This window comes from Brucella pseudogrignonensis (genome assembly GCF_031454375.1).
Classification (GTDB): Bacteria; Pseudomonadota; Alphaproteobacteria; order Rhizobiales; family Rhizobiaceae; genus Brucella; species Brucella pseudogrignonensis_A.
Window position 1 is genome coordinate 458,218 of the sequence record NZ_JAVDQT010000001.1, and the last position, 110,967, is coordinate 569,184.

Consider the following 110,967-nt stretch of genomic DNA (forward strand, 5'->3'; position numbering starts at 1 on the left):
TGTTCAGAAATAGCGTATTTCAGCTAATATTAGCATGATTTATGGCCTTTTGATGCTCAAAAGGGCCTGAAGTGCTCTTTGCGAATCCGTAACCTTAGTGCGCGTTTACCTTTTGATTTGCGCCAATTCAGGCTTTGCCGCCGGTGATGACGCGTAGCTGCGGCATATCACGGCTGGGCACAGGCGCTGCCCAGCGTTGCCGTCCGTTGGTCGCCGTCATCGTAATGGCAGAGGACTTACGCTCCTCTTGTGCAACAAGCAAATCAGGAGCCAGCGGTTCGATTCGGTTGAGATTGCCGAGCACGATTGGATCCGTACCGGCCCATGCGATATCATTCAGCACGGAGATGCTGCCAAGCAGGTTCAATCTGCCATCATCGCTGATTGAAAGCGGCGCCAGCAGCATTTCAAATGACAGACTGCGCCCCAAAAGACTAATGCCGTCATTGTGGCTTAATGCTGGAACGAGAAATTCATTGATGTTTCTCGTCAACTCATGAAGGGCAGGGCGATTACGCTCCGGCCAGAGAGCTAAAAAACGGGTCGTTTTAAGCTCGCGCCCGAACAGAGTGCAGATTCGGGTGCCCGCGAGGCGAAAGATCAGCTGCCCTGTTTCATCTTCTTCCAGAAAGAATAGATCAGACAAATGCCGTCCGAGTTTGCGCGGCTGAATAGATTCGCGCGAGGGCGCTTGAAGGCTACCGCTCTGGCTGAGTGCCAGTCGCTGCCATTCGCTGAAAATTGCGATCGTGCTGCGGTTTTTCATCTTGCGCTGCTTATTGCTCGTCTGGGTTTGCGGGCTTTGCCCATCGCTCAGCGCATTAAAATAGTATTAACAGCAGGGACGCCAGCTTAACCCTTTCTTCATCCACGAGGGATGTCTGTTAAGGTTAACAGGAAGTAATAGTTGCAAAGATCCTATGATAGCGCTTTGATGGGCTATCAGAAGAAGCCATTGTCTTGGTTGGCTTTTTCCTGATCTCCAGATTCCGTCTCGCAATGCTTCAACATTTGCGACAAGGCTGTACGGTTCAATCCGGCGGCCTTTATTTTTAACGAATTGTCACTTATCTAGAATCATTATTCGGAAGATTTTTAGCTGGAAAGCGGCGGTTCATGAGCATACCTCAGCCTGATATGCGGGAAAATTCGCACTCCTCTCGTGGAGGAGAGCCGATATTCAACATACCGGGCGTCGTGTTGGCATTGATGGCCATTTGCGCCGGCGTTTATATTTATCAGAACTACATTATCAGCGAGCAGCAGAACTATGCCTTCATGCTGAACTTCGCACTGATTCCCGCGCGGTTCTCTCTCGCGGGTGGTTTCACTGATCCAGCAGCCCTGTTCACGCTCATCAGCTATTCTTTTATGCACGGCGGATTGGCGCATATAGCAGTGAATATGATCTGGTTTGCAGCTTTCGGTTCTCCGCTTGCAGGCCGTATCGGCACCGGACGGATGATTATCTTTTGGATTCTTACTTCTGTGGTCGCTGGATTGACCCATTATGCGATTTACCCTGAGAGCGTGACCCCGCTCGTCGGTGCCTCTGGTGCGATTTCGGGCATGATGGGTGCTGCTGCGCGTTACGGCTTTCGCCGAGTAGGTCATGGACGCAAATCTGAATTTGCAGGGCCCGTCTTACCGATTGGTCTCACTTTGACTTTGAAGCCCGTGCTGACTTTTGTTGGCGTTTGGTTCCTGATCAATATTGTCACGGGGCTTTATTCGACAGGCGGTGCGGATCTCTCGGGAATCGCATGGGAAGCGCATATCGGCGGATTCGTTGCAGGCTTTTTCGGCATTGCCTTGCTGGATAAGCCACGCAGTTACGACGCAGTTATCAGACGCAGAGGTTAACTCTCCCTATTTCGCACGCTTGCAAAGCGGAGCATCAAAGCGCACCATTATGGGAACGCAGCTGGAGGAGCTGCGTTAGAATCATGCAGCAATGCTGCTGATTGGATTGCTGAACCTTGGGAGGGACTTTGGCATGACTGTTAGATCGATTCTTGAAACCAAGGGCAGGGAAGTCGTTGTCATCAGGCCAGATGATACGCTTGCACACGCCATTGCCATTCTTGCCCAATATAAAATCGGCGCGATTGTTGCCTGCGACGCCGAAGGCCATATCAAAGGCATTCTTTCTGAGCGTGACGTTGTTCGTGCAATGGCGACGATGGATGCGGAAATATGGAATCGTCCAGTTTCGGACTTTATGACGGCACAAGTGCAGGTATGCCGCGAGCATCACACGATCAATCAGGTGATGGAAATTATGACGAATAACCGCTTCCGCCATATGCCGGTTGAAGAAAACGGTAAACTTGCGGGAATCATTTCAATCGGTGACGTTGTGAAGCGGCGTATCGAGGATGTTGAGCAAGAAGCAGAAGATATCCGCAGCTATATCGCAACCGCCTAAATCAAAATCTGGAGCGTGAAAAACGCTCCAGATATTAGATTTTGTAGATTCGTCAGGCAGAGCGACGGGTGCGCAGGTAGCGCTCGGCTGCATAAAGCGAAATTGCAGCGGCATTCGAGACGTTGAGCGATTTGATTTCGCCCGGCATGTCGAGACGTGCCAGTGCTGTAACGGTTTCGCGGGTTTTCTGGCGAAGGCCTTTACCTTCTGCGCCGAGAACAAGCGCCACACGATCACTGTTCAGCGTCGCTTCCATTTCATTTGGTCCTTCAGAATCAAGACCAATGGTCATGAAGCCAAGGGAATGAAGCTCTTCGATTGCATCTGCGAGATTACGTACTTCGATATGCGGAATAATTTCCAGTGCACCGGATGCCGCTTTCGCTAAAACGCCGCTTTCTTGCGGGCTGTGGCGGCTTGTCGTGATGATTGCACCTGCACCAAACGCCACAGCGGAACGGATGATTGCGCCAACATTGTGTGGATCGGTAACCTGATCAAGCACCAGAAGAAGTGGGCTGTCTTTCAGTTCAGAGAGCTTTTTATGACGAAGCGGTTCTGCTTCAATCATAACGCCCTGATGCACGGCATCTGAACCTGTTTCCTTGTCGATCTCTTTTGGTTCGACGATTTCAACAGGGAAGGACTGGTTTTCAGCTTCGCCAATTTCGAGGCGAGCGAAGCCATTGCGTGTGGCGCGCATGCGCAAAATCTTACGCGCGGGATTCTCTACTGCTGCGCGTACAGTATGCAGGCCGTAAAGACGGACTGTACCATCGCTCACGCGACCAGCAGGGATTGGTGCGCGCTGCGGTCTGTGTGGTGCTTTGCCTTCAGATACAGCTTTCTGGTCGCGATGTTCGCGACGCAGGCGTGCATAGTGAGAATCTTTTGGGGTGTGGGAAGAGTTTTTATCGTTCATGAGGCGCTTATATCCTGTCCACAACAGGGAAGATAGCATGTGCGATTTTATTTAAGGCAAGAAATAATTGTTCGCTAAGGGCGTGAAATCCCGGTTTCGTGCGGTTCTGGGCCATCTTCTATCTATGGATATGTGCAAGCTGTGGAAAGTTCTGCATTCTTTTCACTTTTACCCTGTTGACAGGAGCGACGCATATCGGCATAAGCCCCCTCGCAGAACGACGGTACGGCCCAAACGGGCAGCCAGACATTCTGCACAAAATGCCTAGTTACTCGACTCTGCTGATAGTGATATTAGGAGGAATGCCCGAGCGGTTAAAGGGGACGGACTGTAAATCCGTTGGCTAAGCCTACGTTGGTTCAAATCCAACTTCCTCCACCACTGTCGGATTAGAGTTTAGAGTATGCGGGTATAGCTCAATGGTAGAGCAGCAGCCTTCCAAGCTGAATACACGGGTTCGATTCCCGTTACCCGCTCCAGTTTTTGTGAGCGGATAGGCGTAAGGTATCATCGACGGGCGGTTCGCCGTTCCGTTTTAGCATAAATGTCGGCCTGGTGGTCTGTAAGGCTTTCAGGCGGGCGCTCGAGCGGTTCTAGGATAAAGAGAACAACGGCGATGGCAAAAAGCAAGTTTGAACGTAATAAACCACACGTAAACATCGGCACCATTGGTCACGTTGACCATGGCAAGACCTCGCTGACCGCAGCGATCACCAAGTTCTTTGGTGAATTCAAGGCATACGACCAGATCGATGCTGCGCCAGAAGAACGCGCTCGTGGTATCACCATTTCGACGGCACACGTTGAATACGAAACCCCTGCACGTCACTACGCACACGTCGACTGCCCAGGCCACGCTGACTATGTTAAGAATATGATCACCGGTGCTGCTCAGATGGACGGCGCGATCCTCGTTGTTTCGGCAGCTGATGGTCCAATGCCACAGACCCGTGAGCACATCCTGCTCGCTCGTCAGGTTGGCGTTCCTGCGATCGTTGTGTTCCTGAACAAGTGCGATCAGGTTGACGATGCTGAACTTCTCGAACTCGTAGAACTCGAAGTTCGTGAACTTCTCTCGAAGTACGACTTCCCAGGCGACGAAGTGCCAATCATCAAGGGTTCGGCTCTTGCAGCTCTCGAAGATTCCTCGAAGGAACTCGGCGAAGACGCAATTCGCAACCTGATGGACGCTGTTGACACCTACATCCCAACTCCAGAACGTCCAGTTGACCAGCCATTCCTGATGCCAATCGAAGACGTTTTCTCGATCTCGGGTCGTGGTACTGTTGTTACCGGTCGCGTTGAGCGCGGTATCATTAAGGTTGGCGAAGAAGTCGAAATCGTCGGCATCAAGGCAACTGGCAAGACGACTGTTACCGGCGTTGAAATGTTCCGCAAGCTGCTCGATCAGGGCCAGGCTGGCGACAACATCGGCGCACTGGTTCGCGGCGTTGGTCGTGAAGACGTTGAGCGTGGTCAGGTTCTCTGCAAGCCAGGTTCGGTTAAGCCACACACCAAGTTCAAGGCAGAAGCATACATTCTGACCAAGGACGAAGGTGGCCGTCATACACCATTCTTCACCAACTACCGTCCACAGTTCTACTTCCGTACAACTGACGTTACCGGTGTTGTTACCCTGCCAGAAGGCGTGGAAATGGTTATGCCAGGCGACAACGTAACTGTTGACGTAACGCTGATCGTACCGATTGCGATGGAAGACAAGCTTCGCTTCGCTATCCGTGAAGGTGGCCGTACCGTTGGTGCAGGCATCGTCGCTTCGATCATCGAGTAAAGAATTTGACTGGCGGTTCTGCCGCCAGTCTGGCACACTTAGTGCCAAATAGGGGTATAGCTCAGTTGGTAGAGCGACGGTCTCCAAAACCGTAGGCCGCGGGTTCGAGCCCTGCTGCCCCTGCCATTTAAAACGAGTACTCATGGCTTGACTATGAGTGCTCGTTTTTTGTATTTTAACGCAGCGTTTTCGCTGACTGATCTGATGGGCGCTTTTTGCTTATAGCTGCTAAGTCAGATATCGATAACTTTCCGCCGACTTGATGATCGGGCAGGGGAGGTCGCTGTGGTACGATTGAATGGTGCTGCAAGCGATGTTCGTATGGATCGGATTTCCGATAAGCCTGTATGGTATTCTTTTAACTATTGGGCTTGTTTTTTTGGGGAATCGATTCTATGTAACGTCAACAGACACGCGGTGCGTGGGGCTGAATCTTCAGCTTTGCGTACCGTATACGCGTGGGTTCCTGTTTTTGATTCGTTTTTCGCTTCAAAGATGGTGGTTCACCAAGCAAGTAGAGTGACAGATGGCATCTAAGACGAATCCGATCACCTTTTTCCAGCAGGTTCGCGCCGAAACGGCGAAAGTAACCTGGCCGACACGGCGTGAAACGATCATCTCCACAATCATGGTTGTGGTTATGGCCTTTTTGGCTGCTACTTTCTTTTTTCTTGCCGATCAGCTTATGGCCTATGGCGTAGAACTTATTCTTGGCCTTGGCCGCTAAGCAGGATTGGGGAGTTTTGAGATGACAGCGCGCTGGTACATCGTTCACGCCTATTCCAACTTCGAAAAGAAGGTGGCTGAAGATATCGAGCTGAAAGCTGCTCAGAAGGGTCTTTCTGGACTTATCGAGCAGATCGTTGTTCCGACCGAGAAGGTTGTTGAAGTTCGCCGCGGCCGTAAGGTTGATGCTGAGCGCAAATTCTTCCCGGGTTACGTTCTGGTTCAGGCGACGCTGACTGATGCTGTGTTTTCGCTGATTAAGAATACGCCGCGTGTTACGGGTTTCCTCGGTGATTCAAAGCCGGTTCCTGTTTCGCAGAAGGAAGTCGATCTTATCTTGAACCAGGTTCAGGATGGTGCAGAGCGTCCAAAGACCTCTATCACTTTCGAGATCGGCGAAAATGTTCGCGTTTCCGATGGTCCGTTTGCTTCGTTTAACGGTATCGTTCAGGAAGTTGACGAAGAGCGCGCGCGCCTCAAGGTTGAAGTTTCCATCTTCGGGCGTGCGACGCCTGTGGATCTTGAATACAGTCAGGTCGATAAGGTCTGATTGTTACCCGAAAGGGTTTTCGTCGTAAGTGACGAGAAATGGTGGGAGGATAGGCGGCTTAGCCGGTTGCCGATTTCGCACCACCGAACTGCCAGTCAGTTTAACTGACGTCAGTCGAGAGCCGGGTTTCCGGCATTAATCGAGAACGCTGGGTCTCCAGCATTTATATGAAGGCAGAATGCAATGGCTAAGAAAATTGCAGGCCAGTTGAAGCTGCAGGTTGCAGCGGCTTCGGCCACCCCATCGCCTCCGATTGGTCCAGCTTTGGGTCAGCGCGGCATCAACATCATGGAATTCTGTAAGGCATTTAATGCTGCCACACAGGAAATGGAAAAAGGTTCGCCTGTTCCAGTCGTGATCACATATTACCAGGATAAGTCTTTCACTTTTGTGATGAAGACGCCTCCTGTGTCTTATTTCCTTAAGAAGGCTGCGAACCTTAAGTCTGGTTCGAAGGCTCCTGGCAAGGAAAAGGCCGGCACGATTGCGCGCGACAAGGTTCGCGAAATCGCTTTGGCTAAGATGAAAGATCTGAACGCATCTGACGTTGAAGCAGCTATGCGTATGATCGAAGGTTCTGCCCGTTCGATGGGCCTGGAAGTGGTGGGCTAAGACGATGGCAAAGATTTCCAAGCGTGTAGCTAAAATCCGCGAAGGCGTTGACGTCAACAAGCTTTACGACCTGTCCGATGCAATCGGCCTGGTTAAGGAACGCGCTGTTGCAAAGTTCGACGAAACCATCGAAATCGCAATGAACCTCGGCGTTGACCCACGTCATGCTGACCAGATGGTTCGTGGCGTTGTCAACCTTCCAAACGGCACTGGCCGTACCGTTCGCGTTGCAGTTTTTGCACGTGGCGACAAGGCTGAAGAAGCTAAGAAGGCTGGCGCTGATATCGTTGGTGCAGAAGACCTGTTTGAAATCGTCAATGGCGGCAAGATTGAATTCGATCGCTGCATTGCGACACCAGACATGATGCCACTCGTTGGTCGTCTTGGTAAGGTTCTCGGCCCACGCGGCATGATGCCAAACCCTAAGGTTGGTACTGTGACCGTTGACGTTGCAGCTGCTGTTACCGCTTCTAAGGGCGGCGCAGTTGAGTTCCGCGTCGAAAAGGCTGGTATCATCCACGCTGGCATTGGCAAGGTTTCGTTCGACAATCAGAAGCTTGAAGAGAACATCAAAGCTTTTGCTGATGCGGTCATCAAGGCAAAGCCTTCAGCTGCAAAGGGCGAATACGTTAAGCGCGTATCCATCTCTTCGAGCATGGGCGTTGGCGTTAAGGTCGACCCGGCAACAGTTAAGGTCGTTGCTTAATTTCTGGGCTCCGGTTCGCCGGAGCCTGTACCTCTCGTGAGGGGAGGTTGGTCGCGCTACCGGACTGTGAAAGCAGTCGAATGTGCACAAATTCCGGATCGCAAGATCCGGATAGCCGGACGAAAGTCCGGTTATCCTGTCCGAGATTGCAGGCGGATATTCATCTTCTGATGATTGTCCTTAAACATATAGCCTGCATGAGACGTGGAATAACCCTGTTTCGCACGAAAGTGCATGCGAGGTTTGAACCGTAGTTGCCTTTGAGTGTAGTCCGCTTTGCGGGTGAAGCTGAAGGGGACAGGATCCTCGAACGTCAGATGCGCCGCAAGGCAAGTCTGGCAAAGGCAACCCGACAGGGCCAAACTGGTCCTGTCTACTGGAGAGACACAGTGGATAGAGCGGAAAAACGCGAATTTGTCGCGTGGCTGAACGGCGCTTTCAAAGAGTCCGGTTCGGTCGTCGTGGCCCACTATACCGGTCTCACCGTTGCGCAGATGAGCGATCTTCGTTCCAAGATGCGTGACGCTGGTGGCACCGTTAAAGTCGCGAAAAACCGCCTTGCCAAAATCGCTCTTCAGGGCACGGAATCGGAAGGCATTTCAGACCTATTCGTAGGTCAGACGGTCGTTGCATATGCAGACGATCCGATTGCTGCACCGAAAGTAGCCGTCGAGTTCGCTAAGACTAACGACAAGCTCGTTATTCTTGGTGGTTCAATGGGCGCAACAACACTTAACGCCGATGGCGTAAAGTCGCTTGCTTCGCTCCCATCGCTCGACGAACTGCGCGCAAAGCTGGTTGGAATGATCCAAACCCCAGCTCAGCGTCTTGCAGTACTTACCAGCGCTCCAGCGGGCCAGATCGCTCGCGTTATTGGTGCGCACGCCCGGAAGAACGAGGCGGCTTAAGGCCGTTTCTCATTTCAAACAGTTCAAACCTTAAACTAAGGAAATACCAAAATGGCTGATCTCGCAAAGATCGTTGAAGACCTTTCGGCTCTGACAGTTCTCGAAGCTGCTGAGCTTTCGAAGCTTCTCGAAGAAAAGTGGGGCGTTTCTGCTGCTGCTCCTGTAGCTGTTGCTGCTGCTGCTGGTGCACCAGCTGCTGCTGCTGAAGAAAAGACCGAGTTTGACGTTGTTCTCGCAGACGGCGGCGCAAACAAGATCAACGTGATCAAGGAAGTTCGCGCGATCACCGGTCTCGGCCTCAAGGAAGCTAAGGACCTCGTTGAAGCAGCTCCTAAGGCTGTCAAGGAAGGCGCTTCCAAGGACGAAGCTGAAAAGATCAAGGCACAGCTCGAAGCAGCTGGCGCTAAGGTTGAACTTAAGTAAGTTCTTTATTCTGGCGGACGGAAACGTCCGCCAGTTTAATCCTTATTAAACTCTGGGCTTGCATCTGGAGTAAATGCATGAAAAGAAACGAAAAGCGCGGAAATAGGTTCTCTTTATGCAAATCATAGTCGGAGCGATTTTAGTTACTACGTTCTGATCTTTTTGAACCCTTTTTCTGATGGTCTCGGCTGAGGCTTTCAGGAAACGGGTTTAGCCCGTTAGAAGGACCGCCGAAAGGCGGCGCACGATAAAGGCCGCAAGGCGTGAGCAAGCCGCAAGGCTATAGAACGAGGAGCGACGATGGCTCAGACCCATTCTTTCAATGGTCGCAAGCGCGTACGCAAATTTTTCGGTAAGATTCCCGAGGTCGCGGAAATGCCTAACCTCATTGAGGTTCAGAAGGCATCCTACGATCAGTTTCTCATGGTTGAGGAACCAGCTGGTGGGCGTTCTGACGAGGGTTTGCAGGCCGTTTTCAAGTCTGTTTTCCCTATTCAGGATTTCTCCGGCTCTTCAATGCTCGAATTCGTTCGCTACGAATTCGACGCACCAAAATTCGACGTTGACGAATGCCGTCAGCGCGATTTGACGTATTCGGCACCTCTTAAGGTGACGCTGCGTCTGATCGTGTTCGATATTGATGAAGATACCGGCGCGAAGTCCATCAAGGACATCAAGGAGCAGGACGTTTACATGGGCGATATGCCGCTCATGACAGACAACGGCACCTTCATCGTCAATGGTACGGAGCGTGTTATCGTTTCGCAGATGCACCGTTCGCCGGGCGTATTCTTCGATCACGACAAGGGTAAGACGCATTCCTCGGGCAAGCTTCTGTTTGCTGCTCGCGTTATTCCTTATCGCGGTTCGTGGCTTGACATCGAATTCGATGCTAAGGACGTAGTCTATGCGCGTATCGATCGTCGCCGTAAGCTTCCAGCTACGACGCTTTTGATGGCGCTTGGCATGGACGGTGAAGAAATTCTGTCGACGTTCTATAACACTGTCACCTATTCGCGTGACGGTGATAACTGGCGCATTCCTTATTCGGTCGAACGCTTCAAGGGCATGAAGGTCATTTCTGATCTTATCGATGCTGACACAGGTGAAGTTGTTCTCGAAGCAGGTAAGAAGCTGACCGCTCGCTCTGCGAAGCAGCTTGCTGAAAAGGGCCTGAAGTTCATCAAGGCAACTGAAGACGATCTCTTTGGTGCGTACCTTGCTGAAGATACCGTCAATTACGCTACCGGTGAGATTTATCTCGAAGCCGGTGACGAAATTGATGAGAAGGTTCTCAAGACTCTTCTCGACACAGGTGCAAACGAGATCAACGTTCTCGATATCGATCATATCAATATCGGTGCGTATATCCGTAACACGCTGTCGGTCGATAAGAACGAAAGCCGTCAGGAAGCACTGTTCGACATCTATCGCGTTATGCGTCCAGGTGAACCACCGACAATGGACTCGGCAGAGGCCATGTTCAACTCGCTGTTCTTCGATTCGGAACGCTACGACCTTTCCGCTGTTGGTCGCGTGAAGATGAACATGCGTCTTGATCTCGATGCAGAAGACACCGTGCGCGTTCTGCGCAAGGAAGACATTCTTGCTGTCGTCAAGATGCTGGTAGAACTGCGTGATGGTCGCGGCGAAATCGATGATATCGATAACCTCGGTAACCGTCGTGTGCGTTCGGTCGGCGAACTGATGGAAAATCAGTACCGCGTCGGTCTTCTGCGTATGGAACGTGCGATCAAGGAACGTATGTCCTCGATCGAAATCGACACGGTCATGCCGCAGGATCTGATCAACGCTAAGCCTGCTGCTGCAGCTGTGCGTGAATTCTTCGGCTCCTCGCAGCTGTCGCAGTTCATGGATCAGACCAACCCGCTTTCGGAAATCACCCACAAGCGCCGTCTTTCGGCTCTTGGACCTGGCGGTTTGACCCGTGAGCGCGCTGGCTTCGAAGTCCGCGACGTGCATCCAACGCATTATGGCCGTATCTGCCCGATTGAAACGCCGGAAGGTCCGAATATCGGTCTGATCAACTCGCTCGCAACCTTTGCTCGCGTCAACAAGTACGGCTTCATCGAAAGCCCGTATCGTAAAGTTGTCGATGGCAAGGTAACGCTCGACGTCGTCTATCTTTCGGCCATGGAAGAAGCAAAGCACTCGGTTGCTCAGGCAAACGTAGAGCTCGATGCAAATGGCAGCTTCGTTGACGAATTCGTCATCTGCCGTCATGCAGGCGAAGTGATGATGACCCCGCGTGAAAACGTGGATCTGATGGACGTTTCGCCAAAGCAGCTCGTTTCGGTTGCAGCAGCGCTTATTCCATTCCTTGAAAACGACGATGCGAACCGCGCTCTCATGGGCTCGAACATGCAGCGTCAGGCTGTTCCACTCGTCCGTGCAGAAGCACCGTTCGTTGGAACAGGTATGGAAGCAGTTGTTGCGCGTGACTCCGGTGCCGCTATTGCCGCTCGTCGCGGTGGTATCGTCGATCAGGTTGACGCAACACGTATCGTTATCCGCGCTACCGAAGACCTCGATCCATCGAAATCTGGCGTTGATATCTATCGTCTGCAGAAGTTCCAGCGTTCGAACCAGTCGACCTGTATCAATCAGCGTCCGCTTGTACGCGTTGGTGATCCAATCGGTAAGGGCGACATCATTGCTGATGGTCCGTCAACTGATCTTGGTGATCTGGCTCTTGGACGTAACGTGCTCGTCGCGTTCATGCCTTGGAATGGCTACAACTACGAAGATTCGATCCTTCTTTCTGAAAAGATCGTTTCGGAAGACGTCTTCACTTCGATCCATATCGAAGAATTTGAAGTAGCTGCTCGCGATACCAAGCTTGGACCTGAGGAAATCACCCGCGATATTCCGAATGTTTCGGAAGAAGCGCTGAAGAACCTCGACGAAGCTGGTATTGTCTACATCGGTGCGGAAGTGCATCCTGGCGACATTCTTGTCGGCAAGATCACACCGAAGGGCGAAAGCCCAATGACGCCGGAAGAAAAGCTTCTGCGCGCCATCTTCGGTGAAAAGGCTTCTGACGTCCGTGACACCTCGATGCGTATGCCTCCGGGAACATACGGTACCATTGTTGAAGTTCGTGTATTCAACCGCCACGGCGTTGAAAAAGACGAACGTGCAATGGCGATTGAGCGTGAAGAAATCGAACGTCTTGCGAAGGACCGTGACGACGAACAAGCTATTCTCGACCGTAACGTTTACGGCCGTCTCGTTGATATGATCGACGGTAAGGTTGCTGCTGCAGGCCCTAAGGGCTTCAAGAAGGGCACAACTATTACCCGTGATCTGATCACTGAGTATCCGCGTTCGCAGTGGTGGCAGTTTGCTGTCGAAGACGAAAAGCATCAGGGCGAACTCGAAGCTCTGCGTGGCCAGTACGACGAATCCAAGAAGCTGCTCGAAGCTCGCTTCATGGATAAGGTCGAAAAGGTACAGCGCGGCGACGAGATGCCTCCAGGCGTCATGAAGATGGTTAAGGTCTTTGTTGCTGTGAAGCGCAAGATCCAGCCAGGCGACAAGATGGCTGGCCGTCACGGCAACAAGGGTGTGGTTTCCCGCATTCTGCCTGTCGAAGACATGCCATTCCTCGAAGACGGTACGCATGCTGATATCGTGTTGAACCCGCTTGGTGTTCCAAGCCGTATGAATGTGGGCCAGATTCTGGAAACACATCTTGGTTGGGCATGCGCAGGCATGGGTAAGAAGATCGGTGAGCTGATCGACGTTTATCGCAAGACGGCAAATATTCAGCCGCTGCGCGATACTCTGGAGCACATCTATCCGGACAATGACCGCAATGAACCTGTCCGTTCGTATGACGACGATTCCGTCCTCATGCTGGCAAATCAGGTGAAGCGCGGCGTATCGATCGCAACGCCGGTATTCGACGGTGCGGTTGAAGCTGACATCAATGCGATGTTGACAGATGCAGGTCTTGCGACCTCGGGTCAGTCGACACTGTATGATGGACGTACGGGTGAGCCGTTCGACCGTCAGGTGACCATGGGCTACATTTACATGCTCAAGCTTCACCATCTGGTTGACGACAAGATCCACGCTCGTTCTATCGGACCTTACTCGCTCGTCACCCAGCAGCCGCTTGGTGGTAAGGCGCAGTTCGGTGGTCAGCGCTTCGGTGAAATGGAGGTCTGGGCTCTGGAAGCATACGGTGCGGCTTACACGCTGCAGGAAATGCTTACAGTCAAGTCCGACGACGTTGCAGGCCGTACCAAGGTCTACGAAGCCATCGTTCGTGGCGACGATACGTTTGAAGCCGGTATTCCGGAAAGCTTCAACGTTCTCGTTAAGGAAATGCGTTCGCTCGGTCTCAATGTTGAGCTGGACGATACACGTGACGAGCAGCCGGCACTTCCGGACGCGGCGGAATAAAAAGCATCAAGGCGCGCCATGGTTCTGCCGTGGCGCGCCCGTAAGGTGTTTCCAGCAAAAGCGTAAAGCGATTTGTGTGAACGAAATGCCAAACGGAATGCGCAGTTAACACTGCGAAATACCGCGATTTCTTTTCAAGACGGCAGGGACTTTCAGCCTGTTGTCGACGACACACAGGGCGGCGGATCGCCCTCAAGGAGAACGGCATGAACCAAGAGGTCATGAATCTTTTCAATCCTCAGGCTCCGGCACAGACGTTCGATTCCATTAGAATCTCGATTGCCAGCCCTGAGAAGATTCTGTCCTGGTCATACGGCGAGATCAAGAAGCCAGAGACCATCAACTATCGTACGTTCAAGCCTGAACGCGATGGTCTTTTCTGCGCGCGTATCTTTGGCCCGATCAAGGATTATGAATGCTTGTGCGGCAAGTACAAGCGTATGAAATACAAAGGCATCATCTGCGAAAAGTGCGGCGTTGAAGTTACGCTGTCACGCGTTCGTCGTGAGCGCATGGGCCATATCGAGCTCGCAGCACCTGTTGCCCATATCTGGTTCTTGAAGTCGCTGCCATCGCGCATCGGTACGCTTCTCGACATGACGCTCAAGGATATTGAGCGCGTTCTGTATTTCGAAAACTACATCGTTACCGAACCAGGTCTGACTTCCCTGAAGGAGCATCAGCTTCTTTCGGAAGAAGAATATATGATTGCCGTCGATGAATTCGGCGAAGATCAGTTCACGGCCCTGATTGGTGCAGAAGCTATCTTTGAACTTCTGGCTTCGATGGATCTTCCGAACATCGCTGCAGACCTGCGCGTTGATCTGGCAGAAACCACATCGGAACTGAAGACCAAGAAGCTGATGAAGCGTCTCAAGATCGTTGAGAACTTCATGGAATCTGGCAACCGTCCTGAGTGGATGATCATGAAGATCGTTCCGGTTATTCCACCGGATCTGCGTCCTCTGGTTCCTCTCGATGGCGGTCGTTTTGCTACGTCCGATCTTAACGACCTTTACCGTCGTGTGATCAACCGTAACAACCGCCTTAAGCGTCTGATTGAACTGCGCGCTCCTGGCATCATTATCCGTAACGAAAAGCGTATGTTGCAGGAAGCTGTTGACGCGCTGTTCGATAACGGCCGTCGTGGCCGCGTCATCACCGGTGCTAACAAGCGTCCGCTGAAGTCGCTCTCCGACATGCTCAAGGGTAAGCAGGGTCGTTTCCGTCAGAACCTTCTCGGTAAGCGCGTCGACTATTCGGGTCGTTCGGTTATCGTGACTGGTCCTGAATTGAAGCTTCACCAGTGCGGCCTGCCAAAGAAGATGGCGCTCGAACTGTTCAAGCCATTCATTTATGCACGTCTTGATGCGAAGGGTTATTCCTCGACCGTTAAGCAGGCGAAGAAGCTGGTTGAAAAGGAACGTCCAGAAGTTTGGGATATCCTTGACGAAGTGATCCGTGAGCATCCGGTTCTTCTGAACCGTGCGCCTACGCTGCACCGTCTTGGCATTCAGGCATTCGAACCCACGCTGATCGAAGGCAAGGCCATTCAGCTGCATCCGCTCGTCTGTACAGCGTTCAACGCTGACTTTGACGGCGATCAGATGGCTGTTCACGTTCCGCTGTCGCTTGAAGCTCAGCTTGAAGCACGCGTGCTGATGATGTCGACTAACAACATCCTGCACCCAGCAAACGGCGCGCCGATCATCGTTCCTTCGCAGGACATGGTTCTTGGCCTCTATTATCTGTCGATTGTGGCAGACAAAGAGCCGGGCGAGGGCATGATTTTTGCCGATATGGGCGAACTTCAGCATGCGCTTGAAAACAAGGTTGTCACGCTTCACACGAAGATCAAGGGCCGTTTCAAGACTGTCGATGAAAATGGAAACCCAGTTTCCAAGGTTTACGACACGACGCCTGGCCGTATGATTACGGGTGAACTGCTTCCGAAGAATGCAAACGTATCTTTCGATATCTGCAATCAGGAAATGACGAAGAAGAACATCTCCAAGATGATCGATCACGTCTATCGCCATTGCGGTCAGAAAGAGACGGTCATTTTCTGCGATCGCATCATGCAGCTTGGCTTTGCCCATGCATGTCGCGCCGGTATTTCGTTCGGTAAGGATGACATGGTCATTCCTGATGCGAAGGTAAAGATCGTTGCAGAAACTGAAGCACTGACCACAGAATATGAACAGCAGTACAATGACGGCCTGATCACTCAGGGCGAAAAGTACAACAAGGTTGTTGATGCCTGGGGTAAGGCGACTGACAAGATCACCGAAGAAATGATGGCCCGCATTAAGGCTGTCGAGTTCGATCCGGTGACTGGCCGTCAGAAGCAGATGAACTCGGTTTACATGATGTCGCATTCGGGTGCCCGTGGTTCGGTCAACCAGATGCGTCAGCTTGGCGGTATGCGCGGTCTTATGGCCAAGCCGTCGGGTGAAATCATCGAAACCCCGATCATCTCGAACTTTAAAGAAGGTCTGACCGTTAACGAGTACTTCAACTCGACACACGGTGCCCGTAAGGGTCTTGCTGATACTGCTTTGAAGACCGCTAACTCGGGTTACCTGACACGCCGTCTCGTTGACGTTGCACAGGACGCGATCATTTCGGAAGTCGATTGCGGCGCCGAAATTGGTCTCACCATGCAGCCAATCGTCGATGCTGGTCAGATCGTTGCACCAATTGGTCAGCGCGTTCTGGGTCGTACGGCTCTTGATCCGATCATCAACCCAGCAACCGGCGATGTCATCGTTGAAGCTGGCCGCATGATCGATGAAAAGGACGTCGAAGTTATCGAGAAGGTTGGCATTCAGTCGATCCGCATTCGTTCGGCTCTGACATGTCAAACCCGTAACGGCGTTTGCGCCAAGTGCTATGGTCGTGACCTTGCACGTGGTACGCCAGTTAACCAGGGTGAAGCTGTTGGCGTTATCGCTGCGCAGTCGATCGGTGAGCCGGGCACTCAGCTGACCATGCGTACGTTCCACCTTGGTGGTACGGCTCAGGTTGTTGATAGCTCGTATCTCGAAGCATCGTATGAAGGCACCGTTAAGCTGCGTAACCGCAATGTGGTTCGCAACACTGATGGCAACCTCGTTGTCATGGGCCGTAACATGGCGGTTCTGATTGTTGATGCGACTGGCAAGGAACGTGCCGTTCACCGTGTAACTTACGGTTCGCGTCTGTTCGTTGACGAAGGCGATACAGTGAAGCGCGGTCAGCGTATTGCTGAATGGGATCCGTACACCCGTCCAATCCTTACGGAAGTGGAAGGCTACGTCGAGTTCGAAGATCTCGTCGATGGTCTCTCGGTTTCGGAAACAGCGGACGAGTCGACCGGTATCACCAAGCGCGTGATCATCGACTGGCGTTCGACACCACGCGGTGCCGATCTCAAGCCTGCTATGGTCATCAAGGATAAGAGCGGCAAGATCCAGAAGCTGTCGAAGGGTGGCGAAGCTCGCTTCCTGCTGTCAGTTGAAACGATCCTTTCGTTCGAGCCGGGTGCTCATGTGAATGCTGGTGACGTTATTGCGCGTCTGCCGATGGAAAGTGCGAAGACCAAGGATATTACCGGTGGTCTGCCGCGCGTTGCGGAACTGTTCGAAGCTCGTCGTCCGAAGGACCATGCCGTCATCGCAGAGATCGATGGTACCGTCCGCTTCGGTCGCGATTACAAGAACAAGCGTCGCATCATCATCGAGCCAAACGACGATACGATCGAGCCTGTTGAGTATCTGATCCCTAAGGGCAAGCCGTTCCATCTTCAGGACGGTGACGTTATCGAAAAGGGTGAATACATCCTCGACGGTAATCCAGCTCCGCACGACATTCTGGCGATCAAGGGCGTTGAAGCACTTGCTTCTTACCTCGTGAACGAAATCCAGGAAGTCTATCGTCTTCAGGGCGTTTTGATCAACGACAAGCACATCGAAGTGATTGTTCGTCAGATGCTCCAGAAGATCGAGATCACGGAGTCGGGTGACACAGGTTATCTCGTTGGTGACCATGTCGACCGTATCGAACTTGATGAAGTCAACGATCGTCTGATCGAAGAAGGTAAGAAGCCAGGTTCGGGTAATCCGGTTCTGCTTGGTATTACCAAGGCTTCGTTGCAGACACCGTCGTTCATTTCGGCAGCGTCGTTCCAGGAAACCACTCGCGTTCTCACCGAAGCCGCAGTTGCCGGCAAGATGGATACGCTACAGGGTCTCAAGGAAAACGTTATCGTCGGTCGTCTCATCCCGGCTGGTACGGGTGGCATGACCAACCAGATCCGTCGCATTGCAACAGCGCGCGACGATCTGATTATCGACGAGCGCCGCAAGTCGACTGGTTCGTCGGACGCAAATGCGATGCTGGCAGACATGACCAACAGCGCAGCCGAATAAGGCATGTTGTTAGAGAAATAAAAAAGGCCGCCTTTCGAGGCGGCCTTTTTAGTTTTATTGAAGCATTTACGAGATAATTTTGTGTAGTGATAACTAGCCACGAGACACTAGAGGTAGGTATTCATTCAAATCGTCTTCAGTTGGTGCGACTATTTGGTACCACTTAAACGCAAAGACTTTCTCTCTTGCGGAGTTCATATCCTCGAGTTGAAATCCTTCCCCGGGAATTCCGGTTTTTGTGTTTACGACAATGCTCGTAAGAGGAGGAAGATTATTGTGTTCGCACCAGTGGAGGAGCAAACCTAACTGGCGATCTAAGACACCCGCACCTCTGTAGCCGATCAAGTTAGCCACTATTTTATATGTCAGTATTTGTCTATTATGCGCTGCTACAACAAGTATCGTATAAATTTGTATGGAACGTCTTGTAAGGTTCGGAAGATCTTCGTATTTGTATATGGTCATTATTCCCCACCCGTTTATATATTTGTAGACTGCCGTTATTTGAATGAAAATGGGCGGCAGGTATGAATACCTATCGCCCAATAATTTTACTCGTCTTCTTCTTCACCATCAAATTCGATCAGCGCAACTTCGCCGGTGAGGGCAGTGTGCCATGCACTTTTGTGCGGCTCTTCTTCAGGCTCTTCAGTGATAGTGCCCATCTCAACCAATTCAGCTTCATTATAGCCTTCTTCAGCAAGGATCGCGAGAACGGTCTGAACTAGATCTTCGTCTTCGTTCGACTTGAGAAGAATATGAACTTCGATAGATTCTTCTTCGCCTTCATTCCAGACATCAGCGATGACCAGATGTACCAGCGGCGAATCATTTTCTGTGGATGGGGTGGTGGATGACATTAAGAATCCCTTAAAATGGCGTTGCTTTTCGACTCAGATGTGCTTCAATAAACTCTGTTGATGTCAGATGCTATGCTGACACAAGAAAATGACAGTTTTGTCTCCCAAATATTTGAGATATGCCGATTGAATTGGCCCAACTGACTGTCAACGGTGCTCCAAAACCCCGTTTGCGGCCCGTCCAAAAGAAACTTACCCCGTTGCCCTTGACGAAACGCCTGTTAACGCGTATCAGCAGCCTATCTGAGCCGATGTGAGGCTGGTCTTTTCGGAGCGACACGCTCTGGAGTTCGCCTCAAACAGGGTTCGTTTTACGATCGAAATGCAACTTGCCGTTCGCATGAAGCTTATGCTTCCTCTGCTTTTGTTCGGGTTGGCCGCTGATGGAGTGGCTCATCCCGAATTTGTGCATGTTCACTCCGGTGGAACGGCCCTTATTGGGCTCTGTTACGAGATTTTTTATAGAGGAAGGTTCAATGCCTACCGTAAACCAGTTGATCCGCAAGCCGCGCATTGCGCCGGTAAAGCGTAATAAGGTTCCTGCTCTGCAGGCAAACCCACAGAAGCGCGGCGTTTGCACCCGCGTTTATACGACAACCCCTAAGAAGCCTAACTCGGCTCTTCGTAAGGTTGCCAAGGTTCGTCTCACCAATGGCTTTGAAGTCATCGGTTATATCCCTGGTGAAGGTCACAACCTTCAGGAGCACTCCGTGGTTATGATCCGCGGCGGCCGCGTCAAGGATTTGCCAGGTGTGCGTTACCACATCATCCGTGGTGTACTCGATACACAGGGTGTTAAGAACCGTAAGCAGCGTCGTTCGAAGTACGGTGCGAAGCGTCCTAAGTAAGAATTTTCCGGGGATACCGGCCGCCATAATGGCGAGTTGAGCCCGATGTAATTGAAAGTTGAGACGAAATGTCCAGACGCCATAAAGCTGAAAAGCGTGAGATTAATCCGGATCCAAAGTTCGGTGATCTCGTAATCACCAAGTTCATGAATGCAGTTATGCTTCATGGCAAGAAGTCGGTTGCAGAAAGCATCGTTTACGGTGCGTTGTCGGCAATCGAAGCCAAGGCAAAGTCAGAGCCGGTCGCGCTGTTCCATCAGGCGCTCGACAATGTTGCTCCGCACGTTGAAGTCCGTTCGCGCCGCGTTGGTGGTGCAACCTATCAGGTTCCGGTCGATGTGCGTTCAGAACGCCGCCAGGCACTTGCCATTCGTTGGTTGATCAACGCCGCTCGCGGTCGTAATGAAACCACAATGATTGATCGCCTTTCCGGTGAATTGCTTGATGCTGCAAACAACCGTGGTTCTGCTGTGAAGAAGCGTGAAGACACGCACCGCATGGCTGAAGCCAACCGCGCATTCTCGCATTACCGCTGGTAATCGTCGAACCCTATTCAAAGAGCAAAAACATGGCCCGCGAATATAAAATCGAAGACTACCGCAATTTCGGTATTATGGCTCACATCGACGCCGGTAAGACGACGATGACCGAGCGTATTCTGTTCTACACCGGTAAGAACCACAAGATTGGTGAAACCCATGATGGCGCGTCCACCATGGACTGGATGGAGCAGGAACAGGAACGCGGTATCACCATCACGTCCGCTGCTACGACCACGTTCTGGCAGGGTCAGGATGGCAAGAAGCGTCGCTTCAACATCATCGACACCCCGGGCCACGTTGACTTCACGATCGAAGTTGAGCGTTCGCTCCGCGTTCTCGATGGCGCAATCGCTCTTCTCGATGCGAATGCTGGTGTTGAGCCGCAGACTGAAACCGTTTGGCGTCAGGCTGAGAAGTACCACGTTCCACGTATGGTCTTCGTCAACAAGATGGACAAGATCGGTGCTGACTTCTACCGTTGCGTAGAAATGGTTGGCTCGCGTCTTGGTGCAATCGCTCTTCCAGTTCAGCTGCCAATCGGCGCTGAAAACGAGTTCGAGGGCGTTATCGACCTGATCGAAATGAAGGCCCTGACCTGGGACGGCACAATCGGCGCAGCTGCGACCGTTGGTGAAATTCCTGCAGACCTTAAGGATAAGGCTGAAGAGTACCGCGAAAAGCTCATCGAGCTGGCAGTGGAAATCGACGAAGCTGCAATGGAAGCTTATCTTGAAGGCAACATGCCTTCGAATGAACAGCTTCGCGCATTGATCCGTAAGGGTACGATTGCTGTTAAGTTCCATCCAATCCTTTGCGGTACAGCATTCAAGAACCGTGGCGTTCAGCCGCTTCTCGACGCTGTTGTGGAATTCCTCCCATCCCCAGTCGAAGTTCCTGCAATTAAGGGCATCGACGTTAAGACGGAAACCGAAACCACCCGTGAATCTTCGGATGAAGCACCGCTTTCGATGCTCGCATTCAAGATCATGAACGATCCGTTCGTTGGTTCGCTTACATTCGCTCGTATTTACTCGGGCAAGCTGACCAAGGGCATTTCGCTCGAAAACACCGTTAAGGGCAAGCGTGAGCGTATCGGCCGTATGTTGCAGATGCACTCCAACAGCCGTGAAGACATCGAAGAAGCTTTCGCAGGCGACATCGTTGCTCTGGCTGGCCTCAAGGAAACCACAACAGGTGATACGCTTTGCGATCCACTGAAGCCGGTTATTCTTGAACGCATGGAATTCCCAGATCCGGTTATCGAAATCGCGATTGAACCAAAGACCAAGGCTGACCAGGAAAAGATGGGCCTCGCGCTCAACCGTCTGGCTGCTGAAGATCCTTCGTTCCGCGTTAAGTCTGATGAAGAATCCGGCCAGACAATTATCGCTGGTATGGGTGAACTTCATCTCGACATTCTCGTCGACCGTATGAAGCGCGAATTCAAGGTTGAAGCAAACGTCGGCGCGCCGCAGGTTGCTTACCGTGAAACGATTACACGTGCCGCTGAAATCGATTACACCCACAAGAAGCAGTCGGGTGGTTCGGGTCAGTTTGCTCGCGTCAAGATCGTTTTCGAACCACATGAAGGCGATGATTTCATCTTCGAATCCAAGATCGTTGGTGGTGCTGTTCCTAAGGAATACATCCCAGGCGTTCAGAAGGGTATCGAAAGCGTCATGGGCGCGGGTCCACTTGCTGGCTTCCCAATGCTCGGCGTGAAAGCCACCCTGATCGACGGCGCATACCATGACGTTGACTCGTCTGTTCTCGCCTTCGAAATCGCTGCTCGCGCTGCATTCCGTGAAGGCGCGCAGAAGACCGGTGCTCAGCTCCTCGAGCCGATCATGAAGGTCGAAGTCGTAACTCCGGAAGATTACGTCGGTGACGTAATTGGCGATCTGAACTCGCGTCGTGGTCAGATTTCCGGTACGGAAGCTCGTGGCATTGCTACGGTCGTCAACGCAAACGTTCCACTCGCCAACATGTTTGGTTACGTGAACAACCTGCGTTCGATGTCTCAGGGCCGTGCGCAGTACACCATGCAGTTCGACCACTATGAGCCGGTTCCGACCGCGGTCGCACAGGAAATTCAGAAGAAGTTCGCGTAATTTCTGATTACGCCAAACAGTAAAAAGCCTGAGCAGGCTGTAATTTTAGGAGAGCTCAGATGGCAAAGAGCAAATTTGAACGTAATAAGCCACACGTAAACATCGGCACCATTGGTCACGTTGACCATGGCAAGACCTCGCTGACCGCAGCGATCACCAAGTTCTTTGGTGAATTCAAGGCATACGACCAGATCGATGCTGCGCCAGAAGAACGCGCTCGTGGTATCACCATTTCGACGGCACACGTTGAATATGAAACCCCTGCACGTCACTACGCACACGTCGACTGCCCAGGCCACGCTGACTATGTTAAGAACATGATCACCGGTGCTGCTCAGATGGACGGCGCGATCCTCGTTGTTTCGGCAGCTGACGGCCCAATGCCACAGACCCGTGAGCACATCCTGCTCGCTCGTCAGGTTGGCGTTCCTGCGATCGTTGTGTTCCTGAACAAGTGCGATCAGGTTGACGATGCTGAACTTCTCGAACTCGTAGAACTCGAAGTTCGTGAACTTCTCTCGAAGTACGACTTCCCAGGCGACGAAGTGCCAATCATCAAGGGTTCGGCTCTTGCAGCTCTCGAAGATTCCTCGAAGGAACTCGGCGAAGACGCAATTCGCAACCTGATGGACGCTGTTGACACCTACATCCCAACTCCAGAACGTCCAGTTGACCAGCCATTCCTGATGCCAATCGAAGACGTTTTCTCGATCTCGGGTCGTGGTACTGTTGTTACCGGTCGCGTTGAGCGCGGTATCATTAAGGTTGGTGAAGAAGTCGAAATCGTCGGCATCAAGGCAACTGGCAAGACGACTGTTACCGGCGTTGAAATGTTCCGCAAGCTGCTCGATCAGGGCCAGGCTGGCGACAACATCGGCGCACTGGTTCGCGGCGTTGGTCGTGAAGACGTTGAGCGTGGTCAGGTTCTCTGCAAGCCAGGTTCGGTTAAGCCACACACCAAGTTCAAGGCAGAAGCATACATTCTGACCAAGGACGAAGGTGGCCGTCATACACCATTCTTCACCAACTACCGTCCACAGTTCTACTTCCGTACAACTGACGTTACCGGTGTTGTTACCCTGCCAGAAGGCGTGGAAATGGTTATGCCAGGCGACAACGTAACCGTTGACGTAACGCTGATCGTACCGATTGCGATGGAAGACAAGCTTCGCTTCGCTATCCGTGAAGGTGGCCGTACCGTTGGTGCAGGCATCGTCGCTTCGATCATCGAGTAATTAGATTTGTACAGGAGCGTTTCTCCGGAAACGCTCCGCGTAACAAGGAACAGATCAAATGAACGGTCAAAACATCCGCATTCGCCTTAAGGCGTTTGATCATCGGATCCTTGACGCTTCGACGCGCGAAATCGTGTCGACTGCTAAGCGTACCGGTGCAAATGTACGCGGACCGATCCCACTTCCAACACGGATCGAAAAGTTCACAGTAAACCGGTCGCCGCACATCGATAAGAAGAGCCGCGAACAGTTCGAGATGCGCACGCACAAGCGTCTTCTCGATATCGTTGACCCAACCCCGCAGACTGTAGACGCGCTGATGAAGCTCGATCTGTCCGCCGGTGTTGATGTCGAGATCAAGCTTTAATCGGCTTGAGGACGGAAGGAACGAACCCGATGCGTTCAGGTGTTATTGCACAAAAGCTGGGCATGACCCGCGTCTATAACGACGCCGGCGAACATGTACCAGTAACAGTTCTCCGTATGGAAGACTGCCACGTGGTAGCTCAGCGTACAGTTGAAAAGAATGGTTACACGGCTGTTCAGCTTGGCGTTGGACTTGCCAAGGTAAAGAACACAACTAAAGCTCTGCGCGGTCACTTCGCGAAGGCTGAAGTTGAGCCTAAGGCGAAAGTTGCGGAATTCCGCGTTTCTCCTGACAATCTGCTCGAAGTCGGCGTGGAAATCACAGCCGAACATTTCGTCGCCGGCCAGAAGGTCGATGTGACGGGTACTTCGATCGGTAAGGGCTTTGCCGGTGTTATGAAGCGTCATAACTTTGCTGGTCATCGTGCTTCGCACGGTAACTCAGTTACCCACCGCGCTCACGGCTCGACCGGTCAGCGTCAGGACCCAGGTAAAGTATTTAAAGGCAAGAAGATGGCCGGTCACATGGGTCAGACCCGTGTAACCACGCAGAATATCGAAGTTGTTTCGACAGACCTCGATCGCGGCCTTATCCTTGTTCGCGGTGCGGTTCCTGGTTCAAAGGGTGCATGGATCTACGTTCGCGACGCCGTAAAGGTATCGCTGCCAGATAATGCTCCCAAGCCAGCTGGTCTGCGCCAAGCAGCACAGGCCAAGGTAGAAGCTGCTGTAGTTTCTGAAACTGCAGCGACTGAGGGAGCCGAATAATGGATCTCACAATTACAACACTTGAAGGCAAGGATGCCGGCCAGGTCAAGCTCAACGAAGAAATCTTCGGTCTCGACCCACGCGACGACATTCTCCAGCGCGTTGTGCGCTGGCAGCTGGCTCGCCGCCAGCAGGGCTCTCATGATGCCAAGGGCCGTAGCGACATCAGCCGCACCGGTTCGAAGATGTACAAGCAGAAGGGTACGGGTCGCGCTCGTCACCATTCGGCACGTGCACCGCAGTTCCGCGGCGGTGGTCAGGCACACGGACCAGTTGTTCGTAGCCACGATCACGATCTGCCAAAGAAGGTTCGCGCTCTCGGCTTGCGTCACGCTCTGTCGGCTAAGGCAAAGGCATCTGACCTGATCATCATCGATGATCTGGCAGCTTCCGAAGCCAAGACAAAGCAGCTTGTGTCGCAGTTCGCAAAGCTCGGTCTCGAAAATGCACTGCTCATTGGCGGCGCAGAAATCGACGTGAACTTCCAGCGCGCTGCTTCGAACATCCCGAACATCGATGTTCTGCCAGTACAGGGCATCAATGTTTACGACATTCTGCGTCGTGGCAAGCTCGTGCTTTCCAAGGCAGCTGTCGAAGCACTCGAGGAGCGTTTTAAATGACCGATCTTCGCCATTATGACGTGATCGTCAGCCCAGTCATCACCGAAAAGTCGACCCTTGTTTCCGAACATAACCAGGTCGTCTTTAACGTAGCTCGCAAAGCGACGAAGCCGGAAATCAAGGCTGCAATCGAAGCGCTTTTCGGCGTCAAGGTTAAGGCTGTAAACACCACTGTGCGCAAAGGCAAAGTGAAGCGGTTCCGCGGCATTGTCGGGCGCCAGAGCGATGTCAAGAAAGCGATCGTAACTTTGGCTGAAGGCCAGAGCATCGACGTTTCGACAGGTCTCTGAGAGGCCACGGAGTAAAGACAATGGCACTCAAGCACTTTAATCCGATCACGCCAGGCCAGCGTCAGCTGGTCATCGTGGACCGTTCGGAACTCTACAAGGGCAAGCCAGTCAAGTCATTGACTGAAGGTCTGTCCAAGAAGGGTGGCCGTAACAACACAGGTCGTATCACTGTTCGCTTTCAGGGCGGCGGTCACAAGCGTTCCTACCGTTTTGTAGACTTCAAGCGTCGTAAGCACGACGTTGTCGCTACGGTAGAACGTCTGGAATACGATCCTAACCGTACAGCGTTTATCGCGCTGATCCGTTACGAAGACGGTGAACTGAGCTACATCCTGGCTCCACAGCGTCTGACAGCTGGCGACAAGGTTATCGCCGGTCAATCCGTTGACGTTAAGCCAGGCAACGCAATGCCGCTTTCGTCGATGCCAGTTGGTACCATTATCCACAACGTGGAAATGAAGCCAGGCAAGGGCGGTCAGATTGCTCGTTCGGCTGGTGCATATGCACAGCTCGTGGGTCGCGATCAGGGTATGGCTATCCTGCGTCTGAACTCGGGCGAACAGCGTCTGGTTTCGGGTGCATGCTTTGCAACGGTTGGTGCAGTATCCAATCCAGAGCACAGCAACATCAATGACGGTAAGGCCGGTCGTTCGGTTTGGCGCGGTAAGCGTCCACACGTTCGCGGCGTTGCTATGAACCCAGTTGACCACCCGCATGGTGGTGGTGAAGGCCGTACTTCTGGTGGTCGTCACCCGGTTACCCCTTGGGGTAAGCCTACGAAGGGCAAAAAGACCCGTTCGAACAAGGCAACCGACAAGTTCATCATGCGTTCGCGTCATCAGCGCAAGAAGTAAGAGAGGTAGTCTGAAGTGGCTCGTTCAGTTTGGAAAGGTCCGTTCGTCGATGGCTATCTTCTCACGAAAGCTGAGAAGGTACGCGAGGGCGGTCGTAATGAAGTTATCAAGATGTGGAGCCGTCGCTCCACGATCTTGCCGCAGTTCGTTGGCCTGACCTTCGGTGTTTATAACGGCAACAAGCATGTGCCGGTATCGATCTCCGAAGAAATGGTTGGACATAAGTTCGGTGAATTCGCGCCGACACGGACCTATTACGGTCACGGCGCGGACAAGAAGTCAAAGAGGAAGTAACAGATGGGCAAGGCCAAGGCTCCCCGCCAGCTTAAGGATAACGAGGCGAAAGCCGTCGCCCGTACGCTTCGCGTCAGCCCGCAGAAGCTTAACCTTGTCGCGGCACTTATCCGCGGCAAGAAAGTAAATGCGGCACTTGCTGATCTCACTTTCTCGCGCAAGCGGATCGCTGAAACAGTGAAAAAGACGCTCGAATCGGCTATCGCCAACGCAGAGAACAATCATGATCTCGACGTTGACGCGCTGATCGTTGCTGAAGCTTATGTCGGCAAATCTATTGTCATGAAGCGTTTCCACGTTCGTGGACGTGGTAAGGCAAGCCGCATCGAAAAGCCGTTTTCGCATCTCACCATTGTTGTCCGCGAAGTTGCGGAAAAAGGGGAGGCCGCATAATGGGCCAGAAGATTAATCCGATCGGTTTTCGCCTCGGCATCAACCGCACCTGGGATTCGCGTTGGTACGCGAATACCGGCGAATACGGTAAGCTGCTGCATGAAGACGTTAAGATCCGTGAGTATCTTAAGAACGAACTCAAGCAGGCTGCGATTGCTAAGATCGTAATCGAGCGCCCACACAAGAAGTGCCGCGTGACCATTCACGCTGCACGTCCGGGCATCATCATCGGCAAGAAGGGCGCGGACATCGAAAAGCTCCGCAAGAAGCTTTCCGAGATGACGAATTCCGATACGTCGCTCAACATTGTTGAAGTACGTAAGCCGGAAATCGACGCTACGCTGATCGCTCAGTCGATCGCACAGCAGCTCGAACGCCGTGTGGCATTCCGTCGCGCCATGAAGCGTTCCGTTCAGTCGGCAATGCGTCTCGGTGCCGAAGGAATTCGTATCAACTGCTCCGGTCGTTTGGGCGGCGCTGAAATCGCACGTATGGAATGGTACCGCGAAGGTCGCGTTCCTCTTCACACGCTGCGCGCCGATATCGACTACGGTACGGCTGAAGCGAAGACTGCTTACGGCATCTGCGGCGTAAAGGTCTGGGTATTCAAGGGCGAAATCCTTGAGCATGACCCAATGGCTTCTGAGCGTCGTGCGGTTGAGGGTGACAATCAGGGTTCCCATCAGAACCGCCGCCGCGAAAACGCTTAAAAAGCGGGCCGCCGGCGAGAAAATTGGAGTAAAGAACAATGATGCAGCCTAAGCGCACCAAGTTCCGTAAGCAGTTCAAGGGCCGTATTCACGGCAACTCGAAGGGCGGTACGGATCTTAATTTCGGTGCATTCGGTTTGAAGGCAGTAGAGCCTGACCGCGTCACAGCACGACAGATCGAAGCGGCCCGCCGCGCGATCACCCGTCACATGAAACGTGCCGGTCGTGTATGGATCCGAATCTTCCCGGATCTGCCAGTAACATCGAAGCCAACCGAAGTCCGTATGGGTAAAGGTAAGGGTTCCGTTGACTACTGGGCAGCACGTGTTGCACCAGGTCGTATAATGTTTGAGCTTGACGGCGTACCCGAAGATGTGGCACGCGAAGCCTTAAGACTCGGCGCTGCAAAGTTGTCGGTCAAGACGCGCTTCATTCAGCGCATCGCAGAGTAAGAGGGCAGTCATGAAAGCCGCAGACGTTCGGGCGAAAAGCCTCGATCAGATTAACGATGAGTTGGGTTCCCTGAAGAAAGAGCAGTTCAACCTGCGCTTTCAGAAGGCAACCGGCCAGCTCGAAAAAACCGCGCGCGTGAAGCAAGTTCGTCGCGACATTGCGCGTATCAAGACCATCGCCCGCCAGAAGGCGGCCGAAAGCAAGGCATAAGGAACAAGTATAATGCCTAAACGCGTTCTGCAGGGCGTTGTCGTCAGCGACAAGAATGATAAGACTGTTGTAGTTAAGGTTGAGCGCCGCTATTCGCATCCGCTCCTCCAGAAGACTATTCGTCAGTCTAAGAAATACAAAGCGCATGACGAAAACAACCAGTTCAAGATTGGTGATCAGGTTTCTATTGAAGAATCCAAGCCAATTTCGAAGGACAAATGCTGGGTCGTTCTTTCGAACGTAACAGCAGGCTAAATTACAAACACGCAGCTTAGGTAGGGCAGGAGCCCTTAACCAGCTGAAGGAAAAGAAGGCGGCCAGTCATGATTCAGATGCAAACAAACCTCGACGTGGCGGATAACTCCGGCGCACGTCGTGTCATGTGCATCAAGGTGCTGGGCGGTTCCAAGCGGCGTTATGCTTCCGTGGGCGACATCATTGTGGTGTCGATCAAGGAAGCTATTCCGCGCGGCCGCGTCAAAAAAGGCGACGTGATGAAGGCAGTGGTCGTACGGACCGCTAAGGACATCCGTCGCGCAGACGGCAGCGTTATTCGTTTCGATAACAACGCAGCTGTTCTCATCGATAACAAGAAAGAGCCTATCGGTACGCGTATCTTCGGACCGGTTCCACGCGAACTTCGCGCTAAGAACCACATGAAGATCATCTCGTTGGCTCCGGAAGTTCTGTAAGGAAGCAAGACGATGCAAAAGATTCGCAAAGGCGACAGCGTTGTCGTGCTGTCCGGTAAGGACAAAGGCCGTAAGGGCGAAGTTCTCCAGGTTATGCCTAAGGACGACAAAGCGCTTGTTCGCGGTATTAATACTGTAAAGCGTCACCAGCGCCAGACACAGACTCAGGAAGCCGGCATTATCACTAAAGAAGCGCCGATCCATTTGTCTAACCTGGCAATTGCTGATCCTAAAGACGGTAAGCCAACCCGCGTTGGTTTCCGCATTGAAGATGGCAAGAAGGTCCGCGTTGCAAAGCGTTCGGGAGCGGTTATCTGATGGCTGAAGTTAAGGAACTTCCACGCTTCAAGAAGATTTACAACGAAACAATTCGTAAATCTCTCCTTGAAGAATTCAAGTACGACAATGAGATGCAGATTCCACGCATCACCAAAGTTGTCCTGAACATGGGTGTAGGCGAAGCAACTGGCGACTCGAAGAAGCCATCTGTTGCTGCAGCAGATCTGGCCTTGATTGCCGGTCAAAAGCCTGTCATTACTCGCGCCCGTAATTCGATCGCAACTTTCAAGTTGCGTGAAGACATGCCAATCGGTACGAAGGTTACTCTTCGTTCAGACCGCATGTACGAATTCCTTGATCGCCTGATCACGATTGCGCTTCCGCGCGTTCGAGATTTCCGTGGTCTGAATCCGAAGAGCTTTGACGGTCGTGGCAACTTTGCCATGGGTGTTAAGGAACACATCGTGTTTCCAGAAATCAACTACGATAAAGTTGATCAGATCTGGGGCATGGACATCATCGTTTGCACGACCGCTAAGACGGATGATGAAGCCCGCGCTCTTCTGCGCGCCTTCAACTTCCCATTCCGGCAGTAACGGCAAGCGTAGCGAGGTATAATAATATGGCCAAGACTAGCGCAGTCGAAAACAATAAGCGCCGCGAAAAGTTGGTTAAGCGTCATGCTGACAAGCGTGCACGTCTGAAGGCGATCGTAATGGATCAGAGCCTTCCGTTGGATGAGCGTTTTCGCGCTACTATCCAGCTCGCCGAACTGCCGCGCAATTCCGCTAAGGTCCGTATTCGCAACCGTTGCGAAGTTTCGGGTCGCCCGCGTGGTTATTACCGTAAACTGAAGATGTCGCGTATTGCGCTTCGCCAGTTGGGTTCGCTTGGACAGATTCCAGGCATAGTTAAGTCGAGCTGGTAAGGAGTAGCATATGTCTGTGTCAGATCCTATCGGCGATATGCTGACCCGTATCCGCAACGCAGTAGGCCGCAAGAAGACCAAGGTTTCGACCCCGGCTTCTAAGCTCCGCGCTCGCGTTCTGGATGTTCTTCAGTCTGAAGGTTACATCCGCGGATACACGCAGAGTGAATTCGTGAACGGCAAAGCCGAGATCGAAATCGAACTGAAGTATTATGAAGGCGTTCCAGTCATTCGTGAACTGACCCGCGTTTCGAAGCCTGGCCGTCGCGTTTACGTGTCGGTTAAGTCGATCCCGCAGGTCGCGAATGGTCTTGGCATCTCGATCCTGTCCACTCCTAAGGGTGTGATGGCTGATCATGAAGCTCGTGAACAAAACGTTGGTGGTGAGCTGCTCTGCCGCATCTTCTGATGCGGCTGACAGTGAACAGATAGAAGACAGGTATAAAAATGTCTCGTATCGGTAAAAAACCCGTGCCGGTCCCGGCAGGCGTAACTGCCAGCGTTGAAGGTCAGACCGTCAAGGCTAAGGGCGCGAAGGGCGAATTGTCTTTCGTTGTGCACGAAGAAGTACTGGTTAAGCTCGAAGACGGCGCTGTAAGCGTCGATCCTCGTGATCAGTCTAAAGAAGCTCGCTCCAAGTGGGGCATGTCGCGTTCGATGATCGTAAACATCTTCGAAGGCGTCGAAAAGGGCTTTGAAAAGAAGCTTGAGATCAGCGGCGTTGGTTACCGCGCTGCTATGCAGGGCAAGAATGTTCAGCTTTCGCTCGGCTTCTCTCACGAAGTTATCTATGACGTGCCAGCTGGCATCACTGTTGCTGTTCCAAAGCCAACGGAAATCGTTGTCTCTGGTATCGACAAGCAGCAGGTCGGTCAGGTCGCGGCTGAGATTCGTGAATATCGCGGCCCCGAGCCTTACAAGGGCAAGGGCGTCAAGTATGCTGGCGAGAAGATCGTCCGCAAAGAAGGCAAGAAGAAGTAAGGGAAGCGCGTCATGGCATCGCCAAAAGAAACTTTGCAGCGTCGCGCTGCTCGTGTACGCCGTCAGGTCAAGGCTGTCGCAAACGGCCGTCCACGTCTCAGCGTACACCGCTCTTCCAAGAACATCTACGTTCAGGTTATCGACGACGTTCGCGGTGTTACCATCGCAGCTGCTTCGACCCTGGATGGCGACCTGAAGGGCAAGCTCAAGACTGGCGCCGACTCCGCAGCAGCAGCTGCAGTTGGCAAGCTGGTTGCAGAGCGTGCTAAGAAAGCAGGCGTCAGTGAAGTAGTGTTTGATCGTGGTGCATTCATTTACCACGGTCGCGTGAAGGCTCTCGCCGAAGCTGCCCGCGAAGGCGGTCTGAGCTTCTAATATTTTGTGCTTCCGGAAAAAAATAAAGGAATAGGATATGGCACAGAGAGAACGTAACCGCGAAGATCGCGGTCGTGAGGAGCGCGACAGCGAATTCGTTGACAAGCTCGTTCACATTAATCGCGTCGCCAAGGTTGTTAAGGGTGGCCGTCGTTTTGGTTTCGCTGCGCTCGTCGTAGTTGGCGACCAGAAGGGCCGCGTTGGCTTCGGTCATGGTAAGGCACGTGAAGTGCCTGAAGCGATCCGTAAGGCTACTGAAGCTGCTAAGCGCGACATGATTTTCGTTCCGCTTCGTTCGGGCCGTACTCTGCATCACGATGTGCAGGGCCGTCACGGCGCTGGTAAGGTCCTCCTCCGTGCAGCTCCTGCCGGTAAGGGTATCATTGCTGGTGGTCCAATGCGTGCAGTGTTCGAAACGCTTGGCGTTCAGGACGTTGTTGCTAAGTCGCTCGGCTCCTCGAACCCTTACAACATGGTTCGTGCAACCTTTGACGCTCTGAAGCATCAGATGCATCCAAAGGACATCGCTGCACAGCGCGGTATCAAGTACTCGACCCTTCAGGCTCGCCGCCATGATGTGGTCGGTTCGGAAGAATAGCCGATAGTTTGTGCCAGTCCGGTGCGCGAGCACCGGATACGCCATAGACAAGGGATTTGAGTGATGGCTGAGAAGAAGGGTAAGACGGTTACGGTCGAACAGATCGGAAGCCCTATCCGTCGTCCAGCCGAACAGCGTGCAACGCTGATCGGTCTGGGACTTAACAAAATGCACCGCCGCCGCACACTGGAGGATACTCCTTCAGTTCGTGGTATGATCGCCAAGGTTCAGCATCTCGTCCGCGTTGTGGACGAGGTCTGATAACGCAGGGGATAGAGACATGAAACTCAACGATCTGCGTGACAAGCCAGGTTCAGTAAAAGCGCGTAAGCGCGTCGGCCGTGGTATCGGCTCCGGCACCGGCAAGACCGCTGGCCGCGGCGTCAAGGGACAGAAGTCCCGTTCTGGCGTAGCGATCAACGGCTTTGAAGGCGGCCAGATGCCAATCTACCGTCGTCTGCCAAAGCGCGGCTTCACCAACATCTTTGCAAAGAGCTTTAACGTTGTATCGCTCGGCCGTGTTCAGGCTGCGATTGATGCAGGCAAGCTGGATGCAAAGGCTGTTGTGAACATTGAAGCCCTCAAGGCTGCTGGCGTGATTCGCCGTGCGCTTGATGGTGTTCGCGTTCTTGCTGACGGTGAACTGACTGCTAAGGTAGCTTTTGATGTTGCTGGTGCTTCCAAGGCCGCGATCGAAAAGATCGAAAAGGCTGGCGGTAGCGTAAAGCTTCCTGAAGCAGCTGCTGAATAAAGCATCGACATAAAAATAAAAGCGGCGGCCTTAGTGCCGCCGCTTGCACATTTATGCCAATGCGCATATCTGGGTAGAGTCTTTTGTCCGAGGGCATGCGGATTTTTAATGCGTGTCGTTGGAGTAGGGGGCCCGATACTTTTCACCGGAGTAATTTAATGGCATCGGCTGCTGAACAGCTAGTTTCCAATCTTAATTTTTCTGCTTTCTCGAAAGCTGAGGAACTTAAGAAGCGTATCTGGTTCACACTGGGCGCTTTGCTCGTGTACCGTTTTGGTACCTACATCCCTCTACCCGGCATCAATCCTGATGCGCTTGCGCAGGCTTTCCAGCAGCATAGCCAGGGTGTGCTTGGACTCTTCAACATGTTTGCCGGTGGTGCTGTTGGTCGTATGGCCATTTTTGCGCTCGGCATTATGCCTTACATTTCTGCCTCCATTATCGTGCAGCTTATGACGTCGGTTGTTCCAACGCTTGAAGCGCTGAAAAAGGAAGGCGAATCGGGCCGTAAGATCATCAACCAGTACACACGTTATGGTACTGTGCTTTTGGCGATCGTTCAGGCCTATGCAATTTCCGTTGGTTTGCAGGCGGGTAACGGTATCGTTACGAACCCTGGACCAATGTTCCTTGTTTCGTCAGTCATCACGCTTGTTGGCGGTACGATGTTCCTGATGTGGCTTGGTGAACAGATCACTGCGCGCGGTATCGGTAACGGTATTTCGCTGATCATCTTCGCAGGTATCGTTGCAAACCTTCCGCACGCTATTTCCGGCACACTGGAACTGGGCCGCACAGGCGCTCTGTCGACTGGTCTGATCCTTGGTGTTATCGTTCTTGCAGTCGCGCTGATTGCGATCATTGTGTTTGTTGAACGCGCTCAGCGTCGTCTTCTCATCCAGTATCCGAAGCGTCAGGTTGGCAACCGCATGTTCCAGGGCGACACTTCGCACCTGCCGCTTAAGCTGAACACTGCTGGTGTTATTCCTCCGATCTTCGCTTCGTCGCTTCTGCTTTTGCCTGCGACTGTTGCTGGTTTTGCGAATACGGCTGAAATGCCTGCTTGGGGTACGACTATTCTCAACGCCCTAGGTCATGGTCAGCCGCTTTATATGCTGTTCTATGCTGCGTTGATGGCATTCTTCTGCTTCTTCTATACGGCGATTGTGTTCAATCCCAAGGACACTGCTGACCAGCTTAAGAAGCACTCCGGCTTTATTCCGGGCATCCGTCCGGGCGAGCGTACAGCCGAGTACATAGACTATGTGTTGACCCGCATTACGGTTGTCGGCGCTATCTACATCGTGCTTGTCTGCCTTCTGCCGGAATTTCTGATTTCTGCGACCGGTGTACCTTTCTATCTTGGCGGTACGTCGCTGCTGATCGTGGTCAGCGTTACGCTCGATACGGTTGCGCAAATTCAGGGACACCTTGTCGCCCATCAGTATGAAGGGTTGATCAAGAAGTCCAAACTCAGAGGTGGGAAACGCAGTAAATGAGACTAATACTTCTTGGGCCGCCCGGAGCAGGTAAGGGGACGCAGGCTGGACTTCTTACCAAGAAGCATGGAATACCTCAGCTTTCGACTGGCGACATGCTGCGTGCAGCAGTCGCTCAGCAAAGCGAAATCGGTAAGCGCGCCAAGGCCGTCATGGATGCTGGTCAGCTCGTTTCTGATGAGATCGTAAACCAGATCGTTTCGGAGCGCATTGATGCTCCGGATTGTGCAAGTGGTTTCATTCTTGATGGATACCCACGTACGGTTCCACAAGCGCAAGCGCTTGGTGAAATGCTTCGTGGTAAAGGCTTGAAGCTTGATGCGGTCATCGAGCTGAAGGTTGATGAGAACGCACTGGTCAACCGGATGGAGAGCCGTGTGGCCGAGACGATTGCTAAAGGTGGTCAGGTTCGTTCTGACGATAATCCTGAAGCTTTCCGTAAGCGTCTGGTTGAATATCGTGAAAAGACATCGCCGCTCTCGGACTATTATGCTGGAACTGGTGAACTGCGCGTTTTGAACGGTATGGCACCTGTCGAAGACGTTACTGCTGAAATCGAGAGAATTCTCGTTCCTGCGTGAGCGGGTAAGCATTAGGTTCAAATGAGCCTTCAAGAATTACGGGCAGAGAAGCATTTTGTGTTTTTCTGCCCGTTTGTCGCTTCCAAAAGTTGCTTTTAATGTCTGCAAGGTTGCTACGGTGACTTTACGGACAGTTAAGAGTTGACTTTTTCGGGCGATTCCGTCAAAGACTGCGCCACTTCAATTTGTTTTGAATGGTCGGTTCTGGCGGAAATAGTAAGAGGCCGGGACCGGTCAAACAATGCTGTCTGGTTGATCGCATCTGCCAGATGGATTTTTATATAACCAAGGAGAACAGACGTGGCACGTATAGCTGGCGTCAACATCCCAACGAACAAGCGCGTTATCATTGCGCTTCAGTACATTCATGGGATTGGACCAAAATTTGCTCGTCAGATCGTAACGAAAGTTGGGATTGCTGACGACCGTCGTGTAAATCAGCTTTCGGATGCTGAAGTCCTTCAGATCCGTGAAGCAATCGATGCTGATTACCGCGTTGAAGGTGATCTGCGTCGTGAAGTTTCCATGAACATCAAGCGTTTGATGGATCTTGGCTGCTACCGCGGTCTGCGTCATCGTCGTTCGCTGCCAGTTCGTGGTCAGCGTACGCATACCAATGCACGTACCCGTAAGGGTCCTGCAAAGGCTATCGCAGGTAAGAAGAAGTAATTTTCGGCAGAACCATTCGTTCTGCCGGGCTTACCCTTGATTGGGTGGGTTCGGTGCTGGTCCTTATCAAAGGGCTGGTGGAGCCGCTGGAATTACGGCGGTGTCGAGATCGAGTTTTGAAAGGACTATCATGGCTAAGGAAGCCCAGCGTATTCGCCGTCGCGAGCGCAAAAACATCTCGTCGGGCGTTGCCCACGTAAATTCGACGTTCAACAACACCATGATCACCATCACGGATGCACAGGGCAATGCGATTGCCTGGTCGTCTGCAGGTGCTCAGGGTTTCAAGGGTTCGCGTAAGTCGACCCCGTTTGCCGCACAGATCGCTGCTGAAGATTGCGCCAAGAAGGCTCAGGAACATGGCATGCGCTCCCTCGAAGTCGAGGTTTGCGGACCGGGTTCTGGCCGTGAATCCGCGCTGCGCGCCCTTCAGGCTGCTGGCTTTGTGATCACGTCGATCCGCGATGTTACGCCGATCCCGCACAACGGTTGCCGTCCGCGCAAGAAGCGCCGGGTCTAATTTCTTTTATATGCTGCATGAACCCCGAGGGTGACTTCGGGGTTCCTCTGCGGTTCTTCACAGGATCGCTACGATTGGATAGTAGCGACAGTTGATAGAGGAAAAATACATGATCCAGAAAAACTGGCAGGAACTCATTAAGCCGAACAAAGTGGACTTCATCACCAACGGCTCCCGCACGCGTGCAACCGTTGTTGCTGAGCCGCTTGAACGCGGTTTCGGTCTGACACTCGGCAATGCTCTGCGTCGCGTGCTTCTGTCGTCGCTTCGCGGTGCAGCAGTTACCGCTGTCCAGATCGACGGCGTTCTGCATGAGTTCTCTTCTATTCCGGGCGTCCGCGAAGACACCACGGATATTGTTCTGAACGTCAAGGAAATCGCCATCCGTATGGAAGGCGAAGGCCCGAAGCGCATGGTTGTCCGCAAGGAAGGCCCGGGCGTTGTTACGGCTGGTGACATTCAGACTGTTGGCGATGTCGAGATCCTTAACCCGGAACACGTCATCTGCACACTGGATGAAGGCGCTGAAATCCGCATGGAATTCACCGTTAACACCGGTAAGGGCTATGTGCCTGCCGACCGTAATCGTGCGGAAGATGCTCCAATCGGCCTTATTCCGGTTGATAGCCTTTATTCGCCGATCCGCAAGGTATCGTACAAGATTGAGAACACCCGTGAAGGTCAGGTTCTTGATTATGACAAGCTGACGCTCAACATCGAAACCAATGGTTCGGTGAGCGGTGAAGATGCAGTTGCTTATGCAGCACGTATTCTTCAGGACCAGCTGGCTGTCTTCGTTAACTTCGAAGAGCCACAGAAGGAAGCTCCGCAGGAACAAGTTGCGGAACTCGCTTTCAATCCGGCTCTGCTCAAGAAGGTCGACGAACTCGAGCTGTCAGTACGTTCGGCAAACTGCCTGAAGAACGACAACATCGTCTATATCGGCGATCTGATCCAGAAGACGGAAGCCGAGATGTTGCGGACTCCGAATTTCGGCCGCAAGTCGCTCAACGAGATCAAGGAAGTTCTGGCGTCGATGGGTCTCCATCTTGGTATGGAAATCCCAGCCTGGCCGCCTGAAAATATCGAAGATCTCGCCAAGCGCTACGAAGACCAATATTAAGACCGGACAATTCCGGCTGAACTGAATTAAAGGAGAAGGCCATGCGCCACGGTAATGGACAGCGTAAGCTGAACCGCACTGCCTCGCATCGCAAGGCAATGTTCGCCAACATGGCGGCTTCGCTCATCGAGCATGAACAGATTGTGACCACACTTCCTAAAGCTAAGGAAATCCGTCCAATCGTAGAAAAGCTTGTCACACTCGGCAAGCGCGGTGATTTGCATGCACGTCGTCAGGCGATTTCCGCCATCCGCGACGTACAGCTGGTTGCTAAGCTGTTCGACACACTTGCTACACGTTACGCAACCCGTAACGGCGGCTACATCCGCATCATGAAGGCAGGCTTCCGCACCGGTGACAATGCACCGATGGCAGTTGTCGAATTCGTTGAACGCGATGTCGACGCAAAGGGCAAAGCTGATCGCGCACGCGTTGAAGCTGAAGCCGCTGCTGAAGCAGACGCAGCGTAATTCACGCTTCGTAATGATTAAAAAGGGTCGCCTCGTGCGGCCCTTTTTGTTTTTGCGCTTTGCTCACACCAAGCATTACAAAGCTGTAATGCTGTTTGCCACAATACAGCCCTTTATCCTTGGCCTTGTTGCCTCCATATTGTTCTCAACCTGATGAATCGGGTTTCAGAAGGAAAGCTGGAGTGAGCGGATGAATTTGCGGCGTTTGGGAATTACGGGTGTTGTTCTAGCTTCAGTCAGTATGATGGTGTTACCGACATTTGCGCAGGACAATCCTGCGCCGGTTCAGGGAAAACATATCCCGCTGAGCCGTGGCGACATGCAGCTGTCTTTTGCGCCGCTCGTTAAAGAGACCGCACCGGCTGTGGTGAATGTCTATGCCGCGCGGCAAGTACAGCAACGCCCATCACCTTTTGCGGGTGACCCATTTTTCGAGCAGTTTTTCGGCAAACAATTTGGCGGTACTGGCAAGCCACGCACGGAACAATCGCTCGGTTCGGGTGTGATCGTCGATTCATCGGGTATCGTCGTGACCAACAATCACGTCATCAAGGATGCAGACGAGATCAAAGTCGCTCTGTCTGATGGTCGCCAGCTTGAGAGCAAGGTTTTGCTTCGCGACGAGACCACCGATCTTGCGGTTCTTAAGATTGAAGCAAAAGAGAAATTCCCAGTCGTTTCACTGGGTAACTCTGACGATGTTGAAGTTGGCGATCTGGTTCTGGCTATCGGCAATCCATTTGCTGTCGGACAGACTGTTACAAGCGGTATCGTCTCAGCGCAGTCCCGTACGCAGGTTGGTGTCTCTGATTTCGACTTCTTCATTCAGACAGACGCAGCGATCAATCCCGGTAATTCAGGCGGCGGTCTGATCGATATGCGAGGTCGCCTTATCGGTATCAACACAGCTATTTATTCACGCTCTGGCGGTTCGGTGGGTATCGGTTTTGCAATTCCATCGAATATGGTTCGCGCCGTTGTCGATGCCGCGTTGAGCGGCAGCACCAGTTTTGAACGTCCTTTCATTGGTGCGACTTTCCAGAACATCACACCAGATGTCGCTGAAAGTCTTGGTATGGATAAGTCGTTTGGTGTGCTGGTAACGGCTGTTACCAAGGGCGGACCAGCAGAGCAGGCGGGCTTGAAAGTCGGTGACGTTGTTCTTTCCGTCCAGGATGTGCGCGCCGATAACATCGATGTGCTCGGCTATCGCCTCTCGACCGCAGGCATTGGCAATACTGTTACGCTCGATATTGTGCGTAATGGCAAGGACAGCAAGCTGCCGGTAAAACTGGCAAAAGAGCCAGAAGCCAAGCCACAGCAGAAGCAAACAATCAAAGGCGATAATCCGTTTGAAGGCGCAGTCGTTGAGGAAATCACGCCTGCAATGGCCTCTAAGATGCGGCTGCGTGAGGGATCGCGCGGTGTGATTGTCACCGATGTTATTGTTAATTCACAAGCAGCTCAGCTTGGTTTGCGCCAGCGCGATATTATCCGCGGAATCAATGGTAATCCGATCCGTACGATCAATGATTTGACCACGGCGCTTAATGGCGGACGTGGTCTGGCTTGGCGGCTTGAAGTCGAGCGCAATGGTGCGTTGATCCGCCAGTTCGTTCGCTGACCTCATCGCTAAGCATTTAAAGTTGCATGTCGTTTCAGGCGGGACTATGCCTGAAACGACATTTGTTTTTATGGCGTTGAGCGAAGCGAAATGAGCGATCTATTTTCCACTGCGGCTGATCCAAATGCCGACCGTAACAGGCCGCTTGCCGATCGCCTTCGTCCGCGTCAACTATCGGAAGTTACTGGGCAGGAACACCTGACCGGGCCGGAAGGCATTCTTACGCGGATGATCGCTTCTGGTTCGCTTGGGTCCATGATTTTCTGGGGCCCTCCGGGAACAGGCAAAACAACGGTTGCACGATTGCTCGCAGGCGAAACCGAACTTGCCTTCGAGCAGATTTCAGCGATTTTTTCCGGTGTGGCTGATCTTAAGAAAGTCTTTGAGGCTGCACGTGCGCGCCGCATGTCGGGTCGCCAGACTCTGTTATTTGTGGACGAGATTCATCGTTTCAATCGTGCGCAACAGGATAGCTTTCTTCCTGTGATGGAAGATGGGACTGTCATTCTGATTGGTGCGACGACAGAAAACCCATCCTTTGAACTTAATGCCGCTTTGCTGTCGCGGGCGAGGGTGCTGACTTTTCATCCACATGACGCAACGAGCATTGCGACACTTCTGACACGCGCTGAAGAGCAGGAAGAGCGTCCCTTACCGCTTGATGAAGAAGCACGCGCTAGCCTTATTCGCATGGCGGATGGCGATGGCCGCGCATCATTGACGCTTGCAGAGGAAGTCTGGCGGGCTGCCCGACCGGGCGAGATATTTGACGCCGAAAAGTTGCAGGATGTCGTGCAACGTCGTGCGCCTGTTTATGACAAGGGGCAGGACGGCCACTATAACCTCATTTCCGCACTGCATAAATCGGTGCGTGGATCTGATCCTGATGCAGCACTTTATTATCTCTGTCGCATGTTTGACGCCGGTGAAGATCCGCTTTATCTCGGGCGTCGTCTCGTTCGTATGGCAGCAGAGGACATTGGTCTTGCCGATCCGCAGGCACTTGCAATCTGCAATGCGGCTAAGGATGCTTATGATTATCTCGGCTCTCCGGAAGGGGAGCTGGCCTTGGCACAGGCCTGCGTTTATCTGGCAACGGCTCCAAAATCCAACGCTGTTTATATGGCTTACAAAGCCTCGATGCGCGCGGCTAAGGAGAATGGTTCTCTCTTACCGCCGAAGCACATTCTCAATGCGCCGACCAAGCTTATGAAGAGTGAAGGCTATGGTGATGGTTATGCTTATGATCATGACCAGCCAGACGCTTTCTCGGGGCAGGACTATTTCCCGGAGGCTATGGGCCGACAGGTTTTCTACGATCCACCGGAGCGTGGCTTTGAGCGTGAAATTCGTAAGCGACTAGATTACTGGTCGCGTTTACGTGCCGAGCGTCAGAGTCGTAGATGAACGCTGACTGCTCTATTTAAAGCTATTCATGAGGCCTTATAGTCACATTTCGGCCTTCATCTATCAGCTTAGAGCGAAGAAAATTGCAACCTATGGATTTAGTCCACAGGTGGCGTCATTTATTTATTCTCTAATAAATACAATGGTGCGGCAACCCAAAGCGGTATGCTTAAACAATCTGGTAACCATATACAGATCAGGCACTTAGCTTAAGTTGTACTTAATGTTTAAAATTCATCAAATTTTATAATTTCTACGAGGTTTGTCCATGACGCGCGTATTGATGCTCGTTGCGCTCGTTATTCTTGGTGGTTGTGCAACTGCGCCTCGGCAGGTCAGCAATGTTTGCGCTGTTTTTGACCAGCGCGATGGCTGGATCAATAATTGGCAATCGGATGCAACGCGGGTTTCGCGTGAGTTTGGCGTACCGGTGCATGTGCTGATGGCAACGATCTATACCGAATCTGGGTTCCGTCCATATGCACGTCCTCCACGCACGAAGCTACTCGGCTTCATTCCATGGAAACGCGCTTCCACTGCCTATGGCTATTCTCAAGCGCTCAATGGAACGTGGGATCGCTACAAGCGTGAAACCGGTCGCTGGACAGCATCGCGCAGTAATTTCGGTGACGCTATTCATTTCATTGGCTGGTATCATAATGAAAGCAGCCGCAGAAATGGCATCAACCGTAACGATGCTTATAGCCTCTATCTCGCCTATTATTCGGGCCATGGCGGTTATGCCCGCGGTGTCTGGCGCAATAACTCGACAGCCCTGAACGGAGCTAAGCGCGCTCAGAACATGGCCAGCCGCTATGCAACCCAGCTGCGTTCTTGTGGGCGTATGGGCTAAAATGCCTTGGAATGTGCTGTAAAATTGGCGATAAAGGGATTTAAGGCCACCATCCAGCCGTATTCGAAGTTATCATTCGCGGCGAATCGAACATTGAGGATGACGTTTTTTATGCTGAAGAAACTTGGAATTGTCTTTATCGGGGCCACATTTCTGGCAGGCTGTACATCGACTGACCCATATACGGGCCAGGAAAAGATGTCGAATACCGCAGGTGGTGCCGCGATCGGCGCAGCCGTTGGTGCGCTCGGCGGTCTGATGGTCGGTGGTTCGAGCCGCGCACAGCGTAATGCTGTTCTTATCGGTGCCGGTATTGGTGCGCTTGGTGGCGGTGCTATCGGTAATTACATGGATCGTCAGGAATCTGAACTCCGCAATCAGCTGCAGGGAACCGGCGTTTCCGTCACCCGTAATGGCGATCAGATTATCCTCAACATGCCTTCGGCAATTACATTTGATACCGATCAGGATCAGGTGAAGAGCCAGTTCTATTCGACGCTGAACTCAGTTGCGATCGTTCTGCGCAAATTCAATCAGACACTGGTTGATGTGTATGGCTTTACCGACTCTACGGGTAGCGCGAGCTACAATCAGGGGCTTTCGCAGCGTCGTGCAGCTTCCGTTGCAAGCTATCTTGGCTCGCAGGGCATTGATCCACGCCGCTTTGCAGTTATCGGCTATGGCGCAAGTCAGCCAGTTGCCAGCAATGCAACACCGGAAGGTCGTGCACAGAACCGTCGTGTGGAAATTCAGATTTCTCCGCTGCGCGGCGCGCAGTAATAATTCGCCTTCATTATTTTCAAGCAATTTGGCGCAGTCCCTCGAAAGAAGGGCTGCGTTTTCAATTGTGAGCAGCGAATCAAGCGGAAAATTTCCATGCTTTTTGCAACTAAAGCGTGGACAGTTTTAAAGATTATAGTTTTCTAATATAGAAGAACAATAAAAGAACAAAAAATCTTAATTGTTTAAAAACAATAACTTGTTCTTATTGCAAAATGAGAACAAAACAGATACAAATAGATATTGGCGATAAGCCCTATGGGCTTCTAGCGAGGCAAGAGGATGGTGTAAGATGTCTCAGAAATCATTGCGACTCGTTGAGGATAATTCAGTGGATAAGACTAAGGCTCTGGATGCGGCGTTGTCGCAAATTGAACGTGCGTTCGGCAAGGGCTCTATCATGCGGCTCGGTCAGAACGAAGTCGTTGATATTGAGACTGTGCCAACCGGCTCGCTTTCTTTGGATATTGCATTGGGCGTCGGCGGTCTGCCCAAGGGACGTATCGTAGAAATTTATGGCCCTGAAAGCTCGGGTAAGACGACACTAGCACTGCATACGATTGCAGAAGCACAGAAAAAAGGTGGCATCTGCGCATTCGTTGACGCGGAACATGCACTTGATCCTGTCTATGCACGCAAGCTTGGCGTTGATCTTGAAAACCTTCTGATTTCGCAGCCAGATACGGGTGAGCAGGCGCTCGAAATCACCGATACGCTTGTGCGTTCCGGTGCGATTGACGTTCTCGTTGTCGACTCGGTTGCGGCTCTTACACCACGCGCTGAAATTGAAGGCGAAATGGGTGATTCTCTGCCAGGTCTTCAGGCTCGCCTGATGAGTCAGGCGCTGCGCAAGCTCACGGCTTCGATCTCGCGTTCGAATTGCATGGTCATCTTCATCAACCAGATTCGTATGAAGATCGGCGTGATGTTTGGATCGCCTGAAACAACAACAGGCGGTAATGCGCTCAAGTTTTATGCGTCGGTTCGTCTTGATATTCGCCGTATTGGCTCGATCAAGGAGCGCGATGAAGTCGTCGGCAACCAGACCCGCGTGAAGGTGGTCAAGAACAAGCTTGCTCCTCCGTTCAAGCAGGTTGAGTTTGACATCATGTATGGTGCTGGTGTTTCCAAGACAGGCGAATTGGTCGATCTGGGTGTGAAGGCTGGTATTGTCGAAAAATCGGGTGCTTGGTTCTCTTATAATTCGCAGCGTCTGGGGCAGGGCCGTGAGAACGCCAAGCAGTACCTGAAAGACAATCCGGAAGTCGCAAAAGAGATTGAAACGACACTTCGTCAGAATGCGGGTCTCATCGCTGAGAAATTCATCGAAGATGGTGGCCCGGAAGCTGACGACGGTCCGGATGCAGCTGAAGCATAAGCTTCATGTTGATATGAAATAAAGAAAGCCCTGCATGAAAGTGTGGGGCTTTTGGCTTTTTAAGCCCAATACTGTTGCATAGTTGCCGTTTTCTGCGTTTGCGGCAGAAATTGCTTTTATAGCGCACACTGCTTATCTGGACAGAAAAGCAGTGCCCCGTTAAAAGCGGACAACCGAAATTCCACCTCAAGGACTTTCCATTATCGGGCAGTCGAAGCGTGGCGGCAGATTAAGCCGTTAAATGCCGCATTCCTGCGGGTGGAGATTATATAATTGATGCGTTTTCAATTGCGCATCTCATGCAGGGCAGAAAATGTCCAAGGGTGAATTATGGCTGGCGTCAACGAGATAAGGTCCACATTCCTCGACTATTTCCGTAAGAACGGACATGAAGTCGTTTCATCAAGTCCACTCGTTCCTCGTAACGACCCGACGCTGATGTTCACCAATGCGGGCATGGTGCAGTTCAAGAATGTTTTCACTGGTCTTGAACAGCGTCCTTACAGCCGCGCAACCACGTCACAGAAATGCGTGCGTGCCGGCGGTAAGCATAACGATCTGGACAATGTAGGCTATACAGCGCGTCACCACACATTCTTTGAAATGCTGGGTAACTTTTCCTTCGGCGATTACTTCAAGGAAGAGGCGATCACGCATGCATGGAATCTGATCACTAAGGAGTTTGGCCTTAACAAGGACAAGCTGCTGGTCACAGTTTATCATACCGATGATGACGCTGCGAACTTCTGGAAGAAGATTGCCGGTCTTTCTGGTGATCGTATCATCCGCATTGCGACGAATGATAATTTCTGGGCAATGGGTGATACGGGTCCTTGCGGTCCTTGCTCGGAAATTTTCTACGATCATGGCGATCACATCTGGGGTGGACCTCCAGGATCCGTAGATGAAGACGGCGATCGTTTCATCGAAATCTGGAATCTCGTCTTCATGCAGTTTGAGCAGGTTACACCTGATCAGCGCATTGATTTGCCACGTCCGTCGATTGATACGGGCATGGGCCTTGAGCGTGTTGCAGCTGTGCTTCAGGGCGTGCATGACAATTACGATATCGATCTCTTCAAGGCACTGATCCGCGCTTCGGAAGAAGCGACAGGCGTTAAGGCTGAAGGCGATTTCCGCGCCAGCCATCGCGTGATTGCCGATCATCTGCGTGCATCAAGCTTCCTGATTGCTGATGGCGTTTTGCCGTCGAATGAAGGCCGCGGTTATGTGCTGCGCCGCATCATGCGCCGCGCTATGCGTCATGCACAGTTGCTCGGTGCCAGCCAGCCATTGATGTGGCGTCTGCTGCCAGCGCTGATCCGTGAGATGGGTCAGGCTTATCCGGAACTCATCCGCGCAGAAGCGCTGATTTCAGAAACGCTTCAGCTGGAAGAAACCCGTTTCCGCAAGACATTGGAACGCGGCCTTGGCTTGCTCTCTGATGCTTCGGAAAATCTGGTTGAAGGTGACCGTCTTGATGGCGAAACCGCGTTCAAGCTTTATGACACCTATGGTTTCCCGCTTGATCTGACGCAGGACGCTCTGCGACAGCGCGGTGTCACCGTTGACACTGACGGTTTCAACACAGCAATGCAGCGCCAGAAGGCCGAAGCACGTGCCAACTGGACGGGTTCGGGCGAAGCTGCAACTGAAACCATCTGGTTCGGCATAAAGGATAAGGTTGGCGCGACCGAGTTCCTCGGTTATGAAACCGAAAGTGCTGAAGGCGTTATTTCTGCTCTCGTGCGCGATGGTGCAGAAGTATCATCGGCTGCGGAAGGCGAAACTGTATCCGTCGTTGTCAACCAGACGCCATTCTATGGCGAATCCGGTGGCCAGCAGGGCGATACGGGCACGATCTCCGGCGAAGGCTTTGTCATTACTGTTCGCGAAACGCTCAAAAAAGGCGAAGGCCTTTTTGTCCATATTGGCGAAGTCACCAAGGGATCGGCTAAGGTCGGCGATGCGGTTGAGCTGAAGGTTGACGGTGAGCGCCGTACACGCATTCGCTCCAACCACTCGGCAACGCATCTGCTGCATGAAGCGCTGCGTGAAACACTCGGTTCGCATGTTGCACAGAAGGGTTCGCTTGTTGCACCTGATCGTTTGCGTTTCGACTTCTCGCATCCAAAGCCGATTTCGGCTGAGGAGCTGACGGCTGTTGAAAATCTCGCCAATGAAATCATCCTGCAGAATGCGCAAGTCACCACGCGTTTGATGGCGGTGGATGATGCAATTGCTGAAGGTGCTATGGCGCTGTTCGGCGAAAAATACGGCGATGAAGTGCGTGTTGTTTCGATGGGCACAGCAAAGCACGGCGAAAAGGCTGGCAAGGCTTACTCGGTTGAGCTTTGCGGCGGTACACATGTTCGTCAGACCGGAGATATTGGTCTTGTCCGCATTCTGTCCGACAGCGGCGTTGCTGCCGGTGTTCGTCGTATGGAAGCGCTGACGGGTGAGGCGGCTCGCCTTTACCTTGAAGAACAGGACGAGCGCGTCAAGGCAATCGCCGGTGTGTTGAAAACTTCGCCATCGGAAGCTCTGGAGCGCGTGAATGCACTTGTTGACGAGCGCAAGAAATTGGAACGCGAACTTACCGAAGCACGCAGACAGCTTGCGCTAAGTGGTGGCTCGTCGGATGGTGGGAGCGCTGTTGAAACAGTCAACGGTGTCAACTTCCTTGGCAAGGTTGTAACTGGCGTTTCGCCGCGTGATCTCAAGCCACTTGCCGACGAAGGCAAGAAGCAGGTTGGCTCTGGTGTTGTTCTCTTCGTTGGTGTTGGTGAAGACGGCAAGGCAAGTGCTGTTGCTGCTGTGACCGAAGATCTGATTGGCCGGTTTAGTGCGGTTGATCTGGTGCGTGCGGCGTCGAGCGCTCTTGGTGGTGCAGGTGGCGGCGGTCGTCCGGATATGGCACAGGCCGGTGGTCCCGATGGCACCAAGGCAAATGATGCAGTCGCAGCGGTTAAAGCGCTTATCGTCTGATAAATTACATATAAGAAAAAAAAGGCCGGGATCTTCCCGGCCTTTTTTATGCTGCATGCATCTTGCGGCTATCGTCAGGTGCTTCTTCACGTTGATCGAGCCCGTAATCGCGAGCGACATTCGCAACACGCAGTCGGTAGTTTTCAAAAACACCACCGCGTCCTTTCGTCTGTGCTATTCGATGAGTTGGAAGATTGCGCCACTGTTTCACGGCCTCTTCGTCACGCCAGAAGGAGAGAGACAGTAGCTTTTCTGGCTCAACCAGACTTTGAAAACGTTCTATGGATATGAAGCCATCAATTTGTGCCAGATCAGCGCGCAGGCTTAAAGCAATATCGAGATATTGGTCGCGCCTTTCATCATCTGCCGGCCAGACTTCAAATATGACAGCGATCATGGCTTGATAAACTCCGCATGTGGAGCTGATTGCAGCTTGAGAAAGATGCGTTCTTCGGAGCGGATAAACTGTTCGCGTTTTGCGAATTCATAGTTAGCCCGGCCGATTGGGTCGGCAGCTAGACGCGCGCGAAACTGTTCGTAGGCGGCGAGATTTTCGACGGAGTAGACACCATAAGCCGTCGTGGTCGAGCCTTCATACGGACCGAAATAGCCAATGAGGTTTGCGCCGCAACGTGGGCTTGCTTGTCCCCAATTTCGAGCATATTCAGCGAAGGCATCGGCTTTGAACGGGTCGATTTGATAGCGGATGAAGCAGGTAATCATTTTATCTCCTAATTTTTGAAGTTTCTGGAGATCCTTTTAGCTTATTGAATGTTGTTCATGCTTCGGTTAGCATCGAAGTATGAAAGACGGACCAATCATAGCTTCTGTTGCTGCCCTATTAGGCGATCCAGCGCGCGCAAATATGTTGACGGCGCTGATGGATGGGCGCGCTTTGACGGTAAGCGAACTCGCCGCTGCGGCTGGTGTTACGATCCAGACTGCGAGCGGACATCTCTCAAAACTTGATGCTGCCAATTTGCTCGTCGCTGAAAAGCAGGGCAGGCATCGGTATTTCAGGCTATCAGGTACGGATGTGGCGCAGGTGCTAGAAGGGCTGATGGGGCTTGCACAGCGCACCGGCGCCGTGCGTGTTCGCACAGGTCCGAAAGATCATGCACTGCGTAAGGCGCGTATTTGTTATGATCACTTGGCAGGTGAGCGTGGCGTGGAAATGCTGGACGCTTCATACAGGCTTGGTCTGATCGATGATGCCAGCGAGCCTGCGCTGACCGATGAGGGGAAGACATTCTTCTCGTGCCTCGGCATTGATGTCGATGCGCTGCAAAAGGGCAAACGACCGCTTTGCCGTCATTGTCTAGACTGGAGCGAGAGACGTAACCACTTAGGTGGTGCACTTGGTGCCGCACTCCTGAAGAACTTCATCGATAAAAGTTGGGCGCGACGGGAAGAGGGCCGGGTTATCGCCTTCTCGCCCAGTGGCGCGCAGGCTTTTGCAAAGGCTTTTCAGCTTTGATGTGACGGCCTCTCTCCGTTAAAGCGCTTTTCGATATTGGATGAAGCCGGATGCCTGTGCGATGTTGTCGTATAGACGACGTGCGGTGGCGTTGCTTTCATGGGTGAGCCAATAGAGGCGACCTGCACCTTCCGCGCGAGCGAGATCAGCAGCAGCTTCGATCAGCGCAGCGCCTGTACCTTTTCCGCGCTGACTGTTTTCAACATAGAGGTCTTGCAGATAGCAGGTCCATTTTGGCAGCCAGCACGAGCGATGAAAAATCACATGCACAATACCAACGAGGTTTCCGTCGTCATCGAAGGCGCCCAAAGCGTGCATGGGTTCTGATGCATCGTGGAAGCGTTGCCATGTAATGTCGGTGGTCTCAGCAGGAATATCGACTTCGTAAAAGACCTGATAGGCTTTCCATAAGGGTTCCCATGTAGCGCGGTCTTTCGGCGTTAATGCCCGAATTGTCGACATATCAATCTTCCCTGTTTCTGTAACAACAGACTATCGAGGACTAATTGTGCTTGCGAGGGATAAATTGTGGCGCGCAAATAAAAAAGCGGCGGGAAATTCCCGCCGCTTTTTTGTTCATTCAGGCCTGCTTAAGCAGCCATTGCCTTCTGAAGGTTTTCATCGATCTTGTCGAGGAAGCCCGTAGTCGAGAGCCATGGCTGATCTGGACCGATAAGCAGCGCCAGATCCTTGGTCATGTAGCCGCTTTCGACAGTGTCTACGCAGACCTTTTCCAGCGTGTCAGCAAAGCGCTTCAGTTCTGCATTATCGTCAAGCTTTGCACGATGTGCGAGGCCACGGGTCCATGCGAAGATCGAAGCGATTGAATTGGTCGAGGTTTCCTCGCCCTTCTGATGCTGGCGATAGTGACGGGTCACCGTGCCGTGTGCAGCTTCTGCTTCAACGGTCTTGCCATCTGGCGTCATCAGAACCGAGGTCATCAGGCCGAGTGAGCCGAAGCCCTGTGCCACGATGTCGGACTGCACGTCGCCGTCGTAGTTCTTACAAGCCCAGACATAACCGCCCGACCACTTGAGAGCCGATGCAACCATGTCGTCGATCAGGCGATGTTCGTACCAGATCTTCGCTTCTTTGAACTTTTCAGCAAATTCGGTCTGATAGACTTCTTCAAAGATGTCCTTGAAGCGACCGTCATAAGCCTTGAGAATGGTGTTCTTGGTCGAGAGATAGACCGGATAGTTGCGCTGCAAGCCGTAGTTCAGCGAAGCGCGCGCAAATTCACGGATCGATTCGTCGAGGTTGTACATGGCCATTGCTACGCCAGCAGCTGGAGCCTGATAGACTTCGTGCTCGATGGTTTCGCCGTCTTCACCTACGAACTTGATCGAAAGTGTGCCTTTGCCCGGGAATTTAAAATCGGTCGCACGGTACTGGTCACCGAAAGCGTGACGGCCGACGATGATTGGCTGTGTCCAGCCTGGAACCAGGCGAGGGACGTTTTTGCAAATGATTGGTTCGCGGAAAATAACGCCACCGAGGATGTTGCGGATGGTGCCGTTTGGCGACTTCCACATCTTCTTGAGCTTGAATTCTTCAACGCGGGCTTCGTCCGGCGTGATGGTTGCGCACTTTACGCCAACGCCGTGTTCCTTGATGGCGTTTGCTGCGTCAATGGTGACCTGATCGTTGGTCGCATCGCGGTGCTCGACCGAAAGATCGTAATATTTCAGATCGATGTCGAGGTAAGGATGGATCAGCTTGTCCTTGATGAACTGCCAGATGATGCGGGTCATCTCGTCGCCGTCAAGTTCAACGACCGGGTTTGCAACCTTGATTTTTGCCATTGATAATGCCTCTCATTGAATGCGTCGCGCCCGTATAGCATCGGTAAGCGCTGAGGCAAAGTGTCAGAGGCTTATTCTTTGGCCTATAGGCGATTTTTCAGGCCGCATGATGTGCAGGTTTTTGCCACGTGGAGTGCGGATCACGATAAGTTTCTTTTTCGCGCCGCAAGATTTCTTCTGCATCAAGTGTGGAGATTGCAGTTTTCCTGTCGGACGGGATCAATCCATTGACCTGAAGCGCAAGATACCGACCGCAGCATACGCGCAGAAATGATGCGAAATTATCGAGGTCGTGACCTTCTGCGCGTGATTCCTCATAGAGTTTGCCGAGCAGACGGCTGACGCTCATGTCATCGCGTCCGGCAATATCCTCGAGCGCCGACCAGAAAAAGTTCTCCAGCCGCACACTTGTCACGACGCCATCAATACGCAGTGAACGTGTTACGCTTTGCCAGAGTTGCTGCTCTGCGCCTATGAACAATCTGCACATGACTTCCTCCCGTTTTTCCCCAAGGTCAGTGTCGCGCAGATTGCTGTTGGCCGCAACTTACTTGATTGGTTGAACCGTATAAGTGATGCTTCCGGCTGCCACTTCATCAATATTCAAGGTGAGGTCGCGGATTGTTACCTGCCGTTGATCAGAGGGGAACTCTATGGTCTGGCCACTCGCTGGAAAATCCAAGCTATCAATTGAATAGCCTCTGATTTCAAATTGCATCTTGCCTGCTTCAATACCGGCAAAGACAACATCATAGATGCGCCCGCTTTCATTGGACTGGTAGTCGTCTTTGGACGGAAGCATAGTTCCTTTGCTGTAGTCACGCGGAGGAACAACTGGATTGCCCGACAAAACGAACTGCGTCTGGCCGAAGGTGTCTGGCGACGGCGCCGGATATTGTTCGGAAATGACTGCCACTTCCGCGCCAGCAGCTTCCTGCGCATTGGCGAGATTTGCTGGACCGAAGAGAATTGCGCTGATGCTTACGGCAAACGAGAAAGCAATGGCTTTGGCGGGTTTCATGTGGTCTTCCATCTCATTTCAAGAAAGCCTTTCCGGCAGATTTGCCAGAAAGGCTCTGATTTGGCATTTTTAGCGAAATGCCATGCATGATGAAAGCCGCAGTTTAAGCGTTTACTCAGCTATGCGTGATTTTTGTGCCGAGAACGGCGAGGAACTGCGAAAGCCATGCAGGATGGGCAGGCCATGCAGGAGCCGTCACAAGGTTTCCGTCAGTCACGGCCTGATCGACTGGAATATCGGCGTAGGTTCCGCCTGCAAGTTCGACCTCTGGACGGCAGGCCGGATAAGCGGAGCAGGTACGGCCTTCAAGCACACGCGCGGCGGCGAGTAGTTGTGCGCCATGGCAGACAGCTGCAACCGGTTTGTTGGCTTCAAAGAAATGCTCAACGATGGCAATAACTTTTTCATCAAGGCGCAGATATTCTGGTCCACGTCCGCCCGGAATAACGAGCGCGTCGTAGCTTTCGGCCTTCACATCGGCGAATGTCGCATTGAGTGTGAAATTATGACCGGGTTTCTCGGTGTAAGTCTGATGTCCTTCGAAGTCGTGAATAGCGGTCGCGATAGCGTCGCCCGCTTTTTTACCGGGGCAAACCGCATGGACTTTGTGTCCAACGGCGAGAAGCGTCTGAAACGGAACCATAGTTTCGTAATCTTCGCAGAAATCACCGCAGATCATGAGAATCTTTTTGCCGGACATGATTTTCCTCCCTGTTAACTCGATGTCGGTTGGCGCAGTCTGCCATGGAAGGGCCGAAGACTGGTGTTATTCCGCTACTACACGCGATTTTTGACAATGTTTGTAAGGGGAATCTTTGCGATTCTCTGTCAAACATGTCAGGGAAGCGCCGTGTTGATACAGTAGTGACGGAAATTATCATGGCAGGTACAGACAAACAGCGCCCTTTGATCACCGAAGGTCCGGCGATCATTCTGGTTAATCCGCAATTGCCGGAGAATATCGGCATGGTGGCGCGCGCCATGGCAAATTTTGGCCTTGCCGAATTGCGTCTTGTGCAGCCGCGTGAAGAGTTTCCAAGCGAGAAAGCGCGCGCTGCTGCAAGCAAGGCGGATCATATCATTGATAATGCGGTGGTTTACGATGATCTCCCATCAGCGCTTGCAGATCTCAATTTCGTTTATGCCACCACGGCACGCGAGCGTGACGGCTTTAAGCAGGTGCGCAGCCCGGTCGAAGCCAATGGCGAATTGCGCCACCGCTTCAGGGCTGGTGAGAAGACTGGCATCATGTTCGGGCGCGAGCGTTTTGGTCTTAGCAATGAAGAAGTTGGTCTTGCGGATGAACTGGTGACATTCCCGGTTAATCCGGCCTTTGCATCGCTTAATATCGCGCAGGCCGTATTGCTCATGTCTTATGAGTGGATGAAGTCGGGCCTTGAGAGCGAGACGGATACGGTTTTCCGTGGACCAGAAATGGAAGCAGCGCCTAAGCAGGAATTGCAGAGTCTTTTCAATCATCTGGAAGAGGCGCTTGATATTCGGGGTTATTTCCGCCCTGAGGCCAAAAAAGAAATCATGGTCAATAATCTGCGCTCGGTTCTGACGCGCGCAGGTTTTGCATCGGCAGAACTCAAGCTTCTACGCGGCGTGATCACATCGCTTGATGTGTTTACACCCAAGAAGCCGCGTGGTTCAGGTGCACCAGAAAGCCGTGCACGTAAGCCCGCAACAGAGGACAAGGCTGAATGAAACCAGCACCCGCAGCAGAGAATTTCGGCGCGTCTTCTATCGCGATTGAAAGGCCAGTTCTGGTTTTCGACAGCGGTATCGGCGGTCTGACGGTTTTGCGCGAGTTGCGGGTTATGATGCCGGATCGGCGATTTATTTATATCGCCGATGATGCCGGCTTTCCCTATGGGGACTGGGAAGAAGAAGCGCTGCGCGCGCGTATTGTCGAACTTTTTGGCAAGTTTATCGCTGAGCATGATCCCGAAATTGCGGTGATCGCGTGCAACACAGCCTCAACGCTGGTGCTGGATGATCTGCGCCGTGCTTATCCGTCAGTGCCTTTTGTGGGAACGGTTCCGGCGATCAAGCCTGCTGCCGAACGCACTTCGTCGGGGCTTGTCTCCGTGCTTGCAACGCCCGGTACGGTCAAGCGTGCCTATACACGTGATCTCATCCAGTCTTTTGGCTCACAATGCCATGTGCGGCTTGTCGGAGCCGATCGGCTTGCAGGTGTCGCAGAAGCCCATATTCGCGGTGAGAAGATCGATGAAGCGCTGGTCGTTGAGCAGATCACGCCATGCTTTGTTGAAAAGGACGGTGAACGCACGGATATTGTCGTACTGGCCTGCACGCATTATCCGTTTCTGGCCAATGTTTTCCGACGGCTGGCACCGTGGCCGGTCGATTGGCTCGACCCCGCCGAGGCGATTGCACGACGCACCGTTTCACTTTTGCAACCACGCGAGATTGATGAGGCGCTGCATCATCACGATGATCTGGCGGTGTTCACATCGAATAAGCCGGATTATGCCATTCGTCGCTTGATGCAGGGCTTTGGATTACATTTCTGAGAATGAAATTTATAAACCTATTGAATAATACAGCATTTTAAATAATTGTTTTTAAATAAAAATCACCCGAAAATGAAATTCATCTCCGGGTGATGGCACTGGATAATTAGCTCGCGGCTTCCTGTCGGGCATCGCGTTTAGCTTGAGCTACGCTGGCGGCTTTTTTCAAACGTCCACGCTCCATTGGCCGGATGAGGCTGTCTGCTTTTTCATTGGGAATATTGCGCATGCCATGACGCGCGTGCCGCGTGTTAAACGTCGTTTCGTTCTTTTCGCTGGCTTTCTTGGTTGCCAGAGCCTTCTTCGCATTCGCGATAAGGTCGTTGCTTGTCGACATGCTGCGGCGGCGATCAACTTCTGCGTTGATGCGGCGCATAGCCATGGCAAGAACAGAAACTTTCAGATGTGAGCCTTCGTCAGCCTTTGATGCCGATGCACCGCGTGCTGCAGCTTTTCCGCGCATTTCGCGGCGGCGTTGATGGGCCTGATCGCGGGCTTTGCTGCGGCGGTCGCGCAAAAGCTTTGCAAGCTGCGAGAGTTCAGAGTCGGGAACTTCCTGAAGAAGTGGGTGGTGGGATTTTTCTACCAGTTCGCGTTCTTCTGCATTCAACGCGCGGGCTTCTTCCTTTCGTGTGATGGCCATGAGATGTCCTTTCTGGTTGTAATAAATGCAGGTGCATTTTTGATATAGGCATCAGAAGTTGCAGGGAAAGGTGAGTGCCGCAGTTTTTGAGGGAACAATCCACGCGACGCTCCGTTTTCATTGCAGATAAATGCGGAGGTGAAATCATGGATATTGTTGAAACTCGTGTGAGTTCGCTTGGTGGATTTGCAACCTATCTGGTTGAGTTTGTGACCGAGGGTGAGGAGCGTATTTCGGTCAAGGTCGAGAATGAAACCGGAGCTGAGCTTCGACGCGATGCGGTGATACGCAAGGCAGCCATCAAGCTCGGTGAGGCGCTCGGCGTGGCATGTCTTGAATGCGGCATTGAGCCAGCAACCCAGATTACGCTACCAAGTGCTCGCCGCGCCGGTGATCGTACTGAGCTTGAACGACAGCTGGATGAGGGGTTGGAAGATAGTTTTCCGGCCAGTGATCCTGTTTCGGTAACATCGTCCACCATTGCCGGGTTTGCAGGGCCAAAGAACTGACTGGTCTCGAAACAATAAAGCCGGACAGTTCGTCCGGCTTCTCAAGTTGTTGATAAAAAGAGTCTCATTTGCACCGTATCCATCTGATCTTATTCAGAGATTACGACGTTTTCCTTCCATGAGATCAAGTACTGCTCGTGCGCAATCAAGCACATTTGTTCCAGGGCCGAAGACTGCCGAGACACCGTGATCAAACAGATACTGGTGGTCCTGACGTGGAACCACCCCGCCGCAAACGACAATGATATTCTCAGCGCCTTTTTTGCGCAGAGTTTCGACAAGCTGCGGCAGAAGAGTTTTATGCCCGGCTGCGAGCGATGACACGCCCAGCACATGAACCTTTGCCTTGATCGCCATATCAGCCGCTTCATCGGGTGTCTGAAACAAAGGCCCGGCCAAGACTTCAAAGCCGATGTCACCAAAGGCAGATGCAATTATTTTGGCACCGCGGTCGTGTCCATCCTGACCGAGCTTGGCAACCATGAGACGCGGCTTGTCGCCCGTGTTTTTGGAGAATTCTTCGAGGCGCTCCACAAGGGTCAAATATTCCGGCTCATTTTCATAGGCTGTGCCGTAGACGTCTTTGACGACTTTTGGCACTGCCGCATGATCGCCGAAAGCGCTGCGCATCGCATCGGAAATTTCGCCGACGGTGGCGCGTGCACGCGAGGCCTCCACCGCTGCCGCCAAGATATTGCCTTCGCCAGTCTTTGCGACCTTTTCCAGTTCTGAAAGGGCTGCTTCGACGTTAGCCTTGTTGCGGGTTTCTTTGATGCGATTGAGGCGGGCAATCTGCGAATTGCGGACGGCGGTGTTATCGATTTCGAGAATGTCGATATTGTCTTCCTGCTCCAGACGGAACTTGTTGACGCCGACGATGACCTCTTCGCCCTTATCGACCGCAGCCTGCCTACGGGTGGCTGCTTCTTCGATCAGACGCTTAGGCAGTCCGCTTTCAACGGCTTTGGTCATGCCGCCAAGACCTTCGACCTCTTCAATCAGCGCCCATGCTTTTTCGGCCAGCTCATTGGTCAGGCTCTCAATGTAATAGGAGCCTGCGAGCGGATCGACGACCTTGGTAACGCCGGTTTCGTTTTGCAGAATAAGCTGTGTGTTGCGGGCAATGCGGGCAGAAAATTCTGTCGGCAAAGCAATGGCCTCATCGAAAGAATTGGTGTGCAGCGATTGCGTGCCGCCAAGCGCTGCCGACATAGCCTCAAAGGCCGTTCGTACGATGTTATTGTAAGGGTCTTGTTCCTGCAACGACACGCCTGATGTCTGGCAATGAGTGCGCAGCATCAGCGAGCCGGGCTTCTTCGGCTCGAATTCCTTCATAATGCGTGACCAGAGCAGGCGGGCTGCGCGCAGCTTGGCGATTTCCATGAAGAAGTTCATGCCAATGGCGAAAAAAAATGACAGACGCCCTGCAAATTCATCGACATTGAGGCCTTTGTTGAGTGCAGCGCGGACATATTCGCGCCCATCGGCCAGCGTGAAAGCCAGTTCCTGAACCAGCGTCGCACCTGCCTCCTGCATGTGATAGCCGGAGATGGAAATCGAGTTGAATTTCGGCATTTCAGTTGCGGTATAGGCGATGATATCCGCAATAATCCGCATGGAGGGTTCCGGCGGATAGATATAGGTGTTGCGGACCATGAACTCTTTGAGAATATCATTCTGAATAGTGCCGGACAGCAGATCGCGCGAAACGCCTTGTTCTTCGCCTGCAACGATGAAATTGGCGAGGATCGGGATCACAGCTCCATTCATCGTCATGGAGACGGAAATCTTTTCAAGCGGAATGCCATCAAAGAGGATTTTCATGTCCTCGACAGAATCAATCGCCACGCCTGCCTTGCCCACATCGCCTTCGACGCGCGGATGATCGCTGTCATAGCCGCGATGCGTCGCAAGATCAAAAGCAACCGATACGCCTTGCTGACCGGCTGCAAGCGCTTTGCGGTAGAAATTGTTCGATTCTTCGGCGGTCGAAAAGCCTGCATATTGCCGGATGGTCCATGGGCGCCCGGCATACATGGTTGCACGTGGCCCGCGAAGGAACGGTTCAAAGCCGGGCAGGGTGTCGAGATGCTTAATGGGAGCTAAATCGTCAGCCGTGTAAAGCGGCTTCACGTCAATGCCTTCGGGTGTGTGCCATACAAGGCTATCGGCAGGGCGCTTCAGTTCCTTTTCGGCCAGCTTCGACCAATCGCTTTTTGTGGGGCGCTCGCTCATATCCGTCCTCACTCAAATTCCATGATAAGCTCATCAACCGCGAGGCTTGCGCCTTCTTCCGCAGCGATGCGCTTAACGGTCGAACGACGCTCGGCGCGGAGCACATTTTCCATCTTCATGGCTTCTACGGTTGCCAGCGGCTGACCGGCCTCGACCGTATCACCGTCTTTGACGAGAACAGAGGTAATCACGCCGGGCATCGGGCAGAGCAGCATTTTTGATGTGTCCGGCGGCAGCTTGACCGGCATGAGCTTTGCCAGTTCTGCAACACGCGGTTTGCGGACATGGGCGATTGTATCAATCCCGCGCCAGCGCAGTCGCCAGCCTGTCCTTGAGCGCAGAACCTTGACGGCGATTGACTTGCCGTCAACCGTAAAGGCGCCAAGCTGATTGCCGGGATGCCAGTCGCTGGCAACAGGGAGGCTCTGGCCATTGTCAAAGTTGATGACTGTGCCGCCTTCGCCTTCAGATATGTGAATGGTCAGGCTATGGCCGCCAAGTGTTACTACCCAGTCGGTTGCAACCGACTGATCCTGCGGCGAAAGCCTGCCGGAAATCTGGCTGTTGCGCCGTTCGACACCCAGGTTGATCTGCGCAGCGACGGTGGCGAGCACATGCGCATCATCTTCCGATACCGCCACACCTGCAAAACCATCGGGATATTCTTCTGCGATGAAAGCAGTGGTCAATGCGCCTGCCCGAAAACGCGGATGCTCCATAACGGCGGACAGAAATGGTAGGTTGTGACCGATGCCTTCGACTTCAAATGCATCGAGAGCTCCGCTCATAGCAACAATTGCGCTGGTCCGATCCTGTCCCCATGTGCACAATTTTGCAATCATGGGATCATAATACATTGAAATCTCGCCGCCCTCAAAAACGCCGGTGTCATTGCGGATGACGGTGCCGTTTGGGTTGCATCCCTCGACGGGCGGACGATAGCGCGTCAGCCTGCCAATAGAAGGCAGGAAGTTGCGATAAGGGTCTTCGGCATAAAGGCGGCTTTCGATCGCCCAGCCGTTGAGTTTCACATCGGCCTGACTAAGGCGCAGCTTTTCACCAGAAGCAACGCGGATCATTTCCTCAACCAGATCAATGCCGGTGATGAGTTCCGTTACCGGATGCTCGACCTGCAACCGCGTGTTCATTTCTAGGAAATAGAAATTGCGATCACCGTCGACGATGAATTCGACTGTGCCTGCGGAGAAATAGCCAACTGCTTTGGAAAGCGCGACCGCCTGTTCGCCCATGGCTCTGCGCGTTGCTTCATCCAGAAACGGCGAGGGCGCTTCTTCAATCACTTTCTGGTTGCGGCGCTGAATGGAACATTCGCGCTCGCCCAGATAAATGACATTGCCGTGCTGATCGCCCAGAACCTGAATTTCGATATGGCGCGGCTGAGTGACGAACTTTTCGATGAAGATGCGGTCATCGCCAAAGGAGGATTTCGCCTCATTGCGGGAAAGCTGGAAGCCTTCGCGCGCTTCGTCGTCATTCCATGCGATCCGCATTCCCTTGCCGCCGCCGCCAGCGGAAGCCTTGATCATCACCGGATAGCCGATAGATGTCGAAATGCGGACTGCCTCGTCTGCATTCTCGATTAGCCCCATGTGGCCGGGAACGGTCGAGACACCAGCTTCGGCTGCCAGCTTCTTAGAGGTGATCTTGTCGCCCATGGCTTCAATGGCATTCACTGGCGGACCAATGAACGTTACATTTGCGGCTTTCAGCGCTTCGGCAAAGCGTGGGTTCTCTGATAGAAAGCCATAGCCCGGATGCACCGCATCTGCGCCAGTCTCTTTGATTGCTGCAAGAATTTTATCAATGACGATATAAGACTGGTTCGAGGGCGCTGGTCCGATATGCACTGCTTCGTCAGCCATTTTAACATGCAGCGCATTGCGGTCTGCATCGGAATAGACGGCGACGGTTGCAATGCCCATTTTCTTGGCGGTTTTGATAACCCGGCATGCGATTTCGCCGCGATTGGCAATGAGGATTTTCTTGATCATTTGAATCGTACCCGTAGCAATCTTACAGCGGAATGGTGTCGTGTTTCTTCCATGGCGTGTTCTGGCTCTTGTTTCGAAGCGCAGAGAACGCACGGGCGATACGGCGGCGGGAAGAATGCGGCATGATCACTTCGTCGATGAAGCCACGCTCGGCAGCAACGAATGGATTGGCGAAGCGCTCTTCATATTCTTTGGTGCGAGCGGCGATTTTTTCCGCGTCGCCTAGTTCTGAGCGGTAGAGGATTTCGGTCGCTCCCTTGGCGCCCATGACAGCGATTTCAGCCGTCGGCCATGCATAGTTTATGTCGGCACCAATGTGCTTTGATGCCATCACGTCATAAGCGCCGCCATAGGCTTTGCGAGTGATCAGCGTCACCATCGGGACTGTTGCCTGACTATAGGCAAAGAGAAGCTTGGCACCGTGTTTGATCACACCACCATATTCCTGTGCTGTCCCTGGCAGAAAGCCCGGTACATCAACCAATGTTAGGATCGGAATACTGAACGCGTCGCAGAAGCGAACAAAGCGCGCTGCCTTACGCGACGAGTCTATATCGAGGCAACCGGCGAGCACCATCGGCTGATTGGCGACCACGCCAATTGTCTGGCCTTCCATGCGGATGAATCCGGTGATGATGTTTTTGGCAAAAGCTTCCTGAATTTCAAAGAAGTCGCCTTCATCCGCCAGAGCGAGAATCAGCTCCTTCATGTCGTAAGGCTTGTTGGCACTGTCCGGGATAAGCGTATCAAGCCGCATTTCAAGGCGAGCCGGGTCGTCATGGAACGGGCGGGTCGGCGCTTTCTCACGATTGTTCAGCGGTAGAAAGTCGAACAGCATGCGAACTTGTTCAAGCGTTTCGATATCGTTTTCATATGCGCCATCGGCGACAGATGATTTCTTGGTATGAGTCGACGCGCCACCGAGTTCTTCCGCTGTAACAATTTCATTGGTAACGGTTTTCACCACGTCAGGGCCGGTTACGAACATGTAGGAACTGTCGCGAACCATAAAGATGAAATCGGTCATGGCTGGCGAATAGACCGCGCCGCCCGCGCATGGGCCCATAATGACGGAAATTTGCGGAATGACGCCCGATGCATCGGCATTGCGTTTGAAAACATCGGCATAGCCTGCAAGGGACGCTACGCCTTCCTGAATGCGTGCGCCGCCAGAATCATTGAGCCCAATGACTGGCGCGCCATTCTGCATTGCCATATCCATGATCTTGCAGATTTTTTGCGCGTGGGTTTCAGAAAGCGAGCCGCCAAGAACGGTAAAGTCCTGACTAAACACATAGACCTGCCGACCATTGATGGTGCCCCAGCCCGTCACCACGCCATCGCCTGCGATCTTCTGCTTTTCCATGCCGAAGTCGGTGCATCGATGGGTGACATACATATCGAACTCTTCGAACGATCCCTCGTCGAGAAGCACGTCTAATCTTTCGCGGGCGGTGAGCTTGCCTTTGCCGTGTTGCGCATCTATGCGCTTCTGTCCGCCGCCAAGACGGGCTTCGGCACGACGGGCTTCAAGCTGTTCGAGAAGTTCCTGCATTCGCTATGACCTTGGAAAGCTAAGAAATTACGGAATTATTGTCTCAATGCTTAGAGCCAGTATGCCGCATTCTGAAAGCTTGAAAAGGTGCGATTGTGTAATTTATAAATTTGCAAATAGCGAAATGCAAATTTGCAAATATGGCACCCTGTTATGGCACCCAAAAAACTCTATGTTGGCAGGAAGATTCGCGACATACGCGAGCAGCACAAGGCCACCCAGTCTGGTTTTGCTGAACGCTTAGGTATTTCAACGAGTTATCTCAATCAGATTGAAAACAATCAGCGGCCTGTATCTGCCGCTGTGCTGCTGGCACTGGCTGAAAATTATCAGATTGATATTGGTGCCATTTCGCTGGGCGATGATGATCGGTTGTTATCGGCTGTATCGGAAGCGTTGGCCGATCCGGTGTTCGATAATTACAAGCCGAATTTGCAGGAATTAAAGCTGATCACGCAGAACGCCCCGGGACTGGCTCATGCGCTGATTGCTTGTCATCAGGCTTATCGACGCAACAGCGAGCAGCTTGCAAGCCTCGATCACCAGCTTGGGCGTGCGCCGTCCGTTGCAGAACCAGCGCCTTATGAAGAAGTACGCGACTTTTTTCATTTCATTGATAACTACGTGCACGAGCTTGATATTGCGGCTGAAAAACTTGCAGACGAGTTGAGAATTCCATTCCGCGACATCGGCGTAGCACTGCCGCAATATATGGAAGAGCGTTATCGTGTCCGCGTGGCACGCGCAGATCCCGATGAAGCCATTTTGCGGCGATTCGATCCCGTTGCACGGGTGCTCTATCTCAATCCATATTCGCCAGCCTCGACGCGCAATTTCCAGATTGCGTTTCAGATTGCCGAACTGGAAATGGAGGAGCTCGTCACAGCAATTGCAAAGCGTGCCGATTTTCGCTCAGCGGAGGCCGTAGAGATTTGCAAAATCGGCCTGCGCAACTATTTCGCTGGTGCGCTGGTCTTGCCCTATCAGACGTTTCTGTCGGCTGCCAAAGAGTTGCGGCATGATCTGGAATTGCTGGCATCGCGCTTTGGGGCAAGTCTGGAGCAGGTCGCGCATCGTCTGAGTACATTACAGCGCTCTGGTCAGCGCGGTGTGCCGGTGTTTTTTGCGCGTATTGATCGTGCTGGGAATATCACCAAGCGGCACAGTGCCGCTAAGCTGCAATTTGCGCGTTATGGTGCTGCCTGTCCGTTGTGGAATGTGCATCAGGCGTTTGAGACGCCGGGACGGATTATCCGACAACTTGCCGAAACGCCCGATGGTGCGCGCTATCTCTGCGTTGCAATGGAACTGACCAAGAGCGAGGGCGGCTTTCACGCGCCGCAGCGCCGCTATGCCATTGCTCTGGGATGTGAAGTCACGCATGCGCAGGATTTTGTTTATGCGGATGGGCTTGATATTGCCACACGCTCAGCATTCGACCCAATTGGTGTTTCCTGCCGAATTTGTGAGCGGGCGGAATGTGTCCAGCGTGCCGTGCCGCCGCTGAAAAGCAGGTTGGCGGTCGATCACGACCGCCGTGGAATCCTGCCTTACAGGCTGCTTTAAAGGTCAGAAGCCGGAATGTTCTTTGAGGAATTCGGCTTCTTCCGCTGTTGTTTCGTGACCCAGAACCTTGTTGCGGTGTGGGAAGCGGCCAAAACGCTCAACAATATCGTGGTGCTGTCTGGCAAAGCCTAATGAAAACTCGTTGCCGAGCTTTTCATAAAGATCAAGGCAGCGCTTCTGATCGCTCAGATTTTCGCTGTGCATGAAAGGCAGGTAGAAAAACTGGCGCTCATCAGCAGACAGATTGCGATCAAAATCGTGGTCCAGCGCTCGCGTTGCCACATCACGGGCAAGACCGTCGCTTTCAAATGAACGTGGCGAGCCGCGGAACATGTTGCGCGGAAACTGGTCAAACAGAATCGTCAGTGCGAGTGCGGTTTCTGGCTGCTGCTTCCAATCTTCAAATTTGTCGGCACGCGCATCTTCATAGGCTGCCAGAAACTTGTCGCGAATTTCCGCATCAATTTCATCGCTCTTGGTGAACCAGTTTTCGCGCATTTTTGCTGAAAACCAGAAATCAAGGACGTCTTTTGGTTGAATGGTCATAGCGGCTCGCTTTGTTTATGGGGTCTGGTTCTGATTGTCTGGCGAAGAGCAGGGCGTTTCGCCTTTTAAGTTGCGGGACATGCAGCCAAATCGGTCGAAGCCTTTGCCTGCATCCATCGCCGCTTTGCCTGCTCCGCAACCCGAAAGAATGGCCAGCGATATAAGTAGGATAACGTTATTCATCTGGGTTTCCTGTTGGGTGTGTGGTTTGGATATAGGCAATGTGATTTGTGCGGCAATAGATACAGGTTTTTGTCATCAGCCGCGACCGCGATAATTGGGTACAGACTGTTCAGGGATCCAGACATTTTTGGGCGTTTCACCTGTCTGGTAAAACACATCAATCGGAATGCCGCCGCGCGGATACCAATAGCCGCCAATACGTAGCCATTCCGGCTCAAGCAGTGCAACAAGCCGCTTAGCGATTTTGACTGTGCAATCTTCATGGAATGCGCCATGATTGCGGAACGAAAACAGGAACAGCTTGAGCGACTTGCTTTCAACAAGCCATTTGCCCGGCACATAATCGATCATCAGATGAGCGAAATCCGGCTGTCCGGTCATCGGGCAGAGAGAAGTGAATTCCGGTGCGGTGAAGCGAACGCAGTAAGGCGTTCCTACTTGTGGGTTTTCCACCCTCTCAAGAACTGCCTCTTCAGGAGATTGGGGGGCGGCAGTGTTTGAACCGAGTTGTTTAAGATCAGAATATATCGTCTTTTCAGACATTTGCGTGCCTTTACTTAAAGCCACGGTGCAGTCTTAACGCTTAACGATTAAGCGCTTGTCCTTGTTTTGACCGGGTAGGCTGCGACCGGTGGCAGATTGCCAATGGCTCCGAGTAGCAGTCTTGGACAATTAGGTAAAGGCAATAGAAAAACCCGCGCTGGGAGGGCGCGGGCTTTTCGTAACGCTAAAAGTGTTTAGCGGCGGTCGGACAATACGCAGCCAATTGCTACGCCAATCGCAATGCCGATAAGACCGGCTGTGCCAAACAGAGTGGTGGCTGTGCCAGGATTCTCTTTTACGGTCTCTGCGACGGCCTGTCCGCGCTCGCGAACGACCTGTGCCGCATGACGGAAACGACCCGATGCATCATCAAATGCATCTTCCGCACTATCGCGCAGATCGTTTGAGCGGGAAGCCAAAGACTTAGACAGGCGCTTCAACTCACCGCGCAAATCAGCAACCTGCTGTTCCAAAGCCTGCTGAACGTCATTAGCTGTCTTGTTATCGGCCATTTCAAACCTCCATTGGAATTGATGAACATAAAACGATCATTCAACCTTTTGGTTCCGTTGGAGGAAAAGTTTTTATTTCGATTTTTCTGAAAAGATCGGAAGCAAGCTGAGGCCGCGACCAATACACACGCCAGCCATCGCGCCAACTGCTTTGAAGACAAAATCGGCAAATTCGCCATGCCGTCCGGGTGCCAGCCGTTGCATCAATTCAAACATGCCGGCGCATCCGATTGTAAGCAGCAGCACAGCGATCCAGTGGCGGGGATAAGCAAGTGCGAATAGAAAACCCACGAGGAAGAAGGCTGCAAAGCGCTCAAGATCGGCGGGTTCTCCCGTTATGGGGCGAAACTGAATTGGGCTGATGGTCACGATGAGGATGAAAGCTAATGCCAGCCATGCGGCAAGGCGAAAAAGTCGTTTCATTCGGTATGGCCTTTTATTCTGCCGTATAGTTGCCGACAGGTTCATCCTGAGCCGGATCGCCACAACGAGAATACATCTGGTCGGTTATCGACTTTTTGAGTGCATTGCCAAATGGCAATTCATAATTTGCGATAACATCGACACCCATGCACCATTTCACATTGTCTGGAGAGAGGCCGTAATTGGTTTCGAGGAAGCCAATCGCATAAGTTATGCCTTCTTCGCAATCATCCGTTGTGCAGAAATTGCCATCTTTCGCCAATTGGAGGATCGAACCTTCGCCGATCTTTTTAACAATGGGCTCAATCGCAAAAGGTGTAGCACCGCCAAGTGCAATAATGACCAGTCCGATGATCGTAAATTTAATGGAACGCCGCATGAATCGCTGTCAATTATTGATACTGTTATCATTTTATAACGCATGAGCGGCACGATAATGGCAAGTGCATCACCAAATGTACCTGCAACTTATAATCATTATGACTAATTGTGACGGTTTAATATTGACTTTTACGTAAGTCCGGCTGCACAACAATCGCCTGCATACTGCAAGGCAGGGATATAGTTGTGCGCGAATATTATACGATCACAGAGCTGACACGGGAATTCGGGATTTCTACCCGGACTTTGCGTTTCTACGAGGATGAGGGTTTGATTGCGCCTGTAAGGCGTGGTCGTACACGCTTGTTCAGGCCTTCCGATAGGCATCTCCTCAAGCAAATCATGCGTGGCAAGCGCCTTGGTTTCTCAATCGCAGAAATCCATGAGATCGTGCAGATGTATCGTGAGCCGCCGGGTGAAACCGGACAGCTCAAGCTCTTGATGAAGCGCGTCGAAGAAAAGCGCGCCGATCTTCGTCAGAAGCGCCGGGATATTGACGAAACGCTCACCGAGCTTGATCAGGTGGAAGAAGCTTGTATCGAACGCCTTGCAGAGCTTGGCGTTTCTACCTGATTTTACTGATTATCCGGTACGGGTGAGCACATCTGCGCGATTTGCTGAACCGTACTGTTGTTGTTCTGATCAGCCTTACCGCTAAAGACATCATCGAACAGTTTGGCTTTATCGAGCTCACTGACCACGCAACGGCAGAATGCCTTGCACAGCGTCTCGCTGCCGCTTGGCAGGCATGATGCGACGCAGGATTGTGTGAAAGCAGGGCGCTGGTCGGGTGGCGAGATTTGCGCAAAGCAATAAACAAGCGCGATTAGCACAGGTTGGTGAATCAGATAGAACGCGAGACTGTGGCGACCAATGAAGGTCAACGGCTTTTGCAGCAGACGCGGTTGAACGCCGCCTGAGAGTATTGGTAGCCAGTTGAACCGCTCAAAGATGCGGGCCGTTGCAATGCCAATGAGTACCGCACCAAACCACGGAAAAAGCGGCACATAATCATTGGAACGTGGCGGGATTGTAGAAAGCCCAACCCATGCAAGCCACATCTGATTGAAAAAATCGGCCTGTGCATAGAACGGCGCGGTGATGACGAATGCTGCAACGATCAGCGTTATCACTGGCGGGGTGCGCAGGAATAGAAGACCGAGCAAGCTCGCCAGTGCGATCTGATGCAGAATGCCAAAGAAGATGAAGTTATCCGGCGACATGTAATAGGTGACGGCGGAAATGGCAGCAGCGGCAGCTGCTATCTGTAGAAAGCGTTTTCCGACTGCATTCCAGCGAATAGCACGACCATGCGCCAGAACAAGACTGAAACCGACGAGAAACAGGAAGCTCGATGCTATGCAGCGCGCAAAAAGCTTCCAGCCGCCGTGGCTGGTGGTGCCCGCTGCCATGTAGCCAAAAAACTCGAGATCCCAGCCGAAATGATAAATCGCCATGGCGACCAACGCCAAACCGCGCGCTATGTCGATGCGTTCGAGGCGCGGGCGGCTTGGTGGCGTCAGATTAATTTCGGCGTTGGTCTGCATAATGCGTCCTAGGCTTTGACAGTAAGAGTCGCGAAGATTCTTATCACATGCCATTGCATGGCTATAGTATGTCACAGAGCCGGATTCGTTCGGTCTGTGTGAAATCGACAGCCCTTCTTGGAGATCAGTTTGTTTTTCAGTGTTTCAAAACTTTTCTGGCTGTTTTTTCAGCCGCTGACGATCATCTTTGTATTTCTGCTACTCGCACTGATATTGGTATGGACTGGTTTCCGAAAGCTTGGTCTTACCGCGATGATAAGCGGTGCGATTGTTCTATTTTTCAGTGCTTATACAACACTTGGAAGCTTGCTTCTGGTGCCGCTGGAAGATCGCTTTCCGAAACAGGCGGAACTGCCGTCCCACGTCCACGGTATTGTGGTGCTGGGCGGCTATATGAATGGCGATATTAATGCGGGAAGGCCGGGCTTTGAGTTAAACAGCGCCGCTGATCGTATCTTTGAGACAATGCGGCTTGCTAAGCTTTATCCCGACGCGAAAGTGATTGTATCCGGCGGTGATGGTGCGTTTTTTGAAGAAGCTGTACCGGAAGCTGAGAGCACACGCATGATGCTCGCTGATCTCGGCTTTTCCGGTGATCGCTTCATTTTTGAAAGTAAGTCGCGCAACACGGTTGAAAATGCGGAGTTTTCGAAAGAACTGGCTCAACCGAAACCGGGTGAGACGTGGCTGCTTGTCACCTCAGCTTATCATATGCCGCGTTCGATTGGCTGTTTCCGCAAAGCCGGTTTCGATGTTGTAGCGTGGCCGGTTGATTACAAAACGCCAGCCAAACAGAGTTTCTCACTTTATTTTGAAGCGCCTAATGAGGGCTTGTCACGCTTTAGCGTCGCCATGCGGGAATGGGTTGGGCTTACAGCTTACTGGTTGACGGGCAAGACAGATATGCTCCTTCCACAACCCTGATGCCCCAATTCTGCCGTGACTTTAAAGCTTTTGTTAAACATATGCCTTTTTAACGTTTTGATACTAAATGGATTTTTGAAACGTGCTGCGACGGGGTGGATTTAAGTGCCGTATTTCTGCCATTTTTCACAGTTGCGTTTCATATGTGTCAGGGCTATATCTCAGGTAACAGCGTTGTGAAGGACGCTGCTTATAAGAGTTGCACAACAAGGTTGTAAAAAATCTCCATGGACGAAACCGTTCAAAAATCCTGCTGGGGCGTTACGCTCTGGGCAGTCGTTGGCCTCGCTACAATCATTCTTATGGCTTATCTCTTCTCGGTCTGATGCCGAAAGGGATGCGTAAAGCGGAAACTTGATGCCGCATTTCGGCAATCTGTTTGCGTTGTTCCGCACTTAAACTATCTATAATGGTGTAATATCATTTTGCTGCCTGCTTTGCGTGGTTGGCATATGGAGTTGCACAGCCCGATTTGGGTTGGATAGGTGTAGAATGTTTCTGTCGGTATTCGATCTTTATAAAATTGGCATTGGTCCTTCGAGTTCACACACGATGGGCCCGATGACTGCCGCGCATATGTTCCTCAAGGAACTTATTGGTGGCGATTGGCCAAAGCCTGCCAATGCTAAAGTTTATCGACTGAAGGCAAGCCTTCATGGCTCGCTGGCCTATACCGGTGTAGGGCACGCCACAGATCGCGCTGTGATTCTCGGCCTTTGCGGCTTCACACCTGATTCGATTGATCCTGATATCATGGATTCTGAAGTCGAAAAGGTTTCTCGCGCAAGAACCGTGCAGCCCGCGGGTCATCCTGCCTATCAATTTGATCCAAAAACCGATCTGGTTCTGGATCGCAAGACGCCATTGCCGGGCCACGCCAATGGTATGGCGTTTGAAGCTTACGATAAAAGTGATCGGCTGTTGCTGCGTCGTGTTTATTTCTCGATTGGCGGCGGTTTCGTCGTCACTGCTGAAGAACTAAGCCGCGTGCAGACAAGCGGTGGCAAGCGCGAGGAAAAGGCTGATGTGCCTTATCCGTTCAACAATGCTGCCGAAATGCTGACAATGGCCCGAAAAAGCGGCCTCTCGATTGCCGATATGAAACGCGCCAACGAAGAATGTCATATGTCGTGCCTTGATCTCGATGAAGGTCTGGATCGCATCTGGGGTGCTATGCGTGGCTGTATCGACCGTGGTTTGAGCCGCGATGGTATTATGCCGGGTGGCCTGAAAGTGCGTCGTCGTGCTCGTCAGCTTTTTGAGCGACTTGAAGATGATTGGCGTAACAACAAGATTAACCCGCTGCTCGCCAATGATTGGCTGTCAGTCTATGCAATGGCGGTCAATGAAGAAAATGCGTCGGGTGGACGCGTCGTAACTGCCCCGACCAATGGTGCGGCGGGCGTCGTGCCTGCCGTTTTGCGCTATTATCTGCACTTCCATGATGATGCAGATGCGAAGGGTATTCGCGATTTTCTGCTCACCTCTGCCGCTATTGGCGGCGTGATCAAACACAATGCCTCAATTTCAGGTGCCGAAGTTGGCTGTCAGGGTGAGGTCGGTTCGGCTTCTGCTATGGCTGCTGCGGGTCTCGCAGCTGTCATGGGCGGTACACCTGAGCAGATCGAAAATGCAGCCGAAATAGCACTTGAGCATCATCTTGGCATGACATGCGATCCTGTTGCCGGTCTTGTGCAGGTGCCATGTATTGAGCGCAATGCGCTGGGTGCGGTTAAGGCCGTCACCGCTGCGTCGCTTGCCGTTAAGGGCGATGGGCAGCATTTTGTGCCGCTTGATGCGTGTATCGAAACCATGCGTCAGACGGGACACGATATGAGCGAGCGTTACAAGGAAACCAGTCAGGGTGGCTTGGCCGTGAATGTGGTCGCCTGCTGAAGATAAAATTCTTATGACTTGAAGACTGCATTCGGCTTGGCTAAATCATCGCCATGGCACTCAATCTCGTAAAACTTTGCGTCGGTTGCGACAGTATTGAAGATCTCGCAGCCTGGATCGATTTCCGGCTTGCGGAGCAGCGTGCTGCCGGGCTGGTCCCGGAACAGTTTCACACGACACGCATGGTTCCCAAGCGCGCCGAAGAGTTGCTCGACGGCGGTTCGCTCTATTGGGTTATCAAAGGCAATGTACAATGCCGCCAGCGTCTTCTGGATATCAGACCGTTTACGGATGAGCAGGGCATCAATCGCTGTCATCTGGTGCTGGAACCTAAAATCCATCCGACGGATTGGCAGCCGCGCCGCGCTTTTCAGGGCTGGCGCTACCTTAACGAAAATGAAGTTCCGCTCGATGAAGCGATAGGTAAGTCGGGAAGGGCTGCTTTGCCATCCGAATTGCGACAAGAACTAGCGGCCTTGGGTTTGCTCTGACCAAATAAAAAAAGCCTGCCGGACCGGCAGGCTTTTTTGATGAAAAACTTTTAAATCAATTTTCGATGGTGAGGCGAACCGCGACTTTATCAGCCGTCACGGGTAAGGTCATGCGCATCATCGTGCGTGGCTTAACCATGCGGCGGTTGCGGGCGGCGTGGCTAACCAGTACGCCCACCAGATCACGCGTATGAAACGTCTTGCCATGGCGCACGTCGGCAATTCGAAGTGCAGCTTGCTTCAAGGCTTGCACTGAAAACAGCGATCCGAGTGCGGACGGGCGGTGTGCCTCATCTGTCCACAGGTTGGGTGCCAAAGCATGTTGTGTCAGTGTCTCGTTCATATTCGACATCTCGAAACCCTCTACGCAATACAAATTTCGGGTTTAAAGCTATGCGGGAGAGCGAACTCACCCGCGTTTATTAGTTTGCGACTGCGTAGCAGCCAAAGTTCTTCTTTTTCAGTGATGCGCATGCATCCCATGCTGCTTGCTTTGAAGAAAAGCCAACAAAACGAGCACGGTAGAAAGTCGAGTTACCCTTCACAAAAGTCTCGGTGTAGGGCGATGCCGAACGCAGAGGAGCGCCGACAGAAGATGAAACCTTGGTCAGCATATCGCGGGCCTGACCTTCGCTTGGCAGCGATCCGACCTGAATAGCCCAGCCACCAGATGCTGCTGGTGCGGATGCTGTTGTTACCGGATCAATTTCATGTGTCACTGGCGCGGTAGGAACAACTGCCTTTGGCGTTGGGCGAACTGCTGCCTGTGCAGCCATTGCTGCTGGGCGCTGGGTAGGAGCTGCAAGCGCCAGTACCTGTGGCTGCTCAACGTCGCCTTCGCCGGTTTCATTGTTGATGACGTCTTCAACAGCGACAACCTGACGAGCAACTGGAACCGGTGCGTTGCGAGCCTTTGGCAATGCTGCAGAGGCGACGACCTGAGGCACTTCACTACGCATTGCAATGAGCGGTTCAGATGCACGGCCACGCGTTGCTGCTGGCAGATATTGCTTGATAAGCTGTGCCATATGCGCATCGCGGCTTGCACCAGTATTGCCGCCCATAACGACTGCTACGATACGGCGACCATCGAGATTGACTGACGAAGCCAGGTTGTAGCCCGATGCATTGGTGTAACCGGTCTTGATTCCGTCAACGCCTTCAATGCGGCCGAGAAGACGGTTGTGACCGCGAATGGTCTGACCGCGATAATCAAAGCTGCTGCGCGAGAAATACGCAAAGTCGCGCGGGAAATGCTGACGAAGTGCGATGCTGAGAATCGCCATGTCACGCGCAGTTGTGACCTGCTGCATGTTTGGAAGGCCGGAAGCATTGCGGAATGTAGTGTTGCTCATGCCAAGGCGACGGGCTTTTGCAGTCATCATCTGGGCAAAGCGCTCTTCAGAGCCACCGAGGAATTCGCCGGATGCTGCTGCAACGTCATTGGCAGACTTTGTCACCATTGCAAGAATTGCATCTTCAACGCGGATCGACTGGCCTTTTTTGAAGCCGATCTTTGTCGGCGGGCGAGCCGCTGCATAGGCTGAGACTGGAATACGGGTGTCTTTGTTGATGCGACCGGTCTGAATTGCTTCAAGCAGCATATAGATAGTCATCATTTTCGTTAGCGACGCAGGGTAGCGTTTCGCATCCGCGCTTGAGGCAAACAGCGTTTTACCCGTGTTGGCATCGACAACAATGGCAGCATATCTGTCATTGGCAACAGCTGGAACGGTAGTCGAGGCCGTAGAGCAGCCTGTTACAACAGCGAGAAGAAGGGTGGCTTGCGCCGCTCTTTTCAAGGCATATGCTACGTTACTGAATGCTATACGCACGATAATGACCTGCCTGTATCCCGGTTTTTTGAGCTGCGGCACAAAGGGCACACAGCAATCTAATTCGGGAACCTTACTGTCATCAGCGTTACCAATCCGTTTATGGTAACCGCATTATTCATAATTTCTAAAAAAAGTTGATGGGCAAGCTGTGAAGTTGTGCGCAAGAAATACGTAATTCAGTGAGCAAGGCCTTATGTAAGCGGGGCTTCAAATTTTCGTTATTATGACGAAGAAGCCCAGATAATTGTGTCAATGCGCTAACTTGCAAGAAGTCTCGGTTGCAAGTGGCAAGGAAGGGCTTAAAATCACCGTATGACGCCCTACATAAAGGGCAAGCAGGCCATAGAGTTGGGCATCGGGTGATAGGTTACATGCGGCATTTAAATCCAGTCATGCAAAGCAAGGCAAATGGCGGGAACGGACCAGATAATGGTACCGTTGTGGTTACGCGCACGCAGACCAAAACCAAGAAGCCAAGTCTCTATCGTGTTCTGCTTCTCAATGATGACTATACTCCCATGGAGTTTGTCATTCATGTCCTGCAACGTTTTTTCCAAAAAGACATGGACGACGCGACGCGTATCATGTTGCATGTCCATAATCATGGTGTCGGCGAGTGTGGCGTGTTCACATACGAGGTTGCCGAAACCAAGGTTAGTCAGGTCATGGATTTTGCCCGCCAAAACCAGCATCCATTACAATGTGTAATGGAGAAAAAGTGAGGTCATATGCCATCGTTTTCTCCCAGCCTTGAAAGGGCGCTGCATCAGGCGCTTACCATCGCGAACGAGCGGCATCACGAATATGCCACGCTCGAACATCTTTTACTTGCCCTGATCGACGATCAGGATGCGGGCGCAGTGATGCGCGCTTGTAACGTCGATCTTGAGCATCTGAAAAAGATCGTTACCGATTATATTGACCGTGAACTGGACAACCTCGTCACTGGCTATGATGAAGATTCGAAGCCGACGGCGGCTTTCCAGCGCGTGATCCAGCGCGCTGTCATCCACGTTCAGTCGTCAAACCGCGAAGAAGTGACTGGTGCAAATGTGCTGGTTGCCATCTTTGCTGAACGCGAAAGCCATGCTGCCTACTTCCTGCAAGAGCAGCAGATGACGCGTTATGATGCTGTGAATTATATTTCGCATGGCATTTCCAAGCGCACGCAGGGCAGTGAACCGCGCACGCCGCGTGGTGCTGAAAGCGCGAGCGAAGAGCGCACAAGCGTGGAGCCGGAAGAAGGCGCAAAGAAAAAGCAGGATGCACTGACTGCTTACTGCGTCAATCTGAATGAAAAAGCCAAAGCGGGTCGTATTGATCCGTTGATCGGACGTGACACTGAGATCAGCCGCACGATTCAGGTTCTTTGCCGTCGCTCCAAGAACAACCCGCTTTATGTGGGTGATCCGGGCGTTGGTAAAACCGCGATTGCGGAAGGTCTGGCAAAGCGTATCGTTGAAGGCGATGTGCCGGAAGCGCTTGCTGATGCCACGATCTTCTCACTCGACATGGGTACGCTGCTTGCAGGCACCCGATATCGGGGTGATTTTGAAGAACGCCTGAAGCAGGTTGTGAAAGAGCTCGAAGAATATCCGGGTGCGGTTCTGTTCATCGACGAAATTCATACTGTCATCGGTGCCGGTGCGACTTCGGGTGGTGCGATGGATGCATCGAACCTCTTGAAGCCAGCGCTTTCCTCGGGTGCGATCCGTTGCATCGGTTCGACGACCTATAAGGAATATCGTCAGTTCTTTGAGAAGGACCGCGCTCTGGTGCGTCGTTTCCAGAAGATCGATGTCAATGAGCCATCGATCCCGGATGCGATTGAGATCATGAAAGGTCTGAAGCCGTATTTTGAAGACTTCCATAAAGTCAAATATACGGTTGATGCCATCAAGTCGGCTGTAGAGCTTTCCGCACGCTATATCTCTGACCGCAAGTTACCTGACAAAGCCATCGACGTGATCGATGAAACTGGCGCAAGCCAGATGCTTTTACCGGAGAACAAGCGCAAGAAGACCATTGGCGTCAAGGAAATCGAAGCAACCATCGCCACCATGGCACGGATTCCGCCTAAGTCTGTCTCGAAAGATGACGAGCAGGTGCTTGCACATCTTGATGCCGAGTTGAAGCGTGTCGTCTATGGTCAGGACTTGGCGATTGAAGCGCTTTCCTCTGCAATCAAGCTTGCCCGTGCAGGTCTTCGCGAAGCAGACAAGCCAATCGGCTCCTATCTGTTTTCCGGACCAACAGGCGTCGGTAAGACGGAAGTTGCCAAGCAGCTAGCTTCTTCGCTGGGTGTCGAACTGCTTCGTTTCGATATGTCGGAATATATGGAGCGCCACACCGTATCGCGTTTGATCGGTGCCCCTCCAGGATATGTCGGCTTCGATCAGGGTGGCCTTCTGACCGATGGCGTCGATCAGCATCCGCATTGCGTGCTGTTGCTCGACGAAATCGAAAAGGCGCATCCAGACCTCTACAACATTCTGTTGCAGGTTATGGATCATGGCTCGCTCACCGATCACAACGGCAAGAAGATCGACTTCCGCAACGTGATTCTGATCATGACCACCAATGCCGGTGCCGCCGATATGGCTAAGGCTGCGATTGGTTTCGGTTCGACGCGGCGCGAAGGCGACGATATGGAAGCGATCAACCGGCTGTTCACGCCGGAATTCCGCAACCGTCTCGACGCAATCGTTCCATTCGGACCGCTGCCGGTTCCTGTCATTCATCAGGTCGTTCAGAAGTTTGTGCTTCAGCTCGAAGCGCAGCTTGCAGAACGTGGCGTGACATTCGAACTGACCGAGCCTGCTATCGCATGGCTTGCTGACAAGGGTTACGACGAGCGCATGGGCGCGCGTCCGCTGGCTCGTGTCATTCAGGAGCATATCAAGAAGCCATTGGCCAATGAAGTGTTGTTTGGCAAGCTCAAGCACGGCGGTACAGTTCGCGTCGATGTGATTACGAAGGACGACGGCAAGACCGATCTTGCTCTTGAGACTGTTTCCGACAAGCCGGTTACGCCTAAGAAGGACATTCCGGCTGAGAAGAAGCAGCCCGTGCGCAAGAAGGCAGCACCGAAGAAAGCTGAAAAGGAAAAGGTTCTGGCTGGCAAGGACGAGGCCGCACCAAAACCTGCCGCTAAGGCTTCGACGGCGAAATCGTCGGTTCCTAAAGTGCCGCGTAAGAAATAAGAACTACAAAAAGGCCCTTCGCAAGAAGGGCCTTTTTCATGGTGCAAGTTTGCGTGCAAATGGCCTAATCTCAATCATGTCTTCGAGTCGCTCATCCATTTCCGGTTCATCATCGCCTGAACAGTCTGGTCATTTTGGCTGGTTTTTGCGTGGTACACGCCGGATCATGAGTGTCCCTGCCATTCTGCTGATGAGTTCATTCATCGGCTTTTCCGGACTGGCGATCGAGAGCGGCATAACGGTTGGACAGGCTGTTTTCATGACGCTGACCATCTGGGCGCTGCCTGCGAAAGTGGTGCTCATTGGCGCGATTAGTGCTGGGGCGTCAATCCCCGCAGCGGCCTTGGCTGTTGGATTATCGTCTGTTCGTCTGATGCCGATGGTGGTGGCGCTTTTGCCCGAATTAAAAGGCCCAAACACACGCAAGCTGACACTTGCTGCCCTTTGTCATTTTGTGGCGGTGACGGCATGGGTCATGGCAATGGAAGAGCTGCGTAATGTGCCGCGCAATATGCGGACCAGCTATTTTGCAGGTATTGGCACAGTGCTTGTCGGTACGAACGCGCTTGTGGTCGCTTTGGTATATACGCTGTCGGCGTCATTTCCGCCGGTGGTGTTTGCGGCACTTTTCATGCTCACGCCGATGTATTTTCTCACTTCACTTTGGCGTTCGGCGCGTGAGCGCGCAGGGCAGATTGCCATGGTTTCGGGCATCGTGCTTTTCCCAATCTTCCACCAGTTTGCCCCCGGCTATGATCTTCTGATGACCGGAATTGTTGGTGGCGTAATCTCTTTTGTCTTTCATCGTGCACGCAAGTCAAAGGAGCCCGTTTTATGAATTGGGATAGTTATTCCGATTGGTGGTGGCCGCTTCTTTTCATCCTGCTTGCCGGCGCGCTTCCGACATATCTCTTCCGCGTCATGGGCGTGATTGTCGGCGGCAGGGTCCGCGAAGATTCTGAAGCGCTGGTATTCGTGCGCTGTGTCGCTACGGCACTTGTTGCTGGCGTTATCGCGCAACTCATTCTTTATCCGAACGGGGAGCTTGCCAACTCGCCCATGTGGCTGCGGGTAGGGTCGGCTGCAGCGGGCTTCATTGCTTATCTGATTGCCGGAAAGCGTTTGCTTGTTGGTATTGTCGTGACGGAAGCCCTGCTCGTCGCAGGGCTTCTAAGCTTATAAAGCGGATTCTTATCAAAGTGCTGCGCGGATTTTCTCAGCATTTGCTGTAAGAACCGCGGCGTCTTCCATTTTTCCGGTATGTGGTTTCAGTTCTACACCTTCAAAACGCGGAATGACATGGAAGTGCAGGTGATAAACTGTCTGGCCTGCTGCCGGTTCATTGAACTGAATGACAGTGACGCCATCCGCGTCAAAAGCTTTCTTCACGGCATTTGCGATCTTCTGCACGGCTTTGATGGCTTCGGCAAGCGCTTCCGGCTTGGCGTCAAGCAAATTGCGTGACGGTGCTTTTGGAACAACCAGCGTGTGGCCGGTTCCCTGCGGCATGACATCCATGAATGCCACAACATCATCCGTTTCATAGACGCGCGTTGACGGGATCTCGCCGCGCAGGATTTTTGCGAAGGTGTTGTTGTCATCATAGGTGGCGGACATGCTGTTCTCCATTTCAATCAATTATCAGGGTATTCATGTGTGTTTGAAGGGCGAATGCTCTTCGAGTGCTGCGTGGATTTGATCAACTTCTCGCCGCTCGCGTTCCAGATAGTCACTGACAGCGCGGCGGAAACCTCCATGGGCAATGTAATGCGCGGAATGGGTCGTAACAGGCACATAGCCGCGCGCAAGTTTGTGTTCACCTTGCGCTCCGGCTTCGACAACGCGCAGTTTGCGATCAATCGCAAAATCGATTGCCTGATGATAGCAAACTTCAAAATGCAGATAGGGGTGGTCCTCGATGCAGCCCCAGTGACGACCGTAAAGCGTGTCGCTGCCAATGAAGTTGATCGCGCCTGCAATATAGCGTCCATCGCGTTTTGCCATGACCAGCAGAATATCGTCGGCCATGCTCTCGCCAATTAGCGAGAAAAACTTACGGTTGAGATAGGGGCGGCCCCACTTGCGGCTACCTGTATCAATATAAAATTCGTAAAAGTCATCCCAAACCGATTCCGTCAGCTCCTGGCCGGTCAACCAGTCGATTTGAATGCCTTCTGAAACCGCTTCGCGGCGTTCTTTCTTGAGAGCTTTCCGTTTTCTCGACACAAGCTCATTTAGAAAATCATCATAATTACAAAAGTCATTGTTTATAAAATGAAACTGCTGATCCGTTCGATGCAGAAAACCGGCTGCTTCGAGCGATGAAATCTCGGCTCGGGGCGCGAATGTAACGTGAGCAGAAGAAGCGCCTGTCTGATCAGTGAGTTGCCGCAGCCCCGTCGCGAGCGCAACCTGAATAGCTTCCGGCTCAAATTCTCGATGATGAAGCAGGCGCGGGCCGGTTGCGGGGGTGAACGGAACTGAGGCTTGAAACTTGGGGTAGTACCTTCCACCCGCCCGTTCAAAGGCATCTGCCCAGCCATGATCGAAGACATATTCGCCCTGACTATGGCCCTTTAAGTAATTGGGAACAGTGCCGATCAAATAGCCGTCATGATCTTCCAACCGCAGAAAGTGAGGCAGCCAGCCAGCTTGTTGTGACACAGAACCTGATTGTTCCAGCGCCAGAAGAAATGCGCGGGAAATAAAGGGATTGTAATTTTCGCCTTGCGGGGAAGTTCCCGCAAGGCGGTTCCATTCGTCTTCAGAAAAATCGCCAACGCTTTCGACAACCCGGAGAGCGAAGCTTTGTTCAGTCTGCCTTTCGTCGTCATTCATGGCGAAGTATCCTGCTAGGCGACCAATGTGCGTGGATCAAAGCCTTCGAAGGTGATTTGATCCACGTTCTGATCGCTATGCGTTTTCATTTCCGGATTGCGTACCGTCCAGCTGATGACCGGAAGGTCAAGTTTCTCGCGCACGAAACTAACAAACGGGTTTGGCAGGTGATGCACATTATAGGATACGAATGCAATCTGATGCGCGAGCATCGAGAAATGCGCTTCGAAGTGCTTCATCTGCGTGCCTTCGGCAGTGAGCCCGCCCGGAATACCAGGAGCATCGCTTGCAAACAGTCGAACCAGATGATGGTCGAATGACATGATTGCAGCTTCGCCCTTGTAACCGGTTAGCTCTTTGGCAACTGCCGCAACGAGACCGTCATCGCGGCCCTCGATACCTTTTAGCTCGATCACCACCGGAACACGACCGGCAACCAGATCAAGCATCTCGCGCAAAGATGGAGCGTGGTCGTTTGTACCGCCGATTTTCAGAGCGGTTGCTTCTTCAAGCGTCAGGTCGCTGACGCGGCCCTTCTGACCTGTGAGGCGCTCGAGGTCGTCATCGTGGAAAACGATCACGCCGCCGTCTTTGGTCAGGTGTACATCACACTCAATGGCAAAGCCTGCTTTTGCAGCTGCGTCGAAAGCTGCAAGCGTATTTTCCCAGCGCGTGTTATTGAGGTCGTGGAGGCCGCGATGTGCAATCGGCTGTTTCTTCAGCCATTCTGGAGATGACATTATGCAACCTCGATGATGGCTTCTATCTCAACCGGCGCATTGAGTGGTAAGCTTGCGACGCCGACAGCCGAACGTGCGTGCTTGCCAGCATCACCAAGAACGGCAACGAGCAGGTCAGATGCACCATTGGCAACCAGATGCTGCTCAACGAAATCGGTGGTCGAGGCAACGAATACGGTAATTTTCACAATACGCTTGATCTTGTTCAGATCACCAAGCGCTGCTCTCGCTTGTGCGAGAATGTTGACTGCGCAGGCACGTGCCGCAGCCTGACCATGGGCGACCGTAAGCGCATCACCGATCTGGCCGGTATGAACGAGCTTGCCATTTTCCAATGGAAGCTGACCTGAAGTCAGCAGCAGCGAGCCTGTTTGTGCGAAAGGTACGTAGTTCGCAGCCGGTGCCGCAGCTTCTGGCAAAGTTATACCCAAATTTTGCAGGCGGCTGTCGATGGTGTCGGTCATTCCATTAATCCTTGCTAACTTAGTGCCGTAATAGATAGAATCGGTGAAGCTTTTGGGAAAGGTGCGTTTTTTGCCTCGCTTCCGCCACGAGTTTTTTTATCATGCTGCTCAACAGTTCGGGAGATTCTTATATGCATTTTTTGAGAATGGCGTTTGCGGCGAGTGGAGCGGCAGTTTGTGTTTGGGGTGGCGTTGCCAATGCTGCTTCGACGGTGTCGCTGATTCCGCATCGCGCCGTTTATGATCTCACATTGGATCGTGCCGATGAGAAGTCCGGTATTAGTGGACTGACAGGGCGCATGGTCTATGAGTTCAATGGTTCTGCTTGTGAAGGCTATACAACGAATTTCCGTTTTGTAACGCGCATCGACATGGATGAGCAGCCACAGCGTGTGACCGATCAGCAGACAACGAGCTTTGAGAGTGCTGATGGAAAAGATTTCCGTTTTGCCAATAAGACCTTTGTTGACAAAGAGCTGGTTAAGGAAGTGCGTGGTGATGCTAAGGTTGAAGACGGAAAAACCGTTGTTGCATTGTCTAAGCCCAAAGAAAACAAGCTTGATCTAAAACCCACGCAGTTTCCTACAACCCATATGGAAGAGTTGATCGCGAAAGCGGCGGCTGGCGAAAAATTCTATCAGACGACACTCTATGATGCTTCAGAGGATGCGGATCGCGTTGTTGCGACAACTGTTGTCGTTGGCAAAGAGCAGGAAGCCAAGAACGACGAAACCAAGGCAATGGGCAAGTTCACAAAGGACAATGTCTGGCCGGTGACGATTTCTTATTTCGATGACAAGGAAAAGCAGGATGGCCTGCCGATCTATCGCATCAACTTCAAGCTTTACAAAAATGGCATCACCCGCGACCTGACCATGGACTATGGCGATTTCTCGATGCGCGGCAAGTTGGTTAAGCTCGATTTGTATGATGACAAGGCCGCAAATGCAGACTGCAAGTGAGGCATGAACCGAAGCCTTATGCGTTATAATTAGCGAAAGACTTGCATTTATCGGCGTGTTGGTTTAACAGCGCGCCTATTCCACACACGGGATTGGGCTTTTGCCGGGAGAAATCCGGCCTCAGCCTCCGGTGGCGAGTAATCGCCTCAGCCCGTGGAGGTTAAACCGGAAAAGGAAAATACAGATGGCATTGCCTGAATTCAGCATGCGTCAGCTTCTTGAAGCTGGTGTACACTTCGGTCACCAGACTCACCGCTGGAACCCAAAGATGGCTCCATACATCTATGGCGACCGCAACAATATCCACATTCTCGATCTGTCGCAGACCGTTCCTCTGCTGCACAATGCTCTGAAGCTCGTTTCAGACACTGTTGCTCGCGGCGGTCGCGTTCTGTTCGTTGGCACGAAGCGTCAGGCTTCTGACATCATTGCTGATGCTGCAACACGTTCGGCTCAGTATTATGTCAATGCACGCTGGCTCGGCGGCATGATGACCAACTGGAAGACGATTTCGAACTCGATCCAGCGTCTGCGCAAGCTCGACGAAATCCTCGCTGGCGATGCTCAGGGTTACTCGAAGAAGGAACGCCTGAACCTCGAACGCGAACGCGAAAAGCTTGACCGTGCTCTCGGCGGCATCAAGGACATGGGTTCTGTTCCTGATCTTATGTTCATCGTTGATACCAACAAGGAAGCAATTGCTATCCAGGAAGCCAAGCGTCTTGGCATTCCAGTTGTTGCGATCATCGACTCGAACTGTAACCCAGACCAGATCGATTACCCAATTCCAGGCAACGACGATGCTGCTCGCGCTATTTCGCTTTATTGTGATCTGATCGCTCGTGCTGCTCTTGACGGTATTGCACGTCAGCAGGGCGCTATGGGTATCGACGTTGGTGCGCAGGTTGAAGCTCCTGTTGAGCCAGCTCTCGAAGCTCCGGCTGCAAGCGCATAATCAGCGCTTATGATTTTCATCCATCCGTCACATGACGGGTGGATAACTTCATTCATTCCGATGCAATCAGCGTCGGTTAAAAGTTGGCACACCCATCCGGTGTGCCTTCGCTTTCATGAAAGGCGACACAATGAGCATTTCCGCATCACAGGTTAAAGAACTCCGCGAACTCACCGGCGCAGGCATGATGGACTGCAAGGCAGCGCTTGCTGAAACCAATGGCGACATCGAAGCCGCTGTTGATTACCTGCGCGCTAAGGGCATGGCTAAGGCTGACAAGAAGGCTGGCCGTACGGCTGCTGAAGGTCTGGTTGGCGTTGTCGCTTCCGGCAACAAAGCTGTTGTTGTTGAAGTCAACTCCGAAACCGACTTCGTTGCACGTAACGACGCTTTCCAGGAACTCGTTCGTCAGATCGCAAACGCAGCAGTTACCACCGATGGTTCGTCTGAAGCAGTTGCTGAAGCAAACATCGACGGCAAGACTGTTACGCAGGCTGCAAAAGACGCAGTTGCAACCATTGGTGAAAACATCAGCTTCCGTCGTTCGGCAGCTCTTGAAGTTTCCAAGGGTGCAGTTGCTACTTATGTTCATAACGGCGTTGCAGACGGCCTCGGCAAGCTTGGCGTTCTCGTTGCTATCGAAACCGACGGTGACGCAGAAGCTGCAAGCTCATTCGGCCGTCAGGTTGCAATGCACGTTGCTGCTATCAACCCGCTCGCTTTGACTGCTGCTGACGTTGATCCAGCTGCTGCAGAACGCGAAAAGGCGATCTTCATCGAGCAGGCTCGTGAATCGGGCAAGCCAGATGCAATCATCGAAAAGATGATCGAAGGCCGTATGCGCAAGTTCTACGAAGAAGTTGTTCTTCTTTCGCAGGCTTTCGTTATCAACCCTGATCTGACCGTTGAAGCTGCTCTTAAGGAAGCTGAAAAGTCGATCGGCGCACCTGCAAAGATCACTGGCTTTGCACGTATCGCTCTCGGTGAAGGCATCGAAAAAGAAGAAAGCGACTTCGCTGCTGAAGTTGCTGCTGCTGCCAAGGGCTAATAATCTTTCAGCGTGTCCTTTTCAGAATGCGCTTTAAGATTTATCTGCCGCATTATCCTGCGTAAAAGTCGAAATTACTTTTGCTGGAAATGCTTAAAAGGCTTTTGATTATGAAGGGCATCGCGTGACAACGCGGTGCCCTTCGTGTATCGCAACGTCTATTATTCATTGATCACTATCTGCGGAGAACTCTCCATGTCCGTTAAGTCCGCCTATAAACGCGTTCTGCTGAAAGCCTCAGGTGAGGCATTGATGGGCAATCAGGGGTTTGGCATTGACGTCTCCGTTGCCGATCGCATTGCCAATGATATCAAGCAGGCGCGCGCGCTGGGTGTTGAAGTCGGTGTTGTCATCGGTGGCGGCAATATTTTCCGCGGTGTAGCTGTGGCGTCCAAGGGTGGCGATCGCGTGACCGGCGACCATATGGGCATGCTCGCAACGGTCATCAATTCGCTGGCGCTGCGTACCTCATTGCACAAGATTGGCGTGGACGCTGTTGTTCTCTCCGCCATAGCAATGCCAGAAATCTGCGAGAGCTTCTCCCAGCGGCAGGCAACTGCCTATATGGATGAGGGCAAGGTTGTGATCTTTGCAGGTGGCACGGGCAATCCGTTCTTTACGACCGATTCTGCTGCTGCACTGCGTGCGGCGGAAGTTGGCGCGGATGCGCTGTTGAAGGGTACACAGGTTGACGGTATTTACACTGCCGATCCGAAGAAGGACCCGACAGCGACGCGTTTCGATGCGCTTACCCATAAGGAAGTTTTGGATCGCGGACTGGCTGTCATGGATACCACGGCAGTTGCTCTTGCGCGTGAGAACAACATTCCGATAATAGTCTATTCTATCCATGAAAGCGGCGGTTTGGCCGAAATTCTGCAAGGCAAAGGACGCTGCACGATCGTTTCCGATAAATGATCGTTGTTTTTGCCAAGCACTGAAGGAGAATCTGCATGAGCGATGTTTTTGACATCAACGACCTGAAGCGACGCATGGAAGGCGCGATCAATTCCCTTAAGCACGACCTTGGTGGTCTGCGTACGGGCCGCGCTTCTGCAAGCTTGCTCGAACCAATCACGATTACGGCCTATGGTTCGGAAATGCCGATCAATCAGGTTGCGAATATTACTGTGCCTGAATCGCGCATGTTGTCGGTCTCTGTATGGGACAAGACAATGGTTGGTGCGGTTGAACGTGCGATTCGTGATTCCGGTCTCGGTCTTAATCCAATTACCGATGGCATGACGCTGCGCATTCCGCTTCCAGAACTGAACGAACAGCGCCGTAAAGAGCTGGTCAAGATTGCTCATCAATATGCAGAGCAGGGCCGTATTTCTGCGCGTCACGTTCGCCGTGACGGTATGGATACGTTAAAGAAGCTCGAAAAAGACGGCGACATCAGCCAGGATGACAGCCGTGGATTCTCAGAAAAAGTACAGAAGCTGACTGACGATACCATTGCAGAAATGGACAAGATCGTTTCGGTCAAAGAAGGAGAAATCATGCAGGTTTAGGCCTGACATGATTTTCCATCAAGGGGAGCTTCGACATGTCTGATCCGCGCCACATAGCCATTATCATGGATGGTAATGGCCGTTGGGCTAAGGCGCGTGGTTTGCCGCGTAGCGCTGGCCATAGGGCTGGCGTCGAAGCTTTGCGTGAGACGGTGAGGGGCGCGGGTGATCGCGGTCTTGGCTATCTCACTCTCTTTGCATTCTCGTCCGAAAATTGGTCACGCCCCAGCGGTGAAGTTGGCGATCTCATGGGATTGCTCAAGCTCTTCATCCGGCGCGACCTTGCTGAGCTTCATCGCAACAATGTCCGTGTGCGGATTATTGGTGAGCGCGAAGGATTGGCGGCAGATATTTGCGGTTTGCTGGGCGAAGCAGAGTCACTCACGCGACAGAATACCGGGCTTAATCTGATCATTGCCTTTAATTACGGCTCGCGTGATGAGATTACTCGTGCGGTTAAAAGTCTGGCGCGCGATGTCGCTGCGGGACTGCTCGATCCATCGTCTATTTCTGCTGAATTGATTTCTGCCAATCTTGATACGGTCGGCATTCCCGATCCCGACTTGATCATTCGCACAAGCGGCGAAATGCGGTTGTCGAATTTTCTTCTCTGGCAGGCGGCTTATGCCGAGTTCCTCTTTGTGCCGGGACATTGGCCGGATTTCAGGCCAGCTGATCTTGATGCGGCCTATGAGGTCTTTCGCCAGCGCGAACGCCGTTTTGGTGGCGTAGACGTTCTTGAACAATCCGAAGAATATGCATGCCCTTCGACCAATGGTGCAGCTGTGTGATGCGGCTCGCCCGCTTTATCGAAAGGTATCAATGTCAAATCTGCAAACTCGTATTCTGACCGCGATCGTTCTTGGAGCCGTTGCTCTTTGGCTAACTTGGGTTGGTGGGCTTGGCTTCACGCTTTTCGCAATCGCTATTGGCCTTGCGATGTTTTACGAGTGGACGGAGCTGAGTGCGACCAAGCAGACGTCATTTTCCCGCCTGTTTGGCTGGGGCTGGTTAATCCTTACGTCTATTCTTCTGATTCTTGATCGCGGTGCCTTATTTACCATTGGCGTGCTGGCCGTGGGTACGATTGTTCTCTTGATTACACAGTGGAAGAATGGTCGCGGATGGCCTGCAACCGGTCTTTTCTACGCTGGCTTTTCTGCAATTTCGCTTTCGCTGCTGCGTGGCGATGAGCCGTTTGGCTTTACAGCTATCTGTTTTCTTTTCGCCGTGGTCTGGTCAACGGACATTGCAGCCTATTTCAATGGGCGCGCTTTGGGTGGTCCTAAGCTTGCACCACGCTTTTCGCCGAATAAAACATGGTCAGGTGCGCTTGGCGGAGCGGCTGCGGCGGTTGCCGGTGGTATTCTCGTTGCATCGCTTGTTGCCGCGCCGGGTAGTTGGATTGTGCCATTATTGGCATTGTTGTTGTCCATCATTTCTCAGATCGGCGATCTGGCAGAATCATGGGTAAAGCGACAGTTTGGTGCAAAAGATTCGGGCCGTCTCCTGCCGGGACATGGCGGAGTGCTGGATCGCGTTGATGGGCTGGTTGCAGCAGCAGCTCTTTTATACCTGTTCGGTGCAGTTATGGCTGAACCTGACGTGCCATCAGCCATCTTCTTTAGTTTCTGACCGCAAGTAAATTTGTAGGAGTGGTAATTTGCAGGAGGCTCTCGCCTTTTTTATCGGCAGCGAAAGTCTGCTTGTGGGAACCATAATTCCATTTCTGTTTGTACTGACGGTCGTCGTTTTTGTGCATGAAATGGGGCATTATCTCGTCGGTCGCTGGTGCGGCATTGGCGCGAGTGCATTTTCCATTGGCTTTGGCCCCGAACTTATAGGCTTTACTGATAAGCATGGCACGCGCTGGAAGCTTTCCGCGATTCCTCTCGGTGGCTACGTCAAATTCATCGGAGATGAAGACGCCACGAGCTCGCCGGTTGGTGTTGATATTTCCAATCTTTCCGCTGAAGAGCAGAGTAGAGCGTTCCCCGGGCAGCCCGTCTGGAAGCGTGCCGCGACTGTTTTTGCGGGCCCTGCATTCAACATTATTCTGACCGTTGTCATCTTCAGCGTGTTCTTCGCGATATATGGCCGACAGATTGCTGACCCACTTGTCGCGGGCGTGCAGCCAAACAGTCCTGCGGCTGCGGCAGGTTTTGAACCGGGCGACCGTTTTATCAGCGTCGAAGGACAGAAAGTTACGACTTTTTCGGACGTGCAGCGGATTGTGTCTGGTCGCTCTGGTGACGAGCTGGACTTTACCGTTGAACGCGGCGGTAAGATGGTAGACCTGAAAGCAACACCTGCGCTCGTCGAACGTACAGACCCGCTTGGCAACAATGTTAAGATGGGCGCTATCGGCGTTGAAACCACGCAAGCGGTCGGTAATTTTCGCCGGATTGAATATGGCCCGCTCGAATCAGTCGGACAGGCTATTGTAGAAACTGGTCATATTATCAGCCGCACGGGTGAGTTTTTTCAGCGCTTCGCTGTTGGCCGTGAAGACAAGTGCCAGCTTGGTGGTCCGGTAAAGATTGCTAATATGGCGGGTAAGGCTGCAAGTCAGGGATTTGACTGGCTTATCCAGCTGACAGCGATGCTTTCCATTGGTATCGGGCTTTTGAACCTGTTTCCACTGCCGCCGCTCGATGGTGGGCATCTGGTTTTCTATGCTGTGGAAGCGATTAAGGGCAGTCCGGTGTCGGTTCGCGCACAGGAACTTTTTTATCGCGTAGGCTTCCTCGTAGTTATGGGTTTTATGGGTTTCGTACTTTTCAACGACCTCTTTGCCTGCTAGATCACTTCCCGGATATTTGACGGGAAACTGGGTCTCGCCATGAATTTGGTGAGGCTCTCTACCGCATAAGCACCTCTCTGGCCAAAAGCTGTGTAGAGGTGTTAATCAGAAATGAAGTTTTGGAGTGAGGACTGGAAAAGCGTAGTGTTTTGTTTACCATAAGTATTAAATCGCGTGGCACGGATGCCACGCTGGTTGCTTAAGTAAACAGATTTTAACCGCGACGCTTGCTTGTATAGAAAAACCGGCTATTACGGTTGTATCTGTACGTGCATTTCTGGGAAATTCGCCCCGGGGACAGAAAAAACGAAGGTTCGGAAAGCCCATGACGGCAAGTTCTAAATTCTTTGGTGCCGCTTCAGCGCTCGCCATGTCAGTTGCTCTGGTAGCTTCAGGTTCGGCTGCGCTTTCTCTTGCATCGGTCACTGCTGCTCATGCTGCTGTTGTCAATCGCATTGAAGTGCGCGGCAACGCGCGTGTTGATGCGCAGACGGTCCGTGATAATATCGGCATTCAGCCGGGCAAAGCTTTCAACGCTAATGACATTGATGAAGCTGTAAAGCGTCTTTACGCTATGGGCCTGTTCTCTGATGTTCGCATCAACCAGTCTGGCAGCACGCTCGTTGTTCATGTTGATGAGCGCTCGGTCGTCAATAACGTCCTGTTCCAGGGCAACAAGAAGATTAAAGATCCTGATCTGGCACGTGCTGTTCAGCTCAAGGCGCGTTCGCCTTATGATGCTGCAACCATGGAAGCCGATAAGGAAGCCATCAAGGGTGCCTACGCGCATATCGGACGCAGCGATGCGATCGTAAATGCTCGTACCGTTGATCTCGGTCAGGGCCGTGTCAATGTGGTCTATGAGATCACGGAAGGTGGCCGTACCAAGATCGCTGACATTAATTTTGTCGGTAACAATGCTTACGGTTCGCGCCGTCTGCGCGATGTCATCTCCACCAAGCGTTCGAACCCGCTGTCGTGGTTGACCCGTAATGACGTTTACGATGAAGGCCGTTTGCAGGCTGACGAAGAAGCGCTGCGTCGTTTCTACTACAACCGTGGTTATGCAGATTTCCGCGTCTTGTCTTCAAACGCGACGCTTGATCCTTCGACCAATGAATACACGATCACCATCAATGTTGATGAAGGTAATCGCTATAACTTCGGTGATGTTTCTGTTGAAAGCACCGTTGAAGGTGTTGATACGCAGGCGCTCAATGGCCTCGTAAAGACCCGCTCGGGCAAGGCTTACAGCGCCAAGGAAGTTGAAGACTCGGTTACTGCGATCACCGAAAACGTCGCTGGTAGCGGTTATGCGTTTGCGAAGGTCGAGCCACGCGGTGATCGTAACTTCGAAAACAACACAATCTCGGTTGTTTATAGCGTTGATCAGGGTCCACGCGCTTATGTTGAGCGCATTGAAATCCGTGGCAACGACAAGACCCGCGATTACGTCATCCGTCGCGAATTCGACATGAACGAAGGCGATGCCTTCAATCAGGTCATGGTTCAGCGCGCAAAGCGTCGTCTTGAAGCGCTTGATTTCTTCCAGACGGTCAATGTTTCAACCGCTCCGGGTGCAGAGCCTGATCAGGTTGTTCTGATTGTTGATGTTGTCGAAAAGTCGACCGGTGAATTCTCCATCGGTGGTGGTTACACAACAGGTGGTGATTCTCCGGGCGCGCAGGTTGAAGCTGCGATCACCGAGCGTAACTTCCTCGGTCGTGGTCAGTTCGTTCGTATCAGCGCGGGTGCTGGTCAGGATGAAATGCGTAACTACGCGCTTTCGTTTACTGAGCCTTATTTCCTCGGTTATCGCATGTCGGCCGGTTTCGACGTATTCCGTCGTTCATACCGCGTCAGCAGTGGTGGTCGTTACGATGTTGAGCAGACAGGTGGAACGATTCGTTTCGGCCTGCCGATCACCGATAACTTCTCGGCTGGTCTTGCTTACAACCTCGTGCAGGAAAAGTATAAGCTTTACACGGATAACGACGGTAACGTTCTAAGTGATTACTATGCGCCAGCACTGATTGAAGCTGCTGATCATAGCCCTTGGATTCGTTCTTCAATTAGCTACTCGCTGACCTATAATTCCATCGATGACATGAAGAATCCGCATGATGGCATTTATGCGAAGTTCAATCAGGAATTTGCTGGTCTCGGTGGCGACGCGAAGTACATCAAGACAACTTTCAAGGGTAACTACTACCAGACTCTTGCTCAGGAAGCCGATATCGTCGGTATGCTGGGTGTAGGTGGCGGTTATATCCACGAATTTGGCAATGATGGTGTCCGTATCTTTGATTTGTTCAAGAACAACTCTGATATGATCCGCGGCTTTAAGTTCAACGGCATTGGCCCTTATCAGGATGCTAACGGAACTAACGGCAACCGTTATTGGCTTGGTGGTACGACGTACTTCAATGCGACAGCTGAAGTGCAGTTCCCAATGCCACTCGTTCCAGATAGCCTTGGCATCCGTGGTGCATTCTTTGCAGACGCCGCAACGCTTTATGGTAACAACACGCCAGATATTTCGGGCGACGACAAGAAGATCCGTTCTTCTGTCGGTGTCAGCCTGATGTGGGCTTCGCCATTTGGTCCTCTGCGCTTCGACTATGCGCTTCCTGTTTCGAAGGCTGATTCCGATAAGGTTCAGAATTTCAACTTCGGCGTTTCGACCAAGTTCTAATAGATTTGCCTTTTCCCGGGGCAGACATGCCCCGGGCAAGAAAGTGCTTAGATGGCAGATCCAAATTTCTTCAAGCCTTCTCGTGAACTCACGATCGGCGATATAGCAGATTTCACCGGTGCAAGCCTTCGCAACCCGAAGCTTGCACCGCGTTCTGTTGCGCGTTTGTCATCAGTCAATGATGCGAGTGCTGATGCACTTGTTTTCGTTGATGGGAAAAAGAACGCCGCGACGTTGGCCGGTAAAAAAGCTGCCGCTGTTTTATGCTCGGAAGATGTCGCGGATAGCGTTCCTTCTGATGTTGCTGTTCTCGTAACACGATATCCTCAGCGTGATTTCTCATCCGTTGGCCGGATGCTGTTTCCTATTTCGGTGCGTCCGCAAAGCTGGCTTGGTGAAACGGGTGTTTCACCCGCTGCTTTCATTCATCCGACAGCTAAGATTGAAGATGGTGCTACCATCGAAGCAGGCGCTTCGATTGGTAAAGATGTAACCATCGGCTCTGGCACGCTGATCGCGGCAACTGCTGTTATTGGTGCCGGCTGTCAGATTGGTCGCGATAGCTATATAGCGCCAGGCGTAACCGTTCAGTTTGCCTTGATCGGAAATCGCGTGTCTTTGCACCCGGGTGTTCGCATTGGGCAGGATGGATTTGGCTATGTGCCGGGTCCGCGTGGTCTTGAAAAAGTACCGCAGCTTGGCCGTGTTATTCTTCAGGATGATGTCGAGATTGGTGCGAACACAACGATTGATCGCGGCGCTTTAAGCGACACTTTCATCGGTGAGGGCACTAAGATCGATAATCTTGTGCAGATCGCACATAACGTGCGCTTTGGCCGCTTTTGCGTTGTAGCCGCACTTTGTGGCATTTCAGGAAGTGTTGTTATTGGTGATCAGACGATGATCGGTGGTAGCGTTGGGCTTGCCGATCATGTGGTTATCGGTTCTCGCGTGCAGATTGCTGCTGGAAGCGGCGTAATGAATGACATACCCGATGGCGAGCGTTGGGGGGGCGTCCCAGCTCGACCTATTAAACAATGGTTCCGCGATATCGCGAATATCCGGAGCATCGGGAAACCAAGAAAGGAGCAATCCTCTGATGAGTGAAGCTAATCAGAAGCTGGAAACCGCAGACATTCAGGCTGTTTTGCGTGCGCTCCCGCATCGTTATCCGTTTTTGTTGATCGACCGCATCATTAATATTGATGGTGATCAATCAGCTACTGGCATTAAGAACGTTACGATCAACGAACCGCATTTTACCGGTCATTTCCCGGAAAAGCCGATTATGCCGGGCGTTCTGATCATTGAAGCCATGGCACAGACTGCCGGTGCCATCACCGTTCTTAACAAAGGTTCTGACGCACCGAGCCTTGTTTATTTCATGACAATCGACAAAGCCAAGTTCCGCCGTCCAGTGGTTCCAGGCGATCAGCTTCACCTTCACGTGAAGAAGGTTAAACAGCGCGGAAATATTTCTAAATATGAATGCGTGGCGGAAGTTGATGGCGTAAAGGTAGCCGAGGCTGAAGTCGCCGCGATGGTTGGCGTAGCCGAAGAAAAGGCGTGAGTACCTCAATGAAGGAAACTTTTATCCACCCTACCGCTCTTGTGGAGCAGGGTGTGGAACTTGGACAGGGCGTTTCCGTCGGTCCTTTTTGTCATGTTCAGTCTGGCGCCGTCATTGGCGATAATTCTGAGCTGATGAGCCATGTTGTGATCAGCGATGCTGTGCGCCTTGGTGCAAATGCCAAGATCTATCCGCATGCGGTTCTGGGGTGTGATCCGCAGAACGGCAAGCACAAGGGTGGTCCGACCACGCTTATTGTTGGTGATAATTGCCTCGTGCGCGAGGGCGTTACCATGCATCGCGGCTCCGATAGCAGCCGTGGTTTCACAAGCGTTGGCAATAATTGCCAGTTTCTTGCTTATGCGCATGTCGCACATGATTGCGATGTGGGCGATCACGTTACCTTTGCAAACAACGTCATGATCGGCGGTCACGTCGAAATCGGTCACCATGCTATTCTGGGTGGCGGTTCCGCTGTTCACCAGTTCACGCGTGTTGGCCATCATGCTTTTGTTGGCGGAATGGCAGCTCTTGCCCACGATCTTATTCCTTACGGAAGTGCAATCGGAAATCACGCTTATCTTGGCGGCCTGAATATTATCGGCATGAAACGTTCCGGTATGCAGCGCAAAGATATCCATAATCTGCGCCATGCTGTGCATATGCTGTTTGATCGTAGCAAGCCGGTTCGTGAGCGCGCGCAGGATGTGCTGGACGCATTTCCGGGTTCGGATGGTGTGGCTGATCTTATTTCGTTCATCATGGTGGAAAATAAGCGCGCTTATTGCACGCCACCGCTTGGTTCATCCGTAGGCGGAGCGATGAATGACGGTGACGACGATTGATAGCGGGGCTGGTCCGATAACGAGCAAGCGCACTGCCATCATTGCTGGTAACGGTCTTTTGCCAATCAAAGTGGCCGAAGCTTTAAAGGCGGATGGAAATCCGCCTTTTGTGCTTCCATTGCGGGGCGAAGCGGATGCTTCGCTTTACGAGTACGAACATCAGGAAATCGCGGCGATTGATTTTGGCATGTTGATTCGTGCCATGCGTGCCGCTGGCGTTAGCCAGGTTGTTCTTGCCGGTGGGCTTCGCAACCGCCCGCATCTTAGTGATTTGAAGCTTAATCTTCCGACTTTGAGGGCCGCGCGCTACGTTCTGACCGCACTGGGGCAGGGTGATGATGCGCTGTTGCGCGCTTTCATGCGGCTGCTTGAACGCTATGGTTTTAGGATGGTTGGCGCACACGAAGTTGTGCCGGAATTATTATCGCCAATACCACCACGTAATATCACGCGTATGGTGCCTGATGCTCGCGAGCGGCGAAATATAGCGCTTGCAATGGAAGCAGCGCTTCGTCTTGGAGAGCTTGATGTCGGGCAGGGCGCAATCGCTGCCGGTGGACGCGTTGTGGCTCTTGAAGGTGCCGAAGGTACCGATCAGATGATTGAGCGTGTTTACGATCTTCGTCAGGCGGGTCGCATATCCAAACGTGGCGGCGTGCTTGTTAAAATGGCGAAGCCACGGCAAGATGAGCGTGCTGATTTGCCGGCTATCGGTGTATCAACGGTTGAGAATGCAGCGCGAGCAGGACTTTCGGGAATTGTGATCGAAGCGGGCCGAACTTTCATTCTGGGTCTTGGTGAAACCATGGCCGCAGCCAATGAAAAGGGCCTCTTCATTGAAACAATAAGTCGAAGCACAAAGGATACGACAGGGTGAGCAAAACCAGCCGGCCATTGAAAATAGCAATCGTGGCCGGTGAAGAGTCCGGCGATCTTCTTGGCGCTGATCTGATTGATGCTCTTCGTGGTCAGACAGAGCGGCTTGTCGACATTATAGGCGTCGGCGGTGAGCATCTAAGTGAGCGTGGGCTGAAGACCTTTTTCGACCCCCATGAGATTGCCCTTATGGGCCTTGGTGCAATTTTAAAAAACCTTCCCGGCCTGATTTTACGTATTCGACAGACGGCAAAGCGCATTGTTGCTGAGAAGCCGGATTGCGTTTTGCTGATTGATAGTCCTGAATTTACACATCGCGTTGCGAAGAAAATTCGCGCAGCTGATCCATCGATTCCAATCGTAAAATACATCGCGCCGAGTGTATGGGCATGGCGTCCACAGCGTGCCAAAGCCATGCGTGCTTATGTTGATCATGTCTTGACGGTATTGCCGTTTGAAGTTGAGGTGATGCAGCGATTGAATGGTCCGCAATCCACCTATGTTGGTCATCGGTTGAGCAGTTATGAGCCGATATTAAAGGTTCAAGAGGCGCAACGTGCGCTTGAGTTGACACGCTGGAGTGATGATTCACGTTGTTTGCTGGTGATGCCTGGTTCGCGCCGCGGCGAAATCGAAATGCTCATGGAGCCATTTGGCAAAGCCGTTGCCGAGCTTTCCACGCGGTTTGAAAAACTCGAAATTATTCTGCCCACTTTGCCACGTATCGAGGAAATGGTCCGTGAGCTTTCTAAGGATTGGGCTGTTAAACCGCTTATCGTAACGGGCGATGAAGCCAAATGGGATGCTTTTGCGCGCGCGGATGCAGCCTTGGCTGCTTCGGGTACTGTTTCGCTGGAACTGGCCTTGTCGCATATTCCAACGGTTCTTTCTTATAAGGCTGACTGGTTCGCACGTCAGTTTCTGATTTCCAGAATTACGATCTGGAGCGCAGCTCTACCGAATATTATTGCAGATCAGCCCGTAGTGCCGGAGTTCTTCAATGAATCGGTGCGGCCCGGCAATCTGGCGCGTTATATCGAACAGCTTATGCTGAAGAGTGCATCACGACAGGCTCAGATTGATGGCTTTGATAAGGTAACGTCGATTATGGCGACCGATCGGCCTTCTGGTGAAATCGGTGCGAAAGTGCTGCTTGATCTTGCTGAGAATGGCAGGAAACGCTGATTTTTAGAAAATTTAGAAAAACAAAAACCCCGGCGATTTGCCGGGGTTTTCTTTTATTCAGTGATTACTTGCGCTTTGCAGTTGGTACGTAATCACGTTCCGCAGCACCTGTATAAAGCTGACGCGGACGGCCGATCTTCTGCTGAGGATCTTCGATCATTTCCTTCCACTGTGCTACCCAGCCGACGGTGCGTGCGAGTGCGAACAGAACTGTGAACATTTCGGTTGGGAAGCCGAGAGCCTTCAGCGTAATGCCCGAGTAGAAGTCGATGTTTGGATAGAGCTTCTTCTCGATGAAATACTCATCGGTCAGAGCAATGCGTTCCAGTTCCAGTGCAACATCGAGAAGCGGATCGTCCTTGATGCCGAGTTCGCCGAGAACTTCATGGCAGGTCTTCTGCATGATCTTCGCGCGTGGATCGTAGTTTTTGTAAACGCGATGACCAAAGCCCATCAGGCGGAATGGATCATTCTTGTCCTTAGCGCGTGCGATGAATTCTGGAATGCGGTCAACAGAGCCGATTTCAGCAAGCATATTGAGCGCTGCTTCATTCGCACCGCCATGCGCAGGGCCCCAAAGGCAAGCAACGCCAGCAGCAATACATGCAAATGGATTTGCACCCGATGAACCAGCAAGACGAACGGTCGAAGTCGAAGCGTTCTGTTCGTGGTCGGCATGCAGGATAAAGATGCGGTCCATAGCGCGAGCGAGAACAGGATTGACCTTGTAATCTTCGCAAGGAACGCCGAAGCACATGTGCAGGAAGTTCGACGCAAAATCGAGATCGTTCTTCGGGTACATGAATGGTTGGCCGATATGATACTTATAGGCCATTGCAGCAAGGGTTGGCACCTTTGCGATCAGGCGGATCGAAGCAACCATGCGCTGATGCGGATCGGTAATATCGGTCGAGTCGTGGTAAAAAGCCGACATAGCGCCTACGCAGCCCACGATAACCGCCATTGGATGCGCGTCACGGCGGAAGCCGCTAAAGAACTTTGTCATCTGCTCGTGGATCATGGTGTGACGTGTCACGCGATAATCAAAGTCAGCTTTCTGGGTCGCTGTTGGCAGCTCACCGTAAAGAAGCAGATAGCAAGTTTCGAGAAAGTCGCCATGTTCAGCAAGCTGATCAATCGGATAGCCACGATAAAGCAGCACGCCTTCATCACCATCGATGTAGGTGATCTTGGATTCGCACGAAGCGGTCGAAGTGAATCCAGGGTCATATGTGAAAGCATGGGCATTTTTGTAAAGTGGACCGATGTCGACAACGTCCGGCCCGACAGTGCCTTGTCGTACAGGCAGGTCGAACGTTTTGCCGTCGAGGGTAAAGCTAGCTGTCTTATCTGACATCGTGTTTCCTTTCGTGTCCACTTTTGCTGCCCATGGCAGCTGAAATTTTAATCGTCTCTATAACTTGTCTTCTCAACTTCTACAGGTTTCGCACTTTCGCGCGAAACCGATTTTTCAACGCATTATCCAAACGATTTCGACCGCCAAACTATCCCAATGATTTCGCGATGCAATGCGTATTTTGGTCTAATTAAGCCAGTTTTGTCACGTCAGCGTGAATGCTAACAGTTCAAACGATTTGATCTTTTACCCGTGCAAGCGACTCTTCGCGACCAAGCACGAACAGAACATCGAATACACCCGGTGATGTCGCACGGCCTGTGAGTGCTGCGCGCAATGGTTGTGCAACCTTCCCAAGTTTGAGCCCAATCGTTTCCGCGTGCGCGCGAACTGCCGCATCAAGTGCGTCAACAGTCCATTCACCAGCTGATTCTAGATGCGGCAAAACACCTTTAAGGATTTCGCGGCCTTCATCACTGAGCAGGGAAGCTGCTTTTTCATCAAAAGCGAGCGGACGTTTGGCGAAAATAAACTTCGCACCATCAGCAAGCTCAACCAATGTTTTCGCGCGATCTTTCAGGCCTGGCATTGCTGTCAGAAGCTGCCCACGTCCCTTTTCGTCAAGCGACGCTTCCAGTTCTTTACCGCCTTCGATTTCCGGCAATACGGCGATCAATGCGTCAAACAGAGCCTTATCATCGCTGGCGCGCATATAAACGCCGTTGATGGCTTCCAGTTTCTGGAAGTCAAAACGTGCTGCACCCTTGTTGATGTCGGTCACGTCAAACCATTCAACCATCTGCTCGGTCGACATGATTTCATCGTCGCCGTGGCTCCAGCCAAGGCGAACGAGGTAGTTGCGCAGTGCTTCTGGCAGATAGCCCATTGCGCGATAAGCATCGACGCCAAGCGCACCATGACGCTTCGAAAGCTTGGCGCCATCGGCACCATGAATGAGCGGAATGTGCGACATCTGCGGAACTTCCCAGCCCATTCCGTCATAAATAACGGTCTGGCGGGCAGCATTTGTCAGGTGGTCATCGCCGCGGATGATGTGTGTAACGCCCATATCGTGATCGTCAACGACAACTGCGTGCATATAGGTTGGGTTGCCATCGGAACGAAGAATGATGAAATCATCCAGATCCTTGTTCGGAAAGCGAACATCTCCCTGCACAGCATCTCGAACGACGGTTTCACCATCGCGCGGGGCTTTAATGCGGATAACAGGCTTCACGCCTGCAGGTGCTTCGGATGGATCACGATCGCGCCAGCGGCCATCATAACGTGGCGGACGGCCTTCAGCGCGTGCTTTTTCGCGCATTTCTTCGAGTTCTTCAGGTGTTGCGTAGCAATAATAAGCTTTGCCGATCGCAACGAGTTCTTCTGCTACTTCCCGGTGACGCGGTGCGCGTTCGAACTGCGAAATCGGTTCACCGTCCCAATCGAGGCCAAGCCAGGTCAGGCCATCAAGAATGGCGGCCGTTGCAGCTTCGGAAGAACGCTCACGGTCTGTATCTTCGATGCGCAGCAGCATCTTGCCGCCCGTATGCTTCGCATAAAGCCAGTTGAAAAGAGCCGTGCGGGCTCCGCCAATATGCAGATAACCCGTGGGCGAAGGGGCAAAACGGGTTACGACCGGTTTCGACATAACAGCTCCACTGTGTCAGAGCCTCGTTGAGTTGCGGCAGGAAGCCGAGCGCGAGGCAGAATTTTGAATATGTAGTGCCCGTTTTCTCACAGTCCACGGGCGATAAGGACTCTCATTGCGAGAACCCTCTCGATTTTGACTGTGGTTCATGTAGCATAGGCAGCACGGTGTGCAAGCGTTTCCCAATTCTTTCGCACCGTTGGGACGTGCTTCTTTAGATGAGGTGCGGGCACTTTTGCAGTCAGGCGGGGGCATGACGGGCATAAGGAAAAAACAAGAGGTCAGTGAGCGGGCATTTGTCAAAGACATGCCTGAAGGTCTTGCTCGTGCCTTGCTTCCTGAACCGTGGTTACCAAAAGAACGAGCTGATATTCAGCCCGTCGCTTTACCGGAAAGGAAACTGACACCTTCCGGGCGTGCGCGGGAACTGCTGAGTGGTTCACAGCGGCTTTTGATTGCAGCGCTCAATCGTGAAATAGGGCGCGGGATATTTTTCCTGCTTTTTCCCGTTTTTATGGGTTTGGGAGCCGTTGTCTATTTCACGCTTTCTTATGAACCTGAATGGTTGCCCATTCTATCTGCTGTTGTAGCTGTTTGTTTAATACGGTTTTTATTCCGAAAATATTTCCTCATATCACAAGCAGTGACACTCGTGTTGGCGGTGTTATTGGGCATAGTTGCGGGAAAGTTCGAGACTGAACGACGAAGCACGCAATTGTTAGGTTCTGAGGTCGCAACGCGTATCACTGGCAGAGTTGTTGGCTTAGAATACCGCGATAATGGCAGTTGGCGTGTAACGCTTGATTTGCTTGAAACGCAAAGACCCAAGCTGCGCTATTCGCCGCAACGCATCCGGATTACAGCGCGCGATATACCAGCCAAAACAGAGATTGGCAGCGGCTTGACTGGTTTTGCGCGCTTACGTGTGCCTTCTGGCCCTGTTCGACCGGGAAACTACGACTTTGCCTTTCATGCCTATTTCGGGGGTATAGGTGCAAATGGCTTTTTCTTGGGAACTCCAAAAATCGCTGATGTGCCTGCACCGAATGAAATCCTTGCTAAAATTTCGGGCGCTATCGCTCAGTTACGGGTGCATGTTTCCGAGCGTATTGCTGAAGTGCTTTCCGGTGAGGATGGGAGTGTCGCAGCCGCACTTATCGCTGGAGAACGAGCGGGAATAAGTGAAGAAACAAATGAGGATCTGCGGAAAGCGGGTCTCGCGCATATCTTGTCTATTTCTGGTTTGCACATGGTGTTGGCTGCGGGCGTTGTGATGATGTCACTGCGATCCTTATTCGCACTCGCGCCTTCGTTTAGTGCCAGATATCCGGTCAAAAAAATCGCTGCTTTTCTCTCGCTTCTAAGCTGCACGTTCTATCTGGCAATGTCAGGTGCTGACGTCGCTGCACAACGAAGCTATGTGATGATTGTTGTAATGCTCTGTGCATTGTTGGCCGATCGCGCTGCGATCAGTATGCGCAATCTCGCAATAGCCTCAGTGGCAATGATTGCGATTTCCCCGCATGAAATTCTCGGGCCAAGCTTTCAAATGTCTTTTTCGGCAACTGCTGGTTTGATTACCGCATTTGCTTGGTGGAGCGATAGGAAATCGAGAGCGCAAACAGCGATTGAAAATCGTCGCGCTGCGCCGCGTGGCATGGTTTCAAAAATGCTTATACCAGCGGTCGCGACGGGAGCTACGTCTCTTGTCGCAGGTGTGGCCAGCGGGATTTTTGCGGCTTATCATTTCAATAATACGGCTCCGTTTGGTCTTGTTGGAAACGTATTGGCGCTACCCGTTATTTCTATATTGGTTATGCCCTTCGCCGTGCTGAGTCTGTTATTAATGCCGCTGCATCTCGATTGGTTGCCATTGCAGATTATGGGCTTCGGCGTTTTACTCGTCAGACATATTGCAAGCTTTGTCGCCAGCTTTTCGCCAGATGGCAATCCCGGGGTAATGCCAGCAATCACGCTTATTCTTTGGACAGTAGCGCTTGTTATAGCGGTTGTGTTTACAACACGAATGCGATGGCTGGCACTACCCTTCGTAATTATCGGGCTTGCCGTTTTTATAAAAACACCGCTGCCTGATATTCTTGTGAGTGAAGATGCGAAATTCGTCGCTGTGCGGCTTCCCGACGGAAATTTCGCCGTTAATCGCAGCAGGCCTCCAAAATTTACCGCGCAGAACTGGCAGACAGCCTATCTGATCAATGAGTTTATTCCGCCGCAGGTGGTAAAAAAACAGAGACCAGTATCAGCTGAGGAAGCCTTTGTTTGCGAAGAGGGGGTGTGTACGATCCCGCTACGAGACGGGCGGATGCTGTCCTACACGGCAGATGAAGAGATGAAAGACGCAGCCTGCAATATTGGCGACATTGTCATTCTCGCTATAGCTGGCAAAGAATTGAGCTGTAAGCGTTCTAGCGTCCTGATGATTGACCGACAGGAACTAGCCTTAAAAGGGACTCTTGAACTTAGACTGGGGCATAAGCTGCCAAGCGCAAGCGCTTCTGTAACCAAGTCAGACGAAGTTGGTATTGCGCAAGAGAGTAAAATTTTCCGTTTCGCACCAAGCAAAACGACCAACTTAGCCGACTACACAGATCAACTGACCTTTTCAGTCGATGCGCCAACGCGCCCATGGCATTTGCATCGTCTCTACTCGCGAGCGGCGAGGGGGCTTCCTGATCGCGAATATCAGAAGAAAGCTAGCACCGATAAAAACAGAGCCTTCGAGGCGACACAAAACCCTAGGGAATTCTCAGAGCCGCTTTGACCTATTGCACTGCTTAAGAGGAAACAAAGTCAGGTGCATGTTTCCTCAATATGCAGCTATTTTAATAGCGTCGGATGAGGCCGATCAACTTACCCTGAACGCGCACACGATCTGGCCCGAAAATACGGGTTTCATAGGCAGGGTTTGCTGCTTCAAGCGCAATCGATGCACCTTTACGGCGGAAGCGTTTCAGAGTTGCTTCTTCGTCATCGACGAGTGCAACAACGATTTCGCCGGGATTGGCTGTCTCACCACGTTTAATGATGACGGTATCACCATCAAAAATTCCGGCCTCGATCATCGAGTCGCCTTTGACTTCGAGCGCATAATGCTCGCCAGCGCCGAGCATTTCCGGTGGCAGGCTAATCGAATGCGTCTGATTCTGAATTGCTGAAATTGGTACACCAGCTGCGATACGTCCCATCATCGGCACGGAAACAGTCGCTGGAGAATCATCATTTGCCGTAACAGGCGCAGGTCGTGCTGGTGGAGGCGGTGGCGGCGCTTTGCCAAGGCTACCTTCGATGACGCTTGGAGCGAACTTCTTTTGCGAGTTCAAGCCAGGTGCAATGGAATCAGGTAAACGAAGAACTTCCAGCGCACGTGCACGATTGGGAAGCCTGCGAATAAAACCGCGTTCTTCCAGAGCTGTGATGAGGCGATGAATGCCCGATTTTGAAGCCAAATCGAGGGCTTCTTTCATCTCGTCAAATGACGGAGGGATGCCCGTCTCTTTAAGGCGTTCATGAATGAACAGCAAAAGCTCGTGCTGTTTACGGGTCAACATGCGCTATACCCTCCGGACCAGAATCAAATAAAAACAAAACCAGAACGAACACTATATGTTCCATTCTTGTTCCGCAATGGTTTTAAAATGATTAATGATCGAGAGAAGGGGCTGACTTGTTTATAGCATCAACACCGTATAAGCGTCACCCGCGGAGGCAGCAGGGGCATTTTCATCTCTAATTAGCAAAGCCTGAGATCGAACCAGCGCTGAAAGCATTGATGAGTCTTGAACCGGGAAGGGTGTTGCGATCAGTGTGCCGTCAGATGCTTGAGTGACAGTCGAGCGTACATAGTCGCGTCGGTGGTCATTGGCTTTCATAGCTTCACCAAGCTTGGCTGGGCGAATATCTGCATTCAACTCTGTGCCAGACAGTTTCGCGACAAGCGGGCGCAGAAAAATAAGACTGCATACGAGACTTGAAACCGGGTTACCCGGCAGGCCAATGACGTGAATAGTTTTGCCAGAAATTGTTTTGCGTCCATACATCAGCGGTTTACCCGGGCGCATGGCGATTTTCCAGAAGTCCAGATCAACGCCACAATTCTGCAACGCACCGTGAACGTAATCGCGATCTCCAACGGATGCGCCACCAATCGTCACCAGAATGTCGATACCATCTGAAAAAGCGTCGCTGATTGCTGTTTCTATTTTTTCCGGATCATCAGTGATGATGCCTAGATCTTCCGGCTTGCCGCCCGCGCGACGGACGATCTCGGCAATGCCAACACTGTTGGAGGCGACGATCTGGTCAGGCCCGGGAATGATTCCAGGCGGCACAAGTTCGTCGCCCGTAGCGAGTATCGCGACGTGCGGCTTCCGGAATACTGAAATTGTTGCATTGCCGCTCGCTGCCGCAAGCGAAAGCGCAGGCGCATCAAGAGAACGACCAATTGGCAGCACAACATCGCCGGGCGCGAAATCGAGCCCTGCACGCCGGATATGGCGACCCTTGTCTAATCCGTTGAGGATGGTGAGTGTTTCAGCCGAGCGTTCCGTATCTTCCTGAATGACAATGCTATCGGCACCATCGGGCATTGGTGCTCCGGTGAAAATGCGTACGGCTTCGCCTTGTTTGAGCTGACCCTCGAAGCGTTTTCCAGCAACTGATTCGCCAATGACAGTGAAATCGAGAGGATAGTTAATGCTGGCAGAGGCAATCAGCGCATAGCCATCCATAGCCGAGCAATCAAAAGGAGGTTGTTGCAGTTTGGCCTGAACAGGTTCTGCAACGACACGACCGCCTGCTTCAAAAAGCGAGATTGTCTCTGTACCATGCGGTTGCGCACTATTCAGAATACGCGCAAGTGCTTCATCGACAGGCAACAGGGACATGGGTTTTCCTCTCGTTTGAAAACTTAGGCTTTCCAATTGCCTGACTTGCCGCCGCTTTTTGCCGAAACACGAATATCGGTGATTTCCATATGGCGATCGACAGCTTTAGCCATGTCATAAATCGTCAGGCAGGTGACCGAGACGGCAGTCAGCGCTTCCATTTCAACGCCGGTGCGGCCTTTGAGTTTTGCGGTTGCCGAAATACGCAGGCCGGGAAGCGCTTGGTCAGGTTCAATCTCGACGGACACTTTGGTCAGCATCAGCGGATGACAAAGCGGAATAAGTTCTGCCGTCTTTTTCGCCGCCATAATGCCAGCGAGCCGCGCTGTACCAATAACATCGCCCTTCGCGGCATTGCCTTCCAGAATGAGTGCCAGCGTTTCTGGCTTCATCCTGACCGCGCCTTCAGCGGTCGCCACGCGGTCTGTTTCGGCCTTGTCGCCGACATCGACCATATGGGCGGAACCTGTCTGGTCGATATGGGTCAGCTTGGCCGTCATGGCTCACACCTTGCCGGTCAGAAGTTCGCGGGTAGCGCTTGCCACATCATTCTTGCGCATCAGGCTTTCGCCAATCAGGAATGTGCCAATATCGGATTTCTCAAGACGCAAGCAGTCATCATGGGTGAAGATGCCACTCTCGCCCACCAGAAGGCGGTCTGACGGCACCATTTTTGCGAGGCGCTCGGAAACGGCAAGATCAACGTCAAAGGTACGCAGGTTACGATTGTTAACGCCGATGAGCCGCGACGAAAGTTTCAACGCGCGTTCTGTTTCTTCTTCATCATGCACTTCGATCAGCGCATCCATACCAAGCTCAAAAGCAGTTTCTTCGAGTGCTTTTGCCAGATCATCATCGACGCTTGCCATAATGATCAGAATGCAATCTGCACCCCAGCTGCGGGCTTCATAGACCTGATAGGTGTCGAAGAGGAAATCCTTGCGTAGCGCAGGTAGTGAGCATGCATTGCGTGCAGCAGTCAAAAACTCTGGTGCGCCCTGAAAGGATGGCGTATCGGTCAGAACCGAAAGGCAGGCTGCACCACCATCTTCATAGGCTTTCGCCAATGCTGGAGGATCGAAATCCGGGCGGATAAGACCTTTGGATGGACTCGCCTTTTTGATCTCGGCAATGAGAGCAAACTTGTTTGCAGCGCGCTTCGCTTCGAGCGCTTTGAGAAAACCGCGCGTTGCTGACTGATCTTTGGCCAGTGCCTTGACTTCGTTGAGAGGTCGGCTTGCCTTTGCAGCAGCGATTTCTTCGCGCTTATAAGCTTCAATTTTCCGCAGAATGTCGGTGGACATAATGTGATCCTTTCCGTCAGAGCGGCTTGTCGTTTGATACAGCGATAACTTTTTGCAAAACGGCCAGCGCTGCACCGCTATCGATTGATTGCGCGGCGAGCGCGATGCCGTCTTTAATGTCTTTTGCCTTACCGGAAATCACCAGAGCTGCACCGGAATTCAGCAGTACAATGTCACGATAGGCATTGTGAGCGCCTTCAAGCACTGCAAGCAGTGCTTTGGCATTAACTTCTGCATCGCCACCTTTAAGTTCAGACATATCGACGCGACGAAGGCCAACGTCTTCCGGCTGAATTTCAAATGTGCGGATGGTGCCGTTTTCGAGCGCTGCAACTTTGGTGGTGCCGGAAGTGGTCATTTCATCAAGGCCGTCGCCATAGACGACCCACGCGGTTTCCGACCCAAGAGTTTTAAGAACTTCCGCTAATGGCTCTACCCATTCGGCTGAGAAAACGCCGACGAGCTGACGCTTGACGCCAGCCGGGTTTGAAAGTGGTCCGAGAAGGTTGAAGATTGTTCGGGTGCCAAGTTCGACGCGTGACGGGCCCACATGGCGCATTGCCGAATGGTGCATCGGCGCGAACATGAAGCCAAGACCAGCTTCAGTGATGCTACGCCCAATTGTGTTGGCATCGGCCTCGATGTTCACACCAAGCGCTGCCAAAGCGTCAGCAGCGCCCGATTTTGACGAGAGCGCGCGATTGCCGTGTTTTGCAACCGGCACGCCTGCACCAGCAACGACAATGGCAGAACAGGTTGAGACATTGTAGGAGCCGGACTGGTCGCCGCCGGTGCCAACAATATCGACCGCATCTTCTGATCCTGAAACAGGCAGCATGCGGGAACGCATGGAAGCAACAGCACCAGCAATCTCCGGCACTGTTTCTCCACGAACACGCAGAGCCATCAGGAAGCCACCGATCTGCGAAGGGGTGGCCTGACCGGACATCATAATGTCGAAGGCTGCTTTAGAATCCTCGAACGACAGTGGTGTGCCGGTGGCAGCCTTGGCGATATAGGGTTTTAAGTCAGCCATTCTCTTATGTCCGCCGCTTATCAGAATGCCAGTGCGTTGTTGATGGCAGTCTGGTTAATCTTGACCGGGTACTGCTTCTGCAACTCGCCGACCAGCTGTTCAAGCACGTCATCGGTGAGTGTTGATGCGAGATAGGTCTGCTGCTGCTCTGGAATAGCTTCCGGACCAGTGGCAGTTGGCTCGGTCACTTCAATTACTTTGAAGAGGAGCTGTCCGTCATTGGAAACAGCGCCAGCTGTGCCGGTGTGGTTAAGCGGGCCGCGGAATATCTGTGCAGTTGCGGCAGAGCCGAAATCTGCATCATTGGTGTTGCGGGTGATGCCACGCTTGGTCTGCTTTTCGACGCCTGCACTTGCTGCGATTGCGTCGAGTGTTTCACCGCCATCAAGACGCTTTTTCAGCTCAGCCATGCGATCATTGAGACGCTTGACTGCTTCTTCGCCCTTCCATGCCGCTGTAACCTTATCCTTGACTTCATCAAGTGTGCGATCACGCGCCGGTGTCGTTCCATCAACCTGATACCAGAGATAGCCAGAGTTTCCGAGTGTCAGCGCATCATTGTCAAAGCCTTGATCGGCCTGAAATACAGCAGCAAGAAGTGCTTCCGAGTTTGGCAACTCAAGGGCTTTGCCAGCTGGATCATTGCCTTCATCGTCAACAGCTTCGATCGACACAGCCTTGAGGCTCAAACCTTTGGCAACGTCTGCCATGCTGCCACCTTCGGAACGCTGCTGTTCGTAGGAGTCGTGAATGCCGTTAATGCTGCTGATCGCGATATTGGTCGCTACGGTGTCGCGAATTTCTTTTTCGACTTCCGAAAGTTCTTTGACGCTTGCAGGATTAACCGTCGTAACGCGCAGAATAACAGGGCCGAATGCTCCCTTTACAACGTCACTAACGCCACCTTCGTTGAGTGCAAATGCTGCATCCGCAATGACGGAATCAGGAAGAGCAGTCTTTTCAAAAGTGCCGAGAACGAGATCGTTTTCGCTCTTGCCCTGTTCCTTGCCAATATCGACAAAGCTGGTGCCAGCAGCGATTTTTTCGTGCGCGGCCTTTGCGGCAGCTTCATCAGCAAAGTTAAGCTGTTCGATTGTGCGGGTTTCAGTGGTGCTGAAACGGCTTTTGTTCTTTTCGTAATAGTCTTTAATTTCGTCCTGTGTGACAGCGGCTGGGTCGGCAATGTCCGAAGGCTCAAGCTTCACATAGGTAATCTTGCGGTATTCTGGTGCTTTATATTCGTCTTTGTGCGCATCAAAATAAGTTTTGAGCGCTTCATCTGAAGGGGCAGGGACCGCATCAGCTTTTTCAGCTGGAATTGTAATGTAATCGGCGCTGCGGCTTTCGCCCTGATAAAGAGCCAAGGCTTTCAGCATCGTCGCAGGCATTTTCAGACCATCGGTTGATGCTTCAACGATTTGCTGGCGACGCGCAACTTTTGCACGATTATCGAGGTAATCCTGTGGGCGGATGTTTGACTGGCGCAGAACGGCATCAAACTGGGCGCGGCTAAAATTGCCGCTTGCATCCTGAAATGATGGGTCTTCGCCGGTCAGACGCGCAATGCCATCCTTGGAAAGACCAAGCTGCATGTTGCGGGCCTGTTCATCGAGAACCACACCGGCTGCAAGCTGTGCCAGAACCTGCTGATCAACACCGAGCTGCTGGGCCTGTTCACGATTGAGCCGCTGGCGGAACTGCTGCGAAAGGCGCATCAGCTGTTGTTCATAGGCAAAACGATAGTCAGTCGTGCTGACTTTTGAACTGCCGGCGCTAATGGCTGAATCAACTTCCATTTCGCCCTGGAAAGCATCCGTAATACCCCAAGCCGCAAAGCTGAGGACGAGCAGGCTAAGAAGAAGCTTAGCAACCCAGGATTTGGCGGCATCACGCATACTGTCGAGCATTGGAAACCCTTTAAGAACAAAACAAAGCCCGGCTATCTGTAAAGATAAGCCTTGTGAGGGGATAACCTTAACAAAGGTTCCGATGCAAGTTCTCATTGTGCGCAGAGCACCAAGAACGTTGCATTGCTGTGCGAATACGCTTAGTCAGTGGCAAAATTTGGCGCTGCTTGCATATTGTTGAGCGGTTTGCTGTCGTTCAAGGCGAGGAGAATGACATGACTCCGGGAATCCGTCCGCTGGTTGCTGGCAACTGGAAAATGAATGGTACGGGAGAATCTCTAACCGAACTGCGCGCAATTGCTGCGGGTTTGAGTTCTGATCTTGGTCGTAAACTTGATGCCGTCATCTGCGTTCCGGCAACATTGCTTTCACGTGCGGCTGAAACGCTGGAAGGTGAGACTGTCGGTCTTGGCGGACAGGATTGTCATCCAAAAGTATCCGGCGCGCACACAGGCGATGTTTCGGCACAAATGCTCAAAGAAGCTGGTGCAAGCCATGTCATTCTTGGTCATTCTGAGCGTCGCACCGATCATCGTGAAATGAGCGAACTGGTGCGCAGCAAAACGGAAGCCGCATGGGCAGCCGGTCTTGTTGCGATTGTCTGCGTTGGTGAAACGGCTGATGAGCGCAAAGCAGAGCGGACCCTTGATATTATCGGTGAACAGTTGGCAGCGTCTCTTCCTGAAGGTGTTAAGGCTGAAAACACCATTGTTGCCTATGAGCCTGTCTGGGCTATCGGCACGGGTTTGACGCCTACTGTTCAGGATGTTCGGACAGCTCATGCATTCATGCGTGAAAAGCTGACTGAGCGTTTTGGTGCCAATGGCGCGCATCTCCGTCTTCTTTATGGCGGTTCGGTGAAAGCATCGAATGCAATGGAATTGCTTAGCGTCCCGGATGTGGACGGAGCTTTGGTTGGCGGTGCCAGCTTGAAAGCAACAGACTTCCTCGCCATATGCGAAACCTATCGCAATTTGTGACAAGTGATTGCGTCCTTTAATCAATATCGGGCGCGGGGCTTGGTTTATGACGCAATAGCGTGTAAAGAGCCGCTCTATCTATTTGTATCATCGCTAACCGGGCGCATGTTTTAGTGCTGTTTCGGTTGAGCATAAGTCCAGAGATATAAAGACCTTAACCTATGCAGACCATAGTCATTGTCATTCATTTGTTGATCGTTTTGGCGCTTGTTGGCGTTGTGCTCATCCAGCGTTCCGAAGGCGGTGGCCTTGGTATCGGCGGTGGTTCGGGCTTTATGACGGCTCGCGGCGCGGCGAATGCGCTGACCCGTACAACAGCTATTCTCGCGATTGGCTTTTTCATTACTTCGCTGGCTCTCGGAATCATGGCGCGTTATGGCGAAAAGCCGACCGACATTCTCAACCGTATCCCGGCCGCTGGTAGCACGCAAAATGCACCTGCTGGTGGAACTGGTACAGGCGGCGGCATCCTTAATCAGCTCGGTGGCGAATCTTCGCGCACCAACGAAGCTGAAACACCTGCTTCGGGTGAGGCTCCAGCTCCTGCACAGCCAGAAAGCACGCAGCCACAGGCACCGCAGGTTCCAAGCTCACAGTAAGATTATCTGATTTTTCGGATTTTTAGCAAAGGCCGGTCTGTTATTCAGACCGGCCTTTTTAATTCGTCATGAACATCAAAAGTGTTGCACACGGGCAATAGCGATCATCGAATCGTGATGTATTGACCTTCCGGATAATTGAGTAATTCTGCTGATTAACGTATTGAGTTGCAAAACCTGAACGCAATGTTGCGACGGGTATTTTCCGCTTACGTCTGGTTTCGGGAACTGATCATGTCTTCACGTTTTATTTTGATGGCTGGCATTGCAAGCCTCTGCATCGGTCTTTCAGGCCAGAGCTTTGCCGCTGGTGCTGCTGGTGCAGAAGCTGAGCTTGACGCTGCCGCGACTGCTGTTCAGCAGGTGGCAGTGGCAAGCGATACAACCGCAAAGCCTGCCAAGAAGAAAAAGAAAAGCGCTTCTAATGCAGGTGCTGCGAAGAAGGTTGGCCTTAATCGCTACAACATCGATCCACGTTATCAGGCTCAGACCGTTTCGTTCACTGGCTACGAGCCAGGAACAATCGTGATCGATCCGTCGAAATATTTCCTGTACCTCGTTGAAAGCTCGGGCAGCGCACGCCGCTACGGTATCGCCGTTGGTAAAGTCGGTCTTGAATTCAAGGGAACGGCTACTGTCAACGCCAAGCGCGAATGGCCACGCTGGATCCCGACCAAGGAAATGATCGAGCGCAATCCAGCACAGTATGGTCGTTATAAGAACGGCATGGATGGCGGTCCGGGCAACCCACTGGGTTCGCGCGCCATGTACCTGTTTCAGGGTAACAAAGACACATACATCCGCATTCACGGCACGACTCAGCCATGGACAATCGGAAGCCCTGCTTCCAACGGTTGTTTCCGCATGACCAACGAAGACGTCATGGATCTCTATGACCGCGTTGGTATGGGCGCAAAAGTCGTCGTTCTCTGATTTTGCTATAAACTACCCGAAAGGCCGGGATTTTCCCGGCCTTTTTTCGTGCGCATGTAACAATTCAAGCTACATGCTACAAACAGAAGTAACTTGGTGGAAGCGTCCGATTTTCTCGCATGCAATGCAGTTCGGGCGTGATTTTGATGGAAAAAACATTGATTCCCATTTTTTTAGTGGCGGAATCAATCAGAAGGGTCTAACGACATAAGCCCATGGCGCGATATGTATTCATCACAGGCGGCGTGGTTTCTTCCCTCGGAAAAGGCATTGCCGCAGCAGCATTGGCTGCACTCCTTCAGGCACGTGGTTACCGCGTGCGTATCCGTAAACTCGACCCTTATCTGAACGTCGACCCCGGCACGATGTCGCCTTACCAGCATGGTGAGGTGTTCGTCACTGACGATGGTGCCGAAACAGACCTTGATCTGGGCCATTACGAGCGGTTCACCGGTCGTCCTGCAAATCAGCGGGATAACATCACCACCGGTCGTATCTACCGCAACATAATCGAAAAAGAACGCCGCGGCGATTATCTCGGTGCGACGGTACAGGTCATTCCTCACGTTACGGATGAAATCAAAAACTTCATCCTTGAAGGCAATGACGACTATGATTTCGTGTTGTGCGAAATCGGCGGCACGGTTGGCGATATCGAAGCTATGCCGTTCCTCGAAGCGATTCGCCAGCTCGGCAACGAACTGCCACGCAACAGCGCGGTCTATATCCATTTGACATTGATGCCGTATATTCCTGCGGCAGGTGAACTTAAGACCAAGCCCACACAGCATTCGGTCAAGGAACTGCGCTCAATCGGTATTGCTCCGGATATTCTTCTGGTGCGTGCGGATCGTGAGATCCCGCCTTCTGAACGCCGCAAGCTTTCGCTGTTCTGTAATGTGCGTGAAAGTGCAGTTATTCAGGCGCTCGACGTCTCGACCATTTATGATGTGCCGATTGCCTATCATAAAGAAGGTCTCGACAACGAAGTGCTTGCAGCATTCGGCATTGAACCTGCACCGAAGCCACGTATGGAGCGCTGGGAAGGCATTTCTGACCTTCTTCACAATCCTGAAGGCGAAGTTACGATTGCCGTTGTCGGCAAATATACTGAGCTGAAAGACGCCTATAAGTCGCTGATCGAAGCGCTTCAGCATGGCGGCATCGCCAACAAGGTGAAGGTCAATCTCGACTGGATCGAAGCGGAAGTCTTTGAAAGCGAGGATCCTTCGCCATATCTCGAAAAGGTTCATGGCATTCTGGTGCCGGGCGGCTTTGGTGAGCGCGGTGCGGAAGGCAAGATTCTTGCGGCTAAGTTCGCTCGCGAACATAAGGTACCTTATTTCGGCATTTGCTTCGGCATGCAGATGGCATGTCTTGAAGCTGCGCGTAATCTCGCTGGTATCGAGAATGCATCTTCGACCGAGTTTGGTCCGACCAAGGAACCAGTTGTTGGTCTGATGACTGAGTGGCTTAAGGGCAATATGCTCGAAAAGCGCACCAAGTCTGGTGATCTCGGCGGAACGATGCGTCTTGGTGCATATGATTCCACGCTTAAGGCTGGAACGCGTATTGCTGACATTTACGGTTCGACTGAGATTTCCGAACGTCATCGTCACCGTTATGAGGTGAATGTTGACTATAAGGATCGTCTGGAAGAAAGCGGTCTGATCTTCTCAGGCATGTCGCCGGACGGTGTTCTGCCGGAAACAGTCGAATATGCCGATCATCCTTGGTTCATCGGCGTTCAGTACCATCCGGAACTGAAATCGCGCCCATTTGAACCGCACCCACTCTTCGCCTCCTTCATCGCAGCTGCGATGGAGCAGGGAAGACTGGTTTAAAACTCTTACGCGCCCTTCTGGGGCGCGTTTTACTTTACGCGAGGTACGCCTTTGTTTTTGGCATGTCTTTATCCAAAAACCGGTTCCCACTTTTTGTAGACATGCTTGTTGGGGCGCGTTTCATTTCTGCGCCAATTACCCACGCCTTGTTTTCGTTCAATTCGCACGCCAGATAAGATGCCTCTGAGGCACTTGTAATATTTGAAGGTTCCAAATCATGACGACCGCCAATCCTGCCGTAAAAATCGGTAATGTAACGTTCTCAAACACTGCGCCGCTGGCATTGATTGCCGGTCCCTGCCAGATGGAAACACGGGAACATGCTTTTGAGATGGCTGGCCGTCTGGTTGAAATTACCAGCAAGCTTGGCATCGGCCTTGTTTATAAGTCGAGCTTTGACAAGGCTAACCGCACGTCGCTCAGCGCACAGCGCGGCATTGGTTTGGAAAAGGCCTTGGAAGTCTTTTCGGACCTAAAGAAAGAATTTGGCTTTCCGGTGCTGACAGACATTCACAATGAACATCAGTGTGCGGAAGTTGCTGAAGTTGTCGACGTTCTGCAAATTCCGGCATTTCTTTGCCGTCAGACTGATCTTCTGGTTGCAGCTGCCAAGACTGGCCGCGCGATCAACGTGAAGAAGGGCCAGTTTCTGGCACCTTGGGACATGAAGAACGTGCTGGCGAAGATCACCGAAAATGGCAATCCAAATGTCATGGCTACAGAGCGCGGTGCATCCTTTGGCTACAACACGCTTGTTTCTGACATGCGTTCGCTGCCGATCATGGCTGGTTTCGGTTCGCCAGTGATTTTTGATGCGACTCACTCTGTGCAGCAGCCGGGCGGGCAGGGTGGCTCTTCGGGTGGTCAGCGCGAGTTTGTTGAAACCCTTGCAAGCGCTGCCGTGGCTGTTGGTGTGGCTGGTGTGTTCATTGAAACCCATCAGGATCCCGACAATGCACCGTCCGATGGCCCGAACATGGTGCCTATCGATAAAATGCCTGCACTGCTTGAGAAGCTCATGGCATTCGATAAGATTGCTAAATCGATTTAAAATTCATCAAGAATTCACAGGCGGGGGATTTTCCTCCGCCTTAAATGTCTGTAATGAAGACCTGAAATTGAAATTCTTCAATGTGCCTTGCAACAAAGC

Annotated in this window: 116 protein-coding genes and 3 tRNA genes; 84 read left to right on the plus strand and 35 right to left on the minus strand. The window is 52.3% G+C overall.

The genetic code is table 11. The features are described 5' to 3' along the window. Window positions 1-127: 127 nt before the first annotated feature. Complete coding sequence (locus J2782_RS02180; protein ID WP_310009953.1) at window positions 128-766, minus strand: PAS domain-containing protein; 639 nt, start codon at window positions 764-766, stop codon at window positions 128-130. Window positions 767-1,116: 350 nt separating this feature from the next. On the opposite strand from J2782_RS02180, the gene J2782_RS02185 reads away from it, so the two are divergent. Continuing rightward, entirely contained in the window at window positions 1,117-1,863 is a 747-nt protein-coding gene (locus J2782_RS02185) for a rhomboid family intramembrane serine protease (protein ID WP_310009954.1), read from the plus strand. 133 nt (window positions 1,864-1,996) lie between these two features. Further along, the gene (locus tag J2782_RS02190) at window positions 1,997-2,428 is read left to right on the plus strand and encodes a CBS domain-containing protein (protein ID WP_310009955.1); all 432 of its coding nucleotides are present in this window, start codon (window positions 1,997-1,999) and stop codon (window positions 2,426-2,428) included. Between the two features lie 52 nt (window positions 2,429-2,480). Here the strand turns inward: J2782_RS02190 and rlmB are convergent, their stop codons facing one another. After that, on the minus strand, window positions 2,481-3,350 hold the full coding sequence (gene rlmB / locus J2782_RS02195; protein ID WP_310009956.1) for a 23S rRNA (guanosine(2251)-2'-O)-methyltransferase RlmB: 870 nt from the start codon (window positions 3,348-3,350) through the stop codon (window positions 2,481-2,483). A 296-nt stretch (window positions 3,351-3,646) separates the two neighbouring features. Between rlmB and J2782_RS02200 the strand changes: the two genes are divergently transcribed. From J2782_RS02200 to rpoC, 12 genes are all read left to right on the plus strand, one after another. Then, window positions 3,647-3,731 (plus strand) — tRNA-Tyr (locus J2782_RS02200). Window positions 3,732-3,755: 24 nt separating this feature from the next. Then, a tRNA-Gly gene (locus tag J2782_RS02205) sits at window positions 3,756-3,829 on the plus strand. Window positions 3,830-3,966: 137 nt separating this feature from the next. Next, window positions 3,967-5,142 carry an elongation factor Tu gene (tuf, locus tag J2782_RS02210; RefSeq protein WP_310009957.1) on the plus strand — a complete coding sequence of 392 codons (1,176 nt, stop codon included), beginning with the start codon at window positions 3,967-3,969 and terminating at the stop codon, window positions 5,140-5,142. A gap of 50 nt (window positions 5,143-5,192) precedes the next feature. Further along, window positions 5,193-5,268 (plus strand) — tRNA-Trp (locus J2782_RS02215). A gap of 400 nt (window positions 5,269-5,668) precedes the next feature. Beyond that, window positions 5,669-5,869, plus strand: a complete 201-nt coding sequence (gene secE / locus J2782_RS02220; RefSeq protein ID WP_250044717.1) for a preprotein translocase subunit SecE — start codon at window positions 5,669-5,671, stop codon at window positions 5,867-5,869. Window positions 5,870-5,890: 21 nt separating this feature from the next. Further along, on the plus strand, window positions 5,891-6,418 hold the full coding sequence (gene nusG, locus J2782_RS02225; RefSeq protein ID WP_250044718.1) for a transcription termination/antitermination protein NusG: 528 nt from the start codon (window positions 5,891-5,893) through the stop codon (window positions 6,416-6,418). 183 nt (window positions 6,419-6,601) lie between these two features. Next, a complete protein-coding gene (gene rplK, locus J2782_RS02230) occupies window positions 6,602-7,030 on the plus strand; it encodes a 50S ribosomal protein L11 (RefSeq protein WP_250044719.1) in 429 nt (142 codons plus the stop codon). A gap of 4 nt (window positions 7,031-7,034) precedes the next feature. Continuing rightward, a complete protein-coding gene (gene rplA, locus J2782_RS02235; RefSeq protein WP_250044720.1) occupies window positions 7,035-7,736 on the plus strand; it encodes a 50S ribosomal protein L1 in 702 nt (233 codons plus the stop codon). Window positions 7,737-8,125: 389 nt separating this feature from the next. Further along, window positions 8,126-8,644 (plus strand): 50S ribosomal protein L10, encoded by a 519-nt coding sequence (rplJ, locus tag J2782_RS02240; protein ID WP_250044736.1) that lies wholly within the window; start codon window positions 8,126-8,128, stop codon window positions 8,642-8,644. A gap of 51 nt (window positions 8,645-8,695) precedes the next feature. Next, on the plus strand, window positions 8,696-9,067 hold the full coding sequence (rplL, locus tag J2782_RS02245) for a 50S ribosomal protein L7/L12 (RefSeq protein WP_250044721.1): 372 nt from the start codon (window positions 8,696-8,698) through the stop codon (window positions 9,065-9,067). A 300-nt stretch (window positions 9,068-9,367) separates the two neighbouring features. Continuing rightward, entirely contained in the window at window positions 9,368-13,498 is a 4,131-nt protein-coding gene (gene rpoB / locus J2782_RS02250; RefSeq protein WP_310009958.1) for a DNA-directed RNA polymerase subunit beta, read from the plus strand. A gap of 206 nt (window positions 13,499-13,704) precedes the next feature. Further along, a complete protein-coding gene (gene rpoC, locus J2782_RS02255; protein ID WP_310009959.1) occupies window positions 13,705-17,907 on the plus strand; it encodes a DNA-directed RNA polymerase subunit beta' in 4,203 nt (1,400 codons plus the stop codon). A 551-nt stretch (window positions 17,908-18,458) separates the two neighbouring features. Here the strand turns inward: rpoC and J2782_RS02260 are convergent. Continuing rightward, the gene (locus J2782_RS02260; protein WP_250044731.1) at window positions 18,459-18,767 is read right to left on the minus strand and encodes a hypothetical protein; all 309 of its coding nucleotides are present in this window, start codon (window positions 18,765-18,767) and stop codon (window positions 18,459-18,461) included. A gap of 476 nt (window positions 18,768-19,243) precedes the next feature. Here J2782_RS02260 and rpsL point away from each other — a divergent pair, with 476 nt between their 5' ends. The 37 genes from rpsL to alaS all read left to right on the plus strand — a co-directional run bounded on the left by rpsL (window position 19,244) and on the right by alaS (window position 46,957). Next, entirely contained in the window at window positions 19,244-19,615 is a 372-nt protein-coding gene (gene rpsL, locus J2782_RS02265; protein ID WP_006471111.1) for a 30S ribosomal protein S12, read from the plus strand. Between the two features lie 68 nt (window positions 19,616-19,683). Continuing rightward, a complete protein-coding gene (gene rpsG, locus J2782_RS02270; RefSeq protein ID WP_007875422.1) occupies window positions 19,684-20,154 on the plus strand; it encodes a 30S ribosomal protein S7 in 471 nt (156 codons plus the stop codon). A gap of 29 nt (window positions 20,155-20,183) precedes the next feature. After that, entirely contained in the window at window positions 20,184-22,268 is a 2,085-nt protein-coding gene (fusA, locus tag J2782_RS02275) for an elongation factor G (RefSeq protein WP_250044733.1), read from the plus strand. A 59-nt stretch (window positions 22,269-22,327) separates the two neighbouring features. After that, window positions 22,328-23,503 (plus strand): elongation factor Tu, encoded by a 1,176-nt coding sequence (tuf, locus tag J2782_RS02280; protein ID WP_310009957.1) that lies wholly within the window; start codon window positions 22,328-22,330, stop codon window positions 23,501-23,503. A gap of 58 nt (window positions 23,504-23,561) precedes the next feature. Further along, window positions 23,562-23,870: a 30S ribosomal protein S10 gene (gene rpsJ / locus J2782_RS02285; protein WP_002964363.1), complete on the plus strand. Its 309-nt coding sequence runs from the start codon at window positions 23,562-23,564 to the stop codon at window positions 23,868-23,870. Between the two features lie 29 nt (window positions 23,871-23,899). Continuing rightward, window positions 23,900-24,637 carry a 50S ribosomal protein L3 gene (gene rplC / locus J2782_RS02290; RefSeq protein ID WP_250040995.1) on the plus strand — a complete coding sequence of 246 codons (738 nt, stop codon included), beginning with the start codon at window positions 23,900-23,902 and terminating at the stop codon, window positions 24,635-24,637. Next, window positions 24,637-25,257 carry a 50S ribosomal protein L4 gene (gene rplD / locus J2782_RS02295; protein WP_250040993.1) on the plus strand — a complete coding sequence of 207 codons (621 nt, stop codon included), beginning with the start codon at window positions 24,637-24,639 and terminating at the stop codon, window positions 25,255-25,257. Before rplC ends, rplD begins: the two co-directional genes overlap by 1 nt. Next, window positions 25,254-25,547 (plus strand): 50S ribosomal protein L23, encoded by a 294-nt coding sequence (locus tag J2782_RS02300; RefSeq protein WP_007875343.1) that lies wholly within the window; start codon window positions 25,254-25,256, stop codon window positions 25,545-25,547. Before rplD ends, J2782_RS02300 begins: the two co-directional genes overlap by 4 nt. Window positions 25,548-25,567: 20 nt before the next feature. After that, entirely contained in the window at window positions 25,568-26,401 is an 834-nt protein-coding gene (gene rplB, locus J2782_RS02305) for a 50S ribosomal protein L2 (RefSeq protein ID WP_250040991.1), read from the plus strand. Window positions 26,402-26,416: 15 nt separating this feature from the next. Continuing rightward, complete coding sequence (rpsS, locus tag J2782_RS02310; protein WP_010659917.1) at window positions 26,417-26,695, plus strand: 30S ribosomal protein S19; 279 nt, start codon at window positions 26,417-26,419, stop codon at window positions 26,693-26,695. Window positions 26,696-26,698: 3 nt separating this feature from the next. Next, window positions 26,699-27,088, plus strand: coding sequence for a 50S ribosomal protein L22 (gene rplV, locus J2782_RS02315; protein ID WP_007875336.1), 390 nt, complete (start codon window positions 26,699-26,701; stop codon window positions 27,086-27,088). Beyond that, window positions 27,088-27,798 (plus strand): 30S ribosomal protein S3, encoded by a 711-nt coding sequence (gene rpsC / locus J2782_RS02320; RefSeq protein ID WP_250040989.1) that lies wholly within the window; start codon window positions 27,088-27,090, stop codon window positions 27,796-27,798. The genes rplV and rpsC overlap by 1 nt, the downstream gene beginning before the upstream one ends. Before the next feature lie 38 nt (window positions 27,799-27,836). After that, a complete protein-coding gene (rplP, locus tag J2782_RS02325; protein WP_024897015.1) occupies window positions 27,837-28,250 on the plus strand; it encodes a 50S ribosomal protein L16 in 414 nt (137 codons plus the stop codon). A 10-nt stretch (window positions 28,251-28,260) separates the two neighbouring features. Further along, a complete protein-coding gene (gene rpmC, locus J2782_RS02330; protein WP_187544594.1) occupies window positions 28,261-28,461 on the plus strand; it encodes a 50S ribosomal protein L29 in 201 nt (66 codons plus the stop codon). Between the two features lie 12 nt (window positions 28,462-28,473). Beyond that, window positions 28,474-28,716, plus strand: coding sequence for a 30S ribosomal protein S17 (rpsQ, locus tag J2782_RS02335; RefSeq protein ID WP_250040987.1), 243 nt, complete (start codon window positions 28,474-28,476; stop codon window positions 28,714-28,716). Between the two features lie 68 nt (window positions 28,717-28,784). Beyond that, window positions 28,785-29,153, plus strand: a complete 369-nt coding sequence (gene rplN, locus J2782_RS02340) for a 50S ribosomal protein L14 (protein ID WP_094504980.1) — start codon at window positions 28,785-28,787, stop codon at window positions 29,151-29,153. Between the two features lie 12 nt (window positions 29,154-29,165). Further along, a complete protein-coding gene (rplX, locus tag J2782_RS02345) occupies window positions 29,166-29,471 on the plus strand; it encodes a 50S ribosomal protein L24 (protein ID WP_250040986.1) in 306 nt (101 codons plus the stop codon). After that, window positions 29,471-30,028 carry a 50S ribosomal protein L5 gene (rplE, locus tag J2782_RS02350; protein ID WP_250040984.1) on the plus strand — a complete coding sequence of 186 codons (558 nt, stop codon included), beginning with the start codon at window positions 29,471-29,473 and terminating at the stop codon, window positions 30,026-30,028. Before rplX ends, rplE begins: the two co-directional genes overlap by 1 nt. A 26-nt stretch (window positions 30,029-30,054) precedes the next feature. After that, a complete protein-coding gene (gene rpsN, locus J2782_RS02355) occupies window positions 30,055-30,360 on the plus strand; it encodes a 30S ribosomal protein S14 (RefSeq protein ID WP_024897020.1) in 306 nt (101 codons plus the stop codon). Between the two features lie 10 nt (window positions 30,361-30,370). Then, complete coding sequence (rpsH, locus tag J2782_RS02360) at window positions 30,371-30,769, plus strand: 30S ribosomal protein S8 (RefSeq protein WP_007875325.1); 399 nt, start codon at window positions 30,371-30,373, stop codon at window positions 30,767-30,769. Window positions 30,770-30,807: 38 nt separating this feature from the next. Then, window positions 30,808-31,341 carry a 50S ribosomal protein L6 gene (gene rplF / locus J2782_RS02365; protein ID WP_250040982.1) on the plus strand — a complete coding sequence of 178 codons (534 nt, stop codon included), beginning with the start codon at window positions 30,808-30,810 and terminating at the stop codon, window positions 31,339-31,341. Window positions 31,342-31,353: 12 nt separating this feature from the next. Continuing rightward, the gene (rplR, locus tag J2782_RS02370; protein WP_064320721.1) at window positions 31,354-31,716 is read left to right on the plus strand and encodes a 50S ribosomal protein L18; all 363 of its coding nucleotides are present in this window, start codon (window positions 31,354-31,356) and stop codon (window positions 31,714-31,716) included. A gap of 37 nt (window positions 31,717-31,753) precedes the next feature. Then, window positions 31,754-32,314 carry a 30S ribosomal protein S5 gene (gene rpsE, locus J2782_RS02375; RefSeq protein WP_024897023.1) on the plus strand — a complete coding sequence of 187 codons (561 nt, stop codon included), beginning with the start codon at window positions 31,754-31,756 and terminating at the stop codon, window positions 32,312-32,314. A gap of 63 nt (window positions 32,315-32,377) precedes the next feature. Beyond that, window positions 32,378-32,575 carry a 50S ribosomal protein L30 gene (gene rpmD / locus J2782_RS02380; protein WP_094504974.1) on the plus strand — a complete coding sequence of 66 codons (198 nt, stop codon included), beginning with the start codon at window positions 32,378-32,380 and terminating at the stop codon, window positions 32,573-32,575. A 19-nt stretch (window positions 32,576-32,594) separates the two neighbouring features. Further along, window positions 32,595-33,065, plus strand: coding sequence for a 50S ribosomal protein L15 (gene rplO / locus J2782_RS02385; RefSeq protein ID WP_250040981.1), 471 nt, complete (start codon window positions 32,595-32,597; stop codon window positions 33,063-33,065). Window positions 33,066-33,223: 158 nt separating this feature from the next. Then, complete coding sequence (gene secY, locus J2782_RS02390; protein WP_250040979.1) at window positions 33,224-34,564, plus strand: preprotein translocase subunit SecY; 1,341 nt, start codon at window positions 33,224-33,226, stop codon at window positions 34,562-34,564. Further along, the gene (locus J2782_RS02395; RefSeq protein ID WP_310009961.1) at window positions 34,561-35,145 is read left to right on the plus strand and encodes an adenylate kinase; all 585 of its coding nucleotides are present in this window, start codon (window positions 34,561-34,563) and stop codon (window positions 35,143-35,145) included. The genes secY and J2782_RS02395 overlap by 4 nt, the downstream gene beginning before the upstream one ends. Window positions 35,146-35,445: 300 nt before the next feature. Further along, window positions 35,446-35,814, plus strand: coding sequence for a 30S ribosomal protein S13 (rpsM, locus tag J2782_RS02400; protein ID WP_024897027.1), 369 nt, complete (start codon window positions 35,446-35,448; stop codon window positions 35,812-35,814). Between the two features lie 130 nt (window positions 35,815-35,944). Then, the gene (rpsK, locus tag J2782_RS02405; RefSeq protein ID WP_024897028.1) at window positions 35,945-36,334 is read left to right on the plus strand and encodes a 30S ribosomal protein S11; all 390 of its coding nucleotides are present in this window, start codon (window positions 35,945-35,947) and stop codon (window positions 36,332-36,334) included. A gap of 109 nt (window positions 36,335-36,443) precedes the next feature. Next, complete coding sequence (locus tag J2782_RS02410; protein ID WP_250040976.1) at window positions 36,444-37,457, plus strand: DNA-directed RNA polymerase subunit alpha; 1,014 nt, start codon at window positions 36,444-36,446, stop codon at window positions 37,455-37,457. A 41-nt stretch (window positions 37,458-37,498) separates the two neighbouring features. Beyond that, entirely contained in the window at window positions 37,499-37,927 is a 429-nt protein-coding gene (gene rplQ / locus J2782_RS02415; protein WP_024897030.1) for a 50S ribosomal protein L17, read from the plus strand. Between the two features lie 190 nt (window positions 37,928-38,117). Next, window positions 38,118-39,551 (plus strand): DegQ family serine endoprotease, encoded by a 1,434-nt coding sequence (locus J2782_RS02420; protein ID WP_310009962.1) that lies wholly within the window; start codon window positions 38,118-38,120, stop codon window positions 39,549-39,551. Window positions 39,552-39,641: 90 nt separating this feature from the next. Next, window positions 39,642-40,958 (plus strand): replication-associated recombination protein A, encoded by a 1,317-nt coding sequence (locus tag J2782_RS02425; RefSeq protein WP_310009964.1) that lies wholly within the window; start codon window positions 39,642-39,644, stop codon window positions 40,956-40,958. 268 nt (window positions 40,959-41,226) lie between these two features. Continuing rightward, complete coding sequence (locus J2782_RS02430; protein ID WP_310009966.1) at window positions 41,227-41,811, plus strand: transglycosylase SLT domain-containing protein; 585 nt, start codon at window positions 41,227-41,229, stop codon at window positions 41,809-41,811. A gap of 111 nt (window positions 41,812-41,922) precedes the next feature. Then, the gene (locus J2782_RS02435; RefSeq protein ID WP_310009967.1) at window positions 41,923-42,591 is read left to right on the plus strand and encodes a YiaD family glycine zipper/OmpA-like lipoprotein; all 669 of its coding nucleotides are present in this window, start codon (window positions 41,923-41,925) and stop codon (window positions 42,589-42,591) included. A 292-nt stretch (window positions 42,592-42,883) separates the two neighbouring features. Further along, window positions 42,884-43,969 (plus strand): recombinase RecA, encoded by a 1,086-nt coding sequence (gene recA / locus J2782_RS02440; RefSeq protein WP_250040969.1) that lies wholly within the window; start codon window positions 42,884-42,886, stop codon window positions 43,967-43,969. Between the two features lie 330 nt (window positions 43,970-44,299). Then, on the plus strand, window positions 44,300-46,957 hold the full coding sequence (alaS, locus tag J2782_RS02445; RefSeq protein WP_310009968.1) for an alanine--tRNA ligase: 2,658 nt from the start codon (window positions 44,300-44,302) through the stop codon (window positions 46,955-46,957). A gap of 46 nt (window positions 46,958-47,003) precedes the next feature. Here alaS and J2782_RS02450 read toward each other — a convergent pair whose 3' ends face one another. Together J2782_RS02450 and J2782_RS02455 are read right to left on the minus strand one after the other, a co-directional pair. After that, on the minus strand, window positions 47,004-47,354 hold the full coding sequence (locus tag J2782_RS02450; RefSeq protein ID WP_310009970.1) for an antibiotic biosynthesis monooxygenase family protein: 351 nt from the start codon (window positions 47,352-47,354) through the stop codon (window positions 47,004-47,006). After that, on the minus strand, window positions 47,351-47,680 hold the full coding sequence (locus J2782_RS02455; protein ID WP_310009971.1) for an NIPSNAP family protein: 330 nt from the start codon (window positions 47,678-47,680) through the stop codon (window positions 47,351-47,353). Before J2782_RS02455 ends, J2782_RS02450 begins: the two co-directional genes overlap by 4 nt. Window positions 47,681-47,759: 79 nt before the next feature. On the opposite strand from J2782_RS02455, the gene J2782_RS02460 reads away from it, so the two are divergent. Then, a complete protein-coding gene (locus tag J2782_RS02460; protein ID WP_310009972.1) occupies window positions 47,760-48,434 on the plus strand; it encodes an ArsR/SmtB family transcription factor in 675 nt (224 codons plus the stop codon). An 18-nt stretch (window positions 48,435-48,452) separates the two neighbouring features. On the opposite strand, the gene J2782_RS02465 is transcribed toward J2782_RS02460, so the two are convergent. The 5 genes from J2782_RS02465 to J2782_RS02485 form a co-directional block, all read right to left on the minus strand. Then, window positions 48,453-48,896, minus strand: coding sequence for a GNAT family N-acetyltransferase (locus tag J2782_RS02465; protein WP_310009973.1), 444 nt, complete (start codon window positions 48,894-48,896; stop codon window positions 48,453-48,455). 128 nt (window positions 48,897-49,024) lie between these two features. Beyond that, window positions 49,025-50,239 carry an NADP-dependent isocitrate dehydrogenase gene (locus J2782_RS02470; protein WP_310009974.1) on the minus strand — a complete coding sequence of 405 codons (1,215 nt, stop codon included), beginning with the start codon at window positions 50,237-50,239 and terminating at the stop codon, window positions 49,025-49,027. A gap of 97 nt (window positions 50,240-50,336) precedes the next feature. After that, entirely contained in the window at window positions 50,337-50,729 is a 393-nt protein-coding gene (locus tag J2782_RS02475) for a ribbon-helix-helix domain-containing protein (protein WP_310009975.1), read from the minus strand. Window positions 50,730-50,786: 57 nt separating this feature from the next. After that, window positions 50,787-51,260 carry a hypothetical protein gene (locus J2782_RS02480; protein ID WP_310009976.1) on the minus strand — a complete coding sequence of 158 codons (474 nt, stop codon included), beginning with the start codon at window positions 51,258-51,260 and terminating at the stop codon, window positions 50,787-50,789. 115 nt (window positions 51,261-51,375) lie between these two features. After that, window positions 51,376-51,960 (minus strand): DJ-1/PfpI family protein, encoded by a 585-nt coding sequence (locus tag J2782_RS02485; protein WP_310009977.1) that lies wholly within the window; start codon window positions 51,958-51,960, stop codon window positions 51,376-51,378. A gap of 179 nt (window positions 51,961-52,139) precedes the next feature. Between J2782_RS02485 and J2782_RS02490 the strand changes: the two genes are divergently transcribed. Then, a complete protein-coding gene (locus J2782_RS02490) occupies window positions 52,140-52,970 on the plus strand; it encodes an RNA methyltransferase (RefSeq protein WP_250040959.1) in 831 nt (276 codons plus the stop codon). Further along, window positions 52,967-53,800 (plus strand): glutamate racemase, encoded by an 834-nt coding sequence (murI, locus tag J2782_RS02495; RefSeq protein WP_310009978.1) that lies wholly within the window; start codon window positions 52,967-52,969, stop codon window positions 53,798-53,800. Before J2782_RS02490 ends, murI begins: the two co-directional genes overlap by 4 nt. 106 nt (window positions 53,801-53,906) lie before the next feature. On the opposite strand, the gene J2782_RS02500 is transcribed toward murI, so the two are convergent. Next, window positions 53,907-54,443, minus strand: coding sequence for a hypothetical protein (locus J2782_RS02500; protein WP_310009979.1), 537 nt, complete (start codon window positions 54,441-54,443; stop codon window positions 53,907-53,909). 146 nt (window positions 54,444-54,589) lie between these two features. Here J2782_RS02500 and J2782_RS02505 point away from each other — a divergent pair, with 146 nt between their 5' ends. Further along, window positions 54,590-54,952, plus strand: coding sequence for a hypothetical protein (locus J2782_RS02505; RefSeq protein ID WP_310009980.1), 363 nt, complete (start codon window positions 54,590-54,592; stop codon window positions 54,950-54,952). 93 nt (window positions 54,953-55,045) lie between these two features. On the opposite strand, the gene scpA is transcribed toward J2782_RS02505, so the two are convergent. From scpA to J2782_RS02520, 3 genes are read right to left on the minus strand one after another with little or no spacing between them, the layout of a single operon-like run. Further along, window positions 55,046-57,187, minus strand: a complete 2,142-nt coding sequence (gene scpA / locus J2782_RS02510) for a methylmalonyl-CoA mutase (RefSeq protein WP_310009981.1) — start codon at window positions 57,185-57,187, stop codon at window positions 55,046-55,048. Window positions 57,188-57,195: 8 nt separating this feature from the next. Continuing rightward, on the minus strand, window positions 57,196-59,199 hold the full coding sequence (locus J2782_RS02515; protein ID WP_310009983.1) for an acetyl-CoA carboxylase biotin carboxylase subunit: 2,004 nt from the start codon (window positions 59,197-59,199) through the stop codon (window positions 57,196-57,198). Between the two features lie 22 nt (window positions 59,200-59,221). After that, window positions 59,222-60,754 carry an acyl-CoA carboxylase subunit beta gene (locus J2782_RS02520; protein ID WP_310009984.1) on the minus strand — a complete coding sequence of 511 codons (1,533 nt, stop codon included), beginning with the start codon at window positions 60,752-60,754 and terminating at the stop codon, window positions 59,222-59,224. Between the two features lie 153 nt (window positions 60,755-60,907). On the opposite strand from J2782_RS02520, the gene J2782_RS02525 reads away from it, so the two are divergent. Further along, the gene (locus J2782_RS02525; RefSeq protein WP_250040947.1) at window positions 60,908-62,320 is read left to right on the plus strand and encodes a helix-turn-helix domain-containing protein; all 1,413 of its coding nucleotides are present in this window, start codon (window positions 60,908-60,910) and stop codon (window positions 62,318-62,320) included. Window positions 62,321-62,323: 3 nt separating this feature from the next. Here J2782_RS02525 and J2782_RS02530 read toward each other — a convergent pair whose 3' ends face one another. The 6 genes from J2782_RS02530 to J2782_RS02555 all read right to left on the minus strand — a co-directional run bounded on the left by J2782_RS02530 (window position 62,324) and on the right by J2782_RS02555 (window position 64,906). After that, the gene (locus J2782_RS02530; RefSeq protein WP_310009985.1) at window positions 62,324-62,866 is read right to left on the minus strand and encodes a DUF924 family protein; all 543 of its coding nucleotides are present in this window, start codon (window positions 62,864-62,866) and stop codon (window positions 62,324-62,326) included. A 15-nt stretch (window positions 62,867-62,881) separates the two neighbouring features. Beyond that, window positions 62,882-63,049 carry a hypothetical protein gene (locus J2782_RS02535; protein WP_310009986.1) on the minus strand — a complete coding sequence of 56 codons (168 nt, stop codon included), beginning with the start codon at window positions 63,047-63,049 and terminating at the stop codon, window positions 62,882-62,884. A 75-nt stretch (window positions 63,050-63,124) separates the two neighbouring features. Next, on the minus strand, window positions 63,125-63,592 hold the full coding sequence (queF, locus tag J2782_RS02540; protein WP_310009988.1) for a preQ(1) synthase: 468 nt from the start codon (window positions 63,590-63,592) through the stop codon (window positions 63,125-63,127). 194 nt (window positions 63,593-63,786) lie between these two features. After that, the gene (locus tag J2782_RS02545; protein WP_250040939.1) at window positions 63,787-64,104 is read right to left on the minus strand and encodes an ElaB/YgaM/YqjD family protein; all 318 of its coding nucleotides are present in this window, start codon (window positions 64,102-64,104) and stop codon (window positions 63,787-63,789) included. A 72-nt stretch (window positions 64,105-64,176) separates the two neighbouring features. Then, window positions 64,177-64,527, minus strand: coding sequence for a VanZ family protein (locus tag J2782_RS02550; RefSeq protein ID WP_310009989.1), 351 nt, complete (start codon window positions 64,525-64,527; stop codon window positions 64,177-64,179). Between the two features lie 13 nt (window positions 64,528-64,540). Then, window positions 64,541-64,906, minus strand: a complete 366-nt coding sequence (locus J2782_RS02555) for a hypothetical protein (RefSeq protein WP_310009991.1) — start codon at window positions 64,904-64,906, stop codon at window positions 64,541-64,543. Between the two features lie 188 nt (window positions 64,907-65,094). Between J2782_RS02555 and J2782_RS02560 the strand changes: the two genes are divergently transcribed. Continuing rightward, window positions 65,095-65,481 carry a MerR family transcriptional regulator gene (locus tag J2782_RS02560; protein WP_094507367.1) on the plus strand — a complete coding sequence of 129 codons (387 nt, stop codon included), beginning with the start codon at window positions 65,095-65,097 and terminating at the stop codon, window positions 65,479-65,481. 2 nt (window positions 65,482-65,483) lie between these two features. On the opposite strand, the gene J2782_RS02565 is transcribed toward J2782_RS02560, so the two are convergent. Continuing rightward, the gene (locus J2782_RS02565; RefSeq protein WP_310009993.1) at window positions 65,484-66,455 is read right to left on the minus strand and encodes an acetyltransferase domain-containing protein; all 972 of its coding nucleotides are present in this window, start codon (window positions 66,453-66,455) and stop codon (window positions 65,484-65,486) included. Between the two features lie 129 nt (window positions 66,456-66,584). Between J2782_RS02565 and J2782_RS02570 the strand changes: the two genes are divergently transcribed. The 3 genes from J2782_RS02570 to J2782_RS02580 all read left to right on the plus strand — a co-directional run bounded on the left by J2782_RS02570 (window position 66,585) and on the right by J2782_RS02580 (window position 69,766). Continuing rightward, window positions 66,585-67,379, plus strand: coding sequence for a YdcF family protein (locus tag J2782_RS02570; protein WP_310009994.1), 795 nt, complete (start codon window positions 66,585-66,587; stop codon window positions 67,377-67,379). Between the two features lie 492 nt (window positions 67,380-67,871). Continuing rightward, the gene (locus J2782_RS02575) at window positions 67,872-69,275 is read left to right on the plus strand and encodes an L-serine ammonia-lyase (protein ID WP_310009995.1); all 1,404 of its coding nucleotides are present in this window, start codon (window positions 67,872-67,874) and stop codon (window positions 69,273-69,275) included. A gap of 53 nt (window positions 69,276-69,328) precedes the next feature. Beyond that, entirely contained in the window at window positions 69,329-69,766 is a 438-nt protein-coding gene (locus J2782_RS02580) for a DUF1489 family protein (RefSeq protein ID WP_310009997.1), read from the plus strand. A gap of 55 nt (window positions 69,767-69,821) precedes the next feature. On the opposite strand, the gene J2782_RS02585 is transcribed toward J2782_RS02580, so the two are convergent. Together J2782_RS02585 and J2782_RS02590 are read right to left on the minus strand one after the other, a co-directional pair. Then, on the minus strand, window positions 69,822-70,118 hold the full coding sequence (locus J2782_RS02585) for a hypothetical protein (RefSeq protein WP_310009998.1): 297 nt from the start codon (window positions 70,116-70,118) through the stop codon (window positions 69,822-69,824). Between the two features lie 70 nt (window positions 70,119-70,188). Further along, window positions 70,189-71,601, minus strand: a complete 1,413-nt coding sequence (locus tag J2782_RS02590; protein WP_310009999.1) for an SPOR domain-containing protein — start codon at window positions 71,599-71,601, stop codon at window positions 70,189-70,191. A 374-nt stretch (window positions 71,602-71,975) separates the two neighbouring features. On the opposite strand from J2782_RS02590, the gene clpS reads away from it, so the two are divergent. From clpS to J2782_RS02610, 4 genes are all read left to right on the plus strand, one after another. Continuing rightward, a complete protein-coding gene (gene clpS, locus J2782_RS02595; RefSeq protein ID WP_250040925.1) occupies window positions 71,976-72,326 on the plus strand; it encodes an ATP-dependent Clp protease adapter ClpS in 351 nt (116 codons plus the stop codon). A 6-nt stretch (window positions 72,327-72,332) separates the two neighbouring features. Beyond that, on the plus strand, window positions 72,333-74,807 hold the full coding sequence (gene clpA, locus J2782_RS02600) for an ATP-dependent Clp protease ATP-binding subunit ClpA (protein WP_250040924.1): 2,475 nt from the start codon (window positions 72,333-72,335) through the stop codon (window positions 74,805-74,807). Window positions 74,808-74,883: 76 nt separating this feature from the next. Continuing rightward, entirely contained in the window at window positions 74,884-75,645 is a 762-nt protein-coding gene (locus tag J2782_RS02605; RefSeq protein WP_404989588.1) for an AzlC family ABC transporter permease, read from the plus strand. Continuing rightward, window positions 75,642-75,989 carry an AzlD domain-containing protein gene (locus J2782_RS02610; protein ID WP_310010000.1) on the plus strand — a complete coding sequence of 116 codons (348 nt, stop codon included), beginning with the start codon at window positions 75,642-75,644 and terminating at the stop codon, window positions 75,987-75,989. The genes J2782_RS02605 and J2782_RS02610 overlap by 4 nt, the downstream gene beginning before the upstream one ends. 12 nt (window positions 75,990-76,001) lie before the next feature. Here the strand turns inward: J2782_RS02610 and J2782_RS02615 are convergent, their stop codons facing one another. From J2782_RS02615 to J2782_RS02630, 4 genes are read right to left on the minus strand one after another with little or no spacing between them, the layout of a single operon-like run. Beyond that, window positions 76,002-76,424 carry an HIT family protein gene (locus J2782_RS02615; protein WP_310010001.1) on the minus strand — a complete coding sequence of 141 codons (423 nt, stop codon included), beginning with the start codon at window positions 76,422-76,424 and terminating at the stop codon, window positions 76,002-76,004. Window positions 76,425-76,457: 33 nt separating this feature from the next. Next, entirely contained in the window at window positions 76,458-77,645 is a 1,188-nt protein-coding gene (locus J2782_RS02620; RefSeq protein WP_310010002.1) for a GNAT family N-acetyltransferase, read from the minus strand. Between the two features lie 14 nt (window positions 77,646-77,659). Next, entirely contained in the window at window positions 77,660-78,385 is a 726-nt protein-coding gene (locus J2782_RS02625) for a glycerophosphodiester phosphodiesterase (RefSeq protein WP_310010004.1), read from the minus strand. Then, window positions 78,385-78,849: a RidA family protein gene (locus J2782_RS02630; RefSeq protein WP_310010005.1), complete on the minus strand. Its 465-nt coding sequence runs from the start codon at window positions 78,847-78,849 to the stop codon at window positions 78,385-78,387. The genes J2782_RS02625 and J2782_RS02630 overlap by 1 nt, the downstream gene beginning before the upstream one ends. Before the next feature lie 131 nt (window positions 78,850-78,980). On the opposite strand from J2782_RS02630, the gene eipB reads away from it, so the two are divergent. The 14 genes from eipB (at window position 78,981) to lpxB (ending at window position 93,302) form a co-directional block, all read left to right on the plus strand. Next, entirely contained in the window at window positions 78,981-79,811 is an 831-nt protein-coding gene (gene eipB / locus J2782_RS02635; protein WP_310010006.1) for a cell envelope integrity protein EipB, read from the plus strand. 184 nt (window positions 79,812-79,995) lie between these two features. Then, window positions 79,996-80,766, plus strand: coding sequence for a 30S ribosomal protein S2 (gene rpsB, locus J2782_RS02640; protein ID WP_250040913.1), 771 nt, complete (start codon window positions 79,996-79,998; stop codon window positions 80,764-80,766). Between the two features lie 130 nt (window positions 80,767-80,896). Further along, window positions 80,897-81,814: a translation elongation factor Ts gene (tsf, locus tag J2782_RS02645; RefSeq protein ID WP_310010007.1), complete on the plus strand. Its 918-nt coding sequence runs from the start codon at window positions 80,897-80,899 to the stop codon at window positions 81,812-81,814. A gap of 195 nt (window positions 81,815-82,009) precedes the next feature. Next, window positions 82,010-82,732 carry a UMP kinase gene (gene pyrH / locus J2782_RS02650; RefSeq protein WP_250040909.1) on the plus strand — a complete coding sequence of 241 codons (723 nt, stop codon included), beginning with the start codon at window positions 82,010-82,012 and terminating at the stop codon, window positions 82,730-82,732. A 35-nt stretch (window positions 82,733-82,767) separates the two neighbouring features. Next, on the plus strand, window positions 82,768-83,328 hold the full coding sequence (frr, locus tag J2782_RS02655; RefSeq protein ID WP_250040908.1) for a ribosome recycling factor: 561 nt from the start codon (window positions 82,768-82,770) through the stop codon (window positions 83,326-83,328). A 35-nt stretch (window positions 83,329-83,363) separates the two neighbouring features. Then, window positions 83,364-84,119: an isoprenyl transferase gene (locus J2782_RS02660; protein WP_310010009.1), complete on the plus strand. Its 756-nt coding sequence runs from the start codon at window positions 83,364-83,366 to the stop codon at window positions 84,117-84,119. Window positions 84,120-84,150: 31 nt separating this feature from the next. Next, window positions 84,151-84,963 (plus strand): phosphatidate cytidylyltransferase, encoded by an 813-nt coding sequence (locus J2782_RS02665; protein WP_310010010.1) that lies wholly within the window; start codon window positions 84,151-84,153, stop codon window positions 84,961-84,963. Window positions 84,964-84,991: 28 nt separating this feature from the next. Continuing rightward, window positions 84,992-86,131, plus strand: a complete 1,140-nt coding sequence (rseP, locus tag J2782_RS02670; RefSeq protein WP_310010011.1) for an RIP metalloprotease RseP — start codon at window positions 84,992-84,994, stop codon at window positions 86,129-86,131. A 325-nt stretch (window positions 86,132-86,456) separates the two neighbouring features. Further along, window positions 86,457-88,826, plus strand: a complete 2,370-nt coding sequence (gene bamA, locus J2782_RS02675; RefSeq protein WP_310010013.1) for an outer membrane protein assembly factor BamA — start codon at window positions 86,457-86,459, stop codon at window positions 88,824-88,826. Between the two features lie 51 nt (window positions 88,827-88,877). Beyond that, entirely contained in the window at window positions 88,878-89,933 is a 1,056-nt protein-coding gene (gene lpxD, locus J2782_RS02680; protein ID WP_310010014.1) for a UDP-3-O-(3-hydroxymyristoyl)glucosamine N-acyltransferase, read from the plus strand. Continuing rightward, window positions 89,926-90,396 (plus strand): 3-hydroxyacyl-ACP dehydratase FabZ, encoded by a 471-nt coding sequence (gene fabZ, locus J2782_RS02685; RefSeq protein WP_310010015.1) that lies wholly within the window; start codon window positions 89,926-89,928, stop codon window positions 90,394-90,396. Before lpxD ends, fabZ begins: the two co-directional genes overlap by 8 nt. 8 nt (window positions 90,397-90,404) lie before the next feature. Further along, window positions 90,405-91,241, plus strand: a complete 837-nt coding sequence (lpxA, locus tag J2782_RS02690; RefSeq protein WP_310010016.1) for an acyl-ACP--UDP-N-acetylglucosamine O-acyltransferase — start codon at window positions 90,405-90,407, stop codon at window positions 91,239-91,241. Then, the gene (locus tag J2782_RS02695; protein ID WP_310010017.1) at window positions 91,222-92,118 is read left to right on the plus strand and encodes an LpxI family protein; all 897 of its coding nucleotides are present in this window, start codon (window positions 91,222-91,224) and stop codon (window positions 92,116-92,118) included. The genes lpxA and J2782_RS02695 overlap by 20 nt, the downstream gene beginning before the upstream one ends. After that, window positions 92,115-93,302 (plus strand): lipid-A-disaccharide synthase, encoded by a 1,188-nt coding sequence (gene lpxB, locus J2782_RS02700; protein WP_310010018.1) that lies wholly within the window; start codon window positions 92,115-92,117, stop codon window positions 93,300-93,302. The genes J2782_RS02695 and lpxB overlap by 4 nt, the downstream gene beginning before the upstream one ends. A gap of 64 nt (window positions 93,303-93,366) precedes the next feature. On the opposite strand, the gene gltA is transcribed toward lpxB, so the two are convergent. Next, complete coding sequence (gene gltA / locus J2782_RS02705; protein ID WP_250040897.1) at window positions 93,367-94,659, minus strand: citrate synthase; 1,293 nt, start codon at window positions 94,657-94,659, stop codon at window positions 93,367-93,369. A gap of 229 nt (window positions 94,660-94,888) precedes the next feature. After that, a complete protein-coding gene (gene gltX, locus J2782_RS02710) occupies window positions 94,889-96,310 on the minus strand; it encodes a glutamate--tRNA ligase (RefSeq protein ID WP_310010020.1) in 1,422 nt (473 codons plus the stop codon). Window positions 96,311-96,563: 253 nt separating this feature from the next. On the opposite strand from gltX, the gene J2782_RS02715 reads away from it, so the two are divergent. Continuing rightward, window positions 96,564-99,092 (plus strand): ComEC/Rec2 family competence protein, encoded by a 2,529-nt coding sequence (locus tag J2782_RS02715; RefSeq protein WP_310010021.1) that lies wholly within the window; start codon window positions 96,564-96,566, stop codon window positions 99,090-99,092. Between the two features lie 61 nt (window positions 99,093-99,153). Here J2782_RS02715 and lexA read toward each other — a convergent pair whose 3' ends face one another. From lexA to J2782_RS02745, 6 genes are all read right to left on the minus strand, one after another. After that, window positions 99,154-99,879: a transcriptional repressor LexA gene (lexA, locus tag J2782_RS02720; protein WP_310010022.1), complete on the minus strand. Its 726-nt coding sequence runs from the start codon at window positions 99,877-99,879 to the stop codon at window positions 99,154-99,156. A 120-nt stretch (window positions 99,880-99,999) separates the two neighbouring features. Further along, a complete protein-coding gene (locus J2782_RS02725; protein WP_310010023.1) occupies window positions 100,000-101,214 on the minus strand; it encodes a molybdopterin molybdotransferase MoeA in 1,215 nt (404 codons plus the stop codon). Window positions 101,215-101,237: 23 nt separating this feature from the next. Continuing rightward, window positions 101,238-101,714 carry a cyclic pyranopterin monophosphate synthase MoaC gene (gene moaC / locus J2782_RS02730; RefSeq protein WP_310010024.1) on the minus strand — a complete coding sequence of 159 codons (477 nt, stop codon included), beginning with the start codon at window positions 101,712-101,714 and terminating at the stop codon, window positions 101,238-101,240. A 3-nt stretch (window positions 101,715-101,717) separates the two neighbouring features. Next, window positions 101,718-102,518, minus strand: a complete 801-nt coding sequence (gene trpC, locus J2782_RS02735; RefSeq protein ID WP_310010025.1) for an indole-3-glycerol phosphate synthase TrpC — start codon at window positions 102,516-102,518, stop codon at window positions 101,718-101,720. Between the two features lie 16 nt (window positions 102,519-102,534). Further along, on the minus strand, window positions 102,535-103,554 hold the full coding sequence (gene trpD, locus J2782_RS02740) for an anthranilate phosphoribosyltransferase (RefSeq protein ID WP_310010026.1): 1,020 nt from the start codon (window positions 103,552-103,554) through the stop codon (window positions 102,535-102,537). A 20-nt stretch (window positions 103,555-103,574) separates the two neighbouring features. Beyond that, complete coding sequence (locus J2782_RS02745; RefSeq protein WP_310010027.1) at window positions 103,575-105,461, minus strand: peptidyl-prolyl cis-trans isomerase; 1,887 nt, start codon at window positions 105,459-105,461, stop codon at window positions 103,575-103,577. Window positions 105,462-105,676: 215 nt separating this feature from the next. On the opposite strand from J2782_RS02745, the gene tpiA reads away from it, so the two are divergent. From tpiA to kdsA, 5 genes are all read left to right on the plus strand, one after another. Beyond that, the gene (tpiA, locus tag J2782_RS02750) at window positions 105,677-106,441 is read left to right on the plus strand and encodes a triose-phosphate isomerase (RefSeq protein WP_310010028.1); all 765 of its coding nucleotides are present in this window, start codon (window positions 105,677-105,679) and stop codon (window positions 106,439-106,441) included. Window positions 106,442-106,602: 161 nt separating this feature from the next. Continuing rightward, window positions 106,603-107,040, plus strand: a complete 438-nt coding sequence (gene secG / locus J2782_RS02755) for a preprotein translocase subunit SecG (RefSeq protein WP_310010029.1) — start codon at window positions 106,603-106,605, stop codon at window positions 107,038-107,040. Between the two features lie 234 nt (window positions 107,041-107,274). Then, window positions 107,275-107,973: a L,D-transpeptidase gene (locus J2782_RS02760; protein WP_310010031.1), complete on the plus strand. Its 699-nt coding sequence runs from the start codon at window positions 107,275-107,277 to the stop codon at window positions 107,971-107,973. Between the two features lie 215 nt (window positions 107,974-108,188). Further along, the gene (locus J2782_RS02765; protein ID WP_310010032.1) at window positions 108,189-109,817 is read left to right on the plus strand and encodes a CTP synthase; all 1,629 of its coding nucleotides are present in this window, start codon (window positions 108,189-108,191) and stop codon (window positions 109,815-109,817) included. A 217-nt stretch (window positions 109,818-110,034) separates the two neighbouring features. Then, window positions 110,035-110,868 carry a 3-deoxy-8-phosphooctulonate synthase gene (gene kdsA, locus J2782_RS02770; protein ID WP_310010033.1) on the plus strand — a complete coding sequence of 278 codons (834 nt, stop codon included), beginning with the start codon at window positions 110,035-110,037 and terminating at the stop codon, window positions 110,866-110,868. Window positions 110,869-110,967 lie beyond the last annotated feature (99 nt).

What these genes read in the sequence shown, in the direction of transcription:
- J2782_RS02180 (WP_310009953.1), bottom strand. Translation starts at nt 766, where the DNA reads ATGAAAAACCGCAGCACGATCGCAATTTTCAGCGAATGGCAGCGACTG.
- J2782_RS02185 (WP_310009954.1), top strand. Translation starts at nt 1,117, where the DNA reads ATGAGCATACCTCAGCCTGATATGCGGGAAAATTCGCACTCCTCTCGT.
- J2782_RS02190 (WP_310009955.1), top strand. Translation starts at nt 1,997, where the DNA reads ATGACTGTTAGATCGATTCTTGAAACCAAGGGCAGGGAAGTCGTTGTC.
- rlmB (WP_310009956.1), bottom strand. Translation starts at nt 3,350, where the DNA reads ATGAACGATAAAAACTCTTCCCACACCCCAAAAGATTCTCACTATGCA.
- tuf (WP_310009957.1), top strand. Translation starts at nt 3,967, where the DNA reads ATGGCAAAAAGCAAGTTTGAACGTAATAAACCACACGTAAACATCGGC.
- secE (WP_250044717.1), top strand. Translation starts at nt 5,669, where the DNA reads ATGGCATCTAAGACGAATCCGATCACCTTTTTCCAGCAGGTTCGCGCC.
- nusG (WP_250044718.1), top strand. Translation starts at nt 5,891, where the DNA reads ATGACAGCGCGCTGGTACATCGTTCACGCCTATTCCAACTTCGAAAAG.
- rplK (WP_250044719.1), top strand. Translation starts at nt 6,602, where the DNA reads ATGGCTAAGAAAATTGCAGGCCAGTTGAAGCTGCAGGTTGCAGCGGCT.
- rplA (WP_250044720.1), top strand. Translation starts at nt 7,035, where the DNA reads ATGGCAAAGATTTCCAAGCGTGTAGCTAAAATCCGCGAAGGCGTTGAC.
- rplL (WP_250044721.1), top strand. Translation starts at nt 8,696, where the DNA reads ATGGCTGATCTCGCAAAGATCGTTGAAGACCTTTCGGCTCTGACAGTT.
- rpoB (WP_310009958.1), top strand. Translation starts at nt 9,368, where the DNA reads ATGGCTCAGACCCATTCTTTCAATGGTCGCAAGCGCGTACGCAAATTT.
- rpoC (WP_310009959.1), top strand. Translation starts at nt 13,705, where the DNA reads ATGAACCAAGAGGTCATGAATCTTTTCAATCCTCAGGCTCCGGCACAG.
- J2782_RS02260 (WP_250044731.1), bottom strand. Translation starts at nt 18,767, where the DNA reads ATGTCATCCACCACCCCATCCACAGAAAATGATTCGCCGCTGGTACAT.
- rpsL (WP_006471111.1), top strand. Translation starts at nt 19,244, where the DNA reads ATGCCTACCGTAAACCAGTTGATCCGCAAGCCGCGCATTGCGCCGGTA.
- rpsG (WP_007875422.1), top strand. Translation starts at nt 19,684, where the DNA reads ATGTCCAGACGCCATAAAGCTGAAAAGCGTGAGATTAATCCGGATCCA.
- fusA (WP_250044733.1), top strand. Translation starts at nt 20,184, where the DNA reads ATGGCCCGCGAATATAAAATCGAAGACTACCGCAATTTCGGTATTATG.
- tuf (WP_310009957.1), top strand. Translation starts at nt 22,328, where the DNA reads ATGGCAAAGAGCAAATTTGAACGTAATAAGCCACACGTAAACATCGGC.
- rpsJ (WP_002964363.1), top strand. Translation starts at nt 23,562, where the DNA reads ATGAACGGTCAAAACATCCGCATTCGCCTTAAGGCGTTTGATCATCGG.
- rplC (WP_250040995.1), top strand. Translation starts at nt 23,900, where the DNA reads ATGCGTTCAGGTGTTATTGCACAAAAGCTGGGCATGACCCGCGTCTAT.
- rplD (WP_250040993.1), top strand. Translation starts at nt 24,637, where the DNA reads ATGGATCTCACAATTACAACACTTGAAGGCAAGGATGCCGGCCAGGTC.
- J2782_RS02300 (WP_007875343.1), top strand. Translation starts at nt 25,254, where the DNA reads ATGACCGATCTTCGCCATTATGACGTGATCGTCAGCCCAGTCATCACC.
- rplB (WP_250040991.1), top strand. Translation starts at nt 25,568, where the DNA reads ATGGCACTCAAGCACTTTAATCCGATCACGCCAGGCCAGCGTCAGCTG.
- rplV (WP_007875336.1), top strand. Translation starts at nt 26,699, where the DNA reads ATGGGCAAGGCCAAGGCTCCCCGCCAGCTTAAGGATAACGAGGCGAAA.
- rpsC (WP_250040989.1), top strand. Translation starts at nt 27,088, where the DNA reads ATGGGCCAGAAGATTAATCCGATCGGTTTTCGCCTCGGCATCAACCGC.
- rplP (WP_024897015.1), top strand. Translation starts at nt 27,837, where the DNA reads ATGATGCAGCCTAAGCGCACCAAGTTCCGTAAGCAGTTCAAGGGCCGT.
- rpmC (WP_187544594.1), top strand. Translation starts at nt 28,261, where the DNA reads ATGAAAGCCGCAGACGTTCGGGCGAAAAGCCTCGATCAGATTAACGAT.
- rpsQ (WP_250040987.1), top strand. Translation starts at nt 28,474, where the DNA reads ATGCCTAAACGCGTTCTGCAGGGCGTTGTCGTCAGCGACAAGAATGAT.
- rplN (WP_094504980.1), top strand. Translation starts at nt 28,785, where the DNA reads ATGATTCAGATGCAAACAAACCTCGACGTGGCGGATAACTCCGGCGCA.
- rplX (WP_250040986.1), top strand. Translation starts at nt 29,166, where the DNA reads ATGCAAAAGATTCGCAAAGGCGACAGCGTTGTCGTGCTGTCCGGTAAG.
- rplE (WP_250040984.1), top strand. Translation starts at nt 29,471, where the DNA reads ATGGCTGAAGTTAAGGAACTTCCACGCTTCAAGAAGATTTACAACGAA.
- rpsN (WP_024897020.1), top strand. Translation starts at nt 30,055, where the DNA reads ATGGCCAAGACTAGCGCAGTCGAAAACAATAAGCGCCGCGAAAAGTTG.
- rpsH (WP_007875325.1), top strand. Translation starts at nt 30,371, where the DNA reads ATGTCTGTGTCAGATCCTATCGGCGATATGCTGACCCGTATCCGCAAC.
- rplF (WP_250040982.1), top strand. Translation starts at nt 30,808, where the DNA reads ATGTCTCGTATCGGTAAAAAACCCGTGCCGGTCCCGGCAGGCGTAACT.
- rplR (WP_064320721.1), top strand. Translation starts at nt 31,354, where the DNA reads ATGGCATCGCCAAAAGAAACTTTGCAGCGTCGCGCTGCTCGTGTACGC.
- rpsE (WP_024897023.1), top strand. Translation starts at nt 31,754, where the DNA reads ATGGCACAGAGAGAACGTAACCGCGAAGATCGCGGTCGTGAGGAGCGC.
- rpmD (WP_094504974.1), top strand. Translation starts at nt 32,378, where the DNA reads ATGGCTGAGAAGAAGGGTAAGACGGTTACGGTCGAACAGATCGGAAGC.
- rplO (WP_250040981.1), top strand. Translation starts at nt 32,595, where the DNA reads ATGAAACTCAACGATCTGCGTGACAAGCCAGGTTCAGTAAAAGCGCGT.
- secY (WP_250040979.1), top strand. Translation starts at nt 33,224, where the DNA reads ATGGCATCGGCTGCTGAACAGCTAGTTTCCAATCTTAATTTTTCTGCT.
- J2782_RS02395 (WP_310009961.1), top strand. Translation starts at nt 34,561, where the DNA reads ATGAGACTAATACTTCTTGGGCCGCCCGGAGCAGGTAAGGGGACGCAG.
- rpsK (WP_024897028.1), top strand. Translation starts at nt 35,945, where the DNA reads ATGGCTAAGGAAGCCCAGCGTATTCGCCGTCGCGAGCGCAAAAACATC.
- J2782_RS02410 (WP_250040976.1), top strand. Translation starts at nt 36,444, where the DNA reads ATGATCCAGAAAAACTGGCAGGAACTCATTAAGCCGAACAAAGTGGAC.
- rplQ (WP_024897030.1), top strand. Translation starts at nt 37,499, where the DNA reads ATGCGCCACGGTAATGGACAGCGTAAGCTGAACCGCACTGCCTCGCAT.
- J2782_RS02420 (WP_310009962.1), top strand. Translation starts at nt 38,118, where the DNA reads ATGAATTTGCGGCGTTTGGGAATTACGGGTGTTGTTCTAGCTTCAGTC.
- J2782_RS02425 (WP_310009964.1), top strand. Translation starts at nt 39,642, where the DNA reads ATGAGCGATCTATTTTCCACTGCGGCTGATCCAAATGCCGACCGTAAC.
- J2782_RS02430 (WP_310009966.1), top strand. Translation starts at nt 41,227, where the DNA reads ATGACGCGCGTATTGATGCTCGTTGCGCTCGTTATTCTTGGTGGTTGT.
- J2782_RS02435 (WP_310009967.1), top strand. Translation starts at nt 41,923, where the DNA reads ATGCTGAAGAAACTTGGAATTGTCTTTATCGGGGCCACATTTCTGGCA.
- recA (WP_250040969.1), top strand. Translation starts at nt 42,884, where the DNA reads ATGTCTCAGAAATCATTGCGACTCGTTGAGGATAATTCAGTGGATAAG.
- alaS (WP_310009968.1), top strand. Translation starts at nt 44,300, where the DNA reads ATGGCTGGCGTCAACGAGATAAGGTCCACATTCCTCGACTATTTCCGT.
- J2782_RS02450 (WP_310009970.1), bottom strand. Translation starts at nt 47,354, where the DNA reads ATGATCGCTGTCATATTTGAAGTCTGGCCGGCAGATGATGAAAGGCGC.
- J2782_RS02455 (WP_310009971.1), bottom strand. Translation starts at nt 47,680, where the DNA reads ATGATTACCTGCTTCATCCGCTATCAAATCGACCCGTTCAAAGCCGAT.
- J2782_RS02460 (WP_310009972.1), top strand. Translation starts at nt 47,760, where the DNA reads ATGAAAGACGGACCAATCATAGCTTCTGTTGCTGCCCTATTAGGCGAT.
- J2782_RS02465 (WP_310009973.1), bottom strand. Translation starts at nt 48,896, where the DNA reads ATGTCGACAATTCGGGCATTAACGCCGAAAGACCGCGCTACATGGGAA.
- J2782_RS02470 (WP_310009974.1), bottom strand. Translation starts at nt 50,239, where the DNA reads ATGGCAAAAATCAAGGTTGCAAACCCGGTCGTTGAACTTGACGGCGAC.
- J2782_RS02475 (WP_310009975.1), bottom strand. Translation starts at nt 50,729, where the DNA reads ATGTGCAGATTGTTCATAGGCGCAGAGCAGCAACTCTGGCAAAGCGTA.
- J2782_RS02480 (WP_310009976.1), bottom strand. Translation starts at nt 51,260, where the DNA reads ATGAAACCCGCCAAAGCCATTGCTTTCTCGTTTGCCGTAAGCATCAGC.
- J2782_RS02485 (WP_310009977.1), bottom strand. Translation starts at nt 51,960, where the DNA reads ATGTCCGGCAAAAAGATTCTCATGATCTGCGGTGATTTCTGCGAAGAT.
- J2782_RS02490 (WP_250040959.1), top strand. Translation starts at nt 52,140, where the DNA reads ATGGCAGGTACAGACAAACAGCGCCCTTTGATCACCGAAGGTCCGGCG.
- murI (WP_310009978.1), top strand. Translation starts at nt 52,967, where the DNA reads ATGAAACCAGCACCCGCAGCAGAGAATTTCGGCGCGTCTTCTATCGCG.
- J2782_RS02500 (WP_310009979.1), bottom strand. Translation starts at nt 54,443, where the DNA reads ATGGCCATCACACGAAAGGAAGAAGCCCGCGCGTTGAATGCAGAAGAA.
- J2782_RS02505 (WP_310009980.1), top strand. Translation starts at nt 54,590, where the DNA reads ATGGATATTGTTGAAACTCGTGTGAGTTCGCTTGGTGGATTTGCAACC.
- scpA (WP_310009981.1), bottom strand. Translation starts at nt 57,187, where the DNA reads ATGAGCGAGCGCCCCACAAAAAGCGATTGGTCGAAGCTGGCCGAAAAG.
- J2782_RS02515 (WP_310009983.1), bottom strand. Translation starts at nt 59,199, where the DNA reads ATGATCAAGAAAATCCTCATTGCCAATCGCGGCGAAATCGCATGCCGG.
- J2782_RS02520 (WP_310009984.1), bottom strand. Translation starts at nt 60,754, where the DNA reads ATGCAGGAACTTCTCGAACAGCTTGAAGCCCGTCGTGCCGAAGCCCGT.
- J2782_RS02525 (WP_250040947.1), top strand. Translation starts at nt 60,908, where the DNA reads ATGGCACCCAAAAAACTCTATGTTGGCAGGAAGATTCGCGACATACGC.
- J2782_RS02530 (WP_310009985.1), bottom strand. Translation starts at nt 62,866, where the DNA reads ATGACCATTCAACCAAAAGACGTCCTTGATTTCTGGTTTTCAGCAAAA.
- J2782_RS02535 (WP_310009986.1), bottom strand. Translation starts at nt 63,049, where the DNA reads ATGAATAACGTTATCCTACTTATATCGCTGGCCATTCTTTCGGGTTGC.
- queF (WP_310009988.1), bottom strand. Translation starts at nt 63,592, where the DNA reads ATGTCTGAAAAGACGATATATTCTGATCTTAAACAACTCGGTTCAAAC.
- J2782_RS02545 (WP_250040939.1), bottom strand. Translation starts at nt 64,104, where the DNA reads ATGGCCGATAACAAGACAGCTAATGACGTTCAGCAGGCTTTGGAACAG.
- J2782_RS02550 (WP_310009989.1), bottom strand. Translation starts at nt 64,527, where the DNA reads ATGAAACGACTTTTTCGCCTTGCCGCATGGCTGGCATTAGCTTTCATC.
- J2782_RS02555 (WP_310009991.1), bottom strand. Translation starts at nt 64,906, where the DNA reads ATGCGGCGTTCCATTAAATTTACGATCATCGGACTGGTCATTATTGCA.
- J2782_RS02565 (WP_310009993.1), bottom strand. Translation starts at nt 66,455, where the DNA reads ATGCAGACCAACGCCGAAATTAATCTGACGCCACCAAGCCGCCCGCGC.
- J2782_RS02575 (WP_310009995.1), top strand. Translation starts at nt 67,872, where the DNA reads ATGTTTCTGTCGGTATTCGATCTTTATAAAATTGGCATTGGTCCTTCG.
- J2782_RS02580 (WP_310009997.1), top strand. Translation starts at nt 69,329, where the DNA reads ATGGCACTCAATCTCGTAAAACTTTGCGTCGGTTGCGACAGTATTGAA.
- J2782_RS02585 (WP_310009998.1), bottom strand. Translation starts at nt 70,118, where the DNA reads ATGTCGAATATGAACGAGACACTGACACAACATGCTTTGGCACCCAAC.
- clpS (WP_250040925.1), top strand. Translation starts at nt 71,976, where the DNA reads ATGCGGCATTTAAATCCAGTCATGCAAAGCAAGGCAAATGGCGGGAAC.
- clpA (WP_250040924.1), top strand. Translation starts at nt 72,333, where the DNA reads ATGCCATCGTTTTCTCCCAGCCTTGAAAGGGCGCTGCATCAGGCGCTT.
- J2782_RS02605 (WP_404989588.1), top strand. Translation starts at nt 74,884, where the DNA reads ATGTCTTCGAGTCGCTCATCCATTTCCGGTTCATCATCGCCTGAACAG.
- J2782_RS02610 (WP_310010000.1), top strand. Translation starts at nt 75,642, where the DNA reads ATGAATTGGGATAGTTATTCCGATTGGTGGTGGCCGCTTCTTTTCATC.
- J2782_RS02615 (WP_310010001.1), bottom strand. Translation starts at nt 76,424, where the DNA reads ATGTCCGCCACCTATGATGACAACAACACCTTCGCAAAAATCCTGCGC.
- J2782_RS02620 (WP_310010002.1), bottom strand. Translation starts at nt 77,645, where the DNA reads ATGAATGACGACGAAAGGCAGACTGAACAAAGCTTCGCTCTCCGGGTT.
- J2782_RS02625 (WP_310010004.1), bottom strand. Translation starts at nt 78,385, where the DNA reads ATGTCATCTCCAGAATGGCTGAAGAAACAGCCGATTGCACATCGCGGC.
- J2782_RS02630 (WP_310010005.1), bottom strand. Translation starts at nt 78,849, where the DNA reads ATGACCGACACCATCGACAGCCGCCTGCAAAATTTGGGTATAACTTTG.
- eipB (WP_310010006.1), top strand. Translation starts at nt 78,981, where the DNA reads ATGCATTTTTTGAGAATGGCGTTTGCGGCGAGTGGAGCGGCAGTTTGT.
- rpsB (WP_250040913.1), top strand. Translation starts at nt 79,996, where the DNA reads ATGGCATTGCCTGAATTCAGCATGCGTCAGCTTCTTGAAGCTGGTGTA.
- tsf (WP_310010007.1), top strand. Translation starts at nt 80,897, where the DNA reads ATGAGCATTTCCGCATCACAGGTTAAAGAACTCCGCGAACTCACCGGC.
- pyrH (WP_250040909.1), top strand. Translation starts at nt 82,010, where the DNA reads ATGTCCGTTAAGTCCGCCTATAAACGCGTTCTGCTGAAAGCCTCAGGT.
- frr (WP_250040908.1), top strand. Translation starts at nt 82,768, where the DNA reads ATGAGCGATGTTTTTGACATCAACGACCTGAAGCGACGCATGGAAGGC.
- J2782_RS02660 (WP_310010009.1), top strand. Translation starts at nt 83,364, where the DNA reads ATGTCTGATCCGCGCCACATAGCCATTATCATGGATGGTAATGGCCGT.
- J2782_RS02665 (WP_310010010.1), top strand. Translation starts at nt 84,151, where the DNA reads ATGTCAAATCTGCAAACTCGTATTCTGACCGCGATCGTTCTTGGAGCC.
- bamA (WP_310010013.1), top strand. Translation starts at nt 86,457, where the DNA reads ATGACGGCAAGTTCTAAATTCTTTGGTGCCGCTTCAGCGCTCGCCATG.
- lpxD (WP_310010014.1), top strand. Translation starts at nt 88,878, where the DNA reads ATGGCAGATCCAAATTTCTTCAAGCCTTCTCGTGAACTCACGATCGGC.
- fabZ (WP_310010015.1), top strand. Translation starts at nt 89,926, where the DNA reads ATGAGTGAAGCTAATCAGAAGCTGGAAACCGCAGACATTCAGGCTGTT.
- lpxA (WP_310010016.1), top strand. Translation starts at nt 90,405, where the DNA reads ATGAAGGAAACTTTTATCCACCCTACCGCTCTTGTGGAGCAGGGTGTG.
- J2782_RS02695 (WP_310010017.1), top strand. Translation starts at nt 91,222, where the DNA reads ATGACGGTGACGACGATTGATAGCGGGGCTGGTCCGATAACGAGCAAG.
- gltA (WP_250040897.1), bottom strand. Translation starts at nt 94,659, where the DNA reads ATGTCAGATAAGACAGCTAGCTTTACCCTCGACGGCAAAACGTTCGAC.
- gltX (WP_310010020.1), bottom strand. Translation starts at nt 96,310, where the DNA reads ATGTCGAAACCGGTCGTAACCCGTTTTGCCCCTTCGCCCACGGGTTAT.
- J2782_RS02715 (WP_310010021.1), top strand. Translation starts at nt 96,564, where the DNA reads ATGACGGGCATAAGGAAAAAACAAGAGGTCAGTGAGCGGGCATTTGTC.
- lexA (WP_310010022.1), bottom strand. Translation starts at nt 99,879, where the DNA reads ATGTTGACCCGTAAACAGCACGAGCTTTTGCTGTTCATTCATGAACGC.
- J2782_RS02725 (WP_310010023.1), bottom strand. Translation starts at nt 101,214, where the DNA reads ATGTCCCTGTTGCCTGTCGATGAAGCACTTGCGCGTATTCTGAATAGT.
- moaC (WP_310010024.1), bottom strand. Translation starts at nt 101,714, where the DNA reads ATGACGGCCAAGCTGACCCATATCGACCAGACAGGTTCCGCCCATATG.
- trpC (WP_310010025.1), bottom strand. Translation starts at nt 102,518, where the DNA reads ATGTCCACCGACATTCTGCGGAAAATTGAAGCTTATAAGCGCGAAGAA.
- trpD (WP_310010026.1), bottom strand. Translation starts at nt 103,554, where the DNA reads ATGGCTGACTTAAAACCCTATATCGCCAAGGCTGCCACCGGCACACCA.
- J2782_RS02745 (WP_310010027.1), bottom strand. Translation starts at nt 105,461, where the DNA reads ATGCTCGACAGTATGCGTGATGCCGCCAAATCCTGGGTTGCTAAGCTT.
- tpiA (WP_310010028.1), top strand. Translation starts at nt 105,677, where the DNA reads ATGACTCCGGGAATCCGTCCGCTGGTTGCTGGCAACTGGAAAATGAAT.
- secG (WP_310010029.1), top strand. Translation starts at nt 106,603, where the DNA reads ATGCAGACCATAGTCATTGTCATTCATTTGTTGATCGTTTTGGCGCTT.
- J2782_RS02760 (WP_310010031.1), top strand. Translation starts at nt 107,275, where the DNA reads ATGTCTTCACGTTTTATTTTGATGGCTGGCATTGCAAGCCTCTGCATC.
- J2782_RS02765 (WP_310010032.1), top strand. Translation starts at nt 108,189, where the DNA reads ATGGCGCGATATGTATTCATCACAGGCGGCGTGGTTTCTTCCCTCGGA.
- kdsA (WP_310010033.1), top strand. Translation starts at nt 110,035, where the DNA reads ATGACGACCGCCAATCCTGCCGTAAAAATCGGTAATGTAACGTTCTCA.